Genomic DNA, 109293 nt, shown 5'->3' with positions numbered 1-109293 from the left:
TCGCGACCGTCACGAGACACCCATCGGATGGACTGCCCAGCAGAGAGCCCGATCAGGGCGGCGCCAATAGGCGTCAGGATCGAAACCCGGCCCTCCGCGATGTCGGCCTCGCCCGGATAGACGAGCGTAATGCGTCGCCGTTGCTCGACATCAGAATGATATTCCACGGTCGAGCCCATTTGCACGACGCCCTCAGGGATCGTGGCCGTGCTGAGGACCTGAGCCCTTTCCATCTCGATCTGAAGTTCCTCGGCAACGTCGGGAAAGCGGTCGAGGGCGGCCGTGGCGAGCTTGGTCAGACGCCCATAATCTTCGTCACTGACGACGATTGGCGGCTTGCCGGCAGTGGTGTTGAACTTGGTCATAGATGTACGGCTCCATGCCACGGGACCGACCTTCGGGCTCTCATGGCGCTGATACGAACTGGGATGTGATGGCAGACGCGCGGGTGAGCTGATCCACCCATGACCCAGCGCCCCGAAGCTCGGCGCGTCCAGGCCGAACTTCGGGCTACGATTCCGCGATCGGATGCAGTCGCATAACGATGGGGTTTGCCGTACTCATGCGCTTGAAATTGAGGGCTGGCCGGGCTTTGTCAAGTCAACGGTTCTGCAACGGGTGGCCAGGTAGCCTCAATGGCAGTGAAAAGTGCCGGCTTTCCGGTCCATGTGGCAGCACTGACCCGGCGGCGAGTCCTTACGGCAGCCGCCGCCGTGAGCTGAAGCCATAGCGCTCATCGCCAAAGCGGCTGCCGCCGCGATCAAAATCCGGATCATGTCCGTCGCCCCCAGGAGATGACGACGGTAAATTAGTCTTCCGGAGCCGACAAGGATGGCGGCTTTTTCGGTCGCAATGGCTCTCCGATGGGGAGCGCTGTTACTCAGCCAAGGCTTCTCTTTGGCGGATGAGGTTGTCTAAGAGGGCCTGCTGTTCCGCAATCCGTTCGGCGGAGCGTTCTTCGTCCGCTCCACCCGAGAAGGCAGCGGCCTGTTCCGTCAGCTCGGACAGGTTTTGACGAGCGATGGCTATGCGCTCGTCCAGTTCGATCAGCGTGGCGGCATCGGACATTTGCAGCGCTCCTGTTTCGCAAATCTCAGCATTACACAGCCGATTGAACATAGCCGCACTATCCGGCGCCTCTCGCATGCCCTTGTAGGAGAAATGCCGCCGGTGCTCGGCGAGCGGCGCTCTCCGGAACGCAGAGTTCCGCCCTCCCGAAGGAGGGCGGGAAAGTCGAGAGGAAACGCCCAAAGGCGGCGCCAAGAGAACAATACAGCCGACCGAAGTCGGGGGCCATCCGCGCGGCCGGCACGGATCTCGGTGGACTCTTAGCTGGTGCGGGAGCATGTTTCCCGAAATCGCGGGAGGACGAAAAATGGACCGCCGGTCGCTTCTTCTCGGGCTTTTCGGATTCGCCAGTGCGGTGGTCACCGGCGCGGTTGTCGCCAGCAGGGCCGAGGCGACGCCGTTCGACGCGCTTAGGAACTTGCCTGCCCCAGAAGTCGATCCGCCCGCAGATAGATCATACGGCGAAGCCCCAGACGGAACGCCGGCCGATAACACTTATTGGGTCTGGCGCAATGGGCGGCGTGTCTGGGTCGCACCGCGCCGTCGGCGGCGCGTTTGTCGCCGCGTATGGGTGCGGGGCCGGTGGCGGACGCGCTGCTGGTACCGGTAGAGTTCTCGCGACTCTGAACGGGAAGGCCCCACCCTCGAGAGGAGGGCGGAGTCTTAGTTTGGGAGTTCAGCGGTCGGCCGGTCACACCGGCAAGTCCCGTATGCGCCAAGTGCAGAAGAGGCACCGCCCGGATTTCGCCGGGTTAGCCGATCTGCTCGATGACGATTGCCCGGATCTGCTCGCGGGTGAGCCCGCACGGTTCGGGCTTCCAATCGGTGGGGGAACGGCCGGTGGCAGCCGTGTTCATGGTGCGGCGTTCGTCGCCGCGCTTGGCGTTGTTGGTGTTCATAAAAGTCCTTCGCGCGCGGCTCGCCCTTGGCGGCCCGCGTCTCATTTTCGGAATTTTGGAAAGAGGCCCGCGCCACCGAATCGGGGCGAGCAAGTCGATCAATCGACTGGCCGTCAGATAGGCGATGAAGGTGGGTGAAATAAGGCCCGCTCGGATAATTCACGTCTGTCGGCGCCAAGTAATGCTGCGCCCGAAGGCTCGATTGGCGCCGGGGCAGGCAAAGCTCAACAACCTCCGCCCTTGCGAGGACTGCGCGACGAAAAATCGAGAAAAAGCTCGCCCTCCTTCTGCTGCCGCATGAGCGTCTCGATCGTCTCCGCGGCCTCCCTCAGCAACTCACGCAACTCGTCCTCGTTGCGGACGTCAGGGGGAATGACAGACGCATCTCTCAATTTCTGCACTAAGTCGGAAGGCGGCATTCGGCGCTGTCCTGAAGATCGAATAGGAGACCGTCGCCCAAATAGGCGAACCAAGCTTCGCGACAAGAACCGCAGATGCGGACCGTTCTCCGAGCGGCCCGCGAATGCCTGTGGTTCCGCGCCTCCCAGCACGCCGCGATCAGCGTGCCGCGAGGCGCTCCACGTCGTCGATCTGGCAATACATTTGACGGCGGCGCTCAAGCGGCCACAGCTACCGTCCGGATGATCCGCGGCGGAACGGCGGCTGCGGCAGGAACTGGCGGGGGATCGTCGTCGCCGCCGTTGCCTGCTCGCTGGTCGATGTCCCTCAAAGCCAGGAGGATATCGGCCAGCCTGACCACAGCGCCGCTCTCAAGTCGGCGTAGGGCTGGCGCACCCGGGATCGCTCTGGCATCGGACGCCCACGACGCGAGAATTGCCCGCTGATCTTCCGGAGCAAGGCCGGCATGAGCCAGCACTTGTGCTGGATCGGACAGCGCGGCAGCGAATTCTTCGATGGTCGCTGAAGTGGTTGGATGCTGATGTTCCATCTCCAATCTCCGCAATCATATGCCCATGGCGGGCGACTGCAGTCTCGAGCGGATGGTGCCGCTCCAGCGGCATCATTTTGGAGATCAAATTGATTGTTCAAGGGGGTGCAGCGTAGGAGTCACCCTCGCTGTCCTAAAACTAAGCACAAACGCGCAATGCATGTCGTCCCAGAGGAGACCGGGGACGAGTGATGGGGATTGATGTCAACGACCAGGCGGGACGACGATCCGCTGAATTAGTCCTTCGCGGGCCTCTGGCGCCGGCGCAAATAGCTGTCGACCGAGAATGGTCCAGCACCTGCAATCGAGAGGGCCAGGCGTCCCGCGACGTAGAGCAAGTCGGTCTCATAGCCGGGTGGGCCGAAATGGGCTCCGCTCGCGTCATAGGACATCAGCTTGATCGAGCTGAAGCCGTTGGGGAGGTGGACGGAGAAGATGGCGACTAGCAGCACCACGATCATGGGCACGGTGACGAGGGGAGCGAGCGCGCCGGCCAGGATCATCAGTCCGCCGACAAGCTCGATCGCCACGGTCGCCCAACTGAGCAGGTGAGGAAATGGCATGCCGATCGCAGCCAGGATACCGGTGAAGTGATCGGGCCCGCGCAGGAGCTTCGCATATCCGTGCGCGAAGAAGCCGTACCGAATGATCAGACGAAGGGGAACTGCGTACCAGCCGGGCGGAGCCGGCAGCGGCGCGATGGCGAGTTTGTTGAGTGACACGGCAACATGGCTCCGTCTTGGGGCCCCCCGGTACTACGGAGAGCCGACAGCGTCGGTTACATGGGTTTGGTCAGTCGGAGTTAGGGGTAGTGCCGCGACGCGCAGCGTCAGCCGTTGCGCAACATTTCGGCAATCCTCAGCCGCCTAGCGTCGCCGTCCGGCCCAGTGAGGCGGCCGACGCTTAGTTCTTCAACCGCTACACCGCATGGCCGACATCGTCGGCCACCAGCAGTCCGCCTTTGCGATCCACCAGCACGCCGACGGGCCGGCATTGTCCTCTCCTCTTCAACGGACATGATGTCGAGCCCGAGCAAAATGAGGGATGGCGGCGTACAACTCTATTATTCCAAGGTGTAAGCGACACCTTAGTATCAATTTCAACGCGACATCCAGAACATATCCGCGTCAGCTTATAGTAAAATAAGCAAAACCGATTGTTGCGTGCAATCGAGACTCGCCAGTTGATACCAAAGTATCGTCGATACCAACGTGCAATCGCCACTACCGGGCCATCAGCCAAAATAACGGATGAAAATTACTCAGCCAGCCACGTCGATGGCTGCAGAGGAGAACGTCATGCCGGAAGCCCAATCAGCCCTCACGCGGCGCGATGTGCTCGCCGCCGCAGCAGCAGCCGGAGTCGCCACCATGATGCCAACGCCGCTCTCCGCCCAGTCCGACGCCATCCAGCCGTTCAAGGTGCATTTCCCCGACACGGCGCTTGCCGATCTGCGCCGGCGGATCGCGGCCACGAGGTGGCCGACGCCGGAGCTGGTGCGGGATGCGACGCAAGGCGTGCAACTCGCCACCATGCGCAAGCTCGCGCAGTATTGGCAGAGCGAGCATGACTGGCGGAAGGTCGAGGCGCGTCTGAACGCGCTGCCGATGTTCGTCACCGAGATCGACGGGCTGGACATCCATTTCATCCATGTCCGGTCCAAGCATCCCGGCGCGCTGCCGGTGATCATCACCCATGGCTGGCCCGGTTCGGTGATCGAGCAGCTGAAGGTCATCGATCCGCTCACCGACCCGACGGCGCATGGCGGAACGGCGGAAGATGCCTTCGACGTCGTGATCCCCTCGCTTCCCGGCCACGGCTTCTCGGCCAAGCCGACCTCCACCGGCTGGGATCCCCAGCGCATCGACCGTGCCTGGACGACCCTGATGAAGCGCCTCGGCTATACGCGCTTCGTCGCCCAGGGCGGCGATTGGGGCGATGCGGTCTCCGAGCAGATGGCGGTGCAGGCGCCGCCGGAACTGCTGGCCATCCACACGAACATGCCAGCGACCGTGCCGGACGACATCGCCGCCGCGCTCGCCGCCGGCGGGCCGGCGCCGACCGGGCTGTCGCCCGATGAGGCGAACGCCTATGCGCAGCTCGATTTCTTCTACAAGCACGGCCTCGGCTATGCGCAGGAGATGGCGAACCGGCCGCAGACCCTCTACGCCCTGGAGGATTCGCCGGTCGGCCTCGCCGCCTGGATGCTCGACCACGACGCGCGCAGCTACAAACTCATCGTGCGCGTCTTCAATGGCGAAGCCGAGGGCCTGACGCGGGACGACATCCTCGACAATGTCACGCTCTACTGGCTGACCGGGACGGCAGTGTCGTCGGCGCGGCTCTACTGGGAGAACAAGCTCGCCTTCTTCGCGCCGAAGCACATCGCCATCCCGGTGGCGGTCAGCGTCTTCCCAGACGAGATCTACGCCGCGCCGAAGAGCTGGGCGGAAAAGGCGTTCCCCAAGCTCGTCCATTTCAACCGGCTGCCCAAGGGCGGCCACTTCGCCGCGTGGGAGCAGCCAGCCGCCTTCGCCGCAGAGCTGCGCGCCTCCTTCCGCTCCGTGCGCGCCTGATGGCCAGCAAGGGCCGCCACGGCAGGCCGCCGCTCCCTGTCTTCTTTCTTCCACGGAAACATCGAAATGAACGCACAACCCAAGCTGCTCTACACTGCCAAGGTCCACACGACGGGAGGACGCGAAGGCGGCACCTCCCGTAGTTCCGACGGCAATCTTGACATCCGCCTCTCTCCTCCAGGCGGCCACGGCACCGGCACCAACCCGGAGCAACTCTTCGCCGCGGGCTGGTCCGCCTGCTTCGAGAGCGCGATCAACATCGCCGCACGCAAGAGCCGGGTGGCGCTTCCGCCGGGCTTTACCATCGACGCAGAGGTGGATCTCAGCCTGATAGATGGCGCCTATACGCTCGGTGCCCGGCTGAACGTCAATCTTCCAGGCCTGCCGCACGATGCAGCTCAGGCGCTGGTCGACGAAGCTCACACTCTCTGTCCGTATTCGCGCGCCACGCACGGCAACATCGATGTCGTGACCAGGGTGAAGGTCTGACGCGCCAGCCGATGCCCGCCGGAGGTGATCAGGATGAGTGGCCTTCCGAGCTATCACACGTGCGAAGTCGGCGGCTTGCCGATCTTCTACCGCCAGGCCGGTCGCCCCGGCGCCCGGACGCTGCTGTTGCTTCACGGGTTGCCGTCGTCATCCCGAATGTATGAACCGTTGCTTCAGCGAATGGCGGACGACTATCTCCTGATCGCACCCGACTATCCCGGCTTCGGTCATAGCGCCGCACCGCCGCCGAGCGACTTCTCCTACACTTTCGACCATCTGGCCGACATCATGACGCGGTTTGCAGAGACGCTCGGCCTCTCCCACTACAGCCTGTTCATGCAGGATTACGGCGGCCCGGTCGGCTTTCGCATGGCGATGGCTCACCCCGAGCGGGTCGAAGCGCTGATTATCCAGAACGCGGTCGCGCATGAGACGGGCCTCGGCAAGCTCTGGGAGCAACGTCGCGCGTACTGGGCGGATCGTGCTGCCCACGAGTCGGCATTGCGCGTCAATCTCCTTTCACCGGAGGCCACCCGTCGGCGCCATCTGGGCAGCGATCCGCGGATCGAGCTCTACGATCCCGATCTCTGGACGGACGAACTCGCCTTCCTCGGACGACCCGGCCAGGCGGATATCCAGACCGAGCTGTTCTACGACTATCGCAGCAATGTCGCTGCCTATCCGGCTTGGCAGGCATGGCTGCGAAAAACGCAGCCGCGTTTGCTGGTGCTCTGGGGCAAATACGACACTTCCTTCGACCTTTCCGAGCCCGAAGCCTACCGGCGCGACGTGCCGCAGGCGGAGATTCACATCCTCGAAGCGGGGCACTTCGCATTGGATACCGCCGCCGACGAGGTGGCCGGGTTAATCCGCGACTTCCTCTGACTGGCTCCTTTCGAAATCAAGGAAACACGATATGAGCGACACCGAGATCGTCGAATCGAGCTTCACGGCGACCATCAACGTGCCGATCGACAAGATCGACATCCCTGCGTGGTGCTTCTCGCTGAGCGAGGCTGAGTACCAGGGATGCTCCCCTGCTCACATCGCCGCGGGCTTCACTACCGCGCCCGACGGCCGACGCATGTCGATCAACGTCGAGGTGATCGGCGGCAGCCTCATGGTCCAGCATTACGTCGAAACGTTGGGGCGAAAGGATCACTTGATCCTTGAGTCCGTCTCCGACGTCTTCACACCCGCCGGCAGGACTACCCTCCACATTCTCTGGGAGATGAGTGTCAGGACCATCGACGGGGAACGGTGCGAGTTCACCAATCATGTCCGCTCGACGGCCACCGATGAATTCCGGGCTTTCCTAGATCGCCAGGGCATTCCGCTTGATGTGTTCCGCAGCCAGCGCCAGCCCATGTCGATCGCGCACAACCGCGGCGAGACACCGTTCTTTGCCGCGAGCATCGAGCGCGCCGCGCTCCGAAACTGAACCATCGCCAGCCGGCGCAGCGGAGAATGGAAATGTCGGAGCTCACTTATCACCGAAAATCGACAGCGCTCCTTTTCGTCGATCCCTACAACGACTTCCTGTCCGAGGGCGGCAAGATCTGGCCGCGGGTGAAGGAGGTCGCGGAGGAGGTCGGTCTAATCGCCAATCTGAAAGCCGTCGATCAGGCGGTACGCCGCGCCGGAATCCGTGTCTTCATCGTACCGCACCGGCGCTGGGAACCCGGCGACTACGAATGCTGGTGCCATCCCAATCCGACCCAGCGCGCCATCATGAAGCGGCACTCCTTCGCCCGAGGCGAGTGGGGCGGCGACTGGCATCCCGATTTCGCGCCAAAGCCGGGCGACATCGTCGTGAAAGAGCACTGGGCGCAAAGCGGCTTCGCCAACACGGACCTCGACCAGCAACTCCGACAGCATGGCATCACGCACGTCATAGTCGTGGGCCTGCTTGCGAATACATGCATAGAGTCCACAGGACGCTACGCGATGGAGCTCGGCTTCCACGTCACTCTTGTTCGGGACGCGACCGCGGCGTTCTCGAAGGAGATGATGCATGCCGCGCACGAGCTGAACGGCCCGACCTATGCGCACGCCATCACGACCACGCGCGAGCTCCTCGCATGCCTGCCGGCCGAGGGCGTCCAGATTCGATCTTGAAGGCCCCGATTTCCCAGCGTTAGCGGACGAATCCTGTATTTCGCCGGTTCACTTCGTGCATGATCGCAGCTATCCGTCGCCCGAAATGGTGGCTTTATTCTCGAGCCGACGCGGCTGATAATTAGGGGATCTATCACGGACCCTCGCATTGTCGATCGCAGCCTCGTCAGAAAGTGCAGGCCCGCGCGCCGCGCGCGAGGTCACGTTCGGCCCCTTTCGCTTGCAGCCGGAGCGGCAGCTTCTGCTCGAGGGCGACACCCCCGTCCGGATAGGCAGCCGTGCGCTGGAGATCCTGGTCGCTCTCGTCGAGCAGCCGGGCGAGGTCCTCACGAAGGACGTACTGATGGCGCGGGCCTGGCCCAACGTCGTCGTCGATGAGGGAAACCTGCGCACTCAGATCGCCCTGCTGCGGCGTACGCTAAACGACGGACGCGCAGGTGCCCGCTACGTGGTTGCCGTGCCGGGCCGCGGCTACCGCTTCGTGGCGCCGGTCGTGCATTCACTGCTGCCGATCGAAGCGCCGACAATCGCGCCCGTGGCGGCGCAGCGCAGTCCGGCGCTACCAAAACGGATATCGCGAGTCATCGGCCGCGATGGCGTGGTGGCCGAGGCCATCAAGCGCCTCGAGCACCGTCGTCTTCTCACCATCGTCGGTCCTGGCGGCATCGGCAAAACGACGGTGGCACTCACGGTCGCCGACCGGGCTGCCCCGGTTTATCCCGACGGGGTGTTCTTCGTCGATCTCGCGACGGTATCGAAGTCGATTGCGCTGTCGAGCGTCGTGGCGGCCACGCTCGGGCTAGCGGTCACTTCAGACGATCCGATTTCGGAAGTGGTCGATTTCCTGCGCACACGCCGGGTCCTGCTCCTGTTCGACAGTTGCGAGCATGTCCTCGACGCCGCCAGCGCCCTCATCGACGCGCTCCTGCGTGGCACTGCCGATTTGCGAGTACTCGCGACCAGCCGCGAACCGCTGCGGGTGGAAGGCGAGAACGTCCACTACCTCGAACCACTGGACACGCCGCCGGCAGCGGCGATCCTCACCGCACGGCAATCTCTGACCTTCGCCGCAGTCGAACTGTTCGTCGAGCGCGCGAAGTCCAACTCCGCGGCGTTTGAGGTCACGGACGAGACCGTGTCGCTCGTCTCCAACATCTGCCGCAAGCTGGACGGCATGGCGCTGGCCATCGAACTGGCCGCCAGTCGCGTGGATACGTTCGGCTTGCAGGATCTGGCGACGCAGCTGGACGACCGCTTCCGTCTACTCATGCAGGGAAGGCGCACTGCCCTGCCGCGGCATCGCACCCTGACGGCGGCGCTGGACTGGAGCTACCAGTATCTCGACCGCACCGAGCAGAAGGTGCTGCACCGGCTGGCGATCTTCGTCGGCGGCTTCACGCTTGAAGCCGCCCAGGCGGTCGCGATCGGAATGGAGGACGACGCCGCAGATGTCATTCGCGCCATTGCCGATCTGGTCGCCAAGTCGCTTGTCTCCGTGAATGCCAAAGGGCAGACGCCCGTCTACCGCCTGCTCGACACCACGCGCGCCTACGCGATCGAGAAATTGGTCGGCAGTGGCGAGTTCACCTCCACCGCACGCCGACATGCCGAACATTATCGCGCCATGCTGGTCCGCGCCGGCGCCGATGCCGAGGCGATCGGGCGCGACGAGTGGCTCACGATCTATGGATGGCACGTCGACAATCTGCGTAAGGCGCTGGACTGGGCCTTCTCGTCAAGCGACGACGCCATGCTGGGCGTTGCCCTCACACAGGCTGCGCTGCCGCTGTGGATGCACCTTTCGCTGATGAACGAATGCCGCACGCGGGTCGTGCAGTCGCTGCTGGTGCTGACATCCAGCGCGCAACGTGACCTGCGCCTTGAGCTTCAGTTCCAGCACGCTCTGGGTGCTGTGCTGCTCAACATCGAAGCCTCGGGAACGGAGCTCGAAGCGGCGCTGAACGAGGCTCTGAGGATTGCCGAAAAGCTCGATGATACCGACTATACGCTGCGCGTCCTGTGGTGCCTTTGGTGCCATGCACACAATCGCGGCGCCTTTCGAGAGGCGTTGGCACTCGCCGACCGGTTCTGCGAGGTGGCGCCCCGGTCGTCCGACCCGGTGGATCCGTTGACCGGCGAGCGCATGCGGGGCTTCACGGCCCATTTCCTTGGCGACCAGCGGACGGCGCGGCGGCAGATCGAGTACATGCTGAGCCGTTACGTGGCGCCGGTGCATCGCGCCCATATCATCCGCTTCCAGTTCGACCAGAAGATCACCGCGCGCAATTTCCTGGTGTCCATCCTGTGGCTGCAGGGCTTCGTCACGCAGGCCCAGACGATGAATGCCACCAATGTCGAGGAAGCGCAGGCGTTCGACCACACGCTCACCCTCTGCAACTCGCTGGCCAAGGGGGCATGCCTGCTTTCGCTGATGGCCAACGATTTGCCCGGCGCGCAGCACTACACGGACCTGCTGCTCAGCCGCTCAGCGCGGGACGGCCTGCCGATCTGGCATCACTGGGGCAAGTGCTTTCGCGGAATCCTGCTGATCAAGCAAGGCGATGTCGCCGCCGGCCTGGACCTGCTGCGAACCACCCTGGCCGTACTGCCCGAGAACCGCTTCTCACTGCGCCATACCTGGGTGTTCGCCCAATATGCCGAAGGATTGTGCCTCGCCGGCAGCGTCGACGAGGGTCTAGGGCTCATCGACAAAGCACTCGGCATGTGCGAGCGCGATGAGGAACTGTGGTGCATCGCCGAGGTCCTGCGCATCAAGGGCGAGCTTCTCGTGGCGAGAGGTGACGCGGCGGCGGACCACGCGGCCGAAACACATTTCCAGCAATCGCTGGATTGGGCACGCCGACAGGGCGCCTTGTCCTGGGAGCTGCGCACGGCTCTGAGCCTCGCCCGGCGCTATCAGGGTAGCGGCCGGCGACGCGACGCGCGAAATCTCCTCGCGCCGATCTACGGACGCTTCACCGAGGGATTCGAGACCGCCGATCTGCGTCGCGCCAAGGCGCTGATCGACGAGCTATCCGGCATCGACGACCGCTGACCGGCACCGGCTCAATTGGCGGCGCGGCGCGCGGCGAGCTTCAGCGTGTCGGCCATCTTCAGGAGTTCCACGAAGGAGCGCGCCTTCATCTTCCGCATCACCCGGCCGCGGTGCGCTTTCACCGTGATCTCGCTGATGCCGAGTTCGCCGCCGACCTGCTTGTTCAGGAGGCCGCACACGATCAGTCCCATCACGTCGCGTTCGCGAGGGCTCAGCGATGCGTAGCTCTCGCGGATCGTGCGCGAGACCATGTTCTCCCGCAGCATGGCCTGGCTTTGTGCCAAAGCTTCCTGGACCGCAGAGGTCAAGAGATCGGATCGCACCGGTTTCGGCAGCACGTCGACGGCGCCGGTTTTCATGATGCGAACCGTCGTCAGGACGTCGGCCGTACCGATGAGGCAGACGACGGGGATCTCGGCACGCCGGGCGGCAAGGTAGTCCTCGATATGGACATCTCCCGGCATTGGCCGCGAGATGTCCAGGACGAGACAGCTCGGCACGGTGACCTCCAGCTCTGGTAGCAGAGCGTCTGCCGACGACAGTTCCTTCGCCCTCCAGCCCATGTCGCAGATGATCGGTCGCAATGCCTCGGTCGTAAATGCATCACTGGCGGCGATGAAGACGATGGGCCCCGAACGCGCGATAGACGAAAGCCCGGCAAACCGCGGGGATGGATGGCCGGCGCCGACAAAGAACTCGGGCGATGGGCGCATAGTGCGTTCTCCTGCTGACCTGTGTTGCCAATGCAGCGCCACCTCGCTCTACGACATCCGAAGCGTGGTCCCACCTCGATACGCCGCGTCTACGCTGTGACCATGGAACCTTGCGTCGTTCGGAGCCGGACGGCCAATGAAACCTTATGAATTGTTGTTAAAAGCGCAGCAGGCCGAGAACAGGCAATACGGAAGCGAGTGCGGCCGATCGAGATTTAGCTTCGTATGGGTGCGCCGTATTGTCTAGAGAGAACCGATACCATCGTATCGTCGACACCAAGGTCCAAGTGACTTGCTCCGCCTGCGGCTTCGTAATGCTGGCGGTTTTCAATCCGCCGCTCCCGAAGCGAAGAGCGATGAAGCTACTGATGGTGCTGGCCGAGACGCAGACCACGGCAGATAGCTGGAACGCGGCGTTATCGTTCTGCCGGTCGCAAGCGGATCACGGAACAGCGGCACGGCAGTGCATGAGCCGGTCGGCCGCCCACGCTCCGGGCGTCCGGCGTTCGATTTCCCGCAACTGTGTCGAATGGGCCGTCAACGTGTCATCGGCGGTTAATGGTGCTGCTCTGCCAGGGAAATCCTTCACATCCACGGCGGTCCGTCCGCCGAACGTCCAAGGGAGGTTGTCTTGCCGATCGTCACCATTCAGGTCACACGCGAAGGATCGGGCCCCGGTCGTGCTTCCATCACGCCTGAAGAGAAGGCGTCGCTGATCGCCGGTGCCAGCCAGTTGCTGCTAGATGTCCTCCACAAGCCCCTCGATGCGACCTTCGTCGTCATCGAGGAGGTCGACATGGAGAACTGGGGCTGGGGCGGCCTGCCTGTCCGCGACTTTCGCCAGCAGCGCGCGGCCAGGGGCTAGTCGATTGCGACGGGCAACGTGCCGGATCGCGAGATCTCGCCGCGCTCGATCAGGTAATGCTCATCGGCGAAGGCACGCAGCAGGCCCGGGTTCGACTCGGTAATGAGCAGGGCAATGTCGCGATCGAACTCCCGCAATCCCCGCAGCGCCGCGCCGTAGCGCTGCGCGAGCACCGGCGCAAGGCCTTGGAACGGCTCATCGAGCAGGACCAGTCGCGTGCCGGCGACTAGGGCGCGGCCGAGCGCTACCATCTTGCCCTGGCCCCCGGACAGGCCGGCGGCCGGCCGTTCACGCATATCTCGCAGTTCTGGCAGCACCGCGTAGACAAGATCGAGCCGCCGCGACAGCTCCGCTGGGGAAAGCCGTATCACCTCGCCTGGAAAACGTAGGTTTTCCTCCAGCGTGAACGAGCCATTGAGCCGGCGATTTTCCGGCGCATAGCCGATGCCTATGGATGGGCGGTGATGTAGCGGCAGGTCGGCCAGGTCATGACCGTCGAAGTGGATCTGTCCCGAGCGAAGTTTCAGCGCTCCCATGATCAGGCGCAGAAGACTGGTCTTGCCGGCGCCGTTGCGGCCGATCAGAGCGACAGTCGCGCCGGCGGGCACGTCGAGACTGGCATCGCGGACCACGGTGACGCCATCGATCTCCGCCCAAACGCCTTCAAGCCGAAGCATGTCAGGCGCCCACGACGTTTCTTCGGACGTCAGGATCGGCGAGGACCTCCGCCGGCGTTCCGGTTAGGCTGATGCGCCCGCCGGACCATACCGCGACGCTGTCAGCGTAGCGCGACACCACATCCATGTCGTGCTCGACGAAGACCGCCGTGGTCGCATTCTGCTCTAGCGCCCTGATCACGACATCCATGATCGTGAATTTCTCCTGGGTCGACACCCCGCTTGTGGGCTCGTCCATGAAGATGAGCCGTGGCTTCAGAGCGAGAGCCATGGCGATATCGACCAGCTTGCGCATGCCTTCAGGCAGTTCGCGCGTCAATCGGTGTGCCGCGTCGGTCAACCCGATCACGTCGAGTAGGTCAAGCATCTCGTCGCGTTTGCCATGGCGCTCCAGGGGCATCCAAGAGTTCCAGATGCCTTCCCGCGCCGCCAGAGCTACCAGCAGATTTTCGAGCACGGTGATGTCGAGGAACAGCTGCGGCAACTGGAAGGAGCGGGCGATCCCGTTTCGCACGATCCGGCGCGGTGCAAGCCCGGTCATCTCGCGTCCTTCGAACAGCACCGAGCCCGATTGAGGTTTCAGATAGCCGGTGCAGATATTGATGAAGGTCGTCTTGCCCGCGCCGTTCGGCCCGATGATCGCGACACGCTGTCCGCTGGCCACCGACAGCGACGCATCGTCGGCAGCGGCGACGCCGCCGAAATGGAGACGCAGGTTGCGCGCCTCGAGGACGGGACGCTGGGTCATGGCCGCGTCTTGTTCCGTTTGAAGCGCAGCTGAGTCAGCCCGTCAGGCGCGAACATGATGATCGCGATGAGCGACAAGCCGAGGGTCGTCTGCCAGTAGTCGGCGGCGAGGGCAGCCGCATGGTTGCGGATCGCCTCGAAGACCATGGAACCTGCGAACGCGCCCAGCACGTTGCCGGCGCCGCCGAGGATCGCGATGAAGACGAACTCGCCCGAGCGTACCCAATAAGCGAATTCGGGAGCAACGTGGCCGTTGACGATGGCGATGATAGCCCCGCTCACCCCGGCGAGTGCGGCGGAGATCGCGTAGGCGACATGGAGAACATGGTTGCCGGAGACGCCGAGATATTCGAGCCGCATCTCGTTACTCTTCACCGCCTCGAGCGCCCTGCCCAAAGGCGAGGCGAGATAGCGCGTCACGAGAAGACCTGCGAGTGCGGCGATCGCAAGCGTCGCATAGAACATCCAGGCCTCGAAGGCGGCGCGGTCGAGGCGCCCGCCACCAAGCGTCGGACGTGCCACGTTCATGCCGTCCCCGCCGCCGGTTATGTGGTAGAGCTTCTCGAGCAGCGAGAAGGCTACCATCGAGATCGCCAGATTGATCATCGCGAAAAAAATGTCGCGATAACGCACCGCGAAAAATCCGAAGGCCACGGCGATCAGCATCGCGACCAGCCCACCGAGCGGGATGAGGATCAGTGCGTCGAGAGAGAGCCGCGCCTTGACGAGGAAGGCCACGGTATATGCCCCGGTCGCATAATAGAGGCCGTGCCCGAACGAGACCTGCCCGGCCCGCAGCAGCACGACGATGGCCAGTACCGACAATCCGATGGCGAGCGCGATCGTCAGCATCACCGTTGTCCAGGGGACCAGCAGGGGGACCAGGGCCAACACCAACGCGGCCGCTACACCCGGCAGGAATTCGGGACGCATTACACTTTCCTCGTCTGCTGCACGCTGAACAGGCCCTGAGGCTTGAAGAGCAGGACCAGGAACATGATCAGGTAAGGCACCAGCACATCGAATTCGGGGGCCATGTAGACAGCGAGCGACCGGCCGAGCCCGATCATCAGCGCGGCCACCGCCGCGCCCTCTATTCGGCCGAGACCGGCCGTCGCTGCGATTGCGAAGGAGAGGATGGTCATTCCCGCACCCATGCCGGGCACGAGCGAGGTCGATCCCGAAGCCAGAGCCCCGCCGAAGGCCGCGAAAGAGGCGCCGATCATGAAGGTAAGGAGGTAGATTCTGGTCGCGTCCACTCCCATCGCCGCCGCTATCTCGCGGTCGTCGGTCACCGCCGTGACGATGCGGCCGAGGCGCGTGCGCCGCAGGACGTAGCGCAGGCTGACCAGCACGACTGCCGCGAAGAACGGCACGATTACGAGTTGGTAGATTGAATAGTTGATGCCGAGGATATTCACCGTACCGAGCAGGCCAAGTGGCGCATCGATGAAATACGGACTGACGCCCCAAACCGCCTTCTGCATGTCCTCGAGGATCATGAAGACCGCGAAGGTGACAAGCAGTTGGAGAACCTGCTCCTTGCCATAGATACGCCGGAGAAGGCCGACCTCGAGGGCGCCGCCCAAGACTATGCCGACGAGGCAGGCAGACAGGATCATGGCCGGATAGGTCAGCCACGGACTCCAGCCTTCAGCGGCAATAAGAAGACTGAACGAAGCCGCCACATAGGCACCAATGGCATAGAAACTGCCATGGGCGACGTTGACGATCCGCAATACGCCGAAGATTAAGGAGAGCCCCACGGCGACCAGAAAGACTTGCGCGCCATAGGAGAGGCCATCCAGAGCTGCCAGCAAGATCGTCTGGATGGACATGACCGATGACCCGCCGGTTATTTCTTGGCCTCGAAGGTCTCGATCGACGGATCGTTCGCAGTCTCGAGCCTGATCTGTGAAAGCCAGTCAGCCGATTTCGCGCCGATGGGTGTGGTCACCAGTTCCGCAGGGTAGATCGACATCCGATCCAGAACCGCGAAGCCATATTCCGGCACGCGGACCGTGGTTCCGATCAACTGGTCTTCGAGACCCTGATTGTCTTCGCGGATGGAGACTTCGCTGGTCAGGCCCCGGAATTTGAGGCCGCGAAACGCCGCCATCAGCTGTTCCTTCGATGGCCACGGAACGTCGTTCGTCAGGGCAGCCTTCTTATAAGCGCCCTCAAGCGCCGAAATCGCCTGGGCCATGTGTAGCACGGGGTAGATTGGGTAGGCGCTCGTCTTCTCGCGGTACCGTTCCACGAATTCTCTGAAGGCCGGCTCCTGCGCATATTTCGGATGCAGGAAATAATGATCGCCGCGTCCGCCGATGATGACGCCGGCCGGCATTGCGCCGCCGAGACGCTGCAGCGAACTCTCGCCAAGGGGGAACACGAAGGTGGCCTGTGTCATGACACCCCGTGCGGACGCCTGCTGGACGAAGGTGTCCAGATCGCCGCCCCACGACGTGTTGACGATCACGTCGGGCCGCAGCGCCTGAAGGCGGGAAATTTCGGTCGAGTAGTCCGGCGCTCCAAATTTCGGGAACAGCTCGGCGACGATCTCGACGTCGGGCTTCAAGGCTTTCAGCGCGATGCGGAAGAGCCCCCACTGGTCGCGGCCGGCGGCGTAGTCTTGGTTAACGCCGGCAACCGTTTTGAAGTCGGCTTTATTCTTCACCAAATACAGCGCCGCCGCGAGCATCTCGGCGCCTGAATGCGATTGCGTACGTACGCTGTATTTGTAGTTGTTGTCTTCTAAGATGCGCGGTGAACTGCAATCCCAGAGTATATTCGGAACCTCCAGATCTTCCGCGACCGGGGTAAGCGCCAGGCAACTCGCGCTCGAGACAGAAGCCAGCATCACCTCGGCCTTTTCGTTCAACACGACGCGGCGATATTCCGACATGAGCTGATTGATGCCGGCCCCCTCGTCAATGAAGATTGGACGGAGAGGTACACCGAGAATGCCCCCTTTGGCATTGAGATCTGCGATCAGTAGCTCCGCGGCATTCTTTCCGGGAACGCCGAAAACGGAAGCCGACCCTGATAGGAAAGTGGTAATGCCCACTACCAATTCCTTCGGTTTGTCGGCCGCGAGTGTCGATGACATCATGAGCATCGCGGCACATAGGACGCCGAATATTCTCCGGAACATCATCTCCCCCTGCTCTTATCAAGAGACACAAGAAAAGCGCGTCATTGCACAGACAAACGTTCCGCAAAGCAAGCGACAAAGCCGACCGTGTTCTGCGCCTGCAAGTGCATAACCGATAAGATCCTTCGAACGCATTGCAGTTTCGTTACGGCAAGTGATGTCCCAGCCCTTCATTGGCAGGATCGTCGCTGTCATTGGGCAAGGCGGTTGACCATCCTGTAAGAGAAGTTTGCCAGGGCTCCCTTCGATGTCCCCTACCTGCATCCAACATCGCCGCTCTCTATCTTTGGGACAGGATGAGCCTGGCTGGGGGTTTGGACCGGGTCGACGGGAAACCAGAACTCGAACTCAGCGTCCGTGCCAGGCGCTCCCACCGCGCGAGACTTCATCCACCGACTGGGAACTCCGGCATCCGAACCTCGACACGACTCGCCCGACGAGGATGCTGTAACCGCCCCGTTAAGTATGAGGGGGTGCTTGCCGCCCTCAAGGCAACGTCTACGCGTGGGCTCTAACGATGCTCCAAGGGGGCCGTTCTTCTCTTTGGTGACGCTTCCCTAAGCCTGAAATGGACCGTCCTCTCCTTCATGCAAGAGCAATCCAATAGACTACCCGAAAGCGGACGTCCCTCCCGTGAGCTAAGGGGCAGTTTCGGCCTCGGACATTCATCGGCGATATGTCCGCTTCTCGTTTGAAGTCCCCAATAACGGACAGTCCGCCACCGGCCCCCAACCGGCCACTCGTGATAGCTGCTGCGAACGTCTGCAATTGGCTCGTTACGCCCCGTTCAGGCGTTATTCGATCACGGCTCCCAACTCGGCGGACTTCCGATAGAAGCACGCAATGCTTCAGCGAAGGCTCGCACCTTCGCGCTCGGCTGCTGCAGAGCACGCAGCAGGTAGATCCCTGACGAGGCGTCGTTCCATGGCTCACCGCCGAGCCCTAGCCGCATCAGCTTTCCCGCCCTGACATCCGGGCCGACAACCCAGCTCGATAGAATGGCGATCCCCAGGCCTGCCTCGGCGGCTGCGCGCAGGGCCTCGAAATCATCCGAGCGAAACGCCACCGTGCCGTTCCCGGCGTGGCCCGCCGGGCAACCGAGCACGTCGCGCCAACCAAGGAGATCGGCGCCATGAAGCTTGTCGAGCAGTCGATGCGATGACAGATCCGCGGCGCTGCTGGGCGTGCCCTCCCGCGACAGATAGGCGGGGCTCGCGACCAGCAGCCGCGTGAGCGGCGCCAGTCTTGTCGCGATCAACGTACTGTCGGCAAGCGCGCCCATGCGGATGACGGCGTCAAGCCGCTCGGCCACCGGATCGGCGAGCCGCTCCGTCAGGTCGAGATCGACATGCAGAGCCGGATGCTCGGTCTGCAGCGCCGCGACGACCGGCAGGACATAGCGCTTGCCGAAGGTCGGGAAGCAGGCAATCCGAAGCGTGCCGGAGACGGAGCCGTCGAAGGCGGCAACCTCGGCATGGGTGTCGGCCAGTTCGTCGAGATGCCGCAGGGCCCGCTCGCACAGGCGCTGGCCGGCATCGGTAAGCGTGAGTGCGCGCGTCGAACGGATGAACAGGGCAACGCCAAGATCCCTCTCCAGCGCATCGATCTGCCGAACGATCGCCGAGGGTGTCACCGCGCGCCGGCGGGCGGCGCCGGAAAAACTGCCCGCCCGGACGACATCGACGAAGGTGGCGAGATATTCGGCGAAATGGGGTCTCATCTTTGCGATCCAGGCAAAGCCGTTTGCAGCGGGCATCGGCTTATCGCCGGTCCCGGACACTCGCATATTCGCGGCGTTCACACAGCGGCGGCACCTCGTCGCCGACACGCCATCCTCGCGGCAAAATCGGACAGTCGTTCCATCTCGCAAGCAAGGTCAGCGATCATGGAAATATCGAAATACGCCCGGCCGGGACGTCGCGCATAACCGGTTCTACATCGGCAGTCACCGTATTGGCATTCGGCCTCCGGCAAGGCGAGTACTGGTAAATAATACAATCGTATATCGGCAAGGCAAAATCATGAAAGTCATCACCGACAAGATCCTCTCGCAGTCCGCCTATACCGCGGAAATCGACGTTTCCATTGAAAAGGTCGATATCGCAGACTGGCTGTTCACGCTGCCCGAAGCCGAATATCTGCGCTGCTGCCCGCCTGACCATATCGGGTCCGGCGTCACCACGACCGATGATGGCCGCCGCATGGTGATCAATGTCGAAATGATCGGCACCGGGCTGGTGATCCAGCACTATGTCGCGGAGGAGGCCACGGCGAGCTATTGCCGGATGAACTCGATCTCCGATGTGTTCACGCCGGTGGGACGCACGCAGGTCAACGTGATCTGGGAACTGATCGCCGAGTCGATCGAGGGCGGACGCACCCGCTATACCAACCGCGTCACCTCGCACCCGACCGACGTATTCATGGACTTCCTCGCCGCGCATGGCCAGACCTTCGAGCAGGCGGCCGTGGCCCGGCAGAAAGCCGGCGGCGACCACAACCGTCGTGAGACGCCGCTCTTCGCCGCCAGCATCGCCCGCCGCGCGGACGCCAAGGCTGCGGCAAAATGAAAGCGATCGTGTTCGACGATTTCGGTGCGGCGGACGTCCTCCGCCTCGCCGACGCGCCCGTGCCGGAAGTCCGTCCCGGCGATCTTCTGGTCAAGGTTCACGCGGTGGGCGTCAACCGCGCCGATCTTCTGCAGCGTCAGGGCTATTATGGTCGCCAAAGCTACGGCGACAGCGACCTGCTCGGGCTTGAAGTGGCCGGCGAGGTGGCGGCGGTCGGCACCGACGTCACCGACATACGGCCAGGTGAACGGGTGATGGGAATCGTCGGTGGTGGTGCCTATGCCGAGTTTGCCCGGGTTGACCGCGGCATGGCGGTGCCTATTCCCGAGGGTCTCGACTATGTCGGGGCGGCAGCGGTGATGGAATCCTTCGTCACCGCTTGGGAAGCCGCCGTGCATCTGGGCGGCACGGCCCGTGGGACGAGCGTGCTCATCCACGCGGCGGCTGGCGGCGTCGGCTCGGCCTGCGTCGCGATCGCCCATGCGCTGGGCGCCCGCGTCTTCGCGACGGCCAATGCCCAGCGGCGCATGGACGTTCTCGCTCTCGGCGCGGACGCCGTTTTCGACTATCGATCCGAGGACTTCGAGCAGGGCGCGCGCAACGCGACCGGCGGACGCGGGGTCGATGTGATCGTCGATTTCGTCGGCGGCGATTATCTTGCGCGCAATTTGCGCAGCCTCGCGCCGGGTGGGCGCCTCGTTCAGGTTGGCCTGCTCGGCGGTCAGGACAGCGCCAGCATTCCGCTTTCGGTCCTGCTGCACAATCATCTGCGCCTCATCGGCACGGTGATGAAATCGCGTCAGCCGGATGAGAAGCGCGCCATGGTGCGGCGCTTCGCGGAAAGCGCGCTGCCGATGTTCGCCGATGGCCGACTCAAGCCGCTGGTCGGCAAGGTCTTTCCTCTCGCACAGGCCGCCGACGCGCATAGCGCGATGGAGACCGGAGGTGGGTTAGGGAAGATCGTGCTGAAGGTGACCGCGTGAGGCACAGCGTCGCGCTCCGCCTCGTGTCGTGGCCGTCCATGACTGCAGAATCCGTTTCCGCTCTCGGCGTTCAGCCGACCGTCCGCAGCTGGCGCAAAGGTGCCAAGGTGCTCTGCCTTGCTCATGTCGGCTTCTGGGCTGCGGCCGCTACTAGGAGCAATGACCGAGATTGGCGCGCTAGGCCCATTCAGGCGTTATTCGATCACGGCTCCCAACTCGGCGGACTTCCGATAGACGCACGCAATGCCTCGGTGAAGGCGCGCACCTTCGCGCTCGGCTGCGGCAGCGCGCGCAGCATATAGATTCCTGACGAGCTATCGCTTCACGCCTCATCGCCCAGCTGCAACCGAACCAACCTGCCGGCCTTACGTCCGGGCCGACAACCCAGCTCGACTGGAACGCGACACCCAAGCCCGCCTCGGCCGCCGCGCAAGGCCTCGCCCGCCGCGACGCACGCCGCGAGCGCCAGCGTTACGGAGCCCATCCTGTAGCCAGCGACGCGCCACCTGCCTAGGCCGTTCGGCATCTGCTTCTCCGTGCGACGTTCGGATCCCCAGCCACCATCTGTCGGGCGAGCCTATCGGCGCGCCGGCCGGCGTACCTTGCAGGCGGGCTCCCGGGTGACGTCACTAGAACATTTTCGACAGCATCACGACACGACATGAATACCGGGCGGCTGCCAGCTGCCTTTGCCGGCCGGCAGGATCGAGGGCGCCTGGGTCTTAGGCCAGTAGAGCCGCATCACCAAATAGATCGGGCCGTTCGGCGCCGGCAGCCAGTTGGCTTCCTTGTCGGCGCCGGGCGACGCGTGCTGGATGTAGAGCGTCAGCGACCCGTCCGCATTGGTCTTCATGGCGGGGATCATCGGCGAGTTGATCAGATAGCGGTTGATCGGGTTTTCGATCAGGAGCTGGGTCTTGCCATCATACATGGTCAGCGACCAGAACGCGTTCACGGGCGGCTGCTGCCCGGCTGGGAATGTCAGCGTGTAGTTGTGCTTGCTGCCGTCGAGCGTCTGGCCGGCACCATCGACGCGTGTGAACGGGTAGGTCGCTTCTTCCGGGTCATTACCGTAAATGCCGGCCTGAGCGGCGACGGCGCGCTTCAGCCAATCACCGTTGTAGTGAGCGCTATCGCCCGGAAGACCGCTGACCCGCCAACCATTGATTGTCTTGCCGACAGTAGCGACGGCTTCGTCGACCTTCCGCTGGCCTTCCTTCATGCCGAGGCCAAGCTCCAGCTTGTGCTCCAACGGCAGATCCTTGAAGTTAGGGGCTTGCCCGGGCCGACGCCGATGCGTGCCAGCTTGGCGCGAATCTCCTTCTCGTTATCTTGCGCCGGTGCGAATTGAAGCGCGAAGTCGAGATAGCCGAGGAAATTGGTCTTCACGAGTTCCTTGTCGATCTTCGGGAACTCAATGGTTGGTGCGGCCGGCGGCGGCGTCCGCTTCAGATAGGCCGAGAGCATCTGCACCCTGTAGCCGGCCTGCACCTTCTTGACGTTGTCGAGGTCATCCGGGCCGAAAAGCTGGGTGCGATAGCCCGCGAGGGCAAATTGCGTGCTCGACCGAAACACCTGCTTGATGCCCGCCGGGGTGTCGCCCTTCCAATCGGGCCCGACCACCATGTAATCGCCGGCCTCGCTGCCTGTGGCGCGGGTGCCGATATAGCCGAAATTGTAGGTATTGCCGTCGCAGAGCATGACCGAGTAGTAGCGCTTCGGGTCGATCGCCGGCACAGAGAGCACCACCGGCTCTGCCCGCAAATCCAGCCACGCGAAGGAATAGGGCGTGTCGCTATTCGGCGTGACGATCGCCGTGTCCTTATAGGTGAAGACGTTGGGTTCGTTCTTGATCTGGTTGAACGGCGCCTTGAACTGCCCCGAATTGCGATCGATCGCGTACTCGTACATGACCGCATAGTTCATCACGATGGCTAGGCCGTAGATGAAGCCTTCCTCCGCAATGTCCTTGGCCTCAATGAGGCTGGGCCATTCAGCTTTGCTCTGCGCCACGGCCACGGTGGACCGAGCCGCCGTCGCGACCAGCGCGGCCATCGCCGCAGAGTGAAGCAGATCGCGTTTCGTCAGCATCTGAACGACTTCCTTCGATTTGCAGCTTATGGCCGGGTGAGCGCAGGTAGCAGAGGCTTGGCGGGCCTGCGATGCATTGACAGCGCAAAAGCGACCGGCCTGCAAGCTGCAGGAGAGCCGCTGGTCGGCAGGGCATTTCCTTTGCGCTCACGGCCGACAATTTCCACCGCAACATCCAAGGTCGTACCGATGGCCCCAGGCGGTGGCGTGTTCGGCACACTTGCATGCGAACTCGTCGTTCGTCATGACGCGATCGGGATCGACGAGACCGTGCTTGATGTACTCGTCTTGTCAGATGGACATCAGCAGATCATGACTCTCGCCGTTGAGCGGAATACGCGTCGATCTGTTCGGTGATGGGGTGCGGACGCCGTCGAGCACGGAATAGGGCTCGCCTTCCTCGCTACCAGCCCGAACCTCAATTCTGCAAACGGTCCGGTCAAGCGTTACCGTCGCCTCGAACCCGGGCCATGAAGATGGAACGCAGGGAATGACGAGCAGGAAATCGCCCTCCCGGCGAATGCCGAGAATGCCCTCCACGCCGGCGCGGTGCATCCAGCCCGCCGAGCCGGTATACCAGGTCCAGCCGCCGCGCCCGACATGGGGAGCGACGGAATAGATGTCGGCAGCGACAACATAGGGCTCGACCTTGTAACGCTCGGTCTCATCGGGCGTGCGGGCGTGGTTGATTGGGTTCAGCAGGGCGAAGAGATCATGCGCCTTGTCTCCCGCACCCAGCCTGGCGAAGGCGAGAACCGCCCACATGGCAGCGTGGCTGTATTGCCCGCCATTCTCGCGCAGGCCCGGCGGGTAGCCCTTGATGTAGCCGGGCTCGAGCGGCGTCCGGTCGAATGGCGGAGTGAACAGCAGGACGAGCTTGCCGTCGGGACGGATCAGATGGCGCTCGAGCGAGGCCATCGCCGTGGCGGCGCGCAAGCTATCGGCGGCGCCTGACAGCACCGCCCAGGACTGCGCGATGGAATCGACGCGGCACTCGGCGCTGTCCTTCGAGCCGAGCCAGGTGCCGTCGTCGAAGGTCGCCCGGCGATACCATTCGCCGTCCCAGGCCGAGCGCTCCAGCGCCCGCCGTACCGACGCCGCGTGCGCGCGCCAGCGCCGGGCGCGTTCAAGGTCGCGCGCTTCCGCCAGCGGCGCGAACAGCTCGATGGTGCGGATCAGCAGCCAGCCGAGCCAGACGCTCTCGCCCCTGCCGCCCTCGCCGACGCGGTTCATGCCGTCATTCCAGTCTCCGGTGCCCATCAGCGGCAGGCCGAGCTCGCCGGTGAGGGAAAGCGCATGGTCGAGGCCGCGCGCGCAGTGTTCGAACAGCGAGGAGGTCTCGTCCGCCGGCATCGGCTGGAAGAAATGCTCGTGTTCCTCCGGCAACAGCTGCGGTCCGTCGAGATAGGGCACCGGCTCGTCCAGGATGGCGGTGTCGCCTGAGCTTTCGATATAGGTGGCAGTGGCGAAGGCGAGCCACACATGATCGTCGGAGATGCGGGTGCGCACGCCCTGGCCCGATTGCGGCAGCCACCAATGCTGCACATCGCCCTCGACGAACTGCCGCCCGGCGGCGCGCAATATATGGCCGCGCGTCTCCGCCGGCAGTGCCAGCGTCAGCGCCATGCCGTCCTGCAACTGGTCGCGGAAGCCATAGGCGCCACTCGCCTGATAGAAGGCGGAGCGCGCCGTGATGCGGCAGGCGAGCGTCTGATACAGCAGCCAGCCGTTCAGCATGATGTCCATCGCCCGGTCCGGCGTCTTCACCTGGACGGTGCCGAGCACCGTGTCCCAATGGGCCGTCACCGAGGCGAGAGCGGCATCGAGGTCGGCTTGGCGGTAGCGGGCGATGAGTGCCCGTACCTCTTCCGCCGACCCGCATTGGCCGATGAACGAGACGACCTCGACGCTCTCGCCGATGCCGAGCTCGACCACCGTCTGTAGGGCGGCGCAGGGATCGAGGCCGGCGCCGGTCCGGCCGGAGAGCGGCTCCCTTCCTGCGAGGCCAAGCGGCGAGACGGGTCCGCCGTCACGGCCGAGGAATTCGGTGCGGTCCGCGGTCCACGTGGTCTGCCGCCCGGCAAGAGCGGCGAAGGCGACGCGGGAGCCGAAGGTGGCGCTCCAGCGATTGCGCGCCAGCATCGCGCCGCTCTGCTCGTCGAGCTCCGTGGTGATGAACGGAGCGGAGGCTCCGCGCGAGGCGCCCAGCACCCACTCCGCATAGGCGGTGACCGAGAGCTTGCGCGGCCGGTCCGACAGGTTGGTGAGCTTCAATCGGGAAATCTTGATCGGATCGTCGAGCGGCACGAAGTGCAGCAGGTCGAGCGCGATGCCGTTCGCCTCATGCTCGAAGCGGCTGTAGCCGAAGCCGTGCCGCGCGACATAGATGCCGTCGTCGCGGATCGGCTGCGCGGTCGGGCTCCATAGGTCGCCGCTCGACTCGTCCCGTACATAGATCGCTTCCCCAACGGGGTCGACGACGGCGTCGTTCGACCATTGGGTGATCTGGTTCTCTCGGCTGTTCGCCGCCCAGCTGTAGCCGCTGCCATCGGCGGATATCTGGAAACCGAAGCTGGCATTGGCGACGACATTGATCCAGGGCGCAGGCGTCGCCCGATCCTGCCCGAGGATGGTCACATATTCCCGCCCATCCTTGTCGAACCCCCCCAGGCCGTTGAAGAACTCGAGCGCGGGCGGCTCGCGCGACGGCACAGGCCCGTGCATCGAGGTCAAGGCGCGCGCCCGCCTCTGGACGGCCTTAGGATTCGACGGCTGGCCCAGGCGGGCGAGATGATCGGCGATCGTGCCGCGCCGCGCCGCGAGGACGATACGGGCGACCGAGCGCAGGAGCGCGCGCGACTCCACGCTTATGAGATCGGCACGCAGCACATAGACGGAACCCTGCGCCGGCTCCTTGCCGAGCAGCGGGCGCGACGCGCTGGTCCGCACCGCCGCCTCGATGGCGATCTGCAGATCCTGCACATAGGAGGAGGCGCGCTCGTTGACGATGACGAGGTCCACGGCGAGGCGCTTCATGCGCCAATATTCGTGGGCGCGCAGCAATTGGCGCACTTGCGCCATGTCCTCGACGTCGTCGATCCGCAGCAGCACGATCGGCAGGTCGCCGGAGATGGAATGCTGCCAGAGGCCGGACTGCGGGCCGGCACCGCGCATGATCGCCTCGGAGGGCGACCTGAAGCGCCGGTCGGCATAGAGCAGCGGCGCGGCGAGCCGCTGGAAGTCCGCGGCTTCCTCCGCATGCACGTCGAGGTGCCGAAGCTGGACCTGCGCCTGCGTCCACGCCAGGGTCTTGGCCCGGTCGAACGCGTTGCGGTCATGATGGGTATCGATCAGATCGAGCAGTTCCGCCCGCGAGGACGCGACGACTGTCCAGAAGGCGACGCGCGCGACCTTGCCCGGCGCGATGCGTACGCTCTGGCGCAGCGAGAAGACCGGGTCCAGCACCGTGCCCACGGTGCTCGAGAGCGGTCGCCCACCCGACATGGCCTCGGCCGTGCCGACGCTGCGCCCGCGGCCGATGAAGCGCGCACGGTCGGTCTCGTATTGCGGGTTGGCGGCGACCTCGCCTTCCACTACCGCGAAATGCGCCGCCCATATCTGCGGTTCGCCCGGCGCCCGAAGCCGCCGCGTGGCGAGAAGGGCACCGAACTCCGGCAGGTGCTCGGTCTCGACGAACATCTTGGCGAAGGCCGGGTGGGCATTGTCGGCGGCCGGAGTGGTAAGGACGAGCTCGGCATAGGAGGTCAGCTCGATCTCGCGGGTCCGCCGGCCGCTATTGGTCAGCGAGACGCGCCGGACCTCGCCATTGTGCTCGCCGGAGACGATGACATCCATCGTCGTGGTCAGGCCGGCATCGTGACGGATGAATTCGGCGTGGTCCTCGCCGAACACGACGTCGCTTTCACCCGCGGCGTCCGCCATCGGCTGCGTGGTGGCGGACCAGACGCTGCCGCCCCGCATGTCGCGCAGGAAGATGAAGGAGCCCCAGTCGTCGCGCGTGGCGTCCTCGCGCCAGCGCGTCACCGCGACGTCGCCCCAGCGGCTGTAGCCGCTGCCGGCCGCGGTCATCATGACGGCGTAGCTGCCGTTGGAGAGCAGGTGCGTAATCGGCGCTCCAGGGGCAGGCGCGGTCAGGCGGCGGACCATCGCCCCCTCGCTGCGAGCATCGACGGCGGCGGCGCGAACCTCCTCGGCGCGGGGACGGGCCACGACGACGTCGCGCGGCGAGCGTTCCTGCAGCAGCAACTCGCTCGCCCGAATCATCGGCTCGCGATGGAATCGGGCGCGCATCTCGCCGCCCAGCAGCGTGTTGGCGATGGCGATGATGGTCATGCCCTGGTGATGGGCCATGAAGCTGCGGACGATGGCAACGTCCTCGTCTTCCGGAAGCCGCGAACGGGTGAAGTCGAGCGCTTCATAGAAGCCGTAGCGGCCCTGCGCGCCCAGCTCGGCGAGATGGGCATAGTTCTGCCGCGCGCGCTCGGGGTTCACCATGCTAGCGAGCCCGGTGGCATAGGGCGCCACGACGACGCTCTCCGAGAGGCCGCGCTTGAGGCCGAGGCCGGGCACGCCGAAATTGGCGTATTGGTAGGTGAACTCGATGTCGCGGGCGTTATAGGCTGATTCCGACATACCCCAAGGAATCCCCAGCAGCCGGGCATAGGATTGCTGGCGCTCGACCACGAGGCGGTTGGTCTGTTCGAGCACGCTGCCGGCCGGCGCCCGCATCACCAGCGACGGCATGAGGTATTCGAACATCGATCCCGACCACGAGATCAGCGCCGAGCCGTTGCCGAGCGGCGTCGCAAGCCGGCCGAGCCGGAACCAGTGGCGGGTCGGCGCATCGCCCTTGGCGATGGCGAACAGGCTAGCGAGCCGCGCTTCGGACGCCAGAAGATCGTAGCAGCTCGGGTCGAGACCGTTCTCGGTGAGCGAATAGCCGATGGAGAGCAGCTTCCGCTCGGGGTCGAGCAGGAAGGCGAAGTCCATCTCCATCGCCATGGTCCGCGCCGTGTCGGCCAGCGCGGTCAGGCGATCCCGCGTGGCGGCCGGCACCGCCAGAAGCTCGAGGCGGTCCCGCTCATGTTCGCTGACCGCCCTGCCGAGCGCCTCGATCCAATAGGAGATCTCGGTGGAGCTCTCGTCGCCGGTCGCGGGATTGATTTCCTTCGCGATCCTCGCGGCCTTGTCGGCGAGCCGCTTCAGCACCGGGGCCGTCGCTTCCAATGCCTGCACGCCGTTCAGCTGGGCGTCGATCTCGTCCAGGGCCGCCGCCAGCGCCAGTCCCTGCGGGCTGTTTGCGCCGGGCAGGGCCGTCATCGCCTCGCGCGCCAGCGCGAGAGCGTCCTGAATGCCCGCGCGCGCGCTCACGCCGACGGGGGCATCCGTCCACTCCTCGCAGGCATTGGCCAACGCGATGAGATGGCCGGCGAGATTGCCGCTATCGACGGACGAGACATAGTCGGGCGGCAATGATGCGAGGTTCTCTGTCCCGTACCAGTTGAAGAAGTGCCCGCGGAAGCGGGGCAGCCTTTTCAAGGTGGCGAACGTCGCTTCAAGCCGCTCGATGGTCTCGATCGTGCCGGTCCAGCCGAAGTCGCGGGCGGCAATGGTCGAGAGCAGATACAGGCCAATATTGGTCGGCGAGGTCCGGCGCGCGACGATCGGCTTCGGCACTTCCTGGAAATTATCCGGCGGTAGCATGTTGTCGGCCGGGGTGACGAAGGTCTCGAAGAAGCGCCAGGTGCGCCGGGCGATGAGGCGCAGTTCGCGCGCGTCCCGCTCGCCGACGGCGAGGCGCAACGGCACCTTCGGCGCACGGCTCGCCCATTGCGCAATCGCCGGGGCGCCGAGCCAGAGCAGAGCGGAGGGCAGGACCAGCGGCCAGGAGGACGGCACGACGAGGAGCGCGCCGGCAGCCAGCAGGAAGGCGAGCGCCGTGCTGCCGGCCATCTGCTGGTAGAAGCCGGCAAGGCCCGGCCGCGGGCCCGCCGAGGACTTCGCCGCCGTCGTCCACTCCAGCAGGTGGCGGTGCGTCATCATCAGCCGAAGCAGGGTGCGGATCGCGGCATCGGCGGCCCGCCAGGCATGGTCGGGCAGGAAGGTGAGAGACAGCAGGGTCTGGGCGGTCGCCAGCCACATATCGGCGCGCAGCCGGGCGAGGTGACTGCGCAGACGCATGCCGGGGCGGCCCGGAAGCAGGGCGAACAGGATCGGCAGGAAGGCGGGGACCGCGACGCAGGCGACGACCAGGAGCGTGCCGATCAGCGCCGCCGGCATGGGAAGAAGCCAGCACAGACATAGCGCGAGCAGCGTGAACGGGGCCAATATGGAGCGCCGCAGATTGTCGAGCATCTTGCCGCGACCGACGCGAGTGAGCCCGTGCCGTGCCGCTCCCTCTCCGAAGACCCACGGAAGCAGTTGCCAGTCGCCGCGCATCCAGCGATGCTGCCGCTTAGCGACGACGTCGTAGCGCGCGGGGAACTCCTCGACCACCTCGACATCCGAGGCGAGGCCGGCGCGGGCGAACACGCCTTCGAACAGATCGTGGCTGAGCAGCGCGTTTTCCGGGATACGCCCAGCCAGCGCGGCCTCGAAGGCGTCGATCTCGTAGATGCCCTTGCCGGTGTAGGAACCTTCGCCGAACAGGTCCTGATAGACGTCGGACACCGCCGCGGCATAGGGATCCATGCCGCCGCCGCCGGAGATGACCCGTTGGTAGAACGAGCCCTCGCGGCCAGTCGGCAGCGAGGGCGTGACCCGCGGCTGGAGGATGCCGTAGCCGCTGACCACCCGCTGCTCGGCAGCGTCGAATTTCGGCCGGTTGAGCGGATGCGCCATCTTGCCGACGAGCCGGAGCGCGGCGTCGCGCGGCAGGCGAGTATCGGCATCGAGCGTGATCACGTATTGCACATCCTCCGGCACCTGCGGAGGGCGGCCACCGACGGCCATGAAGGAGGTATCGTCCGCTCCGCGCAGCAGCCGGTTGAGCTCATGCAGCTTGCCGCGCTTGCGCTCCCATCCCATCCATTTGCTTTCGCCCGGATTGAACCGGCGATGACGGTGCAGCAGGAGGAAGCGGTCGCCCGCCGGGCCGGGACCGTGGCGCCGATTCAACTGCTCGATCCCCTGCGCGGCGAGTTCCAGTAGCGGCGCTTCCCATGGCAGAACTTCGCAATCGGCGTCGATGCCGTCCGACAGCAAGGCGAAGGTAAGATCGCCGCCGGTGCCGGAAAGGAAGTGCACCTCGAGCCTTTCCACCTGCTCCAGAAGATCGGCTTCGCTGGTGAGCAGCGTCGGCACGGCGATGAGGGTGCGCAGCGGGCTCGGTACGCCGCCCGCAAGCTCGAGGCCGGGCAGGCTGGTGGCGCCGAACATCCATGCCACGCTACGGTTCACCAGGGCGGTCGCCACCTCGCTCGCCGGGACGAAGCCAATAAGGCCGAACAGAGCGAGCCAGCCACCGGAGAGGCCGGCGGCGAAGAGCGTCCACAGCGCCAACGCGACGAGACCGAGGGTGATGGCGACGATGGTGCCGATATAGCCACCGATGCCGAGCCGGATGCTGAGGCGGCTGAAGCGGAGCCGCACCGGCGGGCAATACTGAATCGTCCGCTCGAATGCGCGCCGCCCATTGCCGATCAGATAATGGCCGGGATCGCTGGCCGGCCCGTCATCCGCGGCGTGCGTTGTGTCAGAGGCCGCTTGCGTAACCGCCTGCAGAGCCTGGCCGGCGATGTCGAGCTCGGAGGCCGAGGAGCCGCGGGCGAGTTGTTCGATCGCGCTTCGGTAGAGATTGCGCGTGGGAAAATCCATCGTGGCGAAGGCACTGCCCGCCCGCAGCCGATCATCCACCAGACTGACGGTCTCGAACATCTCGGCCCAGTCGATGTCGGAGATCAGCCGCATGCTGGTGATGACGTTGCGCACGCTAACGTTGGAAGCGCCGAGCCGCTGCTGAGCATGCTGGACGACGCCGTCGACCGAAGCGCCCTGCGCCCCCAGCCGCGCCTCCAGCCAGCCCAGCGCCGGCGTGGTACGGGGGTCCTGATCGCGCAGCCGCTTCACCAGTTGGGCGGCGAAGACCTCGTCCAGCGGTCCCGGCGACCGGATGAGGATGTCCGCGTCGAGCACGGCGCGGGAATCGCCCGCGGTGAGTAGCCGATCGGCCAGAAGGTCGGCCTCGCGGCGCCACTGACGTCCGACCGTGATCTGGTCGGCAAGCCGGCGCAGATTCTCGATGAGTACGATGCGCAGCGTGATCGCCACCGCCCACAGCTCACCGATGGTGAGCGGCTCGACCTGCTGATAGGCCGCGATGAAGCGGCGCAGCATCTTGGGATCGAAATGGCTGTCGGTATGGGCGACATAGGCCCAGGCGAGGCCGAGCACCCGGGGATAGCCGGCGAACGGCCCCTCGGCGAGCTTCGGCAGCTGCCGGTAATAGCCAGGCGGCAGGTCATCGCGGATCTCGCGGACCTGTTCCTCGACGAGGTGATAATTGTCCAGCAGCCATTCGGCGGCCGGCACCACGGCGCGTCCCCCCTCCGCATCGGCGGCCGTCGCCCGGTAGGCGGCGAGCAGGACGCCGGCATTGTCTCTCAGCCGGGCGTGCAGGGACGGGACAGAAGGCGGGCGCAGGGTGATCGGCTGGGCCGCGGCAAGGCTTCGTGCGTGCTGCTCCACCCGCTCGGCGCCGAACAGTTCCTCACGTATCGGCGCAGGATCGTTCCAGACGGACCCCTGCCAAGCGCGGCTGCGCAGTTGCAGGGCATAGCGGCGAAGATCAGCGATCGGATTCATCAATGCCTACCGATGCGGGTGGCGCGAGAGGCATGGGCCGACGGCCGGGGCGGACCTTCGCCGGGGCGGGTCCGGAGCCAAGCTAGGGCGTGAGGTGGGCGGCGTCCCGGTCGGCGCACCATTCGCCGGCGGCGGGGAGGTCGCCGGTGACATCGACATGGGCGGCGCCGTCGCAGCTCGAGGGCAGGCGCTTCTCGGAGAAGCGCAGGCGCAGCAGGCGGCCGTCGACGGTGCGCAGCCGCAGGTCGGCGCGGCCGAACACTTCCCGGAGCACGGAGGTGGGCACGCGGATCTCGCCGCAGCTTGTCACCTGTCCGCCGCTGGAGAGATAGCCGTCGAAATCATACCGCGTCGGAGCGACCGAGGTGTTCCCGCAAAGCAGACGGCCGGTGCCGCGTAGTCCGCCGAGATAGTCCATGGCCGATGTCTCCTTGGAATTTAACCAGCGATCACGCTTTCAGGTCGGCTTCCAGTGCCCTCGCCAGTTCCTCGGAATTGATCGTGAAGACCTGGATGGAGCCGGAAGCGGCGATGGCGGGTATGTGCAGCATTGTCGCGGAACGCCGATAGGCCAGAAAGGTGATGTCGGGGATCTCTTCCTCGTCGATCACCAGCCGGTAGGTCCCCGCAGGCTGCGCGCTTTCGAACGCGCTGAGCTTGAACGGATGCCTGAAGGTGACGGTGGTCTCCCGGGTCCGACTGTGCATGGCGCGGCCTCAGCCCTTCTTCTTCGGCAGCCCGATAGAGGCCGGCGTTCCCTTGGAGAGGGCGGGCGCCGCCACGGGCTCCTTGATCTTCTTCGGCTTCTTGGCTTCCCGATTGCCGCGTACCTGACCCTTGGCCATGAGGACTTCTCCTGTCGCGTTCACATGTCTTCGGAAAACGAAAGCCCCGCGACCTTGGGAAGGCGCAGGGCCGAAGGGCGGGGGGCGCCTCCAATCGCTGCGACATCGCTCAGCCGGCCGCCAGTACATCCGTGGTCGGCCGGGAAGGCGATGCGCACTCGGCGAGGTCCGAAGCCAGGCTCCGAACAATCGGCGATCAGCCGAGTGACTGAAGCTTGTCCGCGGACATCTTCCCGCTGCGCTGATCAGCGACAAGCTCGAAGTCCACCTTCTGACCTTCACGCAGATCGCTCATGCCGGCACGCTCAACGGCGCTGATGTGAACGAAGGCATCGCTGCCACCGTCATCCGGCGCGATGAATCCAAAACCCTTCTGGGAATTGAACCATTTTACGGTTCCCGTCGTCATGGGAAACCCTTTCATGATTGTATTTTGGCTTGCCCGCACGGATGCGCGCCGTCGAAATCGCATTTTCGGGAAAATAGAACCTGTAGCGCGAAAGCATTTTCCGCGCGGAGAGCGTTCTGCTCGCCGTGTATCGACTAAATCAATATGTACATCGACGAAAATATTACAAGGGTAAATAGATTTTTAAATTTCGAATCCCAGCATTTGGCGGCGAATTATCTATAGAGCTTATCCATTTCCTGAAAGGAAATGAGCCGTCCCTGCCGCTGGTCCCACAGCGTCAGCCGCACGCAGCCGAAGCTCTCCCAGAGCGTCAGGCGGCCGATGTCGCGCAGGCCCGGGTGGTCGCGCAGCACTTCCGGCAGGCGGTAATAGGGAATGCGGCTGCACAGATGATGCACATGGTGCATTCCGATATTGGCGGTGAACCAGCGCAGCACGCCGGGCAGGTCGTAATGCGAGCTGCCATGCAACGCCGCCTCGTGGAATTCCCAGTTCCCGTTGCCGGCCCAGTGCGTACCTTCGAATTGGTGCTGCACGTAGAACAGCCAGACGCCGGTCGCGGCGGCGGCGATCACGATTGACCTGCCTCCGGTTTCCTGGACCAGTCTTTGCTGGAAAATTCCAGTTCAGACCGGCCTAAATCGGCGGGAGCACGTCAACTGGCAACCGGCCGGTTCATTCCTGGCGGAGATCGGCGGCGGTCAGGGTGTAGTTGGTGCGACGCCCGCCCGAATAGATCTTGAACGCGGCAGCGTGGATGGAGGCGCGCGAGGCGTCAAAGGCGGAAAGCGACGTCGCCTCCAGAGTGTCCGACATGCGCAATTCGATGGCCGACGTCACCAGCGCGCCAATCTCGACGAAAAACGGCACCTCGAACATGCCGTCATAGCCGGTGAACCTGACGGCGTTACGCGTCCTGTCGAAGCTGCGGCTCGGGTTTGGAAAAGCCAGCATCATGAGGGCCACGTCACGGCCGCGCCGGCCATCCGTCCTGGTTCGGCTCCGCTGTCATTCATGGCGATGAGTCCCCGTATTGTCTGAGACGTTGACGAGCGTGCAGGAGTAGAGCCTTCTCCCCTGCGCGTCGGTGATCGTCAGGGCGTCCGGTCGCTGCGGCATGTCGAGGGTCCGCGCCAGCGCCAGGGCTCGCTCGATCGCCGCATCGAGATCAGCAGCGTCTTCCGTCTCGCGACCGACGACCGCATGCGCGTCGTCCTGCGGTCGGATGCGATAGAATTCGATGACGATCTTCATCGATGCTCTCCCCGGGCGCCTTCACTGCCAGGTGCCTGTTACTCTCGGCCTTTCATATCCAGCGGCTGCGCGCTTTCCGTTGAGTCATGCCGAACGTGCGCTCACGGAGCGCCTCGTCGTCGTCCGGTGCTGGCGCGAGGACCAGCTCCAGGCTGTCCTCCGTTGCAACCCGCTCGTGCAGTTCGCCGTCGTTGCGGATGCGATACTGCAGCAAATTCCCGCTCGGCGGCAGCATGCCGGTGATGCGATAGATGTCGCCGAACCGGGAGGTGAAGACGCCGTATCCACCTCGGAGTCGGACGACCTGCCCCATTGCAAAGAGATGCGTCGTGGCATCGCGCTGGATCGGGCGAGCACTGCGCTGAGGGGTGCTTGTAGCGGTCATGATGGCTTGTGGTCCTTTGAGATGTGGCGTTCGCCGATGTGATCGGCGATCTCCTGCGTCGGATGTCGGATGGTGGTCGATAGCCAAATCAGGCAATGGCGAAACACACGGCGCGAACCGATGTGGAAGAACCCGGCACGATCCCATACCGCCAGTCTATCCGTGGTCGGTAGAAGGCGTTCCAGATTCGAACAGGGCGCCGTACACGCCGGATCGGCGCCACGCATCCGTCGTTGGAACCTGGTGGTGATGGCGGGTCGAAGTCTCTGACACCGCGAAAGCCAACTCGGCCAAATCAACAGATTTATGAGTACGCCCTAATTTCATTTCATACAAGGCCGCATCACTACAACGTCAATATTCTGGCCGATAATTGGCGGCACCTTAAAAATAAAATCCCAACCGAGCGCATCGCAATTGCATCTATTTTTCTCGCGGATAGGTCCATTTTTCCAATGCAATATCGGAGATGATGCGCCAATATTTTCACAGTGTTGAATTATAATTCTGGAACTGCTATCGGCGGAGTGCCAAAGGCGCTATATTGCGGCTGCGGTCGCCCTATACGCCGGCCGCAGAAAGAACCCCGATGAAATTCCGGCCACTCCACGACCGCGTCGTCATCCGGCGCTCGGAAGGCGATCCCGTATCCGAGGACGGGATCATCATTCCCGACACTGCGAAGGAAAAGCCGCAGCAGGGCGAGGTCGTCGCCCACGGCCCCGGCCAGCGCGACGAAAGCGGGAAGCTGGTTCCGCTCGATGTGCAGACCGGCGACCTCGTCCTGTTCGGCAAATGGTCCGGCACCGAGGTGAAGATCGACGGCGAGGACCTCCTGATCATCAAGGAGGCCGACCTCCTGGGCGTCGTCGAGAGGACCGCAGCGACGGGCAAGCAAGCCGCCTGACGGCCGATTTCCAATCCCCGATTGCAAGAGCGAACTGGACAAGCGTTATGTCTGCCAAGGAAATCAGATTTTCCACCGACGCCCGCGACCGAATGCTGCGCGGCGTCGAGCTGCTCAACAATGCCGTCAAGGTGACGCTTGGCCCCAAAGGCCGCAACGTCATCATAGACAAGGCCTACGGCGCGCCGCGCATCACCAAAGACGGCGTGGCCGTCGCCAAGGAGATCGAGCTCGCCGACAAGTTCGAGAACATGGGCGCCCAGATGGTGCGCGAAGTGGCCTCGAAGACCAACGACCTCGCCGGCGACGGCACCACCACCGCCACCGTACTCGCCGCCTCCATCCTGCGCGAAGGCGCCAAGCTGGTCGCCGCCGGGATGAACCCAATGGACCTCAAGCGCGGCATCGACCTCGGCGTGGCCGCTGTGGTGAAGGAAATCCAGGCCCGCGCCCGGAAGGTCGAGTCCTCGGCCGAGATAGCACAGGTCGGCACGATCGCCGCCAATGGCGACGCCGCCGTCGGCGAGATGATCGCCAAGGCGATGGAGAAGGTCGGCAATGAGGGCGTCATCACGGTCGAGGAAGCCCGCACGGCCGAGACCGAGCTCGACGTGGTCGAGGGCATGCAGTTCGACCGCGGCTACCTCTCGCCCTACTTCATCACCAACACCGAGAAGATGCGCGCGGAGCTGGAGGACCCCTATGTCCTCATCCACGAGAAGAAGCTCGGCAATCTTCAGGGGCTGCTGCCGATCCTCGAAGCGGTGGTGCAGACCGGCCGGCCGCTGCTGATCATCTCCGAGGACGTCGAGGGTGAGGCGCTTGCCACCCTCGTCGTCAACAAGCTGCGCGGCGGTCTCAAGGTCGCGGCGGTGAAGGCGCCCGGCTTCGGCGACCGCCGCAAGGCCATGCTGGAAGACATCGCGGTCCTCACGGCCGGCCAGATGATCTCCGATGACCTCGGCATCAAGCTGGAGAATGTCACCATCGACATGCTGGGCCGGGCGAAGCGCGTTCTGATCGAGCAGGAAACGACGACGATCATCGACGGCGCCGGCAAGAAGAAAACCATCGGGGCCCGCATCGCCCAGCTCAAGGCGCAGATCGAGGAGACCACCTCGGACTACGACCGCGAGAAGCTGCAGGAGCGTCTGGCCAAGCTCGCGGGCGGCGTTGCCGTCATCCGCGTCGGCGGTGCCACAGAGATCGAGGTCAAGGAAAAGAAGGATCGCATCGACGATGCGCTGAACGCCACCCGCGCCGCCGTCGAGGAAGGCATCGTGCCCGGCGGCGGCGTCGCGCTGCTGCGCGCCAGGTCTGCCCTGCGCGCGCTGCCGGGCGGCAATGCCGACGTGACGGCCGGCATCCTGATCGTACTCCGCGCGCTTGAGGCGCCGATCCGACAGATTGCCGAGAACGCGGGGGTTGAAGGCTCGCTCGTGGTGGGCAGGCTCACCGACAGCAAGGACCATAATCAGGGCTTCGACGCGCAGACAGAAACCTATGTCGACATGATCAAGGCGGGTATCGTCGATCCCGCCAAGGTGGTGCGCACTGCCCTGCAGGACGCCTGCTCGATCGCGGCGTTGCTAATCACGGCAGAGGCGATGATCGCCGACATTCCCTTCAAGGAGACCGCCTCGCCGGCCGGCAATGGCGGCATGGGCTACTGAGCACCGTGCCTGAATCGTTCGGCCAGCATGGCCGGACGGCTGAATTCCACCATCGACCGACAGGGGAGACTTCCAATGGCCATGCAGGGCAGCACCAAGACATCACTCAGCCGGCGGATTGACGACTATCGGCCCTCCAAGATGATCCTCGTATGGGCCTGTGTCGCCACGGCGGCGGCCACGATGATCATAGGGTTCAACTGGGGCGGCTGGGTGACTGGCGGCACGTCACGCGCGGAGGCCGCAACCGCAGGCGATGTCGCGCGCGGGGAGCTGGCGTCGGCCATCTGCGTCGAGCGTTTCAACGCCGCGCCGGATGCGCCTGCGAGGCTCGCCGAGTTCAAGGCGATCCCCGACAATTACAGGAAGCGCCAGTTCGTCGAGGCCGGCGGCTGGGCTATCATGCCCGGCCGGACCACGCCTGACCGTCGGGGTGTCGAAGGCTGCGCAACGGCCCTCGCCACCTGATCTGTCTCGGGTCGAGCAGCATAACGTGGGGGGTAACTCCACCAACGCTCGCTGCTAGTCAGCCGACATCGCGTCAGCTCGAACGCGCGCGTTTCCTGCCCCCTTCAGCGAGAGGTGAGAGCGCATGCTCATCCGGTACGGCTATGAAATCTCGCTCACCTGCCAGCGGCCAACAGCACTGCTGTGCCTGTTGTCGGCGCATCCGGATCGCGCCGCCGATCTCAGGGCGCCCGAGACATTCCTGACCACGCCGCATGTGGCGAGCTCGACCTATCGGGATCTCTTCGGCAATGAATGCCGAAGGCTGATCGCGCCGGCGGGCGGGTTGACGATGTGGGGCGACGCCACGATCGAGGATGACGGCAAGCCCGACGAGGTGCTTCCCGGCGCCCGGGAAGTCCCGATCTCGGAACTGCCCGACGATTGCCTCGTCTTTCTCATGGGCAGCCGCTACTGCGAAACCGACCACCTAGGCGCATCGGCATGGGGCATGTTCGGCGGGCTCACTCCCGGCTGGAGCCGGGTGCAGGCCGTCTGCGATTTTGTCCATCAGCATATCCGCTTCGACTATATGCAGGCCCGCGCGACCCGGACGGCGTTCGAGGTCTTTCACGAGCGTGTCGGCGTCTGTCGCGACTACGCCCACCTTGCCGTGGCGCTCTGCCGCTGCCTCAACATTCCCGCGCGCTACGTCAACGGCCATCTCGGCGATATCGGCGTGCCGGCAGCAGAGCCCATGGACTTCAGCGCCTGGATAGAGGTCTTCCTCGATGGCAGATGGCACACTTTCGATCCGCGGAACAATACCCGTCGGATGGGCCGGGTTGTGGTGGCCCGCGGACGGGATGCCGCCGATGTGCCACTCGTCAATTCCTTCGGGCCGCATGTGCTGACATCATTCCGCGTATGGACCTACGAGGTCGAGGCGGCGCTCCAGGCTCGTCATGGGTGAAGCGGGGGAGAGCAGGAATGGCGGGTGGCCGCGGGCGGGCACGTCAAGGCCTCAATAGGCCCCCGGCCATAGGAACTTCATAGCTCATTCCACCACTATCACGCCGACGTGTGCCGTTCGGGATCGTGCACGTGATAGTATGGTGAATGGATGATGGCTTTCGCCTTCGATATCGCAGTCCCTCTGCTCTCACGCTTCCCTTATCGTCAGTTCGCTCCGGCGGCGAGCTGTGGCCGCTCCGCGCTAGGCACCGCCTCTGTCCGCGAATGTTCATGACTGGGAGCAGATGAAGTGTCGACCTATCGTTTCCGACGAACTGGCGAGGACAAGGATGCTCCGCTCGAGCTCGCCAACGACGATGCCGCCTGGGCGACTTTGGTGCGCCTGTGCTTCGATGAGCTTGGACGGGCGAATGCGCATCCGCCGAGCGGTTCAGACATCGAATTGTCGGCGATGGATCATCTCGGTCAGGATGTGGCGGTCATTCGTGTCACGGCAAGCCGCCGACTGCGAAGCTGACGATGAGCAACGCTCGCGACCCGAGCCCGTACACGTTGCCCCGAGACGAACGTCCGATACTGCGCGCGGTGGGAGCAATCGAACGTCGCGCTAGGGCGATATGCGAGATCGGGTTGCGGGCGAGCGACCTGTGCTCCGATCGCGAACTTGGAGACGCCGTCGACCGGTACTGGCCGGTATTTGCCGCCGAACTAAAGGTCGGCGTCATCAATCTGGCAGCTCGCCACTCGTTGGCCGGTCTGGAGATCGCCCTGGCTGCGTGTCGGCGGTGGCGGAACCGGAGCGCATAAGCACAGCTGTGTCTTGGCCCCCCTTGAGCGATTCTTCAACGGCCTCTGCCCGTAGGACACGGCGCCGTCAATTCCGACGCGTCGCTAGTCAGCAGCCGTGCTGCATGTGATCGGACACAACTTGCAGGTTCTCGTTCGCGACAACAATGTCGACCAGGCCTTGAGAGCTCTGAAGAAGAAGATGCAGCGCGAAGGCGTCTTCCGGGAAATGAAGGCCCGCCGCGCTTATGAGAAGCCGTCGGAGCGGCGCAAGCGCGAAGACGCCGAAGCCATCCGGCGCGCCAAGAAGCTGGCGCGAAAGCAGGCCGTGAGAGATGGCCTCATCGCCGCGCCGAAGAAGAAACCGATTATCGGTCGAGCCGGCGCCAAGCCCGTATCTCGACCAGCTGAACAAAAATAATTCAGGCCGCACTTGTAATATTAACTGGGTCCATGTACATTAGCGCATCGATCTGGCACGTTGAACTTTGTCTTGCGCATGATTGCGCCTTAGCGAACTTCCTCTCAAATCGATGTTCACATGACGCTCGCGAGGCTGCGAGCGCTCGAATTTCTATGTCGGCTGAAAGGATATCGTCATGGCGGCAGGTACTGTGAAATGGTTCAACGGACAGAAGGGCTTTGGCTTCATTCAGCCCGACAATGGCGGGCCGGATGTGTTCGTCCATATTTCCGCGGTGGAGCGGGCCGGCCTCGTCGGCCTCAATGAAGGGCAGAAAATCTCCTACGAGGTCGAGACGGACCGTCGAAGCGGCAAGAGCTCGGCCGGCAGCCTCCAGGCTGTGTGATTGTTGCCTCCGATCTTTGACCACGGATGTACTGGCACGGATCGTTGAGGCAATTGTGGGAAGGCCGGGGAGACCCGGCCTTTTTCATTTGCGAAGGGAGTTTGAGCATGATGGCGCCCGCGCGTGACCCGACTTTCAAGCCGAAGCTGTCCCAGACCGAGAGCAAGGCTGAAGCCGCTTCTCGGATCGCCAAATCCCTGATCAAGCAGGAAGCTGCGCTTCGTGAAGCCAAGACCGCACGTCTGCGGGAGGCCCGGCTCGCAAAGGAGGCCGCCGAGCACGCCGTCGATACAAGCGCGCCGAAGCCGCCGCGCACGCGCCGCAAGCCATAGCGCCCGCCTGTTGCCCCCTCATTGCCGAAGTAAGCGGATCCCATGACGTCCAAGCTTGAGACTCTCCGCAGCCGGCTGCTGGCCGTACAGCGCGAGCTGCTTGCCGCAGCGGCTGAAGTCAATGCCGTCCCGTCGGACAAGGCGCTTCAGAAAATCGCCAATCTCGAAATCGCCATTGGCGCCATCGAATCGATGATCGACGACGAGACGAAAGTACAGCAGGTCTCGACGATATAGGGCGGTGATGAAGAACATCGATAACTTCCAGGACCGACAGAAAACAGCCGTCGCTGCCAAGGCGCGCATGCTTGCGAAGCTTGCGGCTCGTCCCGGTGCCGATGATCCTGCGGTTATTGCGAGAGCTATGGAACGCCGGACCATAGACGAGGCGCGAAAAGCCCGGCAAGCCGAGCGGCAGAAAGCGGAAGCGGCGAAGGAAAAGGCTCGGCAGGAAGCCGATGCCCAGGAGGCCGCCGCAGATAAGGCCAGCGCCAAGGCGCGGCGCGATGCGCGTTACGCAGCAAGGAAACTGCGCGCCGAGCCATCTGCTGGGCGATCCAGCATACGATAGCGATCTGCAGCAGGGGCGTCGAAGAGCGTGCCCGGCGCCGGCGCAGCGCCCTGGCGGCATCTCGAATGAGGCCGGGCACGTGCGGCCTGTACGGTATACGCAATGTCCAGGGACGCGTTATGTCGTAGGAAAATCATGGGCTTTCGCCCGCTTCTCGGGCGATGGCTGACTGCGCAACGAAGAACACGCCCGCTGCAGGAAATTCGGAGGCGTCGCCGGATTGTCCGGACGTTACGATGATGTGCACGGGCGCCAGCGGTCGCGCACCGTTGCCTAGAGCTTCATGCGCGTAAACCTGAGCATTCGATGCTCCCAATGCGAACCGGCCAGCGGCGACGTCAGGACGCCGAGCGGCGATGGCGCGGATCCGGCTACTGAGACTGAAAGCACCAGGGTGGCACGGCTCGGCCAATCCGATTCCGACAGGACTTGATGACCTTGCACCTTAGCAAGCTTGCGACCGTGAAGGCGAGTCATGAGGATAATTCTCAGTCAAAAATGCCAGCCCAGGCTGAAGGTTGGGCCATGCATGACGGCATTGTAGCGAAAGGTGCCCGTGCCGAGGCCGGAGCCTTGATAGTCCTCAGGCTGGTAAAGGCCCCGCGGGCCTAAATGGGCAAAAGGCCGAGCTGCGAGAACCTGTTGCAGGCCCCCCGGCCGCGAGCCGTAAGCCGGTAAACGACGTGGCCGCTGAGATTTATTCCAGAGCCCTCCGCCAGCCCCATTGCAAGCAGGGTGTCGACCGTCGTCTGGCTGACGCCTGTCAGCGAAGAAAGCGCGCCGTCGCAGGCCCGAAGTCTCGCCAGCGCAAGGCGTTGTACCGCCGTAATCGGTTGGAAAGCCATTGTTGCCCCCTCCGTCCCGCAATTTGCGGTAACGTTAGGTTAATCTTGCATGCCATTAGGGCACTGTCACGCGCGGTAAGAGTGATGGTGTGCGAGTGCAATCTTTCGCGGTAAACTCCGCGAGAGTGGCGCGGGCGCCGGGTAAGGCTGCGGCTTAGCGCTCAATCAGGTTCACCGAAGTGGCGGGGAAGAGATCCTCATCCTTTTTCCACGGCGGCATGCGGTTGCAAACCAATGGCAGAACACGCTTATAATACCCTGGTAATCCTCGCACCATGCAACCGTCATCTTAGCGCCGCCAGACTTCAGTTGGACCACGTCTCCAGGATTGAACGGCTTCTCTTCCGTCTGCTCTGCTTCGCTCATCCCCCCGTTGGTAGCAACGTTACATGGTCGAAACGCCCGGTCTCAAGCTGCGCGCGGCGGGATCCGGGGCAATTCCCGCGCCACCAGATATGCTTCTCACAGCCCCGCGACGAACGTCCGCACGTCTTCGAGCGTGGCGTCATAGGGGCGTTGAGAGCATCCCAGGATCAGCATGTCGCCCTCATCGACCACCTCGTACCCGGTCCCAAACTCTGCGCGGGTCCAATGGTGCGCAGGCGTCTTCTGCAGGCGGAAGCCAACCTTGGCGAGGCGGCGGCGGATAGTGGATTCTGACATGTCGGCACGCATCGTCGATCTCCTATGGAGTTGATGACCGTTGCGTTGCCAGTTGAGGCGCGTGTGTCGGTTCACGCCGCTGGTGCCTCTGCCGACATGCTTGTCAGCGTCACGGGCGGGATATTGATGTTCGAAGAGGCCGTAGGCGTCAAGCGGGGCGCACGGCCACGCCGGCTGTTAGGCCAGCACCTTGGCTAACCGAATGAGCCTACGATGCGTGGCTAGCATCTGCTGCCACGACCGCTCGACGCGGTGTATCAGCTTTATGCATTCTGTCGGATCAGATGATCGTTCGGTCATGGCTAAGGCGGCAGATTGACCCTCCAAAGCCAATTCAAGATTGGATAGTGCGTTGCTGATGTTAGTCATACCGCCCTCCTAGGGTGCGGCATGGTTACATTCTAGGAGTTCGGTGTCAGTCGTGTCGCCCCGGCGACTTCGAGAACTCTGATAACCGCTGCGACGTTGTTGGGCATGCCGGGCGCCGGCCTCGTAACAAGACGCCAAAGCGTCGGGAGAAGGCGAAGTTGCGCGAGGACCGGACACAGGGCGACGCGCGGCAACGAGACCTGGACGATGGACTTCGTCCACGACCAGCTTGCCACCGGCAGCAGGCCAGACATCGATAGCCCCGGCGCGAAAGCCGCCCTCGCCACAGTTATTTCCGTTTCGCTGGAACTTATCAGACGTGCGGAGGCTTGGTGCGATGTCGATGCCGCGCCTAACCACCTGCAACGTGTGAGAAGGGCCGTGGAGTTTCCCCGAAGGCTGAATGGTATGGGCCTGCTGCGCCCTTCGGGAGGCAGGGCTGCGACGGCAGAATATTGGTTGAGCATATTCCGCCAAACGGTCGGTCCGCATACCGGAGAGTTCGAGGGTGTGGGCCGGGTTCAGGCAGATGCATCGGTGTTTCTGGCCGCCTCATCGGGCGAGGCTTCACTTACCCTTGACGACGGCACCGTTTGCCAAGTGCGGATGCACCGCCTCACCCCCACCACTGCGCAGATTCGCTTGGTGCCTCCGTTTGCCGCCCTCACAACATAATGTTGACTTGTGTACAGAGTTCCCCCGCTGGATCAGTTGTGTTCTACGCGAGCGAGGAGGCGAGAGCTATGCCGAGCAGGGCTCCAGAGAGCTCTGTCGCGTCCCAATCGTGCTGCAAGGCCACCCGCCGCGCACGCTCGACACGGTAGTTGCTGCAATTGAGTTTCTGGCCTCGAGCACCGAGAAGAGCGCTCCAGAGATCGAGGCAACTATCAATCAGCTCATTTGCGCGAGCCAGAGCGAGGATCCTGTCGCCCTCAATGATGTCACAGAACGGCTTGTGCGCTTGCTCCACCAGCGTGGGCAAGTCTGAGCTGCCCGCACGAGAATGCTGCTGACGGCGCGGCCAGTAGAGAGCATGCGTTGGATCTGGCGCAATGGATGGCGCGCGTTTGGGTTGCACGCCGGCGTCGCCGCATCGCGGAACGGCCGCATTCCCCGCGCTATTGTGCCGAATGAACAGCATGATCGAAGTCCGCGCTCGGGCCATATGCGAGCTCGATCGAATGGAAACTACCGATCTGCGACGGGCGGCCCTGGCTGCCGCCGTGGATCGCTATTGGCATGTCATTGCCGCGGAGATCGAAGCGGGGTTAACTGATGCCGCGGGCATTCGCATCGACTATGACCATGAAACCAGGATGAAGGCGCATCACGCATGGTGCGCGAGGCACCCCGTCGGCTAGAAGACGGCAAATGGCTATCTCGCCCCAAGCGTTCAACGCCACCGATCTTTTGCCTGTCACCTTGGCGCTGGCTCCTCGCGTCGGCTGGCGAAGGAATGCAGCCGTAACGACATAGAAATGCCTTGGCAACTATCGTTTGTGAACGATGGTGCGACCGACATGACATCCCCCCAGCATTGGAGAACGCAGTTTCCACGGCCGATCCATCTTCAGGATGGAACGACCCTGCGGACACTGCTCGACGGCTACACGAAATGCGTAGCCACCTTCACCCCAACGGACAGAGCCTCTTCGTCCTCTCGACGATCGACCACCTCTCCCGTGCCGCCCAGAGCGGCATTGCAGGGGACGTCCGGACGGCCGCCAGTCTCCTGGAGCGCTTCGCGGCCCAGGCACGATGACGTGATGTCGACACGTGTCGAGTTCAGGCTTGGCGCATGACCTCGACAATCACGACCGGACAACGTTAGGTCAGCACCATGGGTCGTCCGTCTATCCGCCGGTTCTCCGGCTCTGCCCGCGACACCGCCGAAGCGGCATTCAAATCTGCAACTGCCAAGCCGTTGGCGACCGACGAACCCCGGAAGGCGCCGGCATTGCCCGGTGCCAAGGAGATGGTGAGCATCCGGCTCGACCGGGATGTGCTTGATCATTTCCAAGAGGATGGACCTGGCTGGCAGGATCGCATCAATGCCGCGCTCCGGAAGGCGGCGGGTCTGTAGCAAGAAGGCCTGCGCCTAGGGCCACGGCGTGGCGCGCCGTTGATTGTCAACGTTCTCTGCGTTAATCCGCCGCCCATGATCGAAAAACTCGAAGTCCTTCGCGCCCGTCTTGTATCGGCGCAGCGCGAACTCATCGAGGTGCCGAGCTTGAAGACGAAGACCAGCTCGTGCTTCGAGCGGTAGAAGGTCCCCATGCCGCCATTGGTCTTGTTCCAGACGCACAGATTCTTCAGCTCCGTGAAGACGGCCTCGCCCGCATCCAGCACCTCGCGCATATGCCGCCAGTCCATGCATACGAAGGCGATGGCACCGTCCTTCGCCACCGAGGCGGCATTCTGAAGCGTCATCGTGAGGAAGCTCGTGAACTCGGCGCGCGTCATCTCGCCAGAAGCGAAAGCGAACTCACGGTGACGTACGGCACCGAGCCCACTGACGTGGCCATCGACCGGTACGTTATAGGGCGGGTCGGTGAAGATCAGATCGACCGGCGCGCTTCCGGTAAGACGGCGGACATCACCGTCGGAACGGGCATCACCACACAGCAGGCGATGGCGACCGAGGCACCACAAATCGCCCGACCGCGTCACCGCGACAGCCGGCCGCTCCGGAACCTCGTCGGCTTCATCCGGCCCCTCGGTGGCGGCCTCGCGCGTTTGGTCGAGGATCAGGTCGATCTCCGCCAGAGAGAAGCCTGTCACCGTCACATCGAATTCGAGGTCGATCAGCGCCTGCAGCTCGATCGCCAGGATGTCGCGGTCCCAGCCGGCATTGAGCGCCAGCTTGTTGTCCGCCAGCACATAGGCGCGCCGTTCATCCGCGCTGAGATGTGAGAGCCGCACCACCGGTACGCTTGGAAGGCGCAGCTCCCTGGCGGCGAGAACGCGTCCATGCCCGGCCACGATCTTGTCGTCGTCGCTGATCAGGACCGGATTGGTGAAGCCAACGCGGCGGATGCTCTCGGCAATCTGCGCGATCTGTTTGCGCGAATGGGTGCGGGCGTTGCCCGCATAGGGACGCAGCGACTCGATCGAGCGCATCTCGATCGTCGAGGCGGCGAAAGTTCTGTCGAGAGCCATGACGTTCTCCAGCCAGGCCGCCGGTTCAAGGTGACGGCATCGGAGGAAAGCTCATGTTTCGGCGCAGACGCAACTCGCCCCTACAGTAATAAAATACCCATAATCCACATTTCAAAAATGGCGATCTTTTGAAGGCCTCTTCAAAGCACCCTTCAAAGCTGACGGACCCATTTTTCAAAGGTCGGCCTCAAAAGCCGACCTTGCCCCCACCTTCACGAACGCGTGATATCTGCGGTCGGCCCCGTCGCCCCAGGTGCTCGAGAAGCACTTCCGCACGAATCAGCGGGTCGCGCGAGCGGGATGGCCCCGCATTCGAGCGGCCTGCTGGACTTCGTCAGATGACTGAGCATTGGTTCTCAAAGCCGTTCGGCGAGCGAGATCACCCACCATGGCCATTCTACGCAACGACCATTTGTCGCTTGAGATTTTGTATAGCTACTTCGATACCGGCTGGATCCACTATGACATCTCGTGTCGTTGGCGGGATGTACCGATCCTGAATCCGGCTCTCTTTTGGGACGACCACCTGGTTCCCCCGGATCGAAAGGGCATCATTAGCGCCTGTGACCTTGATCGGTGCAGCCTACTGCCGCTGCTGCACGAGGCTATCTACTTCGGTAAGTCGGGTGTTTGGTACTCTCTGCCTCCTGCCGTCGCCATCGCCGTCTACGCGAACGAGATTTCTCCGTTCGATCCTGAAGAGTTAGAGGAAAGCATCAGCTGGCACAGAAGCTCGTCATCGTCTGATCCAGATCCGAGGTCGACGAGAGAGCTGCGCAGCCTCAAGCGGCCAATCGAGATCCTCGTCGGCGTGGATACGGGTACGTTCAACCACTCGGATGGTTACAGCGAAGAAGGCGCGTGTTTCAGGCTGCGACTGACAACCGACCAACTGCGGACGTTTTACGAGGATCTTCGAGCTGAGTACGACACCTTCTGTCGAGAGCACGAGATCGACAACTATTTGCGCGATCGGCGCAACGCCGACGACTAATGAAGTGAAAGGTCCAACGACCAACTCATGGCCTTGTTCGGCGGGAGAGATCCGTCAGCACCGAACGCCTAAGCGCACCTCCATCGAGGCAAAGAACACCCGATGCTCGCCGCGCAGCACCTCGTAGCCGGCGAGCGTCGGCTTCCGGTCGCTTAGGTGCACCTCGCTGATAGCAGCTGACAATGCCGTCCCGGCAAATCACAATCCGATCCCGCCAAACAGCACTGTGATCCCACCTCGGATTCCGCTGCTCGAATGGCGCCCAGGCGGCAACTCATTCTCTGCAAACAGAAACCTCACCATTATCCCGCAAGAACGCCTGCGACGGACCGTATGGATGCCCCCTGTTTTCTCTCCAAACAGGGAATTGAGGAGAGACAGGTTCGCAGAGGACTAGCTCCTCCGCCAGCCAGTCAAGTAATTGATATCGCCGAACATTTGGCCTCTAGCGCACCGCGACAACCGCCGGAAAATGCGGCACTTTTCCGGTTCCCGGCCTTCTCCATGGCGTCAGATTTCACTCTGAAAAGGGCCGCTTGGTTGAGGCCATCGAGGATATTCTCTCGCGGGTGGCGACGCAGTCCGGTTTCGCAAGAAAAAAAGCGCACCGCGGGTTCGAACCGCGAATTCGCCGAGCAAGATTACCGAAACACCAATCGGCGTCCGGTATGGGAAGTCGCCTTGGTTTGGTGCTCGACTAGTTGCTTGGCGCTGTAGTCTTGCGGCTAAGGTGACACTTTCGCTTTTGACCCTTAGCTGACCCTCGACTGCCATTTCAGCGACGTCCGCTTTGCGCCCTCATCTCGGCCGTAGAGATCGGATTAGCGATTTCCCGAATGCAGACGTGCCGTTCACGGCTCCCGAGCTCATGGTTTCGCCAGAAGCGGACGTTGAATGACAGTTCGAAAAGCGGAAATTGCGCAGCCGATCGTCCCGAACAGCCGGCCCTTCAGTCATCGATATATGACGAGGCGGTTCGGGACGATGGGTTGGAAGGGGGGCGTTAGCTCACTGGCCGTTGGCTGCCGTGAACAGGCGGGTGTCGAGATAGGCTTCAATGGCTTCGGAGCCGCCCTCGGAGCCATAGCCGGAATCCATGATGCCGCCGAAGGGCAGTTCGGGGCTGCCGAGACCGAGATGGTTCACCGACATCATCCCAGCCCTGACCGACTTCAGCGCCTCCTGATGTGCGGCGGAGCGCGTGTAGGCGTAGGAGGCGAGCCCGAAAGGCAGGCGGTTGGCCTCGGTTATGATCTCGTCGCGCGAGCCGTAGCGGTTGATGATCGCGATGGGCCCGAACGGCTCGTCATTCATGATTGCCGCATCGGTCGGCACCTCGGTCAGCACGGTAGGCTGGAAGAAGTAGCCCATACTGCCGATCCGCCTTCCTCCCAGAGCGACTTTGGCGCCGCGATCGACGGCATCGGCGATCATCGCTTCCAAAGCGAAGATCCGGCGATCATTGGCCAGCGGGCCCATCTCAACGCCCGGCTCGGATCCGTCGCCGACCACGACTTTTCCGGCAGCCTCGACAAAGCCCTCCATGAATTTATCGGCGACGCTCTCCGCGACAAGGAAGCGCGTGGGCGAGACACAAACCTGACCGGCGTTCCGCAACTTGTGTGTCACAAGCTGCGGGATGGCGAGGTCGAGATCGGCGTCCTCCATCACGATGGCCGGCGCATGACCTCCCAGCTCCATCGTCGCGCGCTTCATATGCGCACCTGCCAGCGCCGCCAGATGCTTGCCGACCGGCGTCGAACCGGTGAAGGAAATCTTGCGGATCGTCGGGTGCGCGATCAGGTACTCGGAAATCTCGGCGGGATTGCCATAGACGAGGCCGACCACGCCAGCCGGCAGGCCCGCATCGAGGAAGCAGCGGACGAGTTCGGCCGGAGAGGCCGGCGTTTCCTCCGGCGCCTTGACGATGATCGAGCATCCCGCCGCCAGCGCAGCCGAAAGCTTGCGCACGATCTGGTTGATCGGGAAGTTCCAGGGCGTGAAAGCCGCGACCGGTCCGACCGGCGTCTTGAGCGCGAGCTGAGTGATCCCCGCAGCGCGGGCGGGAATAACCTGTCCGTAGGTGCGTCGCGCCTCTTCGGCAAACCAGTCGATCGTGTCGGCCGCGCCAAGGGTCTCGGCCTTTGATTGGGCGAGCGGCTTGCCCTGTTCCAGGGTCATGATTGCGGCGATCTGATCCGCGCGCTCGCGCAACAGTTCCGCAGCCTTGCGCATGATCTTCGACCGTTCGAAGGCCGAAGTCGTCGACCAGACGGCGAAGCCGCGCTCGGTGGCGGCCAATGCCCGATCGAGATCATCCCGGCTGGCATGGGCGACCTGGCCAATGACCGCCTCGGTCGCGGGGTTTACGACCCCGACTGTCTTGCCCGTTGCGCCTTCGGACCAGGAACCGTCAATCAGGAGTTTCGTGTCGGGGTATTCGAACATGGCCGGTGCTGCTCCGTTGATAGGCAGGTCGATCAAAATGTTTCCACTCTGCGGAATCTGATTTTCGTAGAGAGGAAATCGATTGACAAGACATAGGTGAGGCTCTTAGCGTTAAAAATGAAAATAGGTTTTCGCCACATGGAAAATGAAGACAAGTCGGGCAGTGAAGACAAGTCGGGCGTGCGCTCCGTAGCTCGGGCGCTGGCCCTGCTTTCCGCGCTGGATCGGAAGGGGAAAAATCTTTCTGAGATGGCAGCCGCGGCGAATATCAGTGTGAGCACCGCGTCCCGGTTGCTCGGAACGCTGGTGACCCATGGCTTCGCGGCTCAGGGAAGCAATAACCGCTATGTCGCAGGGTTGGCCCTGACGACCCTGCTGCACCAGACGGATCGCTGGGCGCCGCTGCGGATGCTGGCGGCGGAGTCGACCAGCGCTCTCTGCTCAGAGTTGGACGAGACATCCGCTTTCTTCGTGCAAATGGGCGATGAGCGCCTTTGCATCGATTCCGCCGAATCCAGCCAGTTGGTGCGGCGTGTCCGCCTTACTGGCGAGAAGGGAAAGATTTACCGCGGTGCGGCGGGAAAGGCGTTGCTGGCGTTTAGTGACGAGGCCGTCGACGACATTCTCGGTGATCTCAATAGCTTCGAGATTCCCGGCCAGCGGGACCGGACTGTCGAGGAGCTGAAGGCGGAGTTGGCGCTGACCCGGACGCAGGGCTACGGCTTCAGCCATCATGAATCCACCGGCGGCTCATGGTCGGTCGCGGCTCCCGTTTTCATCCGGGGCAAGCTGGTCGGCGCCCTCGCCGCCGTCATCCCCGATCACCGTTTCGATCAGGATCGCCTGACCGCTGTGATCGAGGCGACCAAGCGCGTCGCCGCCGAGTTTTCCGAAGCCTCCTAGAATGTACGGAAGTAATGACATGGCCCGCATTGCCGAGATCGACCGGACCGATATCACCGACATCCTCCACAAGGTCGCCTACATCCTCGATTCCAAGGAATATGACCGGATGGGCGAGTTGTTTGCAGAGGACATCCAGTTCAGCAATCCGGGACGACTGGCCGCGAATGGGCTGGAAGAACTGAAGACTGCGTTCAGGAGCTTTCCGGCTCCCTCGCTCAGCCACCACATTACCAATCTTCTGCTGTCCAGCCGCGAGGATGGCACCGTTGAGGCCCTGTGCAAGGCGCTGTCGCAACGGGCGGACAAGTCGATGGCCGCGGCCGAGTACACCGACATCCTGAAGAAGACCCCTGAGGGCTGGCGGATCGCGTCCCGCACCATCAAGCCGCTGTAATCGATCGAAATTTCGCGCGTTCCGACAGAAGGCTGCTCCGGCGGCATTCCTGAGATTGAGACGAACAAAATGTCGAAATATGACGTGATTATCGTTGGTGCCGGCCATAGCGGGCTGGTCGCGGGTTTCTATCTCGCGCGTGCGGGGCTGAAGGTGCTGATGCTGGAGCGCAGCCATCAGGTCGGCGGCACCTGCATCACCGAGGAAGTGTTTCCGGGGTATCGTGGCAGCAGCATCGCCAATTCCTGCCACAGCCTCGATCCGCGTATTGCCGGCGACATGGAGTTGGAAAAGCACGGACTGAGGCTGACCCATCCCGACCTCAACTCGCTGACGCTGTTTTCCAATGGCGATGCGCTGGTCATGTGGCCCGAGCGTGAGCGCCGTCGCGCCGAGATGGAGCGGCTGGCGGAGCCGGGCGACATGCAAGGCTTCTCCGACGTTATGCAGTTCTATCAGAACGTGGCGAAGAAGATGGGCGTGTCGTTCTACGACCCCGCCCCCTCGCTTGAAGAGGTTGCGGCCCGCTTCGTCGAGCCCGCCGACAAGGAAGCGTTCAACCTCGTCATGTTCGGCAGCGTCGCCGACGTGCTGGACCGCCATCTGAAGTCGCCGTGGCTGAAGTCCTTCCTTGCCGGCACCGCGATGGCCACCAATCTCGTCGGTCCGCGTACGCCCGGTAGCGGCTACATCCTGCTGCAGCGTCCGCTGCAGGAAGAGTCGATGCGCCGCAGCGGCGTGGTCTTCGAGAGCAACGAACTCATGATGAAGAACGCGTCGCCGATCGGCGGCGTGGGCGCCGTCACGCAGGCGATGGCGCGGGCCAATGAGAGCCTCGGCGTCGAAATCCGTCTAGAAGCGCCGGTGCGCGAACTGCTTTGCGACAACGGCAAGGTGAAGGGCGTCGTGCTGGAAAGCGGCGAGGAAATCGAAGCCGCGCGCGTGCTGGCGAACATCAACCCCAAGACGGTGTTGACCAAGCTGGTGCCTGCGAACCAGTTGCCGCCCGAGATCGAGGAGCGGGCCCGGAAGCTGACGATGCATGGCTCGTCGTCCAAGGTGCACCTCGCCCTCAAGGGCACGCCGCGCTTCAACCGCGCCGGGAATGACGAGGAAAACACCCAGTTCCTCGGCACCAATTTCCGCGTGGTGCCGAGCATCGACGTGCTGCAGGAGAGCTACAACGAGGCCGCTATGGGCCGCTGGTCGCCGCATGTGACGATCTCGGGCGTAGTGTCGTCGGCGGCCGACCCCAACATGACGCCGCCCGGCTGCCACTTCATGAGTCTGAGCGTGCGCGGCACGCCCTATCATCTGTCCAACGGCAGTTGGGATGACCAGCGCGAGGCGCTAGGCAACGCCGTCGTCGAAACGCTCAGCCGGAACATCGGCAACATCAAGGACATCATCGAGGGCATCAGCGTCTACACGCCGGTCGATCTCGAGCGGAACTACGGCATGACCGAGGGCAATGGCGCCCATGGCGACATCGTGCCCGGACGCATCTTCGACGCGCGCCCCATGCCGGGCTGCGCGAATTACACCACCCCGATCGAGGGGCTCTTCATGTGCGGCGTCGGCAACTGGCCCGGCAACTTCATGAGCGGTCTAACCGGCTACAACGCCAGCCGGAAGATGCTCGGCGACTTCCGCCCGACGCACTAGTTCGGCTGTCCGCAGGGCCTGACCCTCCGGGGCGAAAATTGAAAAGGAATCAAACATGTACCATGGGAAAGCCATTCGGAACGGTGAGCCGTCCGGTCTTCGCTCGGCGACCAATACCGGCGATGTCTGGTCCGACATCCTGCTCAACGCCGGCAATGCGCGGGCAATCAACATCATGTTCCCGCCGGGCGCGCGCACCCACTGGCACACCCATGAGGGCGGGCAGTTCATCTACACGGTTTCCGGCGAGGGCTGGATCCAGGAACGCGGCGGCGAGCGCGTCATCCTCAATCCCGGCGATGTCGTCTGGACCGAACCGGGCGTCGAACACTGGCATGGCGCCAGCGAGACCGGCCTGGTCACCCAGATCGCCCTACATTTCGGCAACGTCGATTGGCAGAGCCCCGTGACCGACGAGGAGTACGTCACCAAGTAACACCGTGCGCAAGCACCAGCAGGGGAACGGAATACTTCAATGAACGACAAAAAACCTTCTTCCTATCTTTCGAAGACGAGGCTGCACCTGCGCGGGCTTTCGGTGGTGCTGATGCTTGGCACCACCTATGGTGCGCTGGCGCAGGAAGCGGGCGATATTCGTCGCTTCGCGGGTCAGAGCATCTCCTTCGCGGGATACTCAAGTGCGTTCAATGACAAATGGGCCGCGAACTTCGGGAAATACTTCACCGATCGCACCGGAATAACCATCAACTGGATTCCGTCCAGCCCGTCCAAGAACATCACCAGCATCCGCGCCTCCGGCGGCAATCCGGATATCGACGTGATGCTGATGGATTCCGCAAACCTTGCGCGTGGCATTCAGGAAGGGGTCGTCGGCACGGTCGATCCGGCCAAGATCCCCAACATGAAGAAGGTGCCGGAAAGCCTGCAGATCAAGGCGGGCATTCCCAGCATGGCGTATCGCTATGGCAACTGCTACCGGACCGACAAGTTCGCGGAGCTGAAGCTGGATACGCCCCACGACATCAAGGTCTGGTCGAATCCGGCGCTGGCGGGACGCGTGATGTTTCCCTCGACCACGGCGGCCCAATGGCTGATCAACGCCCCGGCCATCGCGCTGTCGGCGGGCGGCAGCTACAGCGACGTGTCCGGCAGCATCGAGAAGCTGTCGTCGCAGGTGAAGGCCTATGGCTTTTTCAACTCGTCCGGCGACATGGATGCGGCGATGTCGGCGGGCGACGTGTGGCTGACGGTCGGAAATAATCAGGGCCGCTGCCTCGCGCTGAAGAAGCAGGGCATCCCGGTGGCCTACGCTCACTGGACCATCAACGCCGACGGCAAGGAATATTCCGACCTGATCAACCCGGACAATCTCGTTCTTGTGGCCAACTCGCCCAAGAGGGAGCTGGTCGAGCTGATGATGAACGAGTTTCTGTCGGACGAAGCTGGCAAGGCGTCGGTTCCGCTGTTCATGTTTATCGCGGGCACGCCGCCGACCGCCGCCGCGATCGACGCCGTGATGGCCGCCGATGCCTCGGCTTCCGAGTGGATCATCAAGGACCCCTCGAAGCTGTTCCTGCCCGACTACCCGGCCTTCCTCGCCAACCTGCGCGAGTGGACCACGCAGTGGGCGAACATCCTTCGCTGATGATCCGCTGAGCGGCAACGGGCAGCCTGACATCGCTGTCCGTTGCCGGCTCAGACCCTGAAGACCCGTAAACGTACGCCACCCGAACGTTTTGGCGACCCTGAGCAACAAGCGCATCCGACGAGGGCGTGGCAATGAGCAGACTTGAGATCGATTCCCTGAAGATCGCCTATGGCGGCTGGGTTGCGATCGACGACCTCAACCTGACGATCGAGAAGGGTGAACTGGTGTCGCTGCTTGGCCCGTCCGGGTCCGGCAAGACCTCTCTTCTACGCGCCATTGGCGGCTATCTGAAGCCGGCCGGTGGATCGCTGCGGATCGACGGCAAGGACATCACCTCCATTCCTCCGCAGTTCCGGGACATCGGCATGGTGTTCCAGAATTTCGTGCTGTTTCCCCATCTGACCACGGTCGAGAACGTCGAGTTCGGGCTGCGCACGAGAGGCGTCGCCAAGACGGAACGCCGTAAGCGTGCCATCGAAGCGCTCACCATGGTGCAGATGGACACCTATCTCGAACGCTACCCGTTCGAGCTCAGCGGCGGCCAGCAGCAGCGCGTGGCGCTGGCACGCGCCATCGTCATCCGTCCGACCATGCTGCTGCTCGACGAGCCGATGGGCGCGCTCGACACCAAGCTGCGCGAACGGGCGCAGGAAGAGATCCGCGCACTTCAGCAGGAATTGCAGCTCACCACGGTTCTGGTGACTCATGACCAACGTGAGGCCATGGCGATGTCCGACCGGATCATCGTCATGCGCGGCGGCGCGATCGTGGATGCCGGCGATCCCTGGCGGCTCTACCACTCTCCGAAGACCGCCTTCACCGCCGAGTTCCTTGGCACGACCAACCTGCTGCCGGTTGAGGTGCTGATGCGCGACGGCAACCGGGCGCGGGTGCGCGTGACCAATACCGGCCACGAGTTCGAGGCGGAGGGCAATCTCGCCGGCGCGAATGCTGGCTTTGTGTCGCTGCGCCCGGAAGACATCACCTGCACATCGCGATCCGAGCCGGGTGCACTGCCGGCCAAGGTGATGAAGCGCATGTTCTACGGCGTGAACACCCATCTGCGGCTGGAAGCCCCGGGTCTGGGTTCCCTGCTCGCGGTCCAGCACCGCCATGCCGTATTCGAGGAAGGTGCAGACGTTTTCGTCAGCTTCCAGCCGCAGGATGCACGCCTGCTGCCGGCGGATCTGCCGGGGGGCAAGCGATGAGTTCCTCCTCGTCCTCGCTTTACCGGCTCGGGATACTCCCGCTCGCTTTGTTCTTTGTCGTGTTCTTCGCCTACCCGGTGCTGCATTTCCTCTGGGGCAGTCTCACCGCCAATGCGGGTGGTGCTTCCTCGCTGTCGCTTCGCAACTTCAGCGACGCCTTGCAGTCGGCCTCTGTTCTCCGGTCGCTGTCGACCACGCTGCTCTTGAGCATTCTGACGGGCGTCGTCTCGCTCGTCCTTGGCTATATGCTCGCCTTTCAGGTCGTGCGCCGGCGCCCCATCATCGGCAAGATCATCTTTGTCGCGGCCATCGCCTCGCTGTTCACCAGCACCATCGCCCGCGCTCTTGGCTGGCGCGTTCTGCTGGGGTTCGAAGGACCGATCAACAAAGTGCTGATCGGCTTGGGGATCGTCTCGGAGCCGTTGCAGCTCATCAATAATTTCACCGCGGTCGCAATCGGGATGATCCACATCCAGGTTCCGGTGGTGATGGTTGGGCTCATTCCGGTGATCGAGGCTCTGCCGCGTGACTTCGAGCGGGCCGCCATCGGGCTCGGTGCCTCGCGTTGGAAGACATTCCTGACCGTTCACCTGCCGATGACATGGATGAACGCGGTTCCTGTCGGCCTTATCGCGATCATGGCCACCGCCGCGTATTTCACCACGCCGGTCCTGCTCGGCGGCGGGCGGGTCAACGTCATCGCCATCCAGATCCAGCAGGCCTCTCAGGTGCTGTTCGACTTCGGCTACGCCGCGACGCTGTCGGTCATGCTGGTGGCGATGATCAGCGCCGTCGCGATCGGCATTCTTCTGCTGACCCACTGGCGCCGCAGCATCCGAGCGAGGGGTTCGTCATCATGAAAAACATGATCTCACGCGTCGTGGACACGTTGCTCTGCGGTGCAATGCATGCGCTGACCGTGCTGGCCGTCGCTTTTCTGGTGCTGCCGCTCTTCGTGGTGGTGATCGTCTCGTTCAACTCGACAACGGTAATCTTTCCGCCGCGGGACTGGTCGCTTGCCTCCTACATGCAGATCCCGCAGGTCGCGGTCGATACCTTCCTGCGGAGCCTGGTGCTTGGCCTCTGCTGTGCGACCCTGTCGGCGTTGCTCTGTGTGCCGGCGGCAATCGCGATGGTGAAGAGCAATCTGCGCGGCAAGGCGTTCATCGAGGCGGCGCTGCGCAGCCCGTTGCAGTTCCCCGCGATCATTCTCGGCGTCGCGATCCTCCAGTACTTCTATTTCTGGCAGGGTATGCTCGCTCTTCCGCTGGTCGGCACCTTCTACGGATTGCTGATCGCCCATACGATCTACACCTTTCCCTTCGTGCTGGTTCCGACCATCGCGCGGCTCTCCGCATTGAGCGGCCAGTATGACGAGGCAGCGGCAGGTCTTGGAGCGGGCTCGCTGACCACGCTGATCCGGGTGATCATTCCGCTGATGCGGCCGGGCATCGTCGCCGGGATGTTCATGAGCTTCATCATGTCCTTCGAGGATGTCGCGGTGACGATGTTCCTCGCCGGCTCAAAGATGACGACCTTCCCGGTCTATCTGTTCGGCAGCGCCGAGGTTTCCAACACGCCGGGCCTTTATGCCGTGGCCAGTCTCGGTTCGCTCACCGCTCTCTGCCTCGTGCTGCTGGTGGAGCGCTTCATCGGCATCAGGACCGTTCTCAGCAAAGGCTGACGCGACTTAAGCGCGGACAATCGGGCGCCCGCGCACATCCATCCAAATCAGGCCACTGCACCGGAGTTTCTCCGGCAGATCTGGTCCAAGGAGAACTGACTCATGAGCAACCCAGATATCGCCAAGCTGACCACCGCAGAGGCGAAGGGCGTGTCGGCCGGCAAGATCCTTGTCACCAACGCGACGATCCTGACCATGGACGATGCCGAGACCACGGCGAGTTCACTGCTGATCGACGGCGGCCGCGTTGTGGCGGTCGATCCTTCCGAGGAGCAGGCGAAGGGCGCAGCGATCGTCGACATGGGTGGCAAGACGGTCGTTCCCGGCCTGATCGACGCCCACACCCATATGGAGATGATCGCCTATGGCTGGAGCATCGCCGTCGACGTCAAGCCGCCGCTGGTGAAGTCGATTGACGACATGGTCGAGCGCCTCGCCGAGAAGGCGGCAACCCTCGCCTCGGGCCAGTGGGTTCTCGGCCAGGGCATGCACTATCAGAACCAGCATATTGCCGAGGGGCGCTATCCCAATCGTTGGGATCTCGATCGCGTCAGCACCGAGCATCCGGTGGTGGTCCGTTTCAGCTTCCACATCAATGTCTTCAACTCCAAGGCCCTCGAAGTTCTAGGCGTTGACAAGAACACCCCCGACTCCGATGGCGGCTATCTGGAGCGCGACGCCGACGGCGTCCCGAACGGCGTCTCCAACGACATGTGGCACGCGCTAAACGCGCCGGACTGGCCCTATGAGGAAGTCGGCCCGGCCCTCGTCAATGCTCAGGCGAGCTTCCTCGAGAACGGCGTCACCGCGATCACCGAGTTCACGCTGTTTCGCGGCGGCGTCGACGCCTATCTCGAAATGGAGCGGCGCAAGGATCTGAAGATCCGCGTCGCGCTGTATCCCAAGGTGCCGTCGGTCTGTCCGATCGAGGACGCCCTCTCCGGCAAGATGAGCGCGCGCTTCGCCGACGCCGACCCGAGCCGGCTGAAGCTCGGAGGCATGAAGATGTTTATCGATGGCGGCCTGACCTCCCGCGCGGCGGCAATGTACGAGCCCTATTGGGACAGCGACCTGAAGGGCGACCTGTCCTTCGAGCCGAAAGTGTTCTCTGAGATCGTCGGCAAGCTGCATGGTGCGGGCTATCAGATTTGCGTCCACGCCATCGGTGATCTGGCGCAGGACGTGGTGCTTGACGCCTTTGCCGCTCTGCCCGAGCGCAAGGCTGCGAACGGTGCAACCCACCGGATCGAACACGCTGGCAATTGCCTCTGGACCGATGAACGCGCCCAGCGCTTTGCGGATCTGGGTGTGCTGCCGGTACCGCAGCCGCCATTCATCTTCACCACGGCCGCCGGCTATCGCAAGAATCTTGGCCCGGTACGCGGCGCCGACGTCTTCCCGATGCGCCGCATGGTGATGGACCAGAAGTTTGCCGTCCCCGGCAACTCCGACGCGATCGGCATTCACCCCAAGCAGCATGTTCCGATGTTCGGAATCTGGGCGATGGTGACGCGCGAGATGAACGATGGCGAGACGCTGACCGACGGCGAGAACCTCGACGTCATGACCTCGCTGCGGATGTACACGCGCTTTGCCGCGCGCTCGATCGGGCGTGAGCATGAGATCGGCTCGCTCGAGCCGGGCAAGTTCGCCGATTTCGTGGTGTTCGACGATAACCCGCTGACCGTTCCTGCCGACATGCTGCGCGACATGATGCCGAACCAGACATGGATCGGCGGCGAGCAGGTGTTCGCGCGTGACGCCACCAAGGCCAGCCAGACGAAGGAAGTCTACATTCCCGCGTGACGACATCTGGTCCTGCCGTGTCGCGCGACGCGGCCGCCGAGAGCCATGGCCGGGTCGAGCTGACTGGGCCTGGCGGTGCGCCATCTGCCGCGCGCCCGTAAAGCGCCGCATGGCATCGGCAAACATCGGCGATGCCATGCACCTCTACCAAGCACCATCTGGTCTACAGTCTGAGAGCCTGAAATGACGCACTTTGTGCAGGTCTCGCCCCACCCGGCATGTCATTCCAACGCGCAGCCGCGCGACTGGCTGTGCACGGCCATCCAGCGCATCGAGGCGGACATCAACCGCTCCGCCGATACGCATCTCATCCACGTGCCGCTGCCCGCGCTACCCGGGATCACGTTGTATCTGAAGGACGAGTCGAGCCACCCGACCGGCAGCCTCAAGCACCGGCTGGCGCGTTCGCTGTTTCTCTATGCGCTGTGCAATGGCTGGATCGGGCCGCAAACCCTGATCGTCGAGGCGTCCAGCGGCTCGACCGCAGTATCGGAAGCCTATTTCGCGCGCCTGATCGGCCTCGATTTCGTGGCTGTGATGCCTCGCACCACTTCGCCGGAGAAGATCGCGGCCATCGAGTTTCAGGGCGGGCGCTGCCATCTCGTCGACAATCCCAAGACGGTCTATGGTGAGGCTGCCGAACTCGCCCGTAAGTCAGGTGGCTTCTATATCGACCAGTTCACCTTCGCCGAGCGCGCGACCGACTGGCGCGGCAACAACAACATCGCGGAATCGATCTTTGCCCAGATGTCGCACGAGCCCGATCCGGTGCCGAGCTGGGTCGTGACCGGCGCGGGCACCGGCGGCACTTCGGCGACAATCGGCCGCTATATCCGCTATCAGCGCCACAACACCCGGCTCTGCGTGGCCGACCCTACGGAATCGGTGTTCCATCGGCACTATGAGGATCGTTCGATACTGGAGGTCGACCATTGCCGATCCGTGATCGAGGGCATTGGCCGCCCGCGTGTCGAGCCCTCGTTCATTCCCGATGTGGTCGACCGGATGATGACGGTCCCCGACACGTTCTCAGTAGCCACCATGCGCGTGATCAGCGGCATGCTCGGCCGCCGCTGCGGCGGCTCGACGGGAACCAACGTCTATGCGGCGCTCAAGCTCGCCGAGGAGATGGCGGCTTCCGGCGAAACCGGGTCGATCGTCTCCATCCTGTGTGACTCGGGAGAGCGTTACGCTTCCACGCTCTACAATGACGCCTGGCTTGCAGCCCGCGGTATCGAGATCACGACGCCGATGGTGCAATTGGAGAGCTTCCTGAGCGGCAAAGGCGGCCTTTGCTCGTAGATTTACCCAGCGTTATGTCAATTTCGCGAGAAGGTTGTTTCAGTCTCCTCCATAATGACTGACATTGAACGATGGACGAGCGCTTGAGTACCATCCCATCGCGGAGTTGATGCTCCAGAACCGGACATGGCAGGCGTCTCCTTTGGGTCAACTCCGGCCCTCGGACATCCATCTGCGATATGTCCGCTTCTCGCTAGACCTCTCAGATAGCAGACCATCTGCTACCGGCCCCATTGCCGCCGTTCCAGGCGAGGCCCAGGTCCGCCAAAAGCGGTCGTTTGCAGTGGCTGAGGTAGCCGCCCTCACCCACGCGACGTTGTCCTTGACGCGCGCGCTGGACCATTCGCGCCATCGTCGATGTGACCTGCTGCCGGGAAAGGAACCGCCGCCACCCGATGGTTGGCGGATGACACCATCCGCGATAGGCTTATTGTGGGCAAAGGGGGACGACTTGGACGAGCCAGCACCACCGCACCTTTATGGCTTTCCGGATGACTGGTTCTACTATTTGCCAACAGGAGACGGTTCCGGCTACGGCGGCATCAGGGCGTTCCCGCTGCCAAACCCGTCCAAACTCCCCACTGAGCGCCTGAAAGACTACGCGCTCTTCCAGCGGCTGCTTCTGTCTCTCAGGGACTTCGCCCATGCCCGAAGCGCTATCACCTTCGTGCGCGAGGACGTGGACTTCAAGGCGACATATAACCTCGCGGAACTGCGCCGCTTCCAGTGCTATGAAACGACCCTGATCGTCTCGTATTGTCGGCCGTTCTCCGAGTCATCCGGCGGCATCCCCAGGCTTTCATACAAGACGTTGGGTGTGAAGCTCTCGCCGTTCGTCAGGGCGCTGCACGAGAACCTAATCGACAAGCGGAACAGGATTTTCGCACACAGCGATGTCTCCCACGTCGAATACTCAATGCCCGTGGTGATGCACTCGAACGATCAGCAGGGTCAGCCTTTCACTGTCCTTTTCCCGCCGCGCTTTCGCGAAGGCACACTGCTTACTGAAGCTGAGTTCGAGCAAGTGAGCGTTCTGGTCAACGACGTGTCCAACGCTGTGATGCACACGGTGCAGGCCATGCACGGCTACTTCGCCGATCGCCTGCCCTCCACGAAACTCGACTTCGGCTAAGCGCGTCGGCCGCCCCTAGTCGCTCGCAAGCTCCGAACCTGACGTCCGCCCATCGGGCTAGGACGTCATAGCCGGGCAGATCAGGCGGTACATCGACCACCGCTCCGACGGCTGTAGCCTGACGATCCGAGCGTAGCTGACAGTCCGGAGACGGCCCCAAACCGGCCATTCGTCGTCGTCGCAGCGAACTTCTGCTTCTGGCGCAAAGCGGCCGTGGCTGAAAAGCGCAGCATAGGGGCAGGTATGGGTCAACTCTAGCTATCTTCACCCTTCTCAGGTGGCGCAGCATCTTGCGCAATTTCCTGTTGCAGGAGCGGCCCTTTTGCGAGCCGCCGGCCGAGCGCGCGAGTGTAGGCTGCGTAGCGCTCGGAGAGCTTGGCCCGTGCGGCCTGGGCGGCAGGTTCTGGCAGCGCGGGGGTGGTTGCGAGCCAATAGCGGATGAAGGTGGCGAAGGCCTCGGTCGAGATGCCGAGGTCGCGCTCCAGCCGGGCGAGGCGGCGATCGATCTGGCCGAGGCGCCGGGCAAGAGCAGCCTCCTGGCGCTCGGCGCTGTCGGGGGACAGGAAGGAGGCGATCGCGGCCTGGGCGATCAGGGACATGGACTGGTCGCGCTGGGCGGCGTAGTGGGCCAGCATGTCCATGATGTCGGGCTCAAGATAGACGGAGATCTGCGCTTTCTTCGTGCGACCTGCCATGGCGATCACAGCTCCATGCCGTCGTTGGGAGTGAGGCTGACCTGTCGGGCGACGCCTTGCATCAGTCCGGTCATGCGCCGGTTCCGGGTGGCGACATTATCCATCTCGTCGTCGCGATCTGTGTCGAACTCGAACTCGTTCTCAATCGGCTGCAATTGCTCGACCGACTCGACGCGGCTGAGCTCGGGCTGATGCCGGTGCTCTGACCCGGTCGGGTCATCGTCTCGACCTTCGTCCATAGTGCCCCCGCCGGTGCCCTCCTGCGGTCTGGGCAACGGCAGCGCAGTCCAGTCATCCTGTTGGACGGTCGGGCCACGAGAGGGTATTGGCGGCGGCAGGAGCCGGTCCCGGAAGCGCGCATCATCGTAGTAGCGGGCCTTCTTCGCCCGGATAGGAGGCGTGCCGGCGACCATGACGATCTCGTCCGCGGGCGGCAGCTGCATGACCTCGCCGGGGGTGAGTAAAGGGCGGGCGGTTTCCGAGCGCGACACCATGAGATGACCCAGCCACGGCGAGAGCCGATGGCCGGCATAGTTTTTCATCGCCTTCATCTCCGTGGCGGTGCCGAGCGCATCCGACACGCGCTTGGCGGTACGCTCATCGTTCGTGGCGAAGCTCACGCGGACATGGCAGTTGTCGAGGATCGAGTTGTTCGGGCCGTAGGCCTTCTCGATCTGGTTCAGAGACTGAGCGATGAGGAAGGCTTTCAGGCCATAGCCGGCCATGAAGGCGAGCGCGCTCTCGAAGAAGTCGAGCCGGCCCAGCGCGGGAAACTCGTCCAGCATGAGCAGCAGCCGATGGCGCCCACCCTTCGCCTGCAGGTCTTCGGTGAGGCGTCGGCCGATCTGATTGAGGAGCAGGCGGATCAGTGGCTTGGTGCGATTGATGTCGGAGGGCGGCACCACGAGGTAGAGAGTCGCGGGTGCCTTGCCGCCGACAATATCGGCGATGCGCCAGTCGCAGCGCCGCGTCACCTCGGCAATGACCGGATCACGATAGAGGCCGAGGAAGGACATGGCGGTGGAGAGCACACCGGATCGCTCATTGTCGGATTTGTTCAGCAGTTCGCGGGCGGCGCTGGCGATGACGGGGTGTGGACCTGTCTCGCCGAGGTGGGCGGTCTTCATCATGACGTCCAGCGTGGTCTCGATCGGGCGTTTTGGATCGGACAGGAAGGCGGCGACGCCGGCGAGCGTCTTGTCCGTCTCGGCATAGAGGACGTGAAGAATGGCACCGACGAGCAGCGCGTGGCTGGTCTTCTCCCAATGGTTCCGCTTTTCCAGCGAGCCTTCGGGGTCGACAAGAATGTCGGCGATGTTCTGGACGTCGCGGACTTCCCATTCGCCGCGGCGCACCTCCAGCAGGGGATTATAGGCGGCGGACTTGGCGTTGGTCGGATCGAACAGAAGAATGCGGCCATGCCGGGCGCGGAAGCCGGCGGTGAGCTGCCAGTTCTCGCCCTTGATGTCATGGACGATGGCCGATCCCGGCCAGGTCAGCAGCGAGGGCACGACCAGGCCGACGCCCTTGCCGGACCGGGTCGGCGCGAAGCACAGCACGTGCTCGGGCCGGTCATGGCGTAGATAATCGCGTTCATACCGGCCGAGCACGACGCCATCCGTGCCGAGGAGCCCGGCTGCCCGGACTTCCTCCCTTTCGGCCCAGCGCGCTGAACCATAGGTCTCGACCCTGGAGGCCTCGCGGGCCCGCCAGATCGACAGGGCGATGGCGACCGCGATGGAGAGGAAGCCGCCGGAGGCCGCGATCAGCGCGCCCCGGAAAAACACCTCCGGCGCATAAGCGTCGAAAAAGTACCACCACCAGAAGAAGGCCGGCGGATAGTAGATGGGCAGCCCGAGAAGCGCGAACCACGGCGCGCCCAACTGCGCCTGAAAGCCGAGGCTCCAGGCCACATATTGTGTGGCGCCCCAGATGGCCGCCAGCACGATCAGCAGGACGGTGAGGATCTGCCCCCAGAGGATTTTCGTCGCCGACATGGTGGTAATCCCTCTCGCGGGTCAGAGGCTAAGGCCGCGCTTGCGACCGAAGCTCCAGTCAACGCCCCCATCGTCACGGGCGACGCCGGAGACATGCTTGCCGAGCTGGCGTTCCAACGAGGGCGACCAGGGCACGAGCTGGAAGCCGAGGCCGTCATCGAGCATGGCGAAGCGACCGGACGCGAGCACAAGGCGCTGGCGATACGTGCCGGCGACATACTCGCCGGTGCCGGCCTTTTTGAACGGCAGGCCGCTCTCGGCGGCGAGCGTCTCTCCCACGGCCTCCAGTTCCCGGCGGCGGAGCGTTTCTATGAGGTTGCGGGCGAAGACGACGCGCCGTCCCTGCCGCTCGGCCAAGCCCTCGTGGATAAGATGCTCGGCGCGTCGGTCGAGTGCCTGGCTCACCTCCGCTCCGAAGCCGCCGTCGGAGAGAGCGACGGGGTCATGCGCCATGGCCTGCCGGTCGAGCCAGGTGGCACCGGTGGCCGTGACCTGATGGGCTAGGTCGAGATCGGATCGCACGGCGAGCGCGACGCGCCGTTTGCCGTGCGCATCGTCGAAGGTCCGGAGTTCGACGATGGAGCCCGGCGCGCCGTCACCAGCGGCATCGAGATCGGGCAACCGGATGTGATGGGAGCGGCCATCCACGCCATCGACGATGGCATAGGCAGAGCCGTGGAGTTCGTCATCGAGACCGCGCGCGACCAGCCGGCCGATCACTGGCACGTCGAGACTCTCGGCGGCGAGGACGTAGCTGGCCGTGCCGCGCTCGATCCCGCGTTCGGTCAGGGCGCGGTGCATGCGCTTGATGATGTCGCCGCGTTCACCGAGCGCGCGCAGGGGGGCTTCCGCGTCCGGCTCCATCACCCATTGCGCGTTGCCGATCTCCTTGGCGAGGCCGAGCGCCTCGAGTTTGCGGAGGCGCCCCATCTTCAGCGCATAGTGTTCGTCCGGCTGTCGGCGGGGAACCGGCGCCATGTCGATGGTGCCGCTCTCGCGGATCTCGCGGGCAAGCTGGCGGTCGAGCTCGGTCCAGCGCTCGGCCTCGATCTGGCGTTCCAAACTTCGGCGGATATCGAGCTCTGTGCGTGGACCGAGTTCCTGGGTGATCAGGTCGCGGGCGCGGTCGCGCATGCCTTCCTTGATGTAGTCGCGGGAGATTACGAGGTCCTGGTCATCGTCGCGGCGGCCGCGCACGATCAGATGTACATGGGGATGCTCGGTGTTCCAGTGATCGACGGCGACCCAATCGAGCCCGGTGCCAAGGTCCTTTTCCATCTGCCGTGTGAGGTCTCGGGTGAAGGCCCGCAGGTCCTCCATCTCCAACGCGTCGTCAGGCGAGATGATGAAGCGAAAATGGTGACGGTCCTCGCGGCAGCGCTCAGCGAAGGCGTCGACATCCACGCTGTCACTCTCGGGACCGAACAGCCGCGCCTTCTCGCCGTCGCGGGTCACGCCCTCGCGGCGGAGATAGGTGAGGTGCTGTCCGAGCGAGCCGGTGCGGGCAGTCTGTCGGACGACGCGCGCCTTTACCACGGCGCCGCGTGAGCGCGGCGTGATCCGGCGGCTGGCCTGAAGACTGGCGACCTGTCCGCTGCCGAAGCGCGAGCGGTTGTCGGAGGTGATCTTGCCGGAGCGAGAGACCCCGCCGCCGGCCTTCCGGGCCGCGGCGAGCGCCTGAGCGACGAAGGGGCGGGAGTGCTGGGCGCGGGTCGAGCGGATGCGGCCGGGACGGACGCGAAACTCGCGGTCATCGCTCATGGCGAAACCTCGCAATGTGCGGGAAATCATTGATGCGGCGCCATTTGCGGCACGCGCAAACCTTGTGGTTCGGCGCCGCAAGGTGCCGAGGGCGCGGAAAACACGTGGTGAAGCAACACCCCGACCGTCGCGCAATGTGCGCCCTTTTATCCTGCCCTCGTGCGGTCGTGATCCCTGTCCCACGCCTCCTCACCCTCCATGGAGCGCCAGAGCCCGACAGGACGCGAAAGCGGGCCCGCCTGCTCATGGCGCCCTCCGCGATGGCAAAGGAGCAACGAAAAGCGCGCCCGAACGCGGCGCGAGGAACCCGGCATCGACTGGATTGCTACGCTCGGTCGGCGCAGCGAATAGCGGAGCCTCGCGCCAGCTTTGCGCCATTGGCCGCACCAATTCGGTCGCGCCGGCTGCAGACTCTTTGTTGATGATCGGCGCCAAGGCCGCGATGTAAGTGCGCGTCTCCGGCGGCAGCGGTTTTCCGGTAAGCGACGCCTCATAGCGCGCAGGCCCGGCATTATAGGCCGCGAGCACGGCGTGGATGCTGCTATAGCGGTCATGGAGCTGCCGCAGATGGGCGGCGCCCGCGAGGATGCTATCGCGCGGGTCGAACGGATCGGCACCGAGAGCGTGATGGGCGCGAAGCTGGTCCCAGGTCGCGGGCGTGATCTGCATCAGTCCCATGGCGCCGGCCGGTGAGACGGCGCGCGGATCGCCGCCGCTCTCGGCCTGCAGGACGGCACGGATCCAGCTGGCCGGAAGCTGGAAGCGCTGCGCAGCCTCGTCGATAAAGGCGGCGTAGGATGTGACGGAATACGCCACGGTCGGCGACACGGTCTGCGCGGTGGCACAGCCAGGCGATGCTCCGCCGATTAACAATCCGCCTGCGAGGAAGAGCACAGGGCGATGCATGTCAGCGCACCGCCGCGCGCCAGATGAAGTCACGGTTGCCGGCTTCATCCGTGAGCACTGGCATCGTCCGGCCGATGATGGCCGTAGCCGAGATTGGGCCGAAATAACGTCCGTCGAGACTGTCGCCGACGTCCCGGTTCATCAGGAACAGATGGCCGGGCTCGACACGCCGGCAGCCCTGCCAGACCGGCAGATCACGCCCCATGCGGTCGCGCGGCAGCGCTTCGCCCAGCGGCACGCCATCGACCGTAATCGCCTCACCGAGGCGGCAGACCACTTGCCCCGGGAGCCCCATCACACGCTTCAACAGCGGCGTGCCTCCGCCGAGATAGCCACGCGCGATGAGGAACGCGGCGAGCGGGGGTGGCGGCATCACCGCGACCAGATCGGTGATCTCGAGAGCATCAGCCGGCTCGACCGAGTAGAGCCCGACAGGAACGCTCGCCGAGACGTTCCAGATGAGCTTGAGCGGCGTCGGCATGGTGGCGGCGAGTGCCACACCGACGCTGGCGACCGTCGTCATCAGCACATAAGCGGCGCGGTTCATAGTCCGCACTCCTGCCGCTTCAACCACGCCTGATGGCGCTCCAGAGTATAGGCGCGAGGCTCGAAGCCGACGCTCATGCGGTGGGCGACATGACCCCAGTGGTCGGGGGCGACGGTTGCCGCATCAATGCCGATCGCCTCGATGGCGTCGATGTGCTGCAGAATTTTCTCGACCTTCGGCCAGCCATTCACCCGCAACAGGATCTCGCCGCCGGGCCGCACGAAGGGCAGCGTCTGGAAGCCTTCGCCCAGCGCCCCGCAGCGCACGATATCGAGGCGGGAAGCAACGGTGCCGAAGTCGTTCGACGCCCATCGGACAAAGGCGAAGATGCAGCCGGGAGGGAAAGACAGGATGCGCCGACGGCGATCCAGAAGCTGCTCATGTGCGTGATGGCCGAAGCGGATCCAGTTCTCGATGCGCTTCTCGATATGGGTCAGCTCGACGTGGGTCATCGCATCGGACGGGGGACTGGACGCGGATGCCGTGCTTGCCGCACGGGGTGCAAACGCCGCGCTCATGGATGATCTCCTGATGTGGGAGGGAATTCACGCGCGAGGAGGTCGCGCAGCATTTCGGCGACGGTGACGCCACGCCGGAAGGCGGCGACCTTGATCCGCCCGCGCAGGTCTGGCGTCACATCGATGGTGAGGCGCGCGGTGAACGCGGCTCCGGGGCGGCGTTCGGTCGAGACATCGGTTGCCTTGATCCAGTGCTCGGGATCGGCAGGCCGAGAGGCGAAGTCGCGGCGGATCGGGCGTTCGCTCATCGCGCGGGCCTCCCGAGGTCGAGACCATTGATCTCGGCGGTGAGCGCAGCAATTTCGCGCGTGGCTGGCCCGGCATCGTCGCGCTCGAAGACGAGACGCCCGGATTGCGCGGCCGCCGCAAAGGCGGTGCGCTGACCGACGGTGCTGGCGAGCACCGGAGGATCGTGATCGGCCAGTGTCCGCGCAGTCTCGCGGGCGATTACCGTGCGCGCGCCGCAGCGGTTCAGGACGAACCGGACCAACAGCGCCGGGCGGTAGATCCGCGCCTCCCGGATCAACGCCAACATCTCGGCCGAGGCCCATCCATCGAAGGGCGAGGGCTGAACCGGGATCAGCACCAGATCGGCGGCGAGCAGCGCCGAGCGCATCAGGCCGGCGACCCGGGGCGGTCCATCGATAACGATATGATCGGCGTCACGGGCGAGCTCGGAGCCCTCCCGGTGCAGCGTGTCGCGGGCGAGCCCGACGACACCGAACAGCCGCGGCACGCCCTCGCGGCTGCGCTGCTGCGACCAGTCGAGGCTGGAGCCCTGCGGATCGGCGTCGATCAGCGGGATCCGCTGCCCCTGCCGGGCCCATTGCCCCGCGAGATGCAGCGCCAGCGTCGTCTTGCCGACTCCGCCCTTCTGGTTGAGGAGCGCGACGATCATCGGTGCCCCCTCGAGCGAGGGGGCGTCTGCAAGACGCTGTCAGGCGGGGTTTTCCCAGGCCACTTTGCCTCCTGCCGGTGCTGATCCGGGGAGCCCTCAAAAGCGCTCGCGCGCCTCTCAATGTTAGATTCTGGGTTAGACTCTAAGTTAAGGGCGCGATTTTCTGATGCAGAACAGTGAGTTAAGGTCTGTTTGGGTTCCTGATGGCACGAGGCGCCGGTTCCCGATGGCACGATAGTCGGGGTTCCCGATAGCACGAGGCTATGCACAGGCTGCCCACAGGGCGCGACAGGAGCGAAGGCCAGCAGCAGCCGGCCGCTGACCTCGACCTCCACGAACAGCCTGTAGCCGGGAAGCGGCTGGCGCCGGATCACATCCCTGAGCTCGAAGGCGAAGCGCTTGAATGGCGACAGGCTGCCCGACTTCTGGTGCAGGTGCCGGAAATCGAACCGCCACCCATCCTGCTGACGGCCGCCATGCTTGCGCACCAGCCGGTAGAGCCAGCGCTCCAGCCCGCCGGTCAGCCCGAAATAGGCCCGGTCGATGGTGAGCACGAGCGCGTCGTCGAGCACGGCGCGGTAGAACCAGTCCGGCAGGATGAGGTCGACGCCATCGGGCCGTCCGTTGCGGTCCGCGCGCTCCTGCCATTCATTGATCCAGGAGAAGCGGTGCCGGCGCCCCTCCGCCGGCTGGCGGATCGTGGTCGAGACGGTCGTCGATTGGAGACGGTCGAGCGCGGCCTTGAGGCGCTGATAGTCGCGCAGGGAGGTGCCGCGCCCGACAAAGGTGAGGATCTCATAGGGCGTCGCGGCCATCAGGCGCGAGGTGCGAATCCCCGCGTCACGGGCTTCGACGATCTGGCTGGCGGCCCAGATGAGAATGTCGGCGTCCCAGATGGTGGCCATGCCGTGATTGGGCACGGCCTCGACCCGGATGGCGATGCTGCCGGTTCTGAAATCGATGGGCGCGACGCGCGGCGTCTTGGAAAGGGAGAAGAAGGGATAGGCCATGAGATCCTGCGCATCTCGTGGCGCGAAGTCCCCCGGCAGGGCGCGGAACAGATCGAGCTGTCCGCGCTCCGAGAGGCTGTGATGCCGCGCCGCCATGGGTGGTGCGTTCAGCGCGTGGCGCGGCCGGCGAACGAAGCGGCGGCAAACGCATGGCGCTTGGCCGGCAGGACGGTGCCGCGCGGATCGGCGGTCGAGGTGACTGCGCCGCGCTCGGTCCAGGCCTGCAGGTCGTCGACGGAATAGACGACGCGCCCGCCCAGCTTGCGATAGGCGGGACCGGTGCCATAGGTGCGGTGCTTCTCCAGCGTGCGGGCCGACAGGCTGAGAAGCGCGGCGGCTTCCTTGGTGCGCAGATAGCGCGGCGGGAGGGTGGCGAGATCGGGTCGCATGGAGCGGGCCTCCGTGGGTGTGGCGGGTGCCGCCGGAGTGCGGCGGCGGACGGTGACCACGGTGGCGGAGGGAGAATGTCGGGAGGGATGGGGAAGATTGAGAGCTAACTTCCCCACCCTAGCGGGGCGAGGTGCAGCGGCGGCGCCGATACAACAGCTTGCGGTAATCGCCTTCGACCATCAGGCGCGCATCCTCCACCAGCGCGATGACCGTGTCGCGCAGGGAGGACGTCTTCCAAGGTGCCGCCGCGACACGAACGGCACCGAACAGGCTGGTCGCGATCTCACGATAGGTCGCGCCCGCGCGCCGAGCGTCCCCCGCCTGAAGCATGTGGCGCAGGCGCCGGCGCTGCTGGAGCGTGATCCTCCGATCCGGCGGCATTGACGCAGTCCGCATGTGGGCTGACAGCCGCATCAGAGCTTCGATCCGATCGGTTAGGTGTGCGTCCATCAGCACCAGAGCACACAGGGATGGATCGAGGCGATGGCCTTTCGGCAGTAGGACGGCGATCGCGTCGCGGCCCGCGCCGACGATCACACAACCTGATGCATGCTGGTGATCGTCCATGCCCTGAGGCGTATCACCAGCGGTCGGGGGGCCACAGGCAGTGTCGCACGGCGCGACAAGCGCGATCAGGCCGGGGTCGGTTTCCAGGTCCCAGATAACGGCAGCGTCTCGCGCATCACGTGTGGGGTCGATCGGGAAATCGCAGACCCCAGCGGGCTCGCATGAGCGCCGCGAGGGTCTCCTCCTCGGCTCCGGCGGCCGCACGGAGTATGGCAAAGTCTTGCCGATACGCCTCGTTGCGCCGAAGCCATTCCCAGGCGAGCTGTGCAGGCGAGAGAGCATCTACGAAGGCATAGGCCTCTGATGACTGCCAAGCCGATTCCAGGACCATCCGGATCCCTCTCGAGCGGACTGCGATACGCCCGACGATCTCGTCTGGAGGAAGCTTCGGGAAGAAACGTCAAAGACATGACCTGATGCCCAGTAGGCATCACTCGATCACTTGTCGGGTCGGCGCAGGAGTTCCTGATACCCTCGCGTCGACATCCAGCGGGCCCGGGCCAGATGGGCCGCGTGGACACGCCGGGCACGCTCCGGCGCCGTGAGCGGATCGAGACCGAACAGTAGCGCTACAACTTCCTTCCAGTCGGCGCCCGCTGCTTCGGCATCAAGCAGCCGCAGATACAGCACGGCATGACCGCGGTCATAGTCGGTAACGGTCGGCGCATCGGGCGGTGCATCGAGGAAGGCGCGGGTCATGGCAAGCGTCGTGTTTCATCGCGATGAGCGCGAAACTAGGACGACAATGCAGTGAAGTGGCAGATCGTGGAGCGGCATCACGTGATGAGGCGCGGGCATCGCGGCAGAGGCAGCATATAAGCGACGACGTCCGACTCGTTGTACCGTGCGCCGAAGTCCGCCGGCATCAAGTTCATTCGCGAGAATGGCGGCGGGGCTGGCGTTCGTTTCCATACGCCAGCGCGCAAAGTAGATTAGCTGCTACATATTATAGTTGATAAACTTGATCGTCGAAATCCGCGACCGCTTGCGCCATGGACATGCGCAAGCTGGTCGGCCGCAATCTCGCGCGCCTGCGTCAGGCTCAAAAGCTGACGCAAGAAGAGCTTGCTATGCGTTCGGGCTTCAGCCAGCAATATTTGTCCGACATGGAGCGCGGACTCAAGAATCCGACGATCATCACGCTGTATGAGATCGCGCTGGCGCTCCGCGTAAGCCATGTGGCGCTCGTCGAGCCGGACGGCATGGCGGATGGTGCGGTGGCGCAGCCTAAACGAAGGCGCGCGGCAGGCTCGAGCCGATCGGGCTGACGCCACGACATCTGCAGAATCACGCTCCGGCGGAGTCGTTGTCCGCCGTTTTCCTCCTTTCGCGCGCGACGGACAGGAGCCGCATCAGAGCCGGGTTAGGATTGGAGCGTGACCAGATCGCACGAAGCGGCAATCCCTGTCCTTTGAGAGGGCGGCAGGTGACGGGTGCATGAGGAGACACGGGTACGGTGGTCAACGTCAGGCCCCGTCCAAGCGCGACCAGTTGCAGAAGATTTGTCTCCCGGCCGAGCGGTTCAACGTCAAGGCGAAGGGTAGGGGCATCGGGCAGGAGGTCTCGGAAAATGGGCAGAGCCGGGTCACCCGCCATGAAAATGAAACGCCGCCCGATCAGTTTATCGGGGTCAATCGCGGGCGACGCGGCCAGAATATCCCGCTCAGCCATCACGATGAGCACAACTTCGTTCCACAGATCGAGTCCGGCCTCGCCCTTCACCGGTGGTGTCCCTGCTTGAATCACGACATCAAGTTCATGCCGTCGGGCCGCCTGATGCTGCGACGCCGGATCCGTGTCGACGAGTTCGACCCGGACGTGCGGACAGATCTGCAGGAAGCGATGAAGCAGCTGTGTGAGGCGGACCCCCGGCGTGATCGGGGGCAGACCGATGCGAAGCACGCCATCCTGCGCGGTTCCGGCGCGCTCCACCGCCAGTGCGGCCTGCGATGCTTGTGCCAGTATCTCTCGGGCGGGTTCGAGCAGACGACGGCCGGCGAAAGTGGGTCGTACGCCGGTATGGGCGCGGGCAAACAGGGTGGCGCCCATGGCGTCCTCAATGTCGCGAATACGCCGGCTCAACGTCGATTGCTGCACTCCCAGCCGGTCGGCGGCCCGCCGGAAGCTGCCTTCTTCGGCCGCGGCGAGAATGAAACGCCAATGTTTCAGCAGAAAAGGATCGAGGCGCTGCGCAATGGCGGCGATATCCGGCTTCGCCTTCATGCATCGTCCTCGCGAGGCGTCGACAGATGAAAGGCGGCGTAGATATAGCCGGTGGCACGTTCCAGCCGATCATCCATTCCACGCTCCGCCATCAGGGAGAGGATCGAGGACCGTTCTTGCTCGGTGGAGAAGCGCCGCTGGCGCTGCCGGAGGTCTGGCTTCTCTATGGTGGCAAGGCCGAACCCTGCCAGCACCGCAGCGATATCCCCGTAGCCGAACGGATGCATGGCAAAACTCGCCACCCAAGGGCGGGAGGCGGCGGTCGCCGCATAGACCCGTTGGAATGTCCGCGCGGTGGCGTAGCCGACGCAGCCGGTGCTGATAATCAGATCCGCATCACGAAGAACTTCACGGTCCGTAGGGGAGAGTTCCTCGGTCTCCAGATTGGCTGTCGCTGCTGCTCTGATCAGGCCGACGTTGCGAGCGTAGCGCAACGCGTGACGGCTGGGGTCCAGACCCACGACGTCTAGGTCTTCTCGCCGCTGCTGGCGCGTGAAGAAGGCCTGGTGATCCTCAAGGCGTTGGGACGCCAGCGGCCCATCCTTGAGGGTGTACGCCGCGTAGAGTTCGTCCAAGGTGAGCCGGGAGCGCAGCAGGGCCGCGTTGAGCCCGTAGGACGCGCCCACATCCACGATCTTGAGAGGTCGATGCGGTCGCTGGCGGCGCATGCGCGCGATGATGTCCTCGAATACCGGCTTGGCACGATCGCAGATCATGTAGTCGAGCGCGAGATGGGCCGAATAATAGGCGTGCGGCCAGGGCTGGTCATAGGTCGGCGTGAAATCGTGCTTGGCCGCGCGCATTCCCGCTTCAGATCCGCTCATCGACATATCCGCTTTCGCATTTTCTCGTGTAACAGCGAGAATTTTCGCGGCGGGTGCCGTCGATAGCAAACTACATTCGCGAATGTACTAGATATTTCATCGTCTTAACCCACATGTCATAAACCGGTATACTGGTTAGCTAATACGGGACTCCGTTGTTGACGATACATATTTTAAGATGTACCAATTTTGCATCAGGAGACCGCCATGACCGCAACTGTTGAGAGTCGACCCACGCCGAGGGAGCGGTTTTCCGCCATCCACCACGCCCTGCGCGACCGGATCTGTCTGCTCATCTACCCTCCCGGTACGGCGTTGAGCGAAGCCGAACTCGCGCGTGAATTCGGCGTCAGCCGTACGCCCATGCGGCGGGTGATGCAGGCGCTGGAGAATGAAGGGCTGATCGAGACCACGCCGAATGTTGGCTCGATGGTGACGTCAGTGGAACTCAAATCCCTGCGCGACGCCTATGCGCTGCGCATGAAGCTTGCCGAATTGCTGGGCGATCTCAACCCGGCGTCCATGCTCGACTCCATCACCGCGACGCTCCGCGAGCTTCTGGCCGAATGCCAACCGCTCGGCGGTCAGGTCGATGTGCGCGCCTTGGCCCAGATCAGCCACCGGCTTCAAGACGAGATCCTGCATCTGTCCGGCAATGCCGAATACCGGCATGTGTCCGAGGTTCTCTACTACAAGACCATCCGCGCCTATCTCGAAATCCTGCCCGAACTCAACTGGCCGGCCGAAGTCGCGGCGCAAGGCGACGAGATCACCGAGATCCTGGCCTCGCTCGCCGCTGGTGACATCCGCGCGGTGGGGTTCATCCGGCGCAACCACATCGCCCGCACCCTCAACCGCATCACCAGCTTCATGCTGGGTGATCACGATTGAGGGCGCCAATGCTGATGAAGGTCACGGGCGCGCTGGCGCCATCAGGCAACGGCGCCGAGGCGGAAGCTCTGGTGCTGCGCCGCGTCGACAAGAGTTATGACGGCGTCAACAAGGTGGTGGATGCGCTTGATCTCGACGTTCACCCGGGCGAATTCCTGACCATTCTCGGTCCCTCCGGTTCCGGCAAGACGAGTCTCTTGATGATGCTCGCCGGCTTCGAGCCGCCCAGCGGGGGGATAATCGAGATCGGCGGGCGCGACGTGTCCAGGTTACCGCCGTACAAGCGGAATATCGGTATGGTGTTCCAGCACTATGCGCTGTTTCCGCATCTGACCGTCGGTGAGAACCTCGCCTATCCGCTCAAGGCGCGTGGCTGGCGTAAGTCCGAGATCGCCGAGCGGGTCGCCTGGGCTCTGCGGCTCATCCGGCTCGAGGGAATGCGGGACCGACGTCCGGCGCAGCTGTCCGGCGGGCAGCAGCAGCGCATCGCCGTTGCCCGGGCGCTAATCTACAAGCCCCAGCTCGTACTGATGGACGAGCCGCTCGGCGCGCTCGACAAGCAGCTGCGCGAGCAGATGCAGGACGAGATCGTCCGGCTCCATCGCGAACTGCGGCCAACCATCGTCTATGTCACCCACGACCAGAGCGAAGCCTTGTCGCTCTCGGATCGCGTCGCGGTGTTTGAGGCCGGGCGGATTGCCCAGATCGGCGCACCCTCGGAACTCTACGAGCAGCCGCGCACCGCCTTCGTCGCGGGCTTCATCGGCGAGAATAACCGCATCGCGGGCACGGTCATCGCCTCTGGCGGCGAATTCTGCCGGGTCAGTTGTGCTGATGGCGCCGGCCTTGAAGCGCGCAACATCGCCGACGCGCGCATCGGCGACCGCGTGAGCCTTGCGGTCCGGCCCGAGCGTCTTCGACCAGCACAGGTCGCGGATGAATTCCGGGTCGAGGTGGACGTTGCTGACATCACCTATCTCGGTGAGGTTTCTCGTGTGCGCTGCCGGATGCGCGATGGTGCCGAGATCATCTGGAAATTGCCCAATTGCGGCCAGAGCGCCCGCCCCGAGCGCGGCGCGCGCATCGCTCTCAGCTTCTGCCGAGAGGACGCCCGGGCCTTCCCGGCCTGAGCGCACCCTTCCCATCTCGAGGAGGTTCACCATGGTTATCGCGTGCCCGAAAGTGCAGTCCGCAGCTGTTCTTTGCCTTCTGTTCGCTTCTGGTGACGCGCGCGCGGCGGACGCACTGACCATCGCCTCCTTCGGCGGACAGTACACGGCAAGCCAGAGCAAGTCGCAGTATGACCCGTTCACCGCCAGCACCGGCGTAACGATCAAGTCGGTCGATTACAATGGTGGACTCGCCGAACTGACTGCCCAGGTCCGTTCGGGAACGGTGAGTTGGGATGTCATTGATGTCGAGTTGCAGGATCTGGACCGTGGCTGCGCCGACGGTCTGTTCGAGAAGATCGATCCGGCGCGCCTGCCCGCAGGGTCCGATGGTGTTCGGGCCATCCAGGACTTCGTTTCCGGGTCGCTGCATGAGTGCGGTGTCGGCACCGTCATCTGGTCCAACGTGCTCGCCTTCAGCGATCCGGCCTTTCCGGGTGCCAAGCCGAGCCGGATCGAGGACTTCTTCGATCTGGAGAGGTTTCCGGGTCGCCGTGGGCTGCCCAAGCGTCCTCACGCCATACTTGAATGGGCGTTGATGGCCGATGGCGTAGCCCCCTCTGAGGTCTATCGGGTGCTGGCAATGTCGGAAGGTCTCGACCGTGCCTTTGCCAAGCTCGACACGGTCAAGGATCACGCCGTCTTCTGGGAGACCGGAGCGCAGATGATCCAGCTTCTCGCTGATGGCGAGGTGGTGCTGTCCGCCGCCTATAACGGACGGGTGCAATCGGCGATCTCGGACGACGCCAAGCCGCTCAAAATCGTCTGGGACCGGCAGATCTGGAACGCGGATTACTATGCCATTGTCGCCGGTACCGGAGCCAAGGACCGGGCGCTCGATTTCGTGCGTTTTGCCACGGGCACCGTGCCACTAGCCGAGCAGACTAAATATATCGCTTATGGTCCGGTCCGCCGATCCTCCCAGGCGCTGATCGAGCCTGCGATCGCCGCCACGCTTCCGACGGCACCGGCCAATTTCGAGAATGCCTTAGCCTTCGACGCCGCCTGGTGGACGGCCCATGGCGACGCGATCAATGAACGCTATGCGGCATGGCTGGCGCAATGAACGCGGCCTCGCCCTCCCGCGCCGGCTGGGCGCTCGTGCTACCCCTTGTCGCTTTCATCGCCATCGCCTTCCTGGCGCCAATCGCGACCATGCTGCTGCGCGCCGTCTATGATCCGGAGATGGCCGAGCTCATGCCGCGTACGCGACAGGCTCTCACTCAATGGGACGGGGCTGGCGTTCCGCAAATGGCCGCTGAAGCGGTCACCGCGGATTTGCGGGAGGCGAACGCGACCAATGAGATCGGCCGGCTTGCGCAGCGTCTCAACCGCGAGCGAAATGGACTTCGCGCGCTGATCGACGTCACGGCTCGACATCTGGAGCGGGCGCCTGACACGGAGCTTACGCGGATCGACGCAGGCTGGAGCGATCCCAACCTCTGGCGGATTCTGGCGCGCGTGACCTCGCCTTGGACGGGGCAATATCTACTCAACGCCCTGGATGTGAGCGTGACGGCCGATGGAACAATGCTCCGGCAGGAGGAGGCGCGGCGACTTTATGTCGATCTCTTCGTGCGGACTGCCTGGGTCGCTGCGCTGGTGACCATCATCTGTGCGCTGCTCGGCTATCCCTATGCCTATGCCATGGCAGCGGCCGGCCCCTTATTGCGTGCGCTGCTGCTCTTCCTAGTGCTGCTGCCGTTCTGGACCTCATTGCTGGTGCGCGCCACCGCCTGGATCGTTCTGCTGCAACGGCGCGGCGTCATCAATGAAGGGCTGCTCGCGATGGGCCTCATCAGCGAGACCGGCCGTCTGGATCTGATCTACAACATGACGGGCACCATCATCGTCATGGTTCACGTGCTGCTGCCCTTCTTCGTGCTTCCGCTCTATTCGGTGATGGCGGGACTACCGACGTCCTATGTGCGCGCCTCTGCAAGCCTCGGAGCGCATCCGCTGCGGACCTTCGCGCGTGTTTATCTTCCGCTGACCTATCCCGGCGTCGCGGCTGGCGGTCTGCTCGTCTTCATCCTGTCGCTTGGCTATTACGTCACCCCGGCCTTGGTGGGAGGACGAACCGGCCAGCTCATCAGCAATCAGATCGCTTTTCACATGCAACGGAGCCTTAACTGGGGCTTGGCGGCCGCTCTTGGGACGTTGCTCCTGCTCGCGGTCCTGCTCCTCGCTTTGACGCTGCCGCGCCTCGCCGAACGCGGAGGATTGCGCGCATGAACCGGTTCGCTCATGTCGGGATCTATCTCCTATGCGGTCTGATCGCGGCTTTCCTTGTGCTGCCACTCCTTGTGATCGTGCCGCTGTCCTTTAATCCGGAGCCGTATTTTTCCTTCACGCCGGCCATGCTCCGGCTTGACCCGTCGGGCTGGTCATTGCGCTGGTACCGCGAGATTGCGGAAAGCGCGCAGTGGCGGCTGGCGCTTCGAAACAGCCTGAGCATCGCGGCGGTCGTCACGCCGCTAGCAGCCCTTCTAGGCACGATGGCGGCGCTTGGATTGCGGCGGCTGCCGACACGGCCGCGCAAGATGCTTGCGGTTATCATCGCGTCGCCGCTGGTGGTGCCAGTTATCCTGTTCGCAACCGGCATCTATTTCTTCCTGGCGCCACTGGGGCTTACCCAATCTTTCGCCGGGATCATTCTCGCCCATACCGCATTGGCTGCGCCCTATGTGGTGGTGACGGTGGCCAGCACGCTCACCACCTTTGACGACCGTCTGCTCCGCGCCGCGTCCGTCCTGGGTTCGCCGCCCTTGTCCGCCTTTTTCAAGGTGACCTTGCCGCTGATCGCGCCCGGCATCGCCTCAGGTGCGTTGTTCGCCTTTGTCACATCCTTCGATGAGGCCGTCATCGCACTGTTCCTGGCCGGCTATGACCAGCGCACCATTCCGTTGCAGATGTGGTCGGGCGTGCGGGACCAGTTGAGTCCCGCCGTGCTTGCCGCAGCGACAGTCATGGTGCTTCTCGTCACCATCGTCATGCTCATCGCGATGCTGATCGCTCGCTCGGCGCGATCGGCAGGAGCACGCGGATGAGCAGTCTGGAGCGGTTCGAGGTCGAATTCCTGGCCGACGTCGCTGCGCGGCTAGCCAGGCGTGACTGGCCCGCGGCGACGTTGGCGCCGCTGGTACAGGGGGCGGGGCATGGCCTCGTCAGTGGCCTGGGAGATTTGCTGGCCGGCTTGCAGAGGCTCGCCGATCAGGATCTTGCCGACTTCGGACCGGCAATCCCTCCTTTCCGGGAAATGGGTCAATGAGCGACCTCACGCGTCTGTCCCTGCGCACGCTCCGGCGGCTTATGATCTCCGGGGAGGTCCGGCCGGAAGACGTGGTCGCGGCGTTTCTGGTCCGGGCCGAAGCGCGCAATAGTCGCGATCTCAGCTATATCTCAATCGGGGCGGAAGAGGCTCTGGCGTGCGCTGGCCGGGTGGAACAGGCTGGCACGTCCGGGCGCCTCGCCGGCATTCCCTTCTCCTGCAAGGACGTGTTCGACACGGTGACCCTGCCGACCACGGCCGGCTCGCGCGCCATGCAGGACTATCGGCCCGCGCGGGACGCGCAAGCCCTGGCGCGCCTCCGGGTTTCTGGCGCCATACTGCTGGGAAAGAACAATCTGCACGAGTTCTGCTACGGCATCACCGGCGCCAATCCGACCTTCGGCACGCCGGCCAACCCGCATGACCGGCATCGCCTGGCGGGCGGGTCCTCCAGCGGCTCCGCCGTTGCGGTCACCAACCGCACGGCGATGTTCGCCCTCGGCACCGATACCGGTGGCTCAGTGCGCGTTCCTGCGAGCCTCTGTGGCCTTGTCGGCTTCAAGCCGACGCGCGGGCAGATCAGTCTAAAGGGCGTGGTGCCGTTCTGCTGGTCGTTGGATCACGCCGGGATTCTCACGCGAAGCTGCGGGGACGCAGCCGACGTGTTCCTGGCCGTTCGCGAGGCGCAGCAGGCTGTCTCGGGAGCGAACGCTGATCATTCCGAGCGTGGCAACTCGCTGCATGGTCTACGCATCGGCGTACCCAGAGGGGCCTATCTTGATAATGCGGCGTCCGACATTGCTGCGAGCGTGCATCACCTCATCGCGGAATGCCGCCGGCTCGGGGCCCAGATCGTCGATGTGGTGATGCCGGACGACACCCATGTGCGCACGGCATCGCTGGCCGTCCAGCTCGTCGAGGCCTTTGCCTGGCACCGGACAAATCTCCAGCGCCGGTTCGATCTGTATGGCGAGGATGTGCGCGAAGGACTGCTTCAGGGCCAGTTTATCCTGGCCGAGCATTATGTGCAGGCGCTCCGCCTCATCGCTGTCAAACAGGCAGAGGTCAGTGAGTTGCTTAAAGACGTTGATGTACTCATGACGCCGACGACTCCCGTCGTTGCGCCGCCTCTGGATCAGAAGCAGGTCACGCTTGCAGGCGTTGTGGTCCCGATCGGCAATGCACTCTCCCACTTCACCTGCCTGTTCAACCTGACCGGTCATCCGGCGCTCACCGTTCCCATCGGCCGGAACGGTGACGGCTTGCCGATGGGGATGCAACTGATTGGAAAGCACTATCGGGACATGAAGCTTCTGGCGATCGGCGCCGCGCTGGAACGGGTCGGTCTGGCCGGCTGGATCGAGCCGAACGATGAGATGGACGACAGCCCCGGCATGCCGCCTCCGCTGGCGGAACGGCGAGAGCTCTACGCGCACTAGGGCTACGGACGCAACGGAACTGTCCAACTCCGAGTGACGCCTCCTGTGAGGATGACGTTTCCCAATCTGGGAAAATATCTTGTTCCCAGTTTGGGAATTCGCTATAAGCTCCTATGCAGATCATCGCGCGTCGGACGCTCAAGCTCTTCTGGGAGCGCTATCCGCAAGCTGAGACGCCACTCGTGCTTTGGTATGCCCGCGTGGCGAAGGCCACGTGGACCGGCCCTCAGGACGTGAAGGCGACCTTCGGGACTACCGTGGATTTCATAGGTGATAACCGTCTGATCTTCGATGTCGGTGGCAACAAGTTCCGCCTCATCGTCCACGTCGCCTATCCATTCCACCGGGTGTTGATCAAGTTCGTGGGCACTCACGCTGAATATGACGCCATAGATCCGGAGACCGTTTGATGGACATTCGACCGATCAAGACTGACGCGGACTATGAATGGGCGCTGGCCGAGGTGACACGCTATTTCGAGCAACAGCCTGAGCCGGGCTCAATGGAAGGGGACCGCTTCGACGTGCTCTCGGACCTCATCGCGGCCTATGAGGAGCGGCACTTTCCGCTGCCAGATGCCGATCCTGTCGAAGCACTGCGCGCTTTCCTTGAAGCGACCGGGCGAACGCAGCAGGATCTTGCGGCGTTGCTCGGCTCCGCACCGCGCGCATCGGAAGTTCTGCGCCGCAAGCGAGCCCTGACCGTCGATATGATCGGCAAGTTGAGCAAGGAGTGGGGTATTCCGGCGGATGTCCTGGTGCGGCCTTACAGGCTGGCGGCGTAAGACGTCATCGAGAAAGCTTTCATCGCGCCGCGGAATGGTGCTGGCACGATCAAGCTCGATTTGCGAAGGCGGACCGATGAATGGGGACAGCGAGATCAACAGTGCCTGACCTTCAGGACCTCCATCGCGGTGATTTGTTTACCGATCACAGCCCGTTAGTCGTGCATCATGGACGTGACGAGCGCGCGCATCACCAGATCCGGCAGTGCCGCCTCAAGCAGCCGAAAATGATCATTCAGAGCTAGCGCCGCCGCCCCCATTTTTCCATCGGCGAGTGCACAGGTCAGGGCCGCGAGGGAGGCATATAGCGGCCCCGTCAGATCGGATGATCGATAGGAGCAGCGGCGGACGTGATGGGTTCGCTCGCACAGGTCGGCCACGTTGCGCTCAATTACATCACTGCCCGTCCATCGACTCATGCGGATGAATAGGGCCTCCGTTCGGCGGGCCAACGCAATGGCCGTCCTTGGGTCGCACGGGGTCAAAGGCGGGGCTCCCAGGTCGGGCAAGAGCCGAGATGATGCCGGAGGAACGACCACGTCGAGGCTGTGCCGGAGGAGGATCTGCAGGAGGTCGTGGATTTCCTGCATGTCGCGCAGACGCAGTTCGCGAGCGAAGAAACCTCGCGCGGGAACGGCGGCAATATGACCTTCGGCATGCAGCCGGATGAGCGCCTCGCGCACCGGCGTGTTACTGACCTTCAGCTGGTCCGACAGTTCGACGATGGCCAGATGCTGGCCAGGACGGAACCTGTAGAGGAGCGCCCGTGTCTTCAAGGCACGGTAAACCTGATGCCGCCGGTCCCCGCCGAGACATCCTGATGGTCGCGATCCAGGGTGAAAGCGGTCCTCGTCACGTTTCATCCTCGGGTCCACGGCTCCCTGCATCAAAGAGCCTTCAGGTCGCGGGGGTAGGGCGTGAGATAGTCGAAACCGTCCTCAGTCACGACAATGGAGTCGCCGATGCGTCCACCGCCCTTTCCCGACACGGTGATGCCGCCGTCGACGGCAAAGGTCATGCCGGCTCGCAGCTCCCGTGTTTCGCCGCGCTTGAGTTCCGGCGCCTCCAGCAGCGACATGCCGATCGACCGGCCGGTTCGGTAGCCGGGCGAAAAGCCGGCCGCAGCATAGGCCTCTTCCGCCGCTGCGTTGACCGCCTCGCAGCGTATGCCGGGACGAATTGTGGCGAGTGCCGCGCGCTGTGCGGCCAGGGCGGCCTCTTGGAGGCGCGCCTGTTCGTCAGTCACGGCCCCTACAAAGAACTGGCGGTCGAAGCCGAGCTTGTAGTTGCGGAAGCTCACCATGCCGCAGAAGCACAGATAGACCGGATCACCGGGTTCCAGCGGGCGCGTGGCGGCACGGCGATGGACCATGCAGGTGTCCGTGCCTGACTGGAGTATCTGCAGATTGTGGATCAGCGGCGAGACATAGCGGTCCTGCGGATCGCGCAGCAGGGAGGCGGCCCGGTGCGTGCCGGCCTGCATGGCGGCGAGCGCGATCTCATATTCGGGCACGCCGGGACCGATTGCGTTCGCAGCCGCATCCATCATGGCGATAGCAACCTCGCCCGCCTGACGCATAATGGCGACCTCGTCCGGGGACTTGATCATGCGCTGCTCGGCGATCAGTGGAGCAATGTCAGCCAACATGTGATCGGGAAGTCGCTCCTGGATCTCTGCGGCGATCACATTCGGCAGCCGGGCCAGTTCAATTCCGATGCAAGTCCCCGCTGGGTTGCTGTCCAGCAGGCCGATCAGCAGGTTCCGCCATTCCCAGCCGCCATCGGTCCAGGGCCGGATATCCCCGATCCAGCTCATGGCGGCGCACATTTCCGATTCCATCAGCGGTGTGAGGATCACCGGCGGTTGACCAGGACGCACGATCATCAGCGTCGGGCGCCCGAACTCCATGCCTAGATAATTCCAATAGCCCCCGTAATAGGCGATCGAATCAGGATCACTGAGAAGGGCCAGTCCGATGCCGGCGCTCTCGAGAGACTGGGCGAGGAGATGCGTGCGCATCTCAAAGGGGCTTGTCATTTGCCAACCTGTATGCAGCTATAATGTGTCTCACGATAGTTAGGCTGGAAATGTGTTGTCAACATTAGAACTATGGCTGTATCGGTAGGGAACTTTTCCAAAGCTGCATACATCAAGGAGACGGGGCATGCGTGAGATCAAGAGCGATGCTGGTCGCCATAACCGGGCAAAGATCGGCTTCGTGCTGTTGGCGATGGAACAGACCATCGAGGACGACATGTTCACGCTCCGTCCAAAGGGCGTGGGTATTCACTTCACGCGCGCACCCATGGCGAACCACATCAGCGTCGACACGCTGGCGGCCATGGCCTCGGGCATTGGCGATGCCGCCAGCCTGCTCCTGCCGGAGGAGCCGCTCGATGTCGTCTGTTATGCCTGCACCTCGGGCAGCGTCGTCATCGGCGAGGATCGGGTGTTTGCCGAGCTGAACCGGGGCAAGCCCAACGCCCGGACCACTTCGTTGATCACCTCGGTTATGCGGGCACTGGACGCGCTGAAGGTTCGCCGCATTGCTATTGCCACGCCCTATCTTGCTGAGGTCGATGCCATCGAGCGCAGTTATATGGCGGCGCACGGCTTCGAGATCGTTCACATGCAGGGATTGGGCATCGAAAATGACGCCGATATGGTGAGGGTCACGCCGGAAGCCATTCTGGATTTTGCCCTCAGCGTCGATCGTCCCGAAGCCGAGGCGCTGTTCATCAGCTGTGGCGCCCTGCGCTCTCTCGACGTGATCGAGGAGCTCGAGCACCGGCTCGGCAAGCCGGTCGTGACCAGCAATCAAGCGATGATGTGGGACTGCCTGCGACTTGCCGGGATCACCGACCAGCGGAATGATTATGGCATTCTGCTTCGGGAGCATTGAGTGAACGAGAGCGCGACGAGCGAAGCCGCAAGGACACGAGCCCCGCGCGGCCAGGTGACGGACATTTACCGGACCTTGCGCGACCGGATCTGTCTGTTGCGCTACCCACCTGGGATGCTGCTCGGCGAGCACGAACTCGCTGAAGAGTTCACGGTCAGTCGCACGCCGGTGCGTCAGGCGCTGCAGCGGCTGGAATATGACGGTCTCACCGAGACCCGCAATGGCGTGGGAACCATGGTGACGGGCGTCGATCCGAACGCCTTCCGCGATATTTATGCGTTCCGGCTGCGCCTGAGCGAAATGATGGGCGAGTTTCCCGCGGAAGACGAGGCGCCGCGCGCCCTCTCAATCATCCTGTTGCTTCAGGACCGATTGGGGTCTTTGAGAGGCCAGCGGGACATGGAGGCGTTCTGGCAGCTCAATCATGAGCTCCATCATGCCACGAACCGGCTCATCGCTAATCACGCATTGCGTGAGACCCACGAGCGCTATTACTTCCAGGCCTCGCGTATTTGGTACAGTGTAATTGAGGCATTCTTCGAGGAACAGCTCGCTGATCTGGCCAGTGAACTCAACGAAATAGTGGGAGCACTGCAGGCCGGCGACATAAGGGCGGTCGGCTATATCCAGCGCAACCATATTGCCTTTGGGCTGCATCGCGTCGCGAGCGTCCACAACGTCGATTAGTCCATCATCTGGCGAAGCTTCAGAGCGGCAAGCGAGTCCGCCTCTTCATCACATATTATAGTTGATAAACTCGAGGCGGCGGAATTGCGATCGGTCTGCGCATGGATATGCGCAAGCTGGTCGGACGAAATTTCGCCCGCCTGCGTCAGGCAAAGGACCTGACGCAGGAACAGGTTGCCGAGCGCTCGGGTCTGAGCCAGCAATATCTGAGCGGCCTCGAGCGGGGCCGTCGCAACCCGACGATCATCACGCTTTATGAGCTGGCACGTGCTCTGGATGTGAGCCATGTCGAACTGGTTCTGCCGCCTGACGAGAAATAACGACCGCCCGTGTGACCCCGGCCGGTAAGGCCGGGGTCCTGATCCGGGCGAGGTACTAGTCACTGCGGCGCCCGTTGGGGCGCGACCAGATCAGCGAGAAGCTATCGCTGTCCTCGTCGTCGAACAGGTTGGCGTAGATCGGTGCGGTGAAGCTCGGATCATCGAGCTTGAGGCCGAGATAGTCGCGGCCCTCGGTGGAGCGCTTGGACCAGGCGGCCCCGATCTCGGCGCGGCCGACCAGGACCCGATGGCTGGGGGCGTTGTCGCCGGTGGCGCGGGTCTCGGGGATGATGCGCACGCCCCGGGCCTGCACGCCGAGGGTGACGATGTCGCCGGTGAACTCGTTGGTGCCGGTCTTCTTGAAGGTGCCGATGTTGGCCATGTTCCGTCTCCGTCCTGTCTTCTGAGCCCGCACTATTGCGGCCTCGATGGCGATCGACCGGCCGAAGGCGAGCGACGACACATCGCCTCGGGGTCCCCGTCGCGCGCGATGGGGTGAGGCTTGCGACCGCAGCGCAGCGGAGGACGGCGCAGGTCCGACTTTGTTGCCGTGCGAGGAATGACGGCGATCCGTGACCCCGCGCAGCGCGCGGGTTGGACGTCGGCAGGGGAAGAAAGTCGGGATCAGCCGTTGTGGCACAGGCGCTCGAGGCGCAGCCATCCTTCGCCCAGATCAGTCCATCGAAGAGGCCGTCTGGAGCGGGCACGGGTGGATAGATGACGCAGAGGTGGTGGCCGCCCACCGATCATGGAGACCTGAACGGCCCGCACCGGCATATGATGCCTTGAGCTTGCCCGAAATGCGTACTTCCCGCCCGCCAACGACGACGAAACGCTTTGGCTCACGGGGTTCTTTCGCATGGGACGCATGCCGCCGTCCTTCGCGCGCCAGCACGGCCATACCACAGCACAAAGCCGACGCTCCGGATCTCCGCCCGCTTCCGGCCCACCAGATGACACGGACGATGCTTCCATTCGCCGTCGGGTTCGACGAACCGATATTGCGGTGTCAGGGAAGGGAGGAGCTATGACACGCCCAGATCGAGCGGAAGACTGAGAACAGAAATCGGCTGAGGCCGTAAGTCAGTCAGCACGACCCATCCGGCGCCATTGCCGTAGGCTATGTGTGCGCAACAATGGCCGTAAAGAATGGCAATGCGAATATATCGGCCATGAAGAGCAGCCAGCCGAGAAGTCTCGATGGCCGCGATGCTGAGGAGACTCCCGATGAAGATCGTGGTGGTGGCGCGGGAACATCAGATGGATGCTTCGCCTCCATCACGAAGCGCGCGGTCGATGAGCAGACTTGGCGACGGCCACCATTTATGTCCGACTGTTCGTCTCTTAGGGGGCGAAGGGGTCGATCTCGCGGACGATGGCAGTTTCGTCGCCGTCATAATCGGCGGCTGGTGTGACGGAGAGCGTGCCGTCGCCGGCGCGGAAGATCACGACAGTGACCATCAGGGTGGCGGCGAGGCTGAAGGCAAAGGCATGAGCGATCTCGGCGGACATCGACCTGGCTCCTGCTCGAGCGGAGGTCCATCCCCCGCTGACAGGCGCCCGAAGAGGCCGGCCGTTGGCCGCAATCACCGCGGCAGGCGCAGCCGGGGGCGGCGGCACGCGCAGCGTAGTCCGACCCTTCATGGGTTGATGGCGTCAGGCCATCGGCTGGACACAAGGATCAGCGTCGTGATGTGGGGGGCGTCCGGCCAGGAGATCGCGATGTCGCGTTGCAAGGTCCAACACCTGTCGCTCGTGGCAGTTTGTCAGCTGTCCACGTTCCACGGATTGATGACCGCCACATCGGCGGAGTTGAACGCGCTTATATCGCGCGTGGCCACAGTGAAGCCGCGGGAGGCCGCAATCGCAGCGATGTAGCCGTTGGGCGTCGGAAGGCCGTTCCCAACCGCGCGTGCCTTGACCGCGAGGTCGGCATGGTGTCGTGCGGCAGCAACATCGAACGTCAGGATGCGATCGGCAGATAGTTCCATCACCCCATCCAGAGCCTCGGTGAGCCTGTCCTTGCGCTTGCCTCCGCACCGATGCCGTACAACAGTTCGGCAATCGGGATGCTGAAGAGATAGAGAGTATCGGCCACCTGCTCATCGAGCCACGCCTGGAGTGAGTCGTCGGGCGACGGCTTCATCGCTTCCGATAAGACGTTGGTGTCGAGAAGGATCATTCGAAGCTCATGGGCTCGGCAGGCGCCCTGTCACGCGCCGGACTGAGGGCGTTGATGTCCTCACTGGTCAGGCCGAGGCGGCGGTTGCGCTCCGCGAGCGCCGTGCCGAGGCGCAGGCGCGTGTCAGGGCGAAGGGCGGTCTCAAGAATGTCGCGCATCTCGGCTTCGGTACTGCGACCATGCTGTGCCGCGCTCACCTTGAGCGCGCGGTGCGTCGCCTCGGAGAGGTTGCGGATCACTGCGGGCATGATGGCGCCTCCAGTAAGTCTGATAGCGCTGATAGCAAAATGGCGAATTTGCTATCATGTTCAAGATGGTGGAGTCTGGCGACGCTTATGCGCCGCCAGACCCGAACCGATAGACCGGAATGCCCATCTTGCGCGCCTTGTCGGCTAGATTGTCCTGAATGCCCGTGCCGGGAAAGATAACAACCCCGATCGGCACGATGTTCAGCATCTGGTCGTTGCGCTTGAAGGGCGCAGCCTTGGCGTGCTTAGTCCAGTCGGGTTTGAAGGCCACCTGCGGCACCTTGCGGCTGTCGGCCCAGAGGGACGCGATCTTTTCGGCGCCTTTGGGCGAGCCGCCATGCAGCAGCACCATGTCCGGGTGCTTGGCGTGGATCTGATCGAGCTTGGCCCAGATCTGCCTGTGATCGGCGGTGTCGCCACCCGAGAAGGCGATCTTTGGCCCGGCGGGCACGAGCACCTCGCTATCCGCGCGCCGCCTTGCGGCGAGGAAATCCCGGCTATCGATCAGCGATGCGGTGAGATTGCGATGGTTGACCCGTGATCCGGCGCGTGGCGTCCATAGCGAGCCGGTGGCGATGCGGTAGCGGTCGGCAGCGGCCTGTCGGAAGGCTTCCATGCCGTCGCGCCGGCCGATCAGGTTCATGCCGATGTCGATCAGGCGCTCGAGCTCGAGTGACTTCACCTCCGAGCCGTCCTGTTCGCGCTGAAGCTGCTTCTGGGCCTGCTCATTATCGTCAAGCTTCTGTTCGATCCGGTCCACGGCGCGGTGGAACATGTTGACGGTCGACCAGAGGAGATCGGGAAGCTGAGCATCGAGGCTGGTGTCGGTGATCGTTGCGACCAGGGCGTCGAAGATGTCGGCAATGGCGCCTTCGATGAGGCGGTCCTCCGGTGGCGGGCGCTGGTCGCGTTCGTCCTCGGAAGGACGGTAACCGTGGAGATGCAATTCCTGGATCAGTTGGTCGGTCGGGGATGACACATGGTGCGGCTGGTGGTCGTCATGCACGCTCATGGGATGCTCCGTCGGTTTGGACCGCGACCTTCGCGGCCTTCATGGCGACGAAGCCGTCGGGCGGGACGGACCTGCACCCGGAGCGAAGCGAGAGGGCCGAAGCGCAGCGGAGGATGGCGACAAGCCGGCGATTTTGCTTCGCGATGGAAAGCGGCCCGAAGGCCGCAACGGAAAATCGTCGGCGGCAGCGATTGCCGATCCGGCCCGGCTGATGGCCGATCGCCCTCTCGAAGGCGCAAGGCGCGGTCCTCTTGCGATGACTGACGCATCCTTGCGGGCATGGCGGCCACGTCTCGCGGTTCAGCCCGTTCCGGCTATGGGTTCAGCCTCAGGAAGCGCGCCACGTCCTCCGGGGCGAGTTGCACCCGAACACCAGTCCGGAGGACATCCATACCGAGCCGCTGGAGATCCTCGTTGAAGTCCCCGAGCGCTGGCGACAGGCAAATAGCCTCGATCCCCTCGGCGTTCGCCCGTTCGATCAGCGTGTCCCGCGCGGCGTCACCGGCAGGATCGTTGTCGCGGACGATATAGAGCCGCCTCAAGGCAGGCGGGAACAGGATGGCGGCCAGATGTGCTGCCGAGAGCGCCGGCGTCATTGCCATGTCAGGTAGGACCTGCCGGAGCGACAGCATGGTCTCGATACCTTCGCCCGCCGCCATCACGTTCTCGGGCACACCGATGCGGACGGCAGACCCAAGCAGATCACCCATCGCCTTGCGCGGCGTGTCGACAGGAGCCTTGGCCGAGCCGTCTAGTGCGAGCCAGGTGCGGTGTACGCCGGTGATCCTGCCGGTGAGGTCGGTGACGGCGGCGATCATCGCGGGCCACTCCTTTGTCGGGCCGTCGTCACGCTTGTAGTAGCAGCGCGGATGAAAACGCAGGTTTCCGGTTCCGTGCAAAAACGTAATGCAGCGTCGGCGCAAATACGTTTCTACAATGGTCCCGGTGATGGGCCGCGACATGGCGAATAGCCGGCGTGCCGCTTCGACCGACCCTGATGGAGCCGGCAGGACACGGCGAGGTGGTGCTGTAGGCTCCGGTTCGGGATGCGGCAGGCTGAGAAAGGTCCGCGCTTCGTTGGCAACGTCAGCGAAGTCGATGAGGCCCAGCGATCCGCGGATGACGTCGAGGAGATCGCCATGCTCGCCGGTGGCGGCGTCGGTCCATTTGCCCGCCGGCCGCTTCGCGGATGCTTGCAGCCGGACAAAGAGCGAGCGGCCCGGCGTGTTCCTGATATCGCCGACGAGCCAGTAGCGGCCCTCGCGGCGTCCGTTGGAGAGATAGTGACGGCAGACCGCCTCTGCGCGATCGGCGAGCCGGCGCGACAGATTTTGAGCAATCCCGGACATGGCGAGCTTCTCAAAAACAAAGGCCCGCCGACAGAGCCGGCGGGCCGAGGTTCAGGATCGTGTTGAGGGTTATTCCGCCGCCACGGCAGGGGGGATATCCGTGGTGCCCTCAGTATCCTCAAGGCATTCGTCTTCGCCCATGGCCGTTGTGCAGTCTCGCGCCGCCGTTTCTTCGCCCGCCGCTGGCTCGGCTCCGCGCAGCGGTTCCGGCAGCCAGCCGGTATCCGCCAGCAGCGCTTCGGCCTCGCGGGCCATGTCGCCCTTCTTGAGATGCGCGATATGTTCCGCTGCACGCGGCCCCTTCGCCTCGCTCACCGCCAGCAGAATGCGGGCCTTGGTGACCCGGCCGAGGAAATTGTCCACGGTCGCCTTCCACCCGGCGGCCGCCATGTCGAGGTCGACGGCGTGGGCCAGCTGATCGGCATGGCTCAGCGCGCGCGGGCGGCGGTTCCAGGCCTCATGAACAGCATTCACTGACAGGCTCACGACATGGGCGAAAAGGCCGGAGCGGGTGTCGCTGTCCCAATCTTGCAGAGCCTCCCAGAGATCGGCCGAGTCCTTCGGCAGAACCTTGGCCCAGCCCTCATGCCGGGCGTGGATCGCCGCTGCCGAGGCGCTGTCGTTCAGCCCCGGCGCTTGCGCGATGAACGCCACGCTCTTCAGGTCGAGTTCGAGGCAGCTATCCGAGCCATAGCGATAGAAGCTCTTCAACGTCAGGGCATGCAGGGCGGCCAGGAAGGCGACATCGGGCCGCTCGCCCAACGCCTGGCGAAGGCCGAGCGTACGATGCGAGGTCAGCTCGGCCATCAGTCGCTCTGAGATGGCGGACAGCCCGTCGTCCTCCTCGGGCTCGGGCGTCGGCGCGTCTGCCATGACGGCCTCGCCGGTACGCATAGCCGCAGCCGCGACGAGGTGCAGCCCGGCGTCTTGCGCGGCGACTTCAGGCTCCACCGGCAGTTCGTCCTCGGGCCGGACATAACCACGTTCGATGCGAACCGCACCATCATGGGCGATGCTGACGAAGGCGCCGGCGCGCGCCACCTCCTGCGGATCGAAGGTGATCGGACGCGCCTCGAAGGCTTCGATCACCGTCTCGATCTCGCCGAGCCGCGCGTCGACCTCGTCCGGCAATTCGTCCGCCTCGGCATAGGTCTCCGACAGGCGATCATATTCCGCCTGCAGGGCGTCGCGGCTGGCTTCCTCCTCGACGGTGAATGGAACGGACTCGCCGCGCAACTGCCGCAGGCCGTAGGTGTGGCCATAGGCGAAATCAGGGGCCATCTCGACCCACTTCCAGCCCTCGGCGGCAACAGCGTCGGCCTCGGCCTTGAGCTTCTCGGCCACCAGCTGGTCGACGAGCGCGACGTCCTGCAGCCAGCCGCCATCATCGCCCTGAAACAGGTCGCGCAGGATGGTGCCACCGGCCTCGACAAAGGCCTCGAGGCCTATGAACTGGACGCGTTTGTCGCAGGCGCGGACCGAGCCTTCGGTCAGCATGCGGCGGATGGCATAGGGCTGCTTGTCATAGGAGGTCTTCAGCCGCTCGAAGACCTGTTCCTGGCGCGCATGGTCGCCAGAGACGGTGAAGGCCATGAGCTGGTCGAGCGTCATGCCATCCTCGGCATAGACCTCCAGCAGCACCGGCGAAACCGAGGCGAGCTTGAGGCGCTGCTTGACCACGCCAACGGACACGAAGAAGGCGGCGGCGATCTCCTCCTCGGACTGGCCCTTCTCGCGCAGCGCCAGAAAGGCGCGGAACTGGTCGAGCGGGTGCAAGGGCGCGCGTTGGACGTTCTCGGCGAGCGAATCCTCCTCGGCGATGCCACCCTCCCGGACGACGCAGGGGACCGGCGCAGTCTTGGCGAGCCGCTTCTGCTTAACCAGCACTTCCGGCGCCCGATAGCGCCGCCCGCCCGCCGGAATCTCGAACATGCCGGTCTCGACGCCGGTGTCGTCAACGACAGGCCGGACGCTGAGGCCCTGCAGCAGGCCACGGCGGGCGATGTCCTCGGCCAGTTCCTCAATCGAGACCCCGGCCTTGATGCGCCGGACGTTCGACTGGCTGAGCAGGAGCTTGTTGAAGGGGATGTCGCGCGAGGGCGAGAGCGTGATCCTCTGAACATTGGTCGCCATGGAAGGCACCTCCGCGACGGGCAGCCGGGAGCCTCTCTCTCGGCCTCCAACCCGTCACGAAGTGCAGCGCCGCCCTCTCACTCTGGAAGGGCGACGCCGCAGAACCGCAGATCTGTACACGCGGAAAGCCACAACGCCGGAGACACGGATGTCCGCATCTCCGGCCTTCCGGAATTCAGGCTGCCCGATCGAGCAGCTTCTTGGCCCGGCACTCAAGGTCGAGCCGCGCATCCTGGTGCGGCTTGTCGCGCGCGACCGCGGTGATGCCCTGCACGAAGTCGAAGATGCTCTCGGGCTTACGCCCTTCCTCGGCAAGAACCGTATCGACGATCTTGGCGGTCTCGGCCCTGGAGAAGCCCCTGTTGCGCAGGAAGTCGCTGCGGTCCTCGTCGGTACGCGCGACGATCTTCTCCCGTGCCGCCTTGATGCCGTTGACGAAGGGCATGGGCGATGAATTGGCGAAACGGGTCAGGGCTGGGGCTGCCTCGTGCGCAAAGCGCGAGGCAGCGTATTTGGAGTGGCGGATGGTGATTTCCTGGAGATCCTCGACGCCCCAGAGATTGCGGTTCTGGCACACGGCACGCAGATAGAAACTCGCCATGCCGAGCGTCTTGGCCCCCACTTCCGAGTTCCAGCAGTAGAAGCCCCGAAAATAAAGATCCGGCGCGCCGTCGGGCAAACGCCCGGCCTCGATCGGGTTCCGGTCATCGACGAGGAACAGGAAGACGTCGCGGTCGGAGGCGTAGAGCGTCGTCGTATCTTTGGTGATGTCGACACGCGGATTGTAGACGCCCGTCGACCAGTCGAGCACGCCCGGCACCTTCCAGCGTGTGTCGCCGGTGCCGTTGCCCGCGATGCGTTGCACCGCCTCGACCAGTTCGTGATCATAGATGCGGCCATAGTCCGGGCCGGTGACTGCGCGCAATTCGACGCGACCATTGTCCGTTTCGAACGCCTTGATCTGCTCGGCGCGGTGGGAAGTCAGGCCATATTGCAGATTGATGCCGGCCAACGCGGCGGGAAGCTGGCGCAGATAGGCGGCCGGTGCGCCGATCTGCGCCGCGAGCTGGCCGAAGGACCAATGGTTGGGCTCAACGGGTTTGTCCCCGCCTGGCAGGACCAAGGCTAGCCGTTCGGCATTGAAGCGGCTCGCCTCCACATGGATGCGGGACGTCTCCACCAGGCGCGACCGGCTGTGATCGGCCCGGCCCCGCACCATCGCGGCCAGATCGCCGAGCGACAGGAACCGCTCGTCATCCGGCCGGGAGAACCACTCCGATGACACCCGGCCGATCCGCTCGCCGCGCGTGACATCCACCTTGTAGCCGCCGCCGGCGTCCCAGCCGGCATCCAGAACATGCATGTTCATGGGGATCAGACTCCATGACGGGCGCCGGAAGACTCTCTCCCGGCCCTCAACCCGTCACGGAAATGCCAGCCAGCCTCTAACTCTCAGATATGACGGTCATAGCCTCCACGGTGGCCCTGGGCAGTTGGCGACAGCGCGTGTAACCCTGCGACCTGTTTAAGGTCTGGAAAGTTGCAATGATCTGCACGCTGAGCACTGCATATCCCACTTAAATATCCCAATTGACCATCAATTCTCATATAAACATTGTTTTGGTTATACTTAATCAAAGTAGACGTGTGTTCCATAACCATCCGAGCGGCGACCCGACACCGTCCAATGCCGACATCCAGATGACCCGCACCATCATCGAGGTGGCGAAGCCGCTGGGCATCGAAGTGCACGACCACATCATCGTTGGCAAGGACGGCCACGCGAGCCTGCGCGGGCTGCGGCTGATCTGAGCGCCCCGGTCAGGGCCGCGTCAGCATGAGCGGCTCGCCGTCGCCCGGCGGCACCTTCTCCCAGCCGCCGTCCTCCTGCCGCGCGAAGCGCAGGCCCTCGCCCTTGGCGGTCAGCAGCCAGAGGTCGCCGCCGTCGAGCCGCCAGCGATCCGGTGCCAGCGCGATGACGGAGGCGGCACAGACATTGCCGAGCGTCAGCTTGAAGGTGTCGCTGCCGGCCGGCTGATCGGTCAGCTCGACGCGGCAGATCGGCGTGCCGGCGGTCTCCGCCAGATCCCAGGCGCCGGCGAGGTCGGCCGGGCGGATGGCGGGATCGGCGAGGCGCGGATTGACCAGGAAATAGACCCCATCCCCCTCGCGTAGCGCTTCCCAGGTGCCACCGATGCCCTCGGTGAACTCGGCAACCAGCCGACCGTCCGGACTGCTGAAGCGGATGGAATCGCCCGGTCCCGGCGCCCAGGCGGTGATGTCGGCGCTGAACAGGATGGTCGCGGCGCAGGCGGCCTTGTCGAAGCTGACCTCGAAGGTGGCGCCGCCCTTGCGCGGCTTGGCGCCGATCACGATGGGGCAGACGTGGTCGCCGTCGGCATTGGTGAGCTGGTAGCTGTCGGCCAAGGCGGCGGCGCGCTCGGCCGGCGTCGGCTCGCGCGGCGCTTCCTCGGCCGTCTCCTGCGCCCAGGCCGGGGCGGCGAGTGCTGCGAGCAGCGCCAGGACGCAGGGCAGAAAACGCGGCATGCGCGGCTCCCTCAGACCGTGGCCCTGACCGGCGTCTCCGGCACCGGGGTCAGCGGCGGCTCGCCGGCGAACCAGGCGAGCAGATTGTCGACGACGAGCTGGCCCATGGCGTCGCGGGTGACCTGGGTGGCGGAGGCGACATGCGGCAGCAGCACCACATTGTCGAGGCCGATCAGCGCCTCCGGCACGTTCGGTTCGTCGGCGAAGACGTCGAGGCCGGCGCTGGCGATGGTGCCGTCCTGCAGCGCCTTGATCAGCGCCGGCTCGTCGACCACCGAGCCGCGAGCGACGTTGATCAGCACGCCCTTCGGGCCGAGCGCCTCGAGCACCTCGGCATTGATCATATTGTTGGTCTCCGGCCCACCGGGGACGATGACGATCAGCGCGTCGACGTCGCGCGCCAGCGCGATCAGGTCGGGATAATGGGCATAGGGCACGCCCTCGGCCGGGCGGCGGCTATGATAGGCGATGGGCCGGCCGAAGCCTGCCAGCCGCCGGCCGATGGCCTTGCCGATTCGGCCCATGCCGACGATGCCGACGGTGCGGTCGCGCAGGGTCGGGCTCAGCGGGAAGCCGCCGGAAGGCCATTTGCCGGCGCGCAGATGCCGATCGGCCTGCGGCAGCCGGCGGATGGTGGCGAGCAGCAGCGCGATGGTGAGATCCGCCACCTCGTCGTCGAGCACGCCGGGCGTGTTGGTGACGACGACGCCGCGCCGGCCGGCCTCCTCGGCGTCGACCGCATCGTAGCCGACGCCAAAATTCGAGACGATCTCCAGCGCCGGGAGTTTGTCCATGAGCGCCGCCGTCACCCGGCGCACGCCGCCGCCCGTCGAGCCGACGCCGGTGGCGACGGCCCGGATGCGCGGCCCGGCCTCGGCGAGGACCTGCTCGGCGTCGGGCGCATCGAGGCGGTGCACGGTGAAGTGCTGCTTCAACTGCGCTTCGACCATCGCCATCATCGGGCCGGTCTGCAGAAGTTCGGGGCGGTCAGGCGCGGACATGCGAGGCTCCTCGTCGAAGGGGCCGGTATTCCTCACCAAAGCCCGAACGGTTGCAAGCCCCGCCTGCCCGGCGGCGGCACTGCGGCGCGCGAAGGCTCCGGTCTCAGACCGATTCCTCTTCCGCGCCCTCGGCATCCGCCTCCTCGTCCGCCTCGCTCGCCACGGTGCCGAGCTGGGCGGAGAGGTTCTTCTCGATCTTGCGCAGCAGCTTGCGCAGCCGCTTGCGTTCCTTGCCGTCGAGGCCCGCCGTCATGGTCTCTTCCAGCGAGTCCCATATGCTGTCGATGGCGCCCGCGCGCGAACGCCCCTCGTCGGTGAGATGCACCCGCACGAGGCGCGCGTCGCCCTCCGAGGCGCGACGCACCAGCAGGCCCTGGGCCGAGAGCCGGCCGACCGTCTTGGAAGCGGTGGGCGGGCGGACCTTCAGCGCGCCCGCCAACTCCGTCATGGTGCGCCCGTCCGATTCGGCGAGCAGCTTCAGCACCGTTTCCTGCCCGGGAAACAGGCCGATCTCCTGTAGCCGGCGTGCCGCAAGGGCGCGCTGGAGGCGCGCCACATGATGCAATCGCTGGCCAATCTTCTTCTCGAAGCCGTCCTTCATTGGCCGCCCCCGCAGTCCGTCGCGCCAAGGCAACAACTATTTGTTGCGATAAGAGCGCGTAGCCGTGACACGAACATGGCTGCAATCGATAAATTCGTCAAAGCTCTACGAAATTCGTAAAGGGCTCAGCTCTGCGCGAAGCGGCTCTCCACCTTTGCGAGAAAGGCGGCACGCTTCTCCGCGGTCACCGAATCCATGCTGTGCAAGGCAAGCCACAACTTCCGGGCGCGCGGATGCACGATGCCGCCGACGCCGTCGAGCAGGATGCGCCGGCCCGGCTGGCCGACCCAGCGCCACCAGAACCAGGGCGAGCCCAGCGTGGTGACGGCGGCGATGAATCTTATGTTCGTCAGCCCGCGCTCCAGTGGCCGGAAGGGCCTGGGCAGGCCGAAGGTCTCGTGCGGCACCAGCACGCGGTCGAGCCAGCCCTTGAGCATGGCCGGGTGGCCGTACCACCAGGTGGGATAGACGAAGATCAGCGCCTCGGCTTCCTTCACCCGCGCCAATTGGTCGGCGATGGGCCGCACATTGATGCCGAGCTGGTGGTAGTTCAGCCGTTCCTCGCGGGCCATGGTCGGGTCGAAGCCCTCGGCATAGAGGTCCATCAGGTCGACCTCATGGCCCGCCGCCTTCAGCCCGCGGATCACCGCGTCGCGCAGGGCGGCGTTGTAGCTCTCCGGCACCGGGTGGCAGTAGACAACCAAAGCGCGCATCAGACCCCGCTCCCCGCCGCATGGCGTTCCAAGCCGGCAAAGAGATAGGTGCGCCCGGTGTCGAAGTCGAAATCGGCCTGCTCCCAGGCGATCATCTTGCCGGGATTGAGCAGGCCGGCCGGGTCCGCCTCGCGCTTGAAGGCAAGCTGGACGGCGTCGGTCTGCTTCATGCCGCCTTCCTCCAGCGTGTAGCGGTGCGGGTTGAACACCGGGATGCCCATCGCCTCATGCCGGGCGATGATCTCCTCAAGGCGTTGCTCGCTGGTGAATCGCACCAGCGGCAGGCCGAAGCAGGTGACCTTGCCATCGAAGCGCACGAATTCGAGATGCGCCGGCGCCTCGTCGCCGAGCTCGGCATGGATGCGCTCGACCAGCGCGAGCTGGTCCGGGAAGGGATAGAGCGTCTGCAGATAGGTGATGCTCGGATCGACCCGCAGCGCGCGCAGCGTGGTGTGGTTCCAGGCGAGCTCATAGAGCGGCGGCAGGCCCTTCGCCTCCTCGGGACCGAGAAGGTCGGAGCGGAACAGCATCTGCCCGCCCCAGCGATTGGTGAAGCTTTCGAAGGCTGCGCCGGCGACCGGCGCCACCATGGCCAGCACGACATGCATGCCGTCCGGCAAATATTTCCGGTGGCGCAGGAAATAATCCTGCGGGATGGGCGCGGCGATGACGGAGATGAGCTTCTTCAGGATCGCGTCCTGCTCGCCCAGCGCATTGGCATAGGCGGCAGCCTCACCGAAATCGGCAAAGCCGATGATGGCCTCGATCCAGCCATAGGCGGGGGCGAGCGGCATCTCGACTTCCAGGATGATGCCGTTGGTGCCGTAGGCGTGCGAGGCCTTCTGCACCTCCTCGCCGGTGAGGTGAAGCATGCGCGGGTTCGCTTCCATGGTGGCGATGCGCAGCGACACGATGTTGCCGAGGTCGCGCAGCCCGCCCCAGGTGATCGAGCCGACCCCACCGGAGCCGCCGGCGATGAAGCCGCCGATGGAGGCGGTGCGGTAGGTGGAGGGGTGCAGGCGCAGTTCCTGTCCGCTCGCCGCGCAGGCCTCGTCGATGTCGGCGAGAATGGCGCCGGCCTGCGCCCGCACGCGGCCGGGGGCGATCTCCAGCACCTTGTCGAGGCCGGAGAGGTCGAGCACCAGCCCGCCGGCGAGCGGCATGGCCTGGCCGTAATTGCCGGTGCCGGCGCCGCGCGGCGTGACGGGGATGGAAAGCGCGAAGCAGGCGGCGAGGATGGAAAGCACCTCCTCCTCGCTGGTCGGGAAGGCGACGATGTCGCCGTTCACCGCGTCGAGCTGGCGCTTCAGCGTCGGCGAGTACCAGTAGAAGTCGCGGCTCTTCTGACGGACGAGCGCCGGATTGTCCTCGGTGCGGATGCCGCCGAGCCGGGCCTTGAGCGCGGCGAGATCATAATTTTCATGCGCCATGGCCGCGCTCCATCAGGTCGTCGAGCTCGGCATAATCCGGCGGCGTGGCGTCGATGGCCTTGCCATGGCGCAACACGATGCGCTCCGCCTGAGGCCGAGCGAGGAACTCGTTGAGGCTGCGGGCGGCGAACAGCGACAGGTCGGCGGGGCGGCCGGGGGTGAGGATGCCGGCGTTGACGCCCATCCAGCCCGCCGGGGCGCCGCCGATGGCCGCCGGCCAGTCGCCGGGCGGATGGTCGAGATGGGCGATGCGGCTCGCCTCCCGATAGACCTCGACGAGGTCGAGATCGCCGTACGCGTAGAAGGGGTCTCTCGCATTGTCGCTGGCGACCATGACGGTAATGCCACGGGCCTTCATCTCCTGCAGAAGCGTAACGCCGCGCCAGCGCGGCGTGCGGCCGGCCACGCGATCCTGCAGGTAGAGATTGCACATGGGAAGTGAGACGACGCCGATGCCGGCTTGCGCGACGATGTCCAGCGTGCGGTCGATCTCGTCCGCCTCCTTCACCGCCAGCGCACAGCAATGGCCGGCGAGGATCGGTCCCTCGAAGCGGCGCTCCAATGCCATTTCTGCAAGCGTCGCGAGGCCGCGGCCGGCGGTGTGGCGCTCGTCGACATGCAGGTCGAGGGCGAGGCCGTGGCGCTCGGCGGCGTCGAACAGGCGCGCGAGGCCGACGTGGAGGTTCGGCGTCACATAGGTGTAGCTGCCGAGCAGGCCGCCATTCGCGCGCGCCAGCTCGACCAGAGGCACGAACAGCGTGTCGTCCAGCACGCTGTCGATGGGGATGAGGCCGACGGCCTGAAGCTCGATGCGGCCGCGCCATTCCTCGCGCAACCGGGCGAACACTTTCCATGTGGTCGCCGCGCGCGGGCCTTCCGAATCCAGATGAGTGCGAATGGCGACGGTGCCGTGAGCATAGGCGCAGCGAAGGGCGAAATCGAAGCGACGATAGATGTCGTCTTCGCTCCAATTGGCGGCGCGGTCGGCATTCACCGCCGTCATCGCGCCCTCGAAGGAGCCGTCGGGGTTAGGCGCGCGCTTCCAGATGAAGCCCTTGTCGAGATGGGTGTGGATGTCGACGAGGCCGGGCAGGACGAGGCGGCCGGCAAGGTCGTGCCGGAGCGTATCCGCCATCGCGCCGGAGGGGGCGATGCGGTCGATCCGGCCGTCGGCAATGGCGATGTCGAACGCCACCAGCCCTTCGGCGTCGACCGGGCCGGGCACGGTTGGCAGCAGGGCTGCCGGCGCGCGCACGCTGCCGAGCACATAGGCGGCGGGGAGTTTTCCGAAATCCAGCATCACGCGGGGCCGCCGATTTCGCTCTCGTGCCAGCGGCGCAGCACGAACCAGGAGAGCAGGCTCAGCGCGGCATAGATCAGGATGCCGGCGAGCGAGATCAGCAGCAGCGCCGCGAACAGGCGCGGGATGTTGAGCCGGTAGGCGGATTCGACGATGCGGAAGGCGAGGCCCGAGCCCTGTCCGGCCGAGCCCGCGGCGATCTCGCCCACCACCGAGCCGATCAGCGCCAGGCCGCCGGCGATGCGCAGGCCGCCGAGGAAATAGGGCAGGGCGGTGGGCAGCTTCAGCTGTGCCAGCGTCTGCCAGCGCGAGGCGCCGGCGAGGCGGAACAGGTCGCGCAGGTTCGGGTCGACCGAATTCAGCCCCAGCGTGGTGTTGGACAGCACCGGGAAGAAGGCGACGATCCAGGCGCAGACCAGCACCGCCGTATCGGTGGAGAGATAGATCAGCATCAACGGCGCCACCGCGATCACCGGCGTCACCTGCAGGATGACGGCGATCGGGAACAGCGAGAACTCGACGATGCGGGCGCTGGCGAAGATCAGCGCCAGCCCGACGCCACCGATGACGGCGAAGAGCAGGGCCAGCACCGTCGTCTCCAGCGTCACCAGCATGGACTGGAACAGCACCACGCGGTCCTTGATCAACGTCTCCATCACCGCGAGCGGGCTCGGCAGCACATAGGGCGGCAGGTTGTTGAGATCGACCGCTGCTTCCCAGGCGACGACGAGCGCGGCGAGCACGGCGATGGGCAGGAGCCAGCGGAAGGGGGAGTGCTCCATCATCGCCATCCGCCGGCTCCTCAGCGCGCTTCCATCGCGCGGGCCAGCGCCAGCGAGGTCTCGCGGCAGAGCCCGGCATATTCCGGCGAGGTGCGGAAGGCGTCGTCGCGCGGCTGGTTCGGGTCGATGGAAAGCTCCGCCGAGACCCGCCCCGGCCGGGCGCGGAAGACCAGGATGCGCGAGGACAGGAACACCGATTCGAACACCGAGTGGGTCACGAAGATTATCGTGCAACCAAGTTGCCGCCAGACCTGCAAAAGATCGTTGTTCAGCTTGAAGCGGGTGATCTCGTCGAGTGCCGCGAAGGGCTCGTCCATCAGCAGCAGGCGCGGCTTGGTGACCAGCGCCCGGGCGATGGAGACGCGCATCTTCATGCCGCCGGAGAGCTCGCGCGGATAGGCATCGCGAAAACCTTCCAGCCCGACCAGTTCCAGCGCCTCGGCGATGGCGGGCTCGGCCTTGCCGCGGGAGACCCCGGCGAGCTTGAGCGGCAGGTGGACGTTGGCGAAGACGCTGGCCCAGGGCATCAGCGTCGGCTCCTGGAACACGAAGCCGATGGAGCGGCGGCCATCAGCGTCGCGCGCGGCTTCCGCGCCGTTCCAGTCGATGCGGCCGGCGGTCGGCTCGGTCAGGCCGGCGATGAGCCGCAGCGCCGTCGACTTGCCGCAGCCGGAGGGGCCGAGCAGGGAGAGGAACTCGCCCTGCCGGACCTCCATGTCGAGGCCTTCCAGCGCCGTCGTGGAATTGGGAAAGCGCTTGCCGACGCCTTCGAGGCGGAGGAGCGGGGAGGCCATGTCCGGCACTACTTCGCCAGCTCCTTGCCCACGCCCTTGTCGACGAATTTCAGCGTGTAGGCCTTCCTGTAATCGATGTCCGGCTTGACCACCTTCGCCTGCACCATCTTGTCGTAGAAGCTCTTCACCCGCGCATCGGTCATGGCGCCGATGCCCATCGTCTTGGTGTCGCCGGAATCGACGATGCCGTACGCCTTCATCTTCTCGATGGAGAAGGCGATCATCGCATCCGTCATCTCCGGATTATCCTGCTTGATCAGCGCGTTGGCCTTGGCGTTGTCGCCATAGAGATAATTGTACCAGCCGATGATCGAGGCATCGACGAAGCGCTGCACGAGATCCGGGTTCTGCTCCACCAGCTGGGTGCGGGTCTCGATGGTGGTGGCGTAGGTGTCGAAGCCGTAATCCGCCAGCAGGAACAGCTTCGGCTTGAAGCCGCCCTGCTGCTCGACCGCATAGGGCTCGGAGGTGATGTAGCCCTGCATGGCGCTGTTCTTGTCGACCAGGAACGGCGCGGCGTTGAAGGTGTAGGGCTTCACCTGGTTCTCGCTGAAGCCGTAATCGGCGACGAGCCACTGGTAGTAGCTCGCCAGCCCTTCCTTGGAGATGAACAGCGTCCGCGTCTTCAGATCCTCGAACTTCTCGACGTCGGGATGGGCGATCAGCACCTGCGGGTCCTTCTGGAACATCGCGGCGACGATCACCGTCGGGATGCCCTCCACCACCGAGGAGAAGGCCTGCAGCATGTTGGCGCCCATGTAGAAGTCGATCTTGCCCACCGGCAGCAGCAGCCGGTTGTTGGCCTGCGGGCCACCCGGCACGATGGTGACGTTGAGCCCGTATTTCTCATAGGTGCCGTCGACCACCGCCTGGTAGAAGCCGCCATGCTCGGCCTGCGCCACCCAGTTGGTGCCGAAGGTCACCTTGTCGGCGGCGTCCGCGGGAGCGCTGATGACGAGGGCGGCAACAATGGCGGCAAGCGGGGCGAGGAAACGCAGGTTCTGGAAACGCAGGTGCTGGGAACGCAAGCGCGGGAAACGCAGGCGCATCGAAGTCTCCATCCGGGTGCGAAGGGCAGTGCGTTACGGATCACATGCCGACATGATAGGCGAGCTTAATCGCGATGCACATACGCCGGCGACGGCCTGTGCATCAACATCCCGCCGCCCCATTCCACCTCAATTCTCCGAGCCCGCCATGCTGCGTCATCTCGTCCCCGCCGCCATCCGCCGCCCCTTCGCCCGCTACAGCCACGCCGTCGAGGTGCCGGCCGGGGCGCGGCTGCTGCTGGTCTCCGGCCAGCTCGGCATCTCGGTCGACGACGCCATCCCCGAGGAGGCGGAGGCGCAGGCGGGGCTCTGCTTTGCCGCCATCGCCGCCTGCCTCGCGGAGGCCGGCATGGGTCCGGACGACATCGTGCGGCTCAACGCCTATGTCACCGACCGCGCGCATATGGCCGGCTACATGGCGGCGCGCGACCGCTTCATCGCCGATCCGCCGCCGGCCTCGACGCTGATGATCGTCTCCGGCTTCACCCGGCCGGAGTTCAAGGTGGAGATCGAGGCGCTGGCGGCGCGGGTCGACTGAGCCTAGAACGCTAGTCTCCCTCGTGCCGGACACATCGCCATGCCCCCCAAACGCTTCTGGACCGAACTTACCTGGCCGGACTTCGCCAATGGCGACCCCGAGAACTGGATCGCCGTGCTTCCCGTCGCGGCGGTGGAGCAGCACGGGCCGCATCTGCCGGTCGGCGTCGATACCTTCATCGGCGAGGGCTACCTGAAGGAGGTGATGCAGCGGCTGCCGAACGACATCCCGGCGGTGTTCCTGCCGCTTCAGGCCATCGGCAAGTCGAACGAGCACATTCATTTCCCCGGCACGCTGACCCTCTCCGCCGAGACGGTGATCCGCGCCTGGACGGAGATCGGCGAGAGCGTGCACCGCGCCGGGGTGCGCAAGCTGGTCATCGTCAACTCGCATGGCGGCAACGTGCCGATCCTCGACATCGTGACGCGCGATCTGCGCGCCCGGCTCGGCATGCTGGCCGTGACCATTTCCTGGCACCGCTTCGGCTATCCCGAGGGGCTGTTCTCGGCGCAGGAGCGCCAGCACGGCATTCATGCCGGCGGGGTGGAGACTTCGCTGATGCAGGCCTTCCGCCCGGACACGGTGAAGCAAGGCGAGATCCGCGATTTCCCGCCGGTGACGCTCGCCATGGAGCAGGAGTTCGACTATCTGCGCGCCGGCTCGCCGGCCGGCTTCGGCTGGATGGCGCAGGACATCCAGCCCGCCGGCGCGATGGGCGATGCCACCGAAGCCTCGAAGGAGAAGGGCGAGGCCTGCGCGCTCTATGGCGCGCGCGCCTTCATCGCGCTGCTGGCCGATGTGCACCGCTTCGGCCTGTCGCGCCTGCCGGACGGGCCGCTCGGCGGTGGGGCCGCCTGATCCAGAATGCAAAAGGCCCGGGCGAGCCCGGGCCTTTCCATATCGCTTACGATCGGCTCACTTCTTGTAGGCGGCGAGACCCTGCAGGATGACCTCGCGGGCGCCGGCGGCATCCTTCCAGCCGGCGATGGAGACGGACTTGCCCTTCTCCAGATCCTTGTAGTGCTTGAAGAAGTGCTCGACCTGCTGGACGATGAGCTCCGGCAGGTCCACGTAGTTCGCGACCTTCGAATGGTACGGGTAGACCGAGTTGGCCGGCACGGCGAGGATCTTCTCGTCGCCGCCCTTCTCGTCGGTCATCATCAGCACGCCGATCGGGCGGGCCGTGATCACCGAGCCGGCGAGCAGCGGAAACGGCGAGATCACGACCACGTCGAGCGGATCGCCGTCGTCGCCCAGCGTCTGCGGGATGAAGCCGTAATTGCCCGGATAGACCATCGGCGTGTGCAGGAAGCGGTCGACGAACAGCGCCCCCGATTCCTTGTCGAGCTCGTACTTCACCGGCGAACCGCCGGCCGGAATCTCGATGATGACGTGGATTTCGTCAGGCGGGTTCGGTCCGGCCGAAATGCGGGAAATGTCCATGAACGGGCTCCAGGGCGAACGGGCCGGCAGCGCCGGCAAGAAAGGCGCCCTCTCATAAGGCCCAGCGGGCGCGCCGTCGAGACGCAGGAGCGCATGACGGCCCCATCAATTGGACGCAGCGGCGGGGTCGTGTGTCTTGGAAGTCCAGCCCTGAGGTAGTTCTAACCGCCCGATCCACAATGCGCCGTCATCCTGAGGTGCGACCCCGGACTTGGCCCGGGGGAGCCTCGAAGGATGGTCAGTGAAGCGCACCCGGACGAGCATCCTTCGAGGCTGGCCTGCGGCCAGCACCTCAGGATGACGGCCATTCGGGAGGAAATGGAAACTGCGGCTCAGGCGTCGGCATAAGCCGGCTTGGCGTCGATACAATGTATCTTTCAGCTGGACAGGGTGGATCGATACACTGTATCACTTTGGTCGAGACGGAGACCGACATGCCCGCCGCGCCTGCCCACGCCGACCCGCATCGCCACCCGCATCCGCACGACCATGCGCACGACCACGCACATGTTCACGCGCATCATCATTCCCATGCCGAGGGCGAGCGGCACCCGGCGGCGCGGCCGGGCTTCTCGCTGCTGCGGCTCTCGGCGGCGCAGCGCCTCGCCATCGCCGTGCCGCTGGCGGCGCTGCTCTGGGCGGCCGCGCTCGCGGTGATCTGGGGCGGCGCGTGATGGGCAACGTGATCTCCTTCCGCGACCTGACGCTCGGCTATGACCGGCACCCGGCCGTGCATCACCTCGATGGCGACGTGCCGGAGGGGGCGCTGCTCGCGGTGTGCGGGCCGAACGGCGCCGGCAAGTCGACGCTGCTCAAGGGCATCGCCGGGGTGCTCTCGCCGTTGGCCGGGCACATAGACGGCCATGTGCCGGCGCGCGAGATCGCCTATCTGCCGCAGGCGGCCGAGGTCGACCGCTCCTTCCCCATCGACGTCTACGACCTCGTCGCCATGGGGCTGTGGCGCCGCTCCGGCCTGTTCGGCGGCATCGGCCGTGCCGACCGCGACCGGATCGAACACGCCATCGCCGCCGTGGGGCTGGAAGGCTTCGAGGCGCGGCCCATCGGCACGCTGTCCGGCGGGCAGATGCAGCGCACGCTGTTCGCCCGCCTGCTGCTGCAGGATGCGCGCCTCATCCTGCTCGACGAGCCCTTCACCGCGCTCGACGCCGGCACCGTCGCCGACCTCACCGCGCTCGTCGAGCGCTGGAACGGCGAGGGCCGCACGGTGATCGCCGTGCTGCACGACCTCGAACTGGTGCGGGTCCATTTCCCGCAGACCCTGCTGCTGGCGCGTATGCCGGTGGCCTGGGGCGCCACGCGCGAGGTGCTCACCTCCACCAACCTCAATGAGGCGCGTCGCATGTGCGAGGCGTGGGACGACCGCGCTCCTGCCTGCGCGCCGGGGGAAGCAGCGTGATGTACGACCTTCTCCTTTCCCCCTTCGTCGAGTTCGACTTCATGCGCCGCGCGCTGGTCGGTGTGCTGGCGCTCGGCGTCGGCGCCGGGCCGGTCGGCGTCCTGATGATGCTGCGGCGCATGAGCCTTGCCGGCGACGCCATGGCGCACGCCATATTGCCCGGCGCGGCGGTCGGCTTCCTTGCCGCCGGGCTCAACCTCTTCGCCATGACCGTCGGCGGGCTGGTCGCCGGCTTCGCGGTGGCGCTCGGCGCCGGTGCGGTGGCCCGCGCCACCGACATGAAGGAGGACGCGGCGCTTGCCGCCTTCTACCTCGTCTCGCTGGCGCTCGGCGTGCTGCTGGTCTCGTTGCGCGGCTCCAATGTCGACCTGCTGCATGTGCTGTTCGGCACGGTGCTGGCGCTCGACGACGCGACGCTCCTGCTGATCGTCGGGATCTCGTCCCTGACCCTCGTCGTGCTCGCGCTGTTCTGGCGGCCCATGGTGCTGGAAAGCGTCGATCCCGGCTTCCTGCGCTCGGTGAGCCGGGCGGGGGCGCCCTCGCACCTCGTCTTCCTGGCGCTGGTCGTCACCAACCTCGTCGGCGGCTTCCATGCGCTCGGCACGCTGCTGGCGGTCGGCATGATGATGCTGCCCGCTGCTGCGGCGCGGTTCTGGACCCGCGAGCTGACCGCGCTGGTCGGCGTGTCGGTGCTGATCGCCTGCGGCTCCGGCGTGATCGGGCTGCTGGTCTCCTACCATTCCGGCGCGCCCTCCGGGCCCGCCATCATCCTCGTCGCCGGCGCCGCCTATGCGCTGTCGGTGCTGTTCGGGCCGGTGGGCGGGCTGCTGCCCCGCCTGATGCCGCGCCGCCATCTCGAAGCCTGAGGAGAAGCCTTATGCTGACCCGCCGCCACTGGCTCGCCGCTGCGCTCGCGCTCGGCCTCACGACCCCTGCCTTTGCGCAGGACGCCCCGGCCAAGATCCCGGTCGTCGCGACCTTCTCGATCCTCGGCGACTTCGTGAAGGAGGTCGGCGGCGACCGCGTGAGCGTGTCCACCCTGGTCGGGCCGAACGGCGACGCGCACGTCTTCCAGCCTTCCCCGGCTGACGCCAAGAAGGTCGCCGCCGCCAGGCTGGTCTTCGTCAACGGCCTCGGCTTCGAAGGCTGGATCGACCGGCTGGTCAAGGCCTCCGGCACCAAGGCCGAGGTCGTCGTCGCCACCACCGGCATCACCCCGCGCGAGATGGCCGAGGAGGAGGACGATCACGACCATGATCACAAGAAGCACGCGGATGCGCACGACCATGGCGGCACCGATCCGCATGCGTGGCAGTCGGTCGACAATGCCGAGGTCTATGTCGCCAACATCCGCGACGCGCTGATCGCTGCCGACCCCGCGGGCAAGGCGACCTATGAGGCCAACGCCGCCGCCTATACGGCCAAGCTCGACGCGCTGGACGCGCAGGTGAAGGCGGCCATCGCCGCCATTCCCGCCGAGCGGCGGCGCATCATCACCTCGCACGACGCCTTCGGCTATTTCGGCGCCGCCTATGGCATGGACTTCGTCGCGCCGCAGGGCGTGTCGACCGAGAGCGAAGCGTCCGCCAAGGACGTCGCCCGCATCATCCGCCAGATCAAGGCCGAGAAGATCCCGGCCGTGTTCATGGAGAACATTTCCGATCCGCGCCTCGTCAAGCGCATCGCGGCCGAGACCGACGCCAAGATCGGCGGCGAGCTCTATTCCGACGCGCTGTCCGATGACAAAGGCCCGGCGAGCACCTACATCGACATGATGCAGAACAACATCCGCCAGTTCTCCGCGGCGCTGTCGAGCTGAGTTCGCGGTTCACCACACCGTCATGGCCGGGCTTCGTCCCGGCCATCCACGACTTTCCGCCGCAAGGCGTGGATGCCCGGGCCAAGCCCGGGCATGACGTTCTGAAATATCGAGGTCGACAATGCCCGACACTGAGACCAACAAGATCCCCGTCACCGTGCTGACCGGCTATCTCGGCGCCGGCAAGACCACGCTGCTCAACCGCATCCTCTCCGAGCCGCACGGCAAGAAATTCGCCGTCGTCGTCAACGAGTTCGGCGAGATCGGCATCGACAACGACCTCGTCGTGGGCGCCGACGAGGAAGTGTTCGAGATGAACAACGGCTGCATCTGCTGCACCGTGCGCGGCGACCTGATCCGCATCATCGACGGCCTGCTGCGCCGCAAGGGCGATTTCGACGGCATCATCGTCGAGACCACCGGCCTTGCCGATCCGGCCCCAGTTGCCCAGACCTTCTTCGTCGACGAGACCGTCGGCGCCAAGACCGCGCTCGACGCGGTGGTGACGGTCGCCGACGCCAAATGGCTGAAGGACCGGCTGAAGGACGCGCCCGAGGCGAAGAACCAGATCGCCTTCGCCGACGTCATCCTGCTCAACAAGACCGACCTCGTCTCGGAGACCGAGCTGAAGGACGTCGAGATGCGCATCCGCGCCATCAACCCCTTCGCCCGCATCCACCGCACGCAGAAGTCCGACATCGCCATCGACAAGGTGCTGGGGCAGGGCGCGTTCGACCTCGACCGCATCACCGCCATCGACCCCGACTTCCTCGAGGGCGGCCACAAGCACTTCCACGACGAGGACATGCAGTCCTTCTCCTTCTCGTCCGACAAGCCGCTGGACCCGGACAAGTTCTTCCCCTGGATCCAGGAGCTGACCCAGAAGGAGGGACCGAATATCCTGCGCTCCAAGGGCATTCTGGCCTTCAAGGACGACCCGGACCGCTTCGTGTTCCAGGGCGTGCACATGATCCTCGACGGCGACCACCAGCGCCCCTGGCGCGACGACGAGGCGAAGCTGAGCCGCATCGTCTTCATCGGCCGCCATCTCGACCAGAAGGCGCTGGAAGCCGGTTTCCGCGCCTGCGTGGCGTGAGGCTGCCTGCCTGGACATCCTTCGAGGCTCGGGCTTTGCCCGAGCACCTCAGGATGAGGTTGCTACCAGAACGACCTCATCCTGAGGTGCGAGCGCAGCGAGCCTCGAAGGACGATGAAGCCGGGCAGTTTCCGCGCGACGCATGACACCCGGCCGAAATTCCGCTAACCCCGGCGTCGTCACCGAACGACGCCGGAATCCCATGGCCGCCCTGTCCTCCTCTCCGTCCTCCCTCACCTCGAAGCTGCGCCCCGTCGATGTCGGCGGCGCGGTTGCCGGCGTGCGCTTCCTCGGCCCCACGGCCGCCTTCGCGCTGGAGGGCGGCGCTGTCGTGCTGGTCGGCGAGGAGGAGCAGCGGGTCGAGGCGCACAAGGGCGCCATCCTCTCCGTCTCCGGCGATGCGAAGCGCCTTGTCACCGGCGGCGATGACGGGCGGGTGGTCGCCACCAAGGGCGACGGCTCGGTCGAGGCGGTCTTCGAGCAGAAGGGTCGCTGGATCGACCAGGTGGCGGTTGCCGGCGACGGCGCTGTCGCCTTCTCCGTCGGCAAGACCGCCTATTTCCAGCCGGTGAAGGGCGAGAGGAAGTCGCATGACTTCCCGTCCACCGTCGGCGGCCTCGCCTTCGCGCCGAAGGGCACGCGGCTTGCCGTCGCCCATTATGGCGGGGCGAGCCTGTGGTTC

At 64.4% G+C, this 109293-nt stretch carries 114 protein-coding genes and 5 pseudogenes (2 of these 119 cut by a window edge); 56 read left to right on the top strand and 63 right to left on the bottom strand.

Annotation, left to right across the window (positions count from 1 at the left end; genetic code table 11):
* The 6 genes from rnk to SNOV_RS14615 form a co-directional block, all read right to left on the bottom strand.
* Nucleotides 1-365 carry the 5' portion of a nucleoside diphosphate kinase regulator gene (gene rnk, locus SNOV_RS14630; RefSeq protein WP_013167726.1) on the bottom strand. The gene continues 64 nt to the left of window position 1, outside the view, so only the first 365 of its 429 coding nucleotides appear in the window; the start codon lies at nt 363-365; its stop codon lies off the left edge, out of view.
* Between the two features lie 511 nt (nt 366-876).
* A complete protein-coding gene (locus SNOV_RS14625; RefSeq protein WP_013167725.1) occupies nt 877-1068 on the bottom strand; it encodes a hypothetical protein in 192 nt (63 codons plus the stop codon).
* Nucleotides 1069-1820: 752 nt separating this feature from the next.
* Nucleotides 1821-1967 (bottom strand): hypothetical protein, encoded by a 147-nt coding sequence (locus SNOV_RS23850; RefSeq protein WP_187291170.1) that lies wholly within the window; start codon nt 1965-1967, stop codon nt 1821-1823.
* A gap of 224 nt (nt 1968-2191) precedes the next feature.
* On the bottom strand, nt 2192-2386 hold the full coding sequence (locus SNOV_RS14620; protein WP_013167724.1) for a hypothetical protein: 195 nt from the start codon (nt 2384-2386) through the stop codon (nt 2192-2194).
* Between the two features lie 197 nt (nt 2387-2583).
* Nucleotides 2584-2916, bottom strand: a complete 333-nt coding sequence (locus tag SNOV_RS23550) for a hypothetical protein (protein ID WP_081440989.1) — start codon at nt 2914-2916, stop codon at nt 2584-2586.
* A gap of 236 nt (nt 2917-3152) precedes the next feature.
* Nucleotides 3153-3638: a DoxX family protein gene (locus tag SNOV_RS14615; RefSeq protein ID WP_013167723.1), complete on the bottom strand. Its 486-nt coding sequence runs from the start codon at nt 3636-3638 to the stop codon at nt 3153-3155.
* A 576-nt stretch (nt 3639-4214) separates the two neighbouring features.
* On the opposite strand from SNOV_RS14615, the gene SNOV_RS14610 reads away from it, so the two are divergent.
* The 6 genes from SNOV_RS14610 (at nt 4215) to SNOV_RS14585 (ending at nt 11154) form a co-directional block, all read left to right on the top strand.
* Nucleotides 4215-5492: an epoxide hydrolase family protein gene (locus tag SNOV_RS14610; RefSeq protein ID WP_013167722.1), complete on the top strand. Its 1278-nt coding sequence runs from the start codon at nt 4215-4217 to the stop codon at nt 5490-5492.
* Nucleotides 5493-5558: 66 nt separating this feature from the next.
* Nucleotides 5559-5981, top strand: coding sequence for an organic hydroperoxide resistance protein (locus SNOV_RS14605; RefSeq protein ID WP_013167721.1), 423 nt, complete (start codon nt 5559-5561; stop codon nt 5979-5981).
* Nucleotides 5982-6014: 33 nt separating this feature from the next.
* Entirely contained in the window at nt 6015-6866 is an 852-nt protein-coding gene (locus SNOV_RS14600) for an alpha/beta fold hydrolase (protein ID WP_013167720.1), read from the top strand.
* 31 nt (nt 6867-6897) lie between these two features.
* On the top strand, nt 6898-7422 hold the full coding sequence (locus tag SNOV_RS14595) for a hypothetical protein (protein ID WP_013167719.1): 525 nt from the start codon (nt 6898-6900) through the stop codon (nt 7420-7422).
* A gap of 32 nt (nt 7423-7454) precedes the next feature.
* Complete coding sequence (locus SNOV_RS14590) at nt 7455-8099, top strand: cysteine hydrolase family protein (protein ID WP_013167718.1); 645 nt, start codon at nt 7455-7457, stop codon at nt 8097-8099.
* A gap of 148 nt (nt 8100-8247) precedes the next feature.
* Nucleotides 8248-11154 (top strand): ATP-binding protein, encoded by a 2907-nt coding sequence (locus tag SNOV_RS14585; protein ID WP_013167717.1) that lies wholly within the window; start codon nt 8248-8250, stop codon nt 11152-11154.
* A gap of 11 nt (nt 11155-11165) precedes the next feature.
* Here SNOV_RS14585 and SNOV_RS14580 read toward each other — a convergent pair whose 3' ends face one another.
* Entirely contained in the window at nt 11166-11867 is a 702-nt protein-coding gene (locus tag SNOV_RS14580) for a response regulator transcription factor (RefSeq protein ID WP_013167716.1), read from the bottom strand.
* A 631-nt stretch (nt 11868-12498) separates the two neighbouring features.
* On the opposite strand from SNOV_RS14580, the gene SNOV_RS14575 reads away from it, so the two are divergent.
* A complete protein-coding gene (locus SNOV_RS14575) occupies nt 12499-12732 on the top strand; it encodes a tautomerase family protein (protein ID WP_013167715.1) in 234 nt (77 codons plus the stop codon).
* Here the strand turns inward: SNOV_RS14575 and SNOV_RS14570 are convergent.
* From SNOV_RS14570 to SNOV_RS14545, 6 genes are all read right to left on the bottom strand, one after another.
* Nucleotides 12729-13409, bottom strand: a complete 681-nt coding sequence (locus tag SNOV_RS14570) for an ABC transporter ATP-binding protein (protein WP_013167714.1) — start codon at nt 13407-13409, stop codon at nt 12729-12731. The two genes, SNOV_RS14575 and SNOV_RS14570, sit on opposite strands and share 4 nt — an antisense overlap.
* A gap of 1 nt (nt 13410) precedes the next feature.
* Nucleotides 13411-14157, bottom strand: a complete 747-nt coding sequence (locus SNOV_RS14565) for an ABC transporter ATP-binding protein (RefSeq protein WP_013167713.1) — start codon at nt 14155-14157, stop codon at nt 13411-13413.
* A complete protein-coding gene (locus SNOV_RS14560) occupies nt 14154-15089 on the bottom strand; it encodes a branched-chain amino acid ABC transporter permease (RefSeq protein WP_013167712.1) in 936 nt (311 codons plus the stop codon). Before SNOV_RS14560 ends, SNOV_RS14565 begins: the two co-directional genes overlap by 4 nt.
* A complete protein-coding gene (locus tag SNOV_RS14555; RefSeq protein WP_013167711.1) occupies nt 15089-15994 on the bottom strand; it encodes a branched-chain amino acid ABC transporter permease in 906 nt (301 codons plus the stop codon). The genes SNOV_RS14560 and SNOV_RS14555 overlap by 1 nt, the downstream gene beginning before the upstream one ends.
* 17 nt (nt 15995-16011) lie before the next feature.
* Nucleotides 16012-17223, bottom strand: coding sequence for an ABC transporter substrate-binding protein (locus SNOV_RS14550; RefSeq protein ID WP_244412764.1), 1212 nt, complete (start codon nt 17221-17223; stop codon nt 16012-16014).
* Nucleotides 17224-18112: 889 nt separating this feature from the next.
* Nucleotides 18113-19030 carry a LysR family transcriptional regulator gene (locus SNOV_RS14545; protein ID WP_013167709.1) on the bottom strand — a complete coding sequence of 306 codons (918 nt, stop codon included), beginning with the start codon at nt 19028-19030 and terminating at the stop codon, nt 18113-18115.
* 301 nt (nt 19031-19331) lie between these two features.
* On the opposite strand from SNOV_RS14545, the gene SNOV_RS14540 reads away from it, so the two are divergent.
* Together SNOV_RS14540 and SNOV_RS14535 are read left to right on the top strand one after the other, a co-directional pair.
* The gene (locus SNOV_RS14540) at nt 19332-19880 is read left to right on the top strand and encodes a hypothetical protein (RefSeq protein WP_013167708.1); all 549 of its coding nucleotides are present in this window, start codon (nt 19332-19334) and stop codon (nt 19878-19880) included.
* Entirely contained in the window at nt 19877-20863 is a 987-nt protein-coding gene (locus tag SNOV_RS14535) for an NAD(P)H-quinone oxidoreductase (protein ID WP_013167707.1), read from the top strand. Before SNOV_RS14540 ends, SNOV_RS14535 begins: the two co-directional genes overlap by 4 nt.
* Nucleotides 20864-21512: 649 nt before the next feature.
* Here SNOV_RS14535 and SNOV_RS14530 read toward each other — a convergent pair.
* The 10 genes and pseudogenes from SNOV_RS14530 to SNOV_RS14490 all read right to left on the bottom strand — a co-directional run bounded on the left by SNOV_RS14530 (nt 21513) and on the right by SNOV_RS14490 (nt 34673).
* Nucleotides 21513-22954 (bottom strand): annotated as a pseudogene (locus SNOV_RS14530) (DUF1254 domain-containing protein).
* Between the two features lie 291 nt (nt 22955-23245).
* On the bottom strand, nt 23246-31777 hold the full coding sequence (locus tag SNOV_RS14525) for a GH36-type glycosyl hydrolase domain-containing protein (RefSeq protein WP_013167706.1): 8532 nt from the start codon (nt 31775-31777) through the stop codon (nt 23246-23248).
* A gap of 82 nt (nt 31778-31859) precedes the next feature.
* Nucleotides 31860-32195: a hypothetical protein gene (locus tag SNOV_RS14520; protein WP_013167705.1), complete on the bottom strand. Its 336-nt coding sequence runs from the start codon at nt 32193-32195 to the stop codon at nt 31860-31862.
* A 31-nt stretch (nt 32196-32226) separates the two neighbouring features.
* Nucleotides 32227-32484, bottom strand: a complete 258-nt coding sequence (locus SNOV_RS14515) for a hypothetical protein (protein WP_013167704.1) — start codon at nt 32482-32484, stop codon at nt 32227-32229.
* A 9-nt stretch (nt 32485-32493) separates the two neighbouring features.
* Nucleotides 32494-32622: a hypothetical protein gene (locus tag SNOV_RS24260; protein WP_013167703.1), complete on the bottom strand. Its 129-nt coding sequence runs from the start codon at nt 32620-32622 to the stop codon at nt 32494-32496.
* A gap of 196 nt (nt 32623-32818) precedes the next feature.
* The gene (locus SNOV_RS14510) at nt 32819-33031 is read right to left on the bottom strand and encodes a cold-shock protein (protein ID WP_013167702.1); all 213 of its coding nucleotides are present in this window, start codon (nt 33029-33031) and stop codon (nt 32819-32821) included.
* A 215-nt stretch (nt 33032-33246) separates the two neighbouring features.
* Nucleotides 33247-33612, bottom strand: a pseudogene (locus SNOV_RS14505) (fatty acid desaturase); the annotation flags it as partial.
* Between the two features lie 97 nt (nt 33613-33709).
* The gene (locus SNOV_RS14500) at nt 33710-33991 is read right to left on the bottom strand and encodes a DUF1488 family protein (RefSeq protein ID WP_013167701.1); all 282 of its coding nucleotides are present in this window, start codon (nt 33989-33991) and stop codon (nt 33710-33712) included.
* A 51-nt stretch (nt 33992-34042) separates the two neighbouring features.
* Nucleotides 34043-34288: a hypothetical protein gene (locus SNOV_RS14495; RefSeq protein ID WP_013167700.1), complete on the bottom strand. Its 246-nt coding sequence runs from the start codon at nt 34286-34288 to the stop codon at nt 34043-34045.
* Between the two features lie 52 nt (nt 34289-34340).
* Nucleotides 34341-34673, bottom strand: a complete 333-nt coding sequence (locus SNOV_RS14490) for a hypothetical protein (protein ID WP_013167699.1) — start codon at nt 34671-34673, stop codon at nt 34341-34343.
* A 589-nt stretch (nt 34674-35262) separates the two neighbouring features.
* Here SNOV_RS14490 and SNOV_RS14485 point away from each other — a divergent pair.
* The 10 genes from SNOV_RS14485 to SNOV_RS23100 all read left to right on the top strand — a co-directional run bounded on the left by SNOV_RS14485 (nt 35263) and on the right by SNOV_RS23100 (nt 41173).
* Nucleotides 35263-35580 carry a co-chaperone GroES gene (locus tag SNOV_RS14485; protein WP_013167698.1) on the top strand — a complete coding sequence of 106 codons (318 nt, stop codon included), beginning with the start codon at nt 35263-35265 and terminating at the stop codon, nt 35578-35580.
* A gap of 47 nt (nt 35581-35627) precedes the next feature.
* Nucleotides 35628-37253 carry a chaperonin GroEL gene (gene groL / locus SNOV_RS14480; protein WP_013167697.1) on the top strand — a complete coding sequence of 542 codons (1626 nt, stop codon included), beginning with the start codon at nt 35628-35630 and terminating at the stop codon, nt 37251-37253.
* Nucleotides 37254-37328: 75 nt separating this feature from the next.
* Nucleotides 37329-37721 carry a hypothetical protein gene (locus SNOV_RS14475; protein ID WP_013167696.1) on the top strand — a complete coding sequence of 131 codons (393 nt, stop codon included), beginning with the start codon at nt 37329-37331 and terminating at the stop codon, nt 37719-37721.
* Nucleotides 37722-37845: 124 nt separating this feature from the next.
* Nucleotides 37846-38673, top strand: a complete 828-nt coding sequence (locus SNOV_RS14470; protein ID WP_013167695.1) for a transglutaminase-like domain-containing protein — start codon at nt 37846-37848, stop codon at nt 38671-38673.
* Nucleotides 38674-38964: 291 nt separating this feature from the next.
* The gene (locus SNOV_RS23540; RefSeq protein ID WP_144295997.1) at nt 38965-39192 is read left to right on the top strand and encodes a hypothetical protein; all 228 of its coding nucleotides are present in this window, start codon (nt 38965-38967) and stop codon (nt 39190-39192) included.
* A 411-nt stretch (nt 39193-39603) separates the two neighbouring features.
* On the top strand, nt 39604-39882 hold the full coding sequence (rpsU, locus tag SNOV_RS23105) for a 30S ribosomal protein S21 (RefSeq protein ID WP_013167694.1): 279 nt from the start codon (nt 39604-39606) through the stop codon (nt 39880-39882).
* A 178-nt stretch (nt 39883-40060) separates the two neighbouring features.
* Entirely contained in the window at nt 40061-40270 is a 210-nt protein-coding gene (locus tag SNOV_RS14460; protein WP_013167693.1) for a cold-shock protein, read from the top strand.
* 107 nt (nt 40271-40377) lie between these two features.
* A complete protein-coding gene (locus tag SNOV_RS14455) occupies nt 40378-40602 on the top strand; it encodes a hypothetical protein (RefSeq protein ID WP_013167692.1) in 225 nt (74 codons plus the stop codon).
* 42 nt (nt 40603-40644) lie between these two features.
* The gene (locus SNOV_RS14450; RefSeq protein ID WP_013167691.1) at nt 40645-40839 is read left to right on the top strand and encodes a hypothetical protein; all 195 of its coding nucleotides are present in this window, start codon (nt 40645-40647) and stop codon (nt 40837-40839) included.
* A gap of 7 nt (nt 40840-40846) precedes the next feature.
* Nucleotides 40847-41173 carry a DUF6481 family protein gene (locus tag SNOV_RS23100; protein ID WP_041782295.1) on the top strand — a complete coding sequence of 109 codons (327 nt, stop codon included), beginning with the start codon at nt 40847-40849 and terminating at the stop codon, nt 41171-41173.
* Nucleotides 41174-42189: 1016 nt separating this feature from the next.
* Here SNOV_RS23100 and SNOV_RS24410 read toward each other — a convergent pair.
* Both SNOV_RS24410 and SNOV_RS14435 read right to left on the bottom strand, forming a co-directional pair.
* The gene (locus SNOV_RS24410; RefSeq protein ID WP_081440987.1) at nt 42190-42384 is read right to left on the bottom strand and encodes a YodC family protein; all 195 of its coding nucleotides are present in this window, start codon (nt 42382-42384) and stop codon (nt 42190-42192) included.
* Between the two features lie 96 nt (nt 42385-42480).
* A complete protein-coding gene (locus SNOV_RS14435) occupies nt 42481-42693 on the bottom strand; it encodes a hypothetical protein (protein WP_013166754.1) in 213 nt (70 codons plus the stop codon).
* Between the two features lie 473 nt (nt 42694-43166).
* Here SNOV_RS14435 and SNOV_RS23535 point away from each other — a divergent pair.
* Nucleotides 43167-43296 (top strand): annotated as a pseudogene (locus SNOV_RS23535) (IS3 family transposase); the annotation flags it as partial.
* A 472-nt stretch (nt 43297-43768) separates the two neighbouring features.
* On the opposite strand, the gene SNOV_RS23530 reads toward SNOV_RS23535, so the two are convergent.
* Nucleotides 43769-44191, bottom strand: a complete 423-nt coding sequence (locus SNOV_RS23530; RefSeq protein WP_144295996.1) for a hypothetical protein — start codon at nt 44189-44191, stop codon at nt 43769-43771.
* A 40-nt stretch (nt 44192-44231) separates the two neighbouring features.
* Here SNOV_RS23530 and SNOV_RS14420 point away from each other — a divergent pair, with 40 nt between their 5' ends.
* Both SNOV_RS14420 and SNOV_RS23090 read left to right on the top strand, forming a co-directional pair.
* Nucleotides 44232-44411: a hypothetical protein gene (locus SNOV_RS14420; protein ID WP_144295995.1), complete on the top strand. Its 180-nt coding sequence runs from the start codon at nt 44232-44234 to the stop codon at nt 44409-44411.
* A 479-nt stretch (nt 44412-44890) separates the two neighbouring features.
* Nucleotides 44891-45133: a BrnA antitoxin family protein gene (locus SNOV_RS23090; RefSeq protein WP_013167688.1), complete on the top strand. Its 243-nt coding sequence runs from the start codon at nt 44891-44893 to the stop codon at nt 45131-45133.
* On the opposite strand, the gene SNOV_RS14415 is transcribed toward SNOV_RS23090, so the two are convergent.
* A complete protein-coding gene (locus SNOV_RS14415) occupies nt 45061-46209 on the bottom strand; it encodes a site-specific DNA-methyltransferase (protein ID WP_049785736.1) in 1149 nt (382 codons plus the stop codon). The genes SNOV_RS23090 and SNOV_RS14415 overlap by 73 nt on opposite strands.
* 388 nt (nt 46210-46597) lie before the next feature.
* Here SNOV_RS14415 and SNOV_RS14410 point away from each other — a divergent pair, with 388 nt between their 5' ends.
* Nucleotides 46598-47203: a hypothetical protein gene (locus SNOV_RS14410; protein WP_013167687.1), complete on the top strand. Its 606-nt coding sequence runs from the start codon at nt 46598-46600 to the stop codon at nt 47201-47203.
* Nucleotides 47204-48211: 1008 nt separating this feature from the next.
* On the opposite strand, the gene SNOV_RS14405 is transcribed toward SNOV_RS14410, so the two are convergent.
* Nucleotides 48212-49651 (bottom strand): NAD-dependent succinate-semialdehyde dehydrogenase, encoded by a 1440-nt coding sequence (locus SNOV_RS14405; RefSeq protein WP_013167686.1) that lies wholly within the window; start codon nt 49649-49651, stop codon nt 48212-48214.
* Nucleotides 49652-49789: 138 nt separating this feature from the next.
* On the opposite strand from SNOV_RS14405, the gene SNOV_RS14400 reads away from it, so the two are divergent.
* The 11 genes from SNOV_RS14400 (at nt 49790) to SNOV_RS22675 (ending at nt 61357) form a co-directional block, all read left to right on the top strand.
* Nucleotides 49790-50554 carry an IclR family transcriptional regulator gene (locus SNOV_RS14400; protein WP_013167685.1) on the top strand — a complete coding sequence of 255 codons (765 nt, stop codon included), beginning with the start codon at nt 49790-49792 and terminating at the stop codon, nt 50552-50554.
* Between the two features lie 19 nt (nt 50555-50573).
* Nucleotides 50574-50951 (top strand): nuclear transport factor 2 family protein, encoded by a 378-nt coding sequence (locus SNOV_RS14395; protein WP_013167684.1) that lies wholly within the window; start codon nt 50574-50576, stop codon nt 50949-50951.
* A gap of 69 nt (nt 50952-51020) precedes the next feature.
* The gene (locus tag SNOV_RS14390) at nt 51021-52616 is read left to right on the top strand and encodes a phytoene desaturase family protein (protein WP_013167683.1); all 1596 of its coding nucleotides are present in this window, start codon (nt 51021-51023) and stop codon (nt 52614-52616) included.
* A 55-nt stretch (nt 52617-52671) separates the two neighbouring features.
* Nucleotides 52672-53052: a cupin domain-containing protein gene (locus SNOV_RS14385; RefSeq protein ID WP_013167682.1), complete on the top strand. Its 381-nt coding sequence runs from the start codon at nt 52672-52674 to the stop codon at nt 53050-53052.
* A 39-nt stretch (nt 53053-53091) separates the two neighbouring features.
* Nucleotides 53092-54222, top strand: a complete 1131-nt coding sequence (locus SNOV_RS14380; protein ID WP_013167681.1) for an extracellular solute-binding protein — start codon at nt 53092-53094, stop codon at nt 54220-54222.
* Nucleotides 54223-54356: 134 nt separating this feature from the next.
* Nucleotides 54357-55433 (top strand): ABC transporter ATP-binding protein, encoded by a 1077-nt coding sequence (locus SNOV_RS14375; protein ID WP_013167680.1) that lies wholly within the window; start codon nt 54357-54359, stop codon nt 55431-55433.
* A complete protein-coding gene (locus SNOV_RS14370) occupies nt 55430-56293 on the top strand; it encodes an ABC transporter permease (protein WP_013167679.1) in 864 nt (287 codons plus the stop codon). The genes SNOV_RS14375 and SNOV_RS14370 overlap by 4 nt, the downstream gene beginning before the upstream one ends.
* The gene (locus SNOV_RS14365) at nt 56290-57117 is read left to right on the top strand and encodes an ABC transporter permease (protein WP_013167678.1); all 828 of its coding nucleotides are present in this window, start codon (nt 56290-56292) and stop codon (nt 57115-57117) included. The genes SNOV_RS14370 and SNOV_RS14365 overlap by 4 nt, the downstream gene beginning before the upstream one ends.
* Nucleotides 57118-57267: 150 nt before the next feature.
* On the top strand, nt 57268-58923 hold the full coding sequence (locus tag SNOV_RS14360) for an amidohydrolase (protein WP_187291066.1): 1656 nt from the start codon (nt 57268-57270) through the stop codon (nt 58921-58923).
* Between the two features lie 183 nt (nt 58924-59106).
* The gene (locus SNOV_RS14355; RefSeq protein WP_013167676.1) at nt 59107-60225 is read left to right on the top strand and encodes a PLP-dependent cysteine synthase family protein; all 1119 of its coding nucleotides are present in this window, start codon (nt 59107-59109) and stop codon (nt 60223-60225) included.
* Between the two features lie 322 nt (nt 60226-60547).
* Nucleotides 60548-61357 carry a hypothetical protein gene (locus tag SNOV_RS22675; protein ID WP_144295994.1) on the top strand — a complete coding sequence of 270 codons (810 nt, stop codon included), beginning with the start codon at nt 60548-60550 and terminating at the stop codon, nt 61355-61357.
* A 254-nt stretch (nt 61358-61611) separates the two neighbouring features.
* Here SNOV_RS22675 and SNOV_RS14345 read toward each other — a convergent pair whose 3' ends face one another.
* The 13 genes from SNOV_RS14345 to SNOV_RS14290 form a co-directional block, all read right to left on the bottom strand.
* Nucleotides 61612-62052: a CopG family transcriptional regulator gene (locus tag SNOV_RS14345; RefSeq protein WP_013167674.1), complete on the bottom strand. Its 441-nt coding sequence runs from the start codon at nt 62050-62052 to the stop codon at nt 61612-61614.
* Between the two features lie 5 nt (nt 62053-62057).
* The gene (locus tag SNOV_RS14340) at nt 62058-64049 is read right to left on the bottom strand and encodes a conjugal transfer protein TraG (protein WP_013167673.1); all 1992 of its coding nucleotides are present in this window, start codon (nt 64047-64049) and stop codon (nt 62058-62060) included.
* Nucleotides 64050-64070: 21 nt separating this feature from the next.
* Nucleotides 64071-65810: a relaxase/mobilization nuclease domain-containing protein gene (locus SNOV_RS14335; protein ID WP_013167672.1), complete on the bottom strand. Its 1740-nt coding sequence runs from the start codon at nt 65808-65810 to the stop codon at nt 64071-64073.
* 243 nt (nt 65811-66053) lie between these two features.
* Nucleotides 66054-66716 carry a lytic transglycosylase domain-containing protein gene (locus SNOV_RS14330; protein ID WP_013167671.1) on the bottom strand — a complete coding sequence of 221 codons (663 nt, stop codon included), beginning with the start codon at nt 66714-66716 and terminating at the stop codon, nt 66054-66056.
* A gap of 1 nt (nt 66717) precedes the next feature.
* Entirely contained in the window at nt 66718-67263 is a 546-nt protein-coding gene (locus SNOV_RS14325) for a S26 family signal peptidase (protein ID WP_013167670.1), read from the bottom strand.
* On the bottom strand, nt 67260-67781 hold the full coding sequence (locus SNOV_RS14320) for a DUF2840 domain-containing protein (RefSeq protein WP_013167669.1): 522 nt from the start codon (nt 67779-67781) through the stop codon (nt 67260-67262). Before SNOV_RS14320 ends, SNOV_RS14325 begins: the two co-directional genes overlap by 4 nt.
* Nucleotides 67778-68029 (bottom strand): ribbon-helix-helix protein, encoded by a 252-nt coding sequence (locus tag SNOV_RS14315; RefSeq protein WP_013167668.1) that lies wholly within the window; start codon nt 68027-68029, stop codon nt 67778-67780. The genes SNOV_RS14320 and SNOV_RS14315 overlap by 4 nt, the downstream gene beginning before the upstream one ends.
* Nucleotides 68026-68679: a ParA family partition ATPase gene (gene parA / locus SNOV_RS14310; protein ID WP_013167667.1), complete on the bottom strand. Its 654-nt coding sequence runs from the start codon at nt 68677-68679 to the stop codon at nt 68026-68028. Before parA ends, SNOV_RS14315 begins: the two co-directional genes overlap by 4 nt.
* The gene (locus SNOV_RS14305; RefSeq protein ID WP_013167666.1) at nt 68676-69785 is read right to left on the bottom strand and encodes a replication initiator protein A; all 1110 of its coding nucleotides are present in this window, start codon (nt 69783-69785) and stop codon (nt 68676-68678) included. The genes parA and SNOV_RS14305 overlap by 4 nt, the downstream gene beginning before the upstream one ends.
* A gap of 11 nt (nt 69786-69796) precedes the next feature.
* Entirely contained in the window at nt 69797-70078 is a 282-nt protein-coding gene (locus SNOV_RS14300; protein WP_013167665.1) for a helix-turn-helix transcriptional regulator, read from the bottom strand.
* Between the two features lie 118 nt (nt 70079-70196).
* The gene (locus SNOV_RS23085; RefSeq protein WP_081440984.1) at nt 70197-70646 is read right to left on the bottom strand and encodes a DUF2285 domain-containing protein; all 450 of its coding nucleotides are present in this window, start codon (nt 70644-70646) and stop codon (nt 70197-70199) included.
* Between the two features lie 115 nt (nt 70647-70761).
* Entirely contained in the window at nt 70762-70977 is a 216-nt protein-coding gene (locus SNOV_RS24145) for a transcriptional regulator domain-containing protein (RefSeq protein WP_081440983.1), read from the bottom strand.
* Nucleotides 70978-71084: 107 nt separating this feature from the next.
* Nucleotides 71085-71345, bottom strand: a complete 261-nt coding sequence (locus tag SNOV_RS14290; protein WP_013167663.1) for a DNA -binding domain-containing protein — start codon at nt 71343-71345, stop codon at nt 71085-71087.
* Nucleotides 71346-71638: 293 nt separating this feature from the next.
* On the opposite strand from SNOV_RS14290, the gene SNOV_RS14285 reads away from it, so the two are divergent.
* Entirely contained in the window at nt 71639-71914 is a 276-nt protein-coding gene (locus SNOV_RS14285) for a helix-turn-helix domain-containing protein (protein WP_013167662.1), read from the top strand.
* 19 nt (nt 71915-71933) lie between these two features.
* On the opposite strand, the gene SNOV_RS14280 is transcribed toward SNOV_RS14285, so the two are convergent.
* Nucleotides 71934-72869 carry a LysR family transcriptional regulator gene (locus SNOV_RS14280; protein ID WP_013167661.1) on the bottom strand — a complete coding sequence of 312 codons (936 nt, stop codon included), beginning with the start codon at nt 72867-72869 and terminating at the stop codon, nt 71934-71936.
* Nucleotides 72866-73693 (bottom strand): hypothetical protein, encoded by an 828-nt coding sequence (locus SNOV_RS14275; protein ID WP_013167660.1) that lies wholly within the window; start codon nt 73691-73693, stop codon nt 72866-72868. Before SNOV_RS14275 ends, SNOV_RS14280 begins: the two co-directional genes overlap by 4 nt.
* A 207-nt stretch (nt 73694-73900) precedes the next feature.
* Between SNOV_RS14275 and SNOV_RS14270 the strand changes: the two genes are divergently transcribed.
* The 9 genes from SNOV_RS14270 to SNOV_RS14230 all read left to right on the top strand — a co-directional run bounded on the left by SNOV_RS14270 (nt 73901) and on the right by SNOV_RS14230 (nt 81247).
* On the top strand, nt 73901-74584 hold the full coding sequence (locus tag SNOV_RS14270) for a GntR family transcriptional regulator (protein WP_013167659.1): 684 nt from the start codon (nt 73901-73903) through the stop codon (nt 74582-74584).
* An 8-nt stretch (nt 74585-74592) separates the two neighbouring features.
* Entirely contained in the window at nt 74593-75714 is a 1122-nt protein-coding gene (locus SNOV_RS14265) for an ABC transporter ATP-binding protein (RefSeq protein WP_013167658.1), read from the top strand.
* Nucleotides 75715-75745: 31 nt separating this feature from the next.
* On the top strand, nt 75746-76819 hold the full coding sequence (locus SNOV_RS14260; protein WP_013167657.1) for an ABC transporter substrate-binding protein: 1074 nt from the start codon (nt 75746-75748) through the stop codon (nt 76817-76819).
* Nucleotides 76816-77988, top strand: a complete 1173-nt coding sequence (locus SNOV_RS14255) for an ABC transporter permease (protein WP_013167656.1) — start codon at nt 76816-76818, stop codon at nt 77986-77988. The genes SNOV_RS14260 and SNOV_RS14255 overlap by 4 nt, the downstream gene beginning before the upstream one ends.
* On the top strand, nt 77985-78803 hold the full coding sequence (locus tag SNOV_RS14250) for an ABC transporter permease (RefSeq protein ID WP_013167655.1): 819 nt from the start codon (nt 77985-77987) through the stop codon (nt 78801-78803). The genes SNOV_RS14255 and SNOV_RS14250 overlap by 4 nt, the downstream gene beginning before the upstream one ends.
* Nucleotides 78800-79024, top strand: coding sequence for a hypothetical protein (locus SNOV_RS14245; RefSeq protein WP_013167654.1), 225 nt, complete (start codon nt 78800-78802; stop codon nt 79022-79024). Before SNOV_RS14250 ends, SNOV_RS14245 begins: the two co-directional genes overlap by 4 nt.
* Nucleotides 79021-80463, top strand: a complete 1443-nt coding sequence (locus tag SNOV_RS14240; protein WP_013167653.1) for an amidase — start codon at nt 79021-79023, stop codon at nt 80461-80463. The genes SNOV_RS14245 and SNOV_RS14240 overlap by 4 nt, the downstream gene beginning before the upstream one ends.
* 113 nt (nt 80464-80576) lie before the next feature.
* Nucleotides 80577-80873: a type II toxin-antitoxin system HigB family toxin gene (locus tag SNOV_RS14235; RefSeq protein WP_013167652.1), complete on the top strand. Its 297-nt coding sequence runs from the start codon at nt 80577-80579 to the stop codon at nt 80871-80873.
* Nucleotides 80870-81247, top strand: coding sequence for a helix-turn-helix domain-containing protein (locus SNOV_RS14230; protein ID WP_210160635.1), 378 nt, complete (start codon nt 80870-80872; stop codon nt 81245-81247). The genes SNOV_RS14235 and SNOV_RS14230 overlap by 4 nt, the downstream gene beginning before the upstream one ends.
* A 155-nt stretch (nt 81248-81402) precedes the next feature.
* Here the strand turns inward: SNOV_RS14230 and SNOV_RS23075 are convergent, their stop codons facing one another.
* Together SNOV_RS23075 and SNOV_RS14215 are read right to left on the bottom strand one after the other, a co-directional pair.
* Nucleotides 81403-82110 carry a GntR family transcriptional regulator gene (locus SNOV_RS23075; protein WP_187291065.1) on the bottom strand — a complete coding sequence of 236 codons (708 nt, stop codon included), beginning with the start codon at nt 82108-82110 and terminating at the stop codon, nt 81403-81405.
* 23 nt (nt 82111-82133) lie between these two features.
* A complete protein-coding gene (locus tag SNOV_RS14215) occupies nt 82134-83285 on the bottom strand; it encodes a M24 family metallopeptidase (RefSeq protein ID WP_013167649.1) in 1152 nt (383 codons plus the stop codon).
* A gap of 127 nt (nt 83286-83412) precedes the next feature.
* Between SNOV_RS14215 and SNOV_RS14210 the strand changes: the two genes are divergently transcribed.
* The 3 genes from SNOV_RS14210 (at nt 83413) to SNOV_RS14200 (ending at nt 85157) form a co-directional block, all read left to right on the top strand.
* A complete protein-coding gene (locus SNOV_RS14210; protein WP_013167648.1) occupies nt 83413-84150 on the top strand; it encodes a maleate cis-trans isomerase family protein in 738 nt (245 codons plus the stop codon).
* Complete coding sequence (locus SNOV_RS14205; RefSeq protein ID WP_013167647.1) at nt 84151-84837, top strand: GntR family transcriptional regulator; 687 nt, start codon at nt 84151-84153, stop codon at nt 84835-84837.
* Nucleotides 84838-84938: 101 nt separating this feature from the next.
* The gene (locus SNOV_RS14200; protein WP_013167646.1) at nt 84939-85157 is read left to right on the top strand and encodes a helix-turn-helix domain-containing protein; all 219 of its coding nucleotides are present in this window, start codon (nt 84939-84941) and stop codon (nt 85155-85157) included.
* A 55-nt stretch (nt 85158-85212) separates the two neighbouring features.
* On the opposite strand, the gene SNOV_RS14195 is transcribed toward SNOV_RS14200, so the two are convergent.
* The 8 genes and pseudogenes from SNOV_RS14195 to SNOV_RS14165 form a co-directional block, all read right to left on the bottom strand.
* Entirely contained in the window at nt 85213-85539 is a 327-nt protein-coding gene (locus SNOV_RS14195; protein WP_013167645.1) for a DUF736 domain-containing protein, read from the bottom strand.
* 962 nt (nt 85540-86501) lie between these two features.
* Entirely contained in the window at nt 86502-86669 is a 168-nt protein-coding gene (locus SNOV_RS23845; protein ID WP_013167644.1) for a hypothetical protein, read from the bottom strand.
* A 254-nt stretch (nt 86670-86923) separates the two neighbouring features.
* Nucleotides 86924-87339 (bottom strand): annotated as a pseudogene (locus SNOV_RS14190) (PIN domain-containing protein).
* A complete protein-coding gene (locus tag SNOV_RS14185; RefSeq protein WP_013167643.1) occupies nt 87336-87587 on the bottom strand; it encodes a FitA-like ribbon-helix-helix domain-containing protein in 252 nt (83 codons plus the stop codon). Before SNOV_RS14185 ends, SNOV_RS14190 begins: the two are co-directional and overlap by 4 nt.
* An 85-nt stretch (nt 87588-87672) precedes the next feature.
* The gene (locus tag SNOV_RS14180; RefSeq protein ID WP_013167642.1) at nt 87673-88599 is read right to left on the bottom strand and encodes a DUF2493 domain-containing protein; all 927 of its coding nucleotides are present in this window, start codon (nt 88597-88599) and stop codon (nt 87673-87675) included.
* Between the two features lie 314 nt (nt 88600-88913).
* Nucleotides 88914-89948 carry a DUF7146 domain-containing protein gene (locus tag SNOV_RS14175; RefSeq protein WP_013167641.1) on the bottom strand — a complete coding sequence of 345 codons (1035 nt, stop codon included), beginning with the start codon at nt 89946-89948 and terminating at the stop codon, nt 88914-88916.
* A gap of 69 nt (nt 89949-90017) precedes the next feature.
* Entirely contained in the window at nt 90018-92081 is a 2064-nt protein-coding gene (locus tag SNOV_RS14170) for a ParB/RepB/Spo0J family partition protein (protein ID WP_013167640.1), read from the bottom strand.
* Between the two features lie 175 nt (nt 92082-92256).
* Nucleotides 92257-93450 (bottom strand): hypothetical protein, encoded by a 1194-nt coding sequence (locus tag SNOV_RS14165; RefSeq protein WP_013167639.1) that lies wholly within the window; start codon nt 93448-93450, stop codon nt 92257-92259.
* A gap of 278 nt (nt 93451-93728) precedes the next feature.
* Between SNOV_RS14165 and SNOV_RS23070 the strand changes: the two are divergent.
* Nucleotides 93729-93893, top strand: a pseudogene (locus tag SNOV_RS23070) (JAB domain-containing protein); the annotation flags it as partial.
* Between the two features lie 9 nt (nt 93894-93902).
* On the opposite strand, the gene SNOV_RS14160 reads toward SNOV_RS23070, so the two are convergent.
* The 9 genes from SNOV_RS14160 to SNOV_RS14120 form a co-directional block, all read right to left on the bottom strand.
* Nucleotides 93903-94628, bottom strand: coding sequence for a protease inhibitor Inh/omp19 family protein (locus SNOV_RS14160; protein WP_013167638.1), 726 nt, complete (start codon nt 94626-94628; stop codon nt 93903-93905).
* An 11-nt stretch (nt 94629-94639) separates the two neighbouring features.
* Nucleotides 94640-95629 (bottom strand): 2-hydroxyacid dehydrogenase, encoded by a 990-nt coding sequence (locus tag SNOV_RS14155; RefSeq protein ID WP_013167637.1) that lies wholly within the window; start codon nt 95627-95629, stop codon nt 94640-94642.
* Nucleotides 95630-95732: 103 nt separating this feature from the next.
* Complete coding sequence (locus SNOV_RS14150; protein WP_013167636.1) at nt 95733-96230, bottom strand: MarR family winged helix-turn-helix transcriptional regulator; 498 nt, start codon at nt 96228-96230, stop codon at nt 95733-95735.
* Between the two features lie 125 nt (nt 96231-96355).
* On the bottom strand, nt 96356-96943 hold the full coding sequence (locus tag SNOV_RS14145) for an NAD(P)H-dependent oxidoreductase (protein WP_013167635.1): 588 nt from the start codon (nt 96941-96943) through the stop codon (nt 96356-96358).
* Nucleotides 96943-98373 (bottom strand): FAD-binding oxidoreductase, encoded by a 1431-nt coding sequence (locus tag SNOV_RS14140; RefSeq protein ID WP_013167634.1) that lies wholly within the window; start codon nt 98371-98373, stop codon nt 96943-96945. The genes SNOV_RS14145 and SNOV_RS14140 overlap by 1 nt, the downstream gene beginning before the upstream one ends.
* Entirely contained in the window at nt 98363-99673 is a 1311-nt protein-coding gene (locus SNOV_RS14135; protein WP_013167633.1) for a cytosine deaminase, read from the bottom strand. The genes SNOV_RS14140 and SNOV_RS14135 overlap by 11 nt, the downstream gene beginning before the upstream one ends.
* Nucleotides 99673-100464: an ABC transporter permease gene (locus SNOV_RS14130; protein ID WP_013167632.1), complete on the bottom strand. Its 792-nt coding sequence runs from the start codon at nt 100462-100464 to the stop codon at nt 99673-99675. Before SNOV_RS14130 ends, SNOV_RS14135 begins: the two co-directional genes overlap by 1 nt.
* An 11-nt stretch (nt 100465-100475) precedes the next feature.
* Nucleotides 100476-101249, bottom strand: coding sequence for an ABC transporter ATP-binding protein (locus SNOV_RS14125; protein ID WP_013167631.1), 774 nt, complete (start codon nt 101247-101249; stop codon nt 100476-100478).
* An 8-nt stretch (nt 101250-101257) separates the two neighbouring features.
* Nucleotides 101258-102298, bottom strand: coding sequence for an ABC transporter substrate-binding protein (locus SNOV_RS14120; protein WP_013167630.1), 1041 nt, complete (start codon nt 102296-102298; stop codon nt 101258-101260).
* Nucleotides 102299-102446: 148 nt separating this feature from the next.
* Here SNOV_RS14120 and SNOV_RS14115 point away from each other — a divergent pair, with 148 nt between their 5' ends.
* A complete protein-coding gene (locus tag SNOV_RS14115) occupies nt 102447-102836 on the top strand; it encodes a RidA family protein (RefSeq protein WP_013167629.1) in 390 nt (129 codons plus the stop codon).
* Nucleotides 102837-102875: 39 nt separating this feature from the next.
* Nucleotides 102876-103694: a creatininase family protein gene (locus SNOV_RS14110; RefSeq protein ID WP_013167628.1), complete on the top strand. Its 819-nt coding sequence runs from the start codon at nt 102876-102878 to the stop codon at nt 103692-103694.
* Nucleotides 103695-103751: 57 nt separating this feature from the next.
* Here the strand turns inward: SNOV_RS14110 and ppa are convergent, their stop codons facing one another.
* Entirely contained in the window at nt 103752-104279 is a 528-nt protein-coding gene (ppa, locus tag SNOV_RS14105) for an inorganic diphosphatase (RefSeq protein WP_013167627.1), read from the bottom strand.
* Between the two features lie 434 nt (nt 104280-104713).
* On the opposite strand from ppa, the gene SNOV_RS14100 reads away from it, so the two are divergent.
* From SNOV_RS14100 to SNOV_RS14075, 6 genes are all read left to right on the top strand, one after another.
* The gene (locus tag SNOV_RS14100; RefSeq protein WP_013167626.1) at nt 104714-104953 is read left to right on the top strand and encodes a hypothetical protein; all 240 of its coding nucleotides are present in this window, start codon (nt 104714-104716) and stop codon (nt 104951-104953) included.
* Nucleotides 104953-105696: a zinc ABC transporter ATP-binding protein AztA gene (aztA, locus tag SNOV_RS14095; RefSeq protein WP_013167625.1), complete on the top strand. Its 744-nt coding sequence runs from the start codon at nt 104953-104955 to the stop codon at nt 105694-105696. The genes SNOV_RS14100 and aztA overlap by 1 nt, the downstream gene beginning before the upstream one ends.
* On the top strand, nt 105696-106562 hold the full coding sequence (locus SNOV_RS14090; RefSeq protein WP_013167624.1) for a metal ABC transporter permease: 867 nt from the start codon (nt 105696-105698) through the stop codon (nt 106560-106562). The genes aztA and SNOV_RS14090 overlap by 1 nt, the downstream gene beginning before the upstream one ends.
* Before the next feature lie 11 nt (nt 106563-106573).
* The gene (locus SNOV_RS14085; protein ID WP_013167623.1) at nt 106574-107515 is read left to right on the top strand and encodes a metal ABC transporter substrate-binding protein; all 942 of its coding nucleotides are present in this window, start codon (nt 106574-106576) and stop codon (nt 107513-107515) included.
* A 121-nt stretch (nt 107516-107636) separates the two neighbouring features.
* Nucleotides 107637-108611: a CobW family GTP-binding protein gene (locus SNOV_RS14080; RefSeq protein WP_013167622.1), complete on the top strand. Its 975-nt coding sequence runs from the start codon at nt 107637-107639 to the stop codon at nt 108609-108611.
* A 202-nt stretch (nt 108612-108813) separates the two neighbouring features.
* Nucleotides 108814-109293 carry the 5' end (the start) of a WD40 repeat domain-containing protein gene (locus tag SNOV_RS14075; protein WP_013167621.1) on the top strand. Its footprint extends 516 nt past the window's final position, so the window shows 480 of its 996 coding nt (coding positions 1-480); its start codon is at nt 108814-108816; the stop codon falls past the right edge of the window.

This window comes from Ancylobacter novellus DSM 506, assembly GCF_000092925.1.
In the GTDB taxonomy this organism is placed as follows: domain Bacteria; phylum Pseudomonadota; class Alphaproteobacteria; order Rhizobiales; family Xanthobacteraceae; genus Ancylobacter; species Ancylobacter novellus.
Note: the sequence above shows the minus strand (reverse complement) of the source record. Positions and strands in the feature narration are given on the sequence as shown.

What these genes read in the sequence shown, in the direction of transcription:
- SNOV_RS14625 (WP_013167725.1), bottom strand. Translation starts at nt 1,068, where the DNA reads ATGTCCGATGCCGCCACGCTGATCGAACTGGACGAGCGCATAGCCATC.
- SNOV_RS23850 (WP_187291170.1), bottom strand. Translation starts at nt 1,967, where the DNA reads ATGAACACCAACAACGCCAAGCGCGGCGACGAACGCCGCACCATGAAC.
- SNOV_RS14620 (WP_013167724.1), bottom strand. Translation starts at nt 2,386, where the DNA reads ATGCCGCCTTCCGACTTAGTGCAGAAATTGAGAGATGCGTCTGTCATT.
- SNOV_RS23550 (WP_081440989.1), bottom strand. Translation starts at nt 2,916, where the DNA reads ATGGAACATCAGCATCCAACCACTTCAGCGACCATCGAAGAATTCGCT.
- SNOV_RS14610 (WP_013167722.1), top strand. Translation starts at nt 4,215, where the DNA reads ATGCCGGAAGCCCAATCAGCCCTCACGCGGCGCGATGTGCTCGCCGCC.
- SNOV_RS14605 (WP_013167721.1), top strand. Translation starts at nt 5,559, where the DNA reads ATGAACGCACAACCCAAGCTGCTCTACACTGCCAAGGTCCACACGACG.
- SNOV_RS14600 (WP_013167720.1), top strand. Translation starts at nt 6,015, where the DNA reads ATGAGTGGCCTTCCGAGCTATCACACGTGCGAAGTCGGCGGCTTGCCG.
- SNOV_RS14595 (WP_013167719.1), top strand. Translation starts at nt 6,898, where the DNA reads ATGAGCGACACCGAGATCGTCGAATCGAGCTTCACGGCGACCATCAAC.
- SNOV_RS14590 (WP_013167718.1), top strand. Translation starts at nt 7,455, where the DNA reads ATGTCGGAGCTCACTTATCACCGAAAATCGACAGCGCTCCTTTTCGTC.
- SNOV_RS14580 (WP_013167716.1), bottom strand. Translation starts at nt 11,867, where the DNA reads ATGCGCCCATCGCCCGAGTTCTTTGTCGGCGCCGGCCATCCATCCCCG.
- SNOV_RS14570 (WP_013167714.1), bottom strand. Translation starts at nt 13,409, where the DNA reads ATGCTTCGGCTTGAAGGCGTTTGGGCGGAGATCGATGGCGTCACCGTG.
- SNOV_RS14565 (WP_013167713.1), bottom strand. Translation starts at nt 14,157, where the DNA reads ATGACCCAGCGTCCCGTCCTCGAGGCGCGCAACCTGCGTCTCCATTTC.
- SNOV_RS14560 (WP_013167712.1), bottom strand. Translation starts at nt 15,089, where the DNA reads ATGCGTCCCGAATTCCTGCCGGGTGTAGCGGCCGCGTTGGTGTTGGCC.
- SNOV_RS14555 (WP_013167711.1), bottom strand. Translation starts at nt 15,994, where the DNA reads ATGTCCATCCAGACGATCTTGCTGGCAGCTCTGGATGGCCTCTCCTAT.
- SNOV_RS14545 (WP_013167709.1), bottom strand. Translation starts at nt 19,030, where the DNA reads ATGAGACCCCATTTCGCCGAATATCTCGCCACCTTCGTCGATGTCGTC.
- SNOV_RS14540 (WP_013167708.1), top strand. Translation starts at nt 19,332, where the DNA reads ATGAAAGTCATCACCGACAAGATCCTCTCGCAGTCCGCCTATACCGCG.
- SNOV_RS14535 (WP_013167707.1), top strand. Translation starts at nt 19,877, where the DNA reads ATGAAAGCGATCGTGTTCGACGATTTCGGTGCGGCGGACGTCCTCCGC.
- SNOV_RS14525 (WP_013167706.1), bottom strand. Translation starts at nt 31,777, where the DNA reads ATGAATCCGATCGCTGATCTTCGCCGCTATGCCCTGCAACTGCGCAGC.
- SNOV_RS14520 (WP_013167705.1), bottom strand. Translation starts at nt 32,195, where the DNA reads ATGGACTATCTCGGCGGACTACGCGGCACCGGCCGTCTGCTTTGCGGG.
- SNOV_RS14515 (WP_013167704.1), bottom strand. Translation starts at nt 32,484, where the DNA reads ATGCACAGTCGGACCCGGGAGACCACCGTCACCTTCAGGCATCCGTTC.
- SNOV_RS24260 (WP_013167703.1), bottom strand. Translation starts at nt 32,622, where the DNA reads ATGGCCAAGGGTCAGGTACGCGGCAATCGGGAAGCCAAGAAGCCGAAG.
- SNOV_RS14510 (WP_013167702.1), bottom strand. Translation starts at nt 33,031, where the DNA reads ATGACGACGGGAACCGTAAAATGGTTCAATTCCCAGAAGGGTTTTGGA.
- SNOV_RS14500 (WP_013167701.1), bottom strand. Translation starts at nt 33,991, where the DNA reads ATGATGCTGGCTTTTCCAAACCCGAGCCGCAGCTTCGACAGGACGCGT.
- SNOV_RS14495 (WP_013167700.1), bottom strand. Translation starts at nt 34,288, where the DNA reads ATGAAGATCGTCATCGAATTCTATCGCATCCGACCGCAGGACGACGCG.
- SNOV_RS14490 (WP_013167699.1), bottom strand. Translation starts at nt 34,673, where the DNA reads ATGACCGCTACAAGCACCCCTCAGCGCAGTGCTCGCCCGATCCAGCGC.
- SNOV_RS14485 (WP_013167698.1), top strand. Translation starts at nt 35,263, where the DNA reads ATGAAATTCCGGCCACTCCACGACCGCGTCGTCATCCGGCGCTCGGAA.
- groL (WP_013167697.1), top strand. Translation starts at nt 35,628, where the DNA reads ATGTCTGCCAAGGAAATCAGATTTTCCACCGACGCCCGCGACCGAATG.
- SNOV_RS14475 (WP_013167696.1), top strand. Translation starts at nt 37,329, where the DNA reads ATGGCCATGCAGGGCAGCACCAAGACATCACTCAGCCGGCGGATTGAC.
- SNOV_RS14470 (WP_013167695.1), top strand. Translation starts at nt 37,846, where the DNA reads ATGCTCATCCGGTACGGCTATGAAATCTCGCTCACCTGCCAGCGGCCA.
- SNOV_RS14460 (WP_013167693.1), top strand. Translation starts at nt 40,061, where the DNA reads ATGGCGGCAGGTACTGTGAAATGGTTCAACGGACAGAAGGGCTTTGGC.
- SNOV_RS14455 (WP_013167692.1), top strand. Translation starts at nt 40,378, where the DNA reads ATGATGGCGCCCGCGCGTGACCCGACTTTCAAGCCGAAGCTGTCCCAG.
- SNOV_RS14450 (WP_013167691.1), top strand. Translation starts at nt 40,645, where the DNA reads ATGACGTCCAAGCTTGAGACTCTCCGCAGCCGGCTGCTGGCCGTACAG.
- SNOV_RS23100 (WP_041782295.1), top strand. Translation starts at nt 40,847, where the DNA reads ATGAAGAACATCGATAACTTCCAGGACCGACAGAAAACAGCCGTCGCT.
- SNOV_RS24410 (WP_081440987.1), bottom strand. Translation starts at nt 42,384, where the DNA reads ATGAGCGAAGCAGAGCAGACGGAAGAGAAGCCGTTCAATCCTGGAGAC.
- SNOV_RS14435 (WP_013166754.1), bottom strand. Translation starts at nt 42,693, where the DNA reads ATGCGTGCCGACATGTCAGAATCCACTATCCGCCGCCGCCTCGCCAAG.
- SNOV_RS23530 (WP_144295996.1), bottom strand. Translation starts at nt 44,191, where the DNA reads ATGCTGTTCATTCGGCACAATAGCGCGGGGAATGCGGCCGTTCCGCGA.
- SNOV_RS14420 (WP_144295995.1), top strand. Translation starts at nt 44,232, where the DNA reads ATGGAAACTACCGATCTGCGACGGGCGGCCCTGGCTGCCGCCGTGGAT.
- SNOV_RS23090 (WP_013167688.1), top strand. Translation starts at nt 44,891, where the DNA reads ATGGGTCGTCCGTCTATCCGCCGGTTCTCCGGCTCTGCCCGCGACACC.
- SNOV_RS14415 (WP_049785736.1), bottom strand. Translation starts at nt 46,209, where the DNA reads ATGGCTCTCGACAGAACTTTCGCCGCCTCGACGATCGAGATGCGCTCG.
- SNOV_RS14410 (WP_013167687.1), top strand. Translation starts at nt 46,598, where the DNA reads ATGGCCATTCTACGCAACGACCATTTGTCGCTTGAGATTTTGTATAGC.
- SNOV_RS14405 (WP_013167686.1), bottom strand. Translation starts at nt 49,651, where the DNA reads ATGTTCGAATACCCCGACACGAAACTCCTGATTGACGGTTCCTGGTCC.
- SNOV_RS14400 (WP_013167685.1), top strand. Translation starts at nt 49,790, where the DNA reads ATGGAAAATGAAGACAAGTCGGGCAGTGAAGACAAGTCGGGCGTGCGC.
- SNOV_RS14395 (WP_013167684.1), top strand. Translation starts at nt 50,574, where the DNA reads ATGGCCCGCATTGCCGAGATCGACCGGACCGATATCACCGACATCCTC.
- SNOV_RS14390 (WP_013167683.1), top strand. Translation starts at nt 51,021, where the DNA reads ATGTCGAAATATGACGTGATTATCGTTGGTGCCGGCCATAGCGGGCTG.
- SNOV_RS14385 (WP_013167682.1), top strand. Translation starts at nt 52,672, where the DNA reads ATGTACCATGGGAAAGCCATTCGGAACGGTGAGCCGTCCGGTCTTCGC.
- SNOV_RS14380 (WP_013167681.1), top strand. Translation starts at nt 53,092, where the DNA reads ATGAACGACAAAAAACCTTCTTCCTATCTTTCGAAGACGAGGCTGCAC.
- SNOV_RS14375 (WP_013167680.1), top strand. Translation starts at nt 54,357, where the DNA reads ATGAGCAGACTTGAGATCGATTCCCTGAAGATCGCCTATGGCGGCTGG.
- SNOV_RS14370 (WP_013167679.1), top strand. Translation starts at nt 55,430, where the DNA reads ATGAGTTCCTCCTCGTCCTCGCTTTACCGGCTCGGGATACTCCCGCTC.
- SNOV_RS14365 (WP_013167678.1), top strand. Translation starts at nt 56,290, where the DNA reads ATGAAAAACATGATCTCACGCGTCGTGGACACGTTGCTCTGCGGTGCA.
- SNOV_RS14355 (WP_013167676.1), top strand. Translation starts at nt 59,107, where the DNA reads ATGACGCACTTTGTGCAGGTCTCGCCCCACCCGGCATGTCATTCCAAC.
- SNOV_RS14345 (WP_013167674.1), bottom strand. Translation starts at nt 62,052, where the DNA reads ATGGCAGGTCGCACGAAGAAAGCGCAGATCTCCGTCTATCTTGAGCCC.
- SNOV_RS14340 (WP_013167673.1), bottom strand. Translation starts at nt 64,049, where the DNA reads ATGTCGGCGACGAAAATCCTCTGGGGGCAGATCCTCACCGTCCTGCTG.
- SNOV_RS14335 (WP_013167672.1), bottom strand. Translation starts at nt 65,810, where the DNA reads ATGAGCGATGACCGCGAGTTTCGCGTCCGTCCCGGCCGCATCCGCTCG.
- SNOV_RS14330 (WP_013167671.1), bottom strand. Translation starts at nt 66,716, where the DNA reads ATGCATCGCCCTGTGCTCTTCCTCGCAGGCGGATTGTTAATCGGCGGA.
- SNOV_RS14325 (WP_013167670.1), bottom strand. Translation starts at nt 67,263, where the DNA reads ATGAACCGCGCCGCTTATGTGCTGATGACGACGGTCGCCAGCGTCGGT.
- SNOV_RS14320 (WP_013167669.1), bottom strand. Translation starts at nt 67,781, where the DNA reads ATGAGCGCGGCGTTTGCACCCCGTGCGGCAAGCACGGCATCCGCGTCC.
- SNOV_RS14315 (WP_013167668.1), bottom strand. Translation starts at nt 68,029, where the DNA reads ATGAGCGAACGCCCGATCCGCCGCGACTTCGCCTCTCGGCCTGCCGAT.
- parA (WP_013167667.1), bottom strand. Translation starts at nt 68,679, where the DNA reads ATGATCGTCGCGCTCCTCAACCAGAAGGGCGGAGTCGGCAAGACGACG.
- SNOV_RS14305 (WP_013167666.1), bottom strand. Translation starts at nt 69,785, where the DNA reads ATGGCGGCGCGGCATCACAGCCTCTCGGAGCGCGGACAGCTCGATCTG.
- SNOV_RS14300 (WP_013167665.1), bottom strand. Translation starts at nt 70,078, where the DNA reads ATGCGACCCGATCTCGCCACCCTCCCGCCGCGCTATCTGCGCACCAAG.
- SNOV_RS23085 (WP_081440984.1), bottom strand. Translation starts at nt 70,646, where the DNA reads ATGGACGATCACCAGCATGCATCAGGTTGTGTGATCGTCGGCGCGGGC.
- SNOV_RS24145 (WP_081440983.1), bottom strand. Translation starts at nt 70,977, where the DNA reads ATGGTCCTGGAATCGGCTTGGCAGTCATCAGAGGCCTATGCCTTCGTA.
- SNOV_RS14290 (WP_013167663.1), bottom strand. Translation starts at nt 71,345, where the DNA reads ATGACCCGCGCCTTCCTCGATGCACCGCCCGATGCGCCGACCGTTACC.
- SNOV_RS14285 (WP_013167662.1), top strand. Translation starts at nt 71,639, where the DNA reads ATGGACATGCGCAAGCTGGTCGGCCGCAATCTCGCGCGCCTGCGTCAG.
- SNOV_RS14280 (WP_013167661.1), bottom strand. Translation starts at nt 72,869, where the DNA reads ATGAAGGCGAAGCCGGATATCGCCGCCATTGCGCAGCGCCTCGATCCT.
- SNOV_RS14275 (WP_013167660.1), bottom strand. Translation starts at nt 73,693, where the DNA reads ATGAGCGGATCTGAAGCGGGAATGCGCGCGGCCAAGCACGATTTCACG.
- SNOV_RS14270 (WP_013167659.1), top strand. Translation starts at nt 73,901, where the DNA reads ATGACCGCAACTGTTGAGAGTCGACCCACGCCGAGGGAGCGGTTTTCC.
- SNOV_RS14265 (WP_013167658.1), top strand. Translation starts at nt 74,593, where the DNA reads ATGCTGATGAAGGTCACGGGCGCGCTGGCGCCATCAGGCAACGGCGCC.
- SNOV_RS14260 (WP_013167657.1), top strand. Translation starts at nt 75,746, where the DNA reads ATGGTTATCGCGTGCCCGAAAGTGCAGTCCGCAGCTGTTCTTTGCCTT.
- SNOV_RS14255 (WP_013167656.1), top strand. Translation starts at nt 76,816, where the DNA reads ATGAACGCGGCCTCGCCCTCCCGCGCCGGCTGGGCGCTCGTGCTACCC.
- SNOV_RS14250 (WP_013167655.1), top strand. Translation starts at nt 77,985, where the DNA reads ATGAACCGGTTCGCTCATGTCGGGATCTATCTCCTATGCGGTCTGATC.
- SNOV_RS14245 (WP_013167654.1), top strand. Translation starts at nt 78,800, where the DNA reads ATGAGCAGTCTGGAGCGGTTCGAGGTCGAATTCCTGGCCGACGTCGCT.
- SNOV_RS14240 (WP_013167653.1), top strand. Translation starts at nt 79,021, where the DNA reads ATGAGCGACCTCACGCGTCTGTCCCTGCGCACGCTCCGGCGGCTTATG.
- SNOV_RS14235 (WP_013167652.1), top strand. Translation starts at nt 80,577, where the DNA reads ATGCAGATCATCGCGCGTCGGACGCTCAAGCTCTTCTGGGAGCGCTAT.
- SNOV_RS23075 (WP_187291065.1), bottom strand. Translation starts at nt 82,110, where the DNA reads ATGAAACGTGACGAGGACCGCTTTCACCCTGGATCGCGACCATCAGGA.
- SNOV_RS14215 (WP_013167649.1), bottom strand. Translation starts at nt 83,285, where the DNA reads ATGACAAGCCCCTTTGAGATGCGCACGCATCTCCTCGCCCAGTCTCTC.
- SNOV_RS14210 (WP_013167648.1), top strand. Translation starts at nt 83,413, where the DNA reads ATGCGTGAGATCAAGAGCGATGCTGGTCGCCATAACCGGGCAAAGATC.
- SNOV_RS14200 (WP_013167646.1), top strand. Translation starts at nt 84,939, where the DNA reads ATGGATATGCGCAAGCTGGTCGGACGAAATTTCGCCCGCCTGCGTCAG.
- SNOV_RS14195 (WP_013167645.1), bottom strand. Translation starts at nt 85,539, where the DNA reads ATGGCCAACATCGGCACCTTCAAGAAGACCGGCACCAACGAGTTCACC.
- SNOV_RS23845 (WP_013167644.1), bottom strand. Translation starts at nt 86,669, where the DNA reads ATGTCCGCCGAGATCGCTCATGCCTTTGCCTTCAGCCTCGCCGCCACC.
- SNOV_RS14185 (WP_013167643.1), bottom strand. Translation starts at nt 87,587, where the DNA reads ATGCCCGCAGTGATCCGCAACCTCTCCGAGGCGACGCACCGCGCGCTC.
- SNOV_RS14180 (WP_013167642.1), bottom strand. Translation starts at nt 88,599, where the DNA reads ATGAGCGTGCATGACGACCACCAGCCGCACCATGTGTCATCCCCGACC.
- SNOV_RS14175 (WP_013167641.1), bottom strand. Translation starts at nt 89,948, where the DNA reads ATGTCCGGGATTGCTCAAAATCTGTCGCGCCGGCTCGCCGATCGCGCA.
- SNOV_RS14170 (WP_013167640.1), bottom strand. Translation starts at nt 92,081, where the DNA reads ATGGCGACCAATGTTCAGAGGATCACGCTCTCGCCCTCGCGCGACATC.
- SNOV_RS14165 (WP_013167639.1), bottom strand. Translation starts at nt 93,450, where the DNA reads ATGAACATGCATGTTCTGGATGCCGGCTGGGACGCCGGCGGCGGCTAC.
- SNOV_RS14160 (WP_013167638.1), bottom strand. Translation starts at nt 94,628, where the DNA reads ATGCCGCGTTTTCTGCCCTGCGTCCTGGCGCTGCTCGCAGCACTCGCC.
- SNOV_RS14155 (WP_013167637.1), bottom strand. Translation starts at nt 95,629, where the DNA reads ATGTCCGCGCCTGACCGCCCCGAACTTCTGCAGACCGGCCCGATGATG.
- SNOV_RS14150 (WP_013167636.1), bottom strand. Translation starts at nt 96,230, where the DNA reads ATGAAGGACGGCTTCGAGAAGAAGATTGGCCAGCGATTGCATCATGTG.
- SNOV_RS14145 (WP_013167635.1), bottom strand. Translation starts at nt 96,943, where the DNA reads ATGCGCGCTTTGGTTGTCTACTGCCACCCGGTGCCGGAGAGCTACAAC.
- SNOV_RS14140 (WP_013167634.1), bottom strand. Translation starts at nt 98,373, where the DNA reads ATGGCGCATGAAAATTATGATCTCGCCGCGCTCAAGGCCCGGCTCGGC.
- SNOV_RS14135 (WP_013167633.1), bottom strand. Translation starts at nt 99,673, where the DNA reads ATGCTGGATTTCGGAAAACTCCCCGCCGCCTATGTGCTCGGCAGCGTG.
- SNOV_RS14130 (WP_013167632.1), bottom strand. Translation starts at nt 100,464, where the DNA reads ATGGCGATGATGGAGCACTCCCCCTTCCGCTGGCTCCTGCCCATCGCC.
- SNOV_RS14125 (WP_013167631.1), bottom strand. Translation starts at nt 101,249, where the DNA reads ATGGCCTCCCCGCTCCTCCGCCTCGAAGGCGTCGGCAAGCGCTTTCCC.
- SNOV_RS14120 (WP_013167630.1), bottom strand. Translation starts at nt 102,298, where the DNA reads ATGCGCCTGCGTTTCCCGCGCTTGCGTTCCCAGCACCTGCGTTTCCAG.
- SNOV_RS14115 (WP_013167629.1), top strand. Translation starts at nt 102,447, where the DNA reads ATGCTGCGTCATCTCGTCCCCGCCGCCATCCGCCGCCCCTTCGCCCGC.
- SNOV_RS14110 (WP_013167628.1), top strand. Translation starts at nt 102,876, where the DNA reads ATGCCCCCCAAACGCTTCTGGACCGAACTTACCTGGCCGGACTTCGCC.
- ppa (WP_013167627.1), bottom strand. Translation starts at nt 104,279, where the DNA reads ATGGACATTTCCCGCATTTCGGCCGGACCGAACCCGCCTGACGAAATC.
- SNOV_RS14100 (WP_013167626.1), top strand. Translation starts at nt 104,714, where the DNA reads ATGCCCGCCGCGCCTGCCCACGCCGACCCGCATCGCCACCCGCATCCG.
- aztA (WP_013167625.1), top strand. Translation starts at nt 104,953, where the DNA reads ATGGGCAACGTGATCTCCTTCCGCGACCTGACGCTCGGCTATGACCGG.
- SNOV_RS14090 (WP_013167624.1), top strand. Translation starts at nt 105,696, where the DNA reads ATGTACGACCTTCTCCTTTCCCCCTTCGTCGAGTTCGACTTCATGCGC.
- SNOV_RS14085 (WP_013167623.1), top strand. Translation starts at nt 106,574, where the DNA reads ATGCTGACCCGCCGCCACTGGCTCGCCGCTGCGCTCGCGCTCGGCCTC.
- SNOV_RS14080 (WP_013167622.1), top strand. Translation starts at nt 107,637, where the DNA reads ATGCCCGACACTGAGACCAACAAGATCCCCGTCACCGTGCTGACCGGC.